This is a genomic window from Leeuwenhoekiella sp. H156 (genome assembly GCF_052218455.1).
Lineage (GTDB): Bacteria > Bacteroidota > Bacteroidia > Flavobacteriales > Flavobacteriaceae > Leeuwenhoekiella > Leeuwenhoekiella parthenopeia.
The window spans coordinates 2,463,277-2,578,619 of the sequence record NZ_CP197499.1 but is presented as its reverse complement, the minus strand read 5'-3'; the positions used below and the strand labels follow the sequence as shown (position 1 = coordinate 2,578,619).

Annotated in this window: 106 protein-coding genes (2 of these 106 only partly in view); 35 read left to right on the top strand and 71 right to left on the bottom strand. The window is 41.4% G+C overall.

The window, feature by feature from the left end:
- The 4 genes from ACSSS3_RS11270 to ACSSS3_RS11255 all read left to right on the top strand — a co-directional run.
- A protein-coding gene (locus tag ACSSS3_RS11270) for a CIA30 family protein (protein WP_442844702.1) crosses the window boundary here: on the top strand, positions 1-478 show its 3' portion. It extends 50 nt beyond the left edge of the window; the window shows 478 of its 528 coding nt (coding positions 51-528); its start codon lies off the left edge, out of view; the stop codon is at positions 476-478.
- 126 nt (positions 479-604) lie between these two features.
- A complete protein-coding gene (locus ACSSS3_RS11265) occupies positions 605-1,285 on the top strand; it encodes a type 1 glutamine amidotransferase domain-containing protein (RefSeq protein ID WP_442844701.1) in 681 nt (226 codons plus the stop codon).
- A 512-nt stretch (positions 1,286-1,797) separates the two neighbouring features.
- Positions 1,798-3,021 (top strand): DUF4998 domain-containing protein, encoded by a 1,224-nt coding sequence (locus ACSSS3_RS11260; RefSeq protein ID WP_442844700.1) that lies wholly within the window; start codon positions 1,798-1,800, stop codon positions 3,019-3,021.
- A gap of 308 nt (positions 3,022-3,329) precedes the next feature.
- Positions 3,330-3,926, top strand: a complete 597-nt coding sequence (locus ACSSS3_RS11255; protein ID WP_442844699.1) for a hypothetical protein — start codon at positions 3,330-3,332, stop codon at positions 3,924-3,926.
- A 55-nt stretch (positions 3,927-3,981) separates the two neighbouring features.
- Here ACSSS3_RS11255 and ACSSS3_RS11250 read toward each other — a convergent pair whose 3' ends face one another.
- A complete protein-coding gene (locus ACSSS3_RS11250) occupies positions 3,982-4,920 on the bottom strand; it encodes an NAD(P)H-dependent flavin oxidoreductase (protein ID WP_442844698.1) in 939 nt (312 codons plus the stop codon).
- 9 nt (positions 4,921-4,929) lie between these two features.
- Positions 4,930-6,135, bottom strand: a complete 1,206-nt coding sequence (gene mnmA / locus ACSSS3_RS11245; RefSeq protein WP_442844697.1) for a tRNA 2-thiouridine(34) synthase MnmA — start codon at positions 6,133-6,135, stop codon at positions 4,930-4,932.
- 207 nt (positions 6,136-6,342) lie between these two features.
- Here mnmA and ACSSS3_RS11240 point away from each other — a divergent pair, with 207 nt between their 5' ends.
- The gene (locus ACSSS3_RS11240; protein WP_442844696.1) at positions 6,343-7,356 is read left to right on the top strand and encodes a fasciclin domain-containing protein; all 1,014 of its coding nucleotides are present in this window, start codon (positions 6,343-6,345) and stop codon (positions 7,354-7,356) included.
- Between the two features lie 84 nt (positions 7,357-7,440).
- On the opposite strand, the gene yidC is transcribed toward ACSSS3_RS11240, so the two are convergent.
- The 5 genes from yidC to ACSSS3_RS11215 all read right to left on the bottom strand — a co-directional run bounded on the left by yidC (position 7,441) and on the right by ACSSS3_RS11215 (position 13,422).
- Positions 7,441-9,303: a membrane protein insertase YidC gene (gene yidC / locus ACSSS3_RS11235; RefSeq protein WP_442847422.1), complete on the bottom strand. Its 1,863-nt coding sequence runs from the start codon at positions 9,301-9,303 to the stop codon at positions 7,441-7,443.
- Positions 9,304-9,503: 200 nt separating this feature from the next.
- Complete coding sequence (locus ACSSS3_RS11230; protein WP_442844695.1) at positions 9,504-11,132, bottom strand: CTP synthase; 1,629 nt, start codon at positions 11,130-11,132, stop codon at positions 9,504-9,506.
- Between the two features lie 102 nt (positions 11,133-11,234).
- The gene (locus ACSSS3_RS11225) at positions 11,235-11,483 is read right to left on the bottom strand and encodes a DUF3820 family protein (RefSeq protein ID WP_189319455.1); all 249 of its coding nucleotides are present in this window, start codon (positions 11,481-11,483) and stop codon (positions 11,235-11,237) included.
- Between the two features lies 1 nt (position 11,484).
- The gene (locus tag ACSSS3_RS11220; RefSeq protein WP_442844694.1) at positions 11,485-12,051 is read right to left on the bottom strand and encodes a pentapeptide repeat-containing protein; all 567 of its coding nucleotides are present in this window, start codon (positions 12,049-12,051) and stop codon (positions 11,485-11,487) included.
- 3 nt (positions 12,052-12,054) lie between these two features.
- A complete protein-coding gene (locus ACSSS3_RS11215; protein WP_442844693.1) occupies positions 12,055-13,422 on the bottom strand; it encodes an MATE family efflux transporter in 1,368 nt (455 codons plus the stop codon).
- 124 nt (positions 13,423-13,546) lie between these two features.
- Between ACSSS3_RS11215 and ACSSS3_RS11210 the strand changes: the two genes are divergently transcribed.
- Positions 13,547-14,101, top strand: coding sequence for a hypothetical protein (locus ACSSS3_RS11210; RefSeq protein ID WP_442844692.1), 555 nt, complete (start codon positions 13,547-13,549; stop codon positions 14,099-14,101).
- A 204-nt stretch (positions 14,102-14,305) separates the two neighbouring features.
- Here ACSSS3_RS11210 and ACSSS3_RS11205 read toward each other — a convergent pair whose 3' ends face one another.
- From ACSSS3_RS11205 to ACSSS3_RS11155, 11 genes are all read right to left on the bottom strand, one after another.
- A complete protein-coding gene (locus ACSSS3_RS11205; protein ID WP_442844691.1) occupies positions 14,306-15,841 on the bottom strand; it encodes a GH3 family domain-containing protein in 1,536 nt (511 codons plus the stop codon).
- 466 nt (positions 15,842-16,307) lie between these two features.
- Positions 16,308-16,904, bottom strand: a complete 597-nt coding sequence (locus tag ACSSS3_RS11200) for a hypothetical protein (RefSeq protein ID WP_442844690.1) — start codon at positions 16,902-16,904, stop codon at positions 16,308-16,310.
- A 20-nt stretch (positions 16,905-16,924) separates the two neighbouring features.
- Positions 16,925-18,340 carry a M20/M25/M40 family metallo-hydrolase gene (locus ACSSS3_RS11195; protein WP_442844689.1) on the bottom strand — a complete coding sequence of 472 codons (1,416 nt, stop codon included), beginning with the start codon at positions 18,338-18,340 and terminating at the stop codon, positions 16,925-16,927.
- Between the two features lie 202 nt (positions 18,341-18,542).
- The gene (locus tag ACSSS3_RS11190; RefSeq protein WP_442844688.1) at positions 18,543-19,412 is read right to left on the bottom strand and encodes a PPK2 family polyphosphate kinase; all 870 of its coding nucleotides are present in this window, start codon (positions 19,410-19,412) and stop codon (positions 18,543-18,545) included.
- An 11-nt stretch (positions 19,413-19,423) separates the two neighbouring features.
- Entirely contained in the window at positions 19,424-20,587 is a 1,164-nt protein-coding gene (locus ACSSS3_RS11185) for a sigma-54-dependent transcriptional regulator (RefSeq protein ID WP_228231543.1), read from the bottom strand.
- Positions 20,588-20,589: 2 nt separating this feature from the next.
- Positions 20,590-21,477: a hypothetical protein gene (locus tag ACSSS3_RS11180; RefSeq protein ID WP_442844687.1), complete on the bottom strand. Its 888-nt coding sequence runs from the start codon at positions 21,475-21,477 to the stop codon at positions 20,590-20,592.
- On the bottom strand, positions 21,470-22,402 hold the full coding sequence (locus ACSSS3_RS11175) for a mechanosensitive ion channel family protein (RefSeq protein WP_442844686.1): 933 nt from the start codon (positions 22,400-22,402) through the stop codon (positions 21,470-21,472). Before ACSSS3_RS11175 ends, ACSSS3_RS11180 begins: the two co-directional genes overlap by 8 nt.
- Positions 22,403-22,408: 6 nt before the next feature.
- Positions 22,409-23,698 carry an ABC transporter permease gene (locus ACSSS3_RS11170; RefSeq protein WP_442844685.1) on the bottom strand — a complete coding sequence of 430 codons (1,290 nt, stop codon included), beginning with the start codon at positions 23,696-23,698 and terminating at the stop codon, positions 22,409-22,411.
- On the bottom strand, positions 23,698-24,654 hold the full coding sequence (locus ACSSS3_RS11165) for an ABC transporter ATP-binding protein (protein ID WP_228231547.1): 957 nt from the start codon (positions 24,652-24,654) through the stop codon (positions 23,698-23,700). The genes ACSSS3_RS11170 and ACSSS3_RS11165 overlap by 1 nt, the downstream gene beginning before the upstream one ends.
- Before the next feature lie 396 nt (positions 24,655-25,050).
- Positions 25,051-26,172 (bottom strand): molecular chaperone DnaJ, encoded by a 1,122-nt coding sequence (dnaJ, locus tag ACSSS3_RS11160; RefSeq protein WP_228231548.1) that lies wholly within the window; start codon positions 26,170-26,172, stop codon positions 25,051-25,053.
- Between the two features lie 48 nt (positions 26,173-26,220).
- Positions 26,221-26,787, bottom strand: a complete 567-nt coding sequence (locus ACSSS3_RS11155; RefSeq protein WP_442844684.1) for a nucleotide exchange factor GrpE — start codon at positions 26,785-26,787, stop codon at positions 26,221-26,223.
- Between the two features lie 161 nt (positions 26,788-26,948).
- On the opposite strand from ACSSS3_RS11155, the gene ACSSS3_RS11150 reads away from it, so the two are divergent.
- Complete coding sequence (locus ACSSS3_RS11150; protein WP_228231550.1) at positions 26,949-27,620, top strand: YceI family protein; 672 nt, start codon at positions 26,949-26,951, stop codon at positions 27,618-27,620.
- A gap of 60 nt (positions 27,621-27,680) precedes the next feature.
- On the opposite strand, the gene ACSSS3_RS11145 is transcribed toward ACSSS3_RS11150, so the two are convergent.
- A complete protein-coding gene (locus ACSSS3_RS11145) occupies positions 27,681-28,583 on the bottom strand; it encodes a TIGR01777 family oxidoreductase (RefSeq protein WP_442844683.1) in 903 nt (300 codons plus the stop codon).
- Between the two features lie 154 nt (positions 28,584-28,737).
- On the opposite strand from ACSSS3_RS11145, the gene lnt reads away from it, so the two are divergent.
- Positions 28,738-30,366 (top strand): apolipoprotein N-acyltransferase, encoded by a 1,629-nt coding sequence (gene lnt / locus ACSSS3_RS11140; protein ID WP_442844682.1) that lies wholly within the window; start codon positions 28,738-28,740, stop codon positions 30,364-30,366.
- Here lnt and ACSSS3_RS11135 read toward each other — a convergent pair.
- The 36 genes from ACSSS3_RS11135 to recQ form a co-directional block, all read right to left on the bottom strand.
- On the bottom strand, positions 30,344-31,732 hold the full coding sequence (locus ACSSS3_RS11135) for a sugar transferase (protein WP_442844681.1): 1,389 nt from the start codon (positions 31,730-31,732) through the stop codon (positions 30,344-30,346). The two genes, lnt and ACSSS3_RS11135, sit on opposite strands and share 23 nt — an antisense overlap.
- A gap of 34 nt (positions 31,733-31,766) precedes the next feature.
- Positions 31,767-32,783 carry a glycosyltransferase family 4 protein gene (locus ACSSS3_RS11130; protein ID WP_442844680.1) on the bottom strand — a complete coding sequence of 339 codons (1,017 nt, stop codon included), beginning with the start codon at positions 32,781-32,783 and terminating at the stop codon, positions 31,767-31,769.
- Positions 32,740-34,110, bottom strand: coding sequence for an O-antigen ligase family protein (locus tag ACSSS3_RS11125; protein WP_442844679.1), 1,371 nt, complete (start codon positions 34,108-34,110; stop codon positions 32,740-32,742). Before ACSSS3_RS11125 ends, ACSSS3_RS11130 begins: the two co-directional genes overlap by 44 nt.
- Positions 34,094-35,164: a glycosyltransferase gene (locus ACSSS3_RS11120; protein ID WP_442844678.1), complete on the bottom strand. Its 1,071-nt coding sequence runs from the start codon at positions 35,162-35,164 to the stop codon at positions 34,094-34,096. Before ACSSS3_RS11120 ends, ACSSS3_RS11125 begins: the two co-directional genes overlap by 17 nt.
- A gap of 1 nt (position 35,165) precedes the next feature.
- Complete coding sequence (locus tag ACSSS3_RS11115; RefSeq protein WP_442844677.1) at positions 35,166-36,278, bottom strand: glycosyltransferase family 4 protein; 1,113 nt, start codon at positions 36,276-36,278, stop codon at positions 35,166-35,168.
- A 121-nt stretch (positions 36,279-36,399) separates the two neighbouring features.
- Positions 36,400-37,416, bottom strand: coding sequence for a hypothetical protein (locus tag ACSSS3_RS11110; protein ID WP_442844676.1), 1,017 nt, complete (start codon positions 37,414-37,416; stop codon positions 36,400-36,402).
- A 292-nt stretch (positions 37,417-37,708) separates the two neighbouring features.
- Positions 37,709-38,719 (bottom strand): glycosyltransferase family 2 protein, encoded by a 1,011-nt coding sequence (locus ACSSS3_RS11105; protein WP_442844675.1) that lies wholly within the window; start codon positions 38,717-38,719, stop codon positions 37,709-37,711.
- On the bottom strand, positions 38,716-39,747 hold the full coding sequence (locus ACSSS3_RS11100; protein ID WP_442844674.1) for an exostosin domain-containing protein: 1,032 nt from the start codon (positions 39,745-39,747) through the stop codon (positions 38,716-38,718). The genes ACSSS3_RS11105 and ACSSS3_RS11100 overlap by 4 nt, the downstream gene beginning before the upstream one ends.
- A gap of 172 nt (positions 39,748-39,919) precedes the next feature.
- Positions 39,920-41,392: a glycosyltransferase family 2 protein gene (locus ACSSS3_RS11095; protein WP_442844673.1), complete on the bottom strand. Its 1,473-nt coding sequence runs from the start codon at positions 41,390-41,392 to the stop codon at positions 39,920-39,922.
- A complete protein-coding gene (locus ACSSS3_RS11090) occupies positions 41,389-42,537 on the bottom strand; it encodes a glycosyltransferase family 4 protein (RefSeq protein ID WP_442844672.1) in 1,149 nt (382 codons plus the stop codon). The genes ACSSS3_RS11095 and ACSSS3_RS11090 overlap by 4 nt, the downstream gene beginning before the upstream one ends.
- A complete protein-coding gene (locus tag ACSSS3_RS11085) occupies positions 42,537-43,937 on the bottom strand; it encodes a UDP-glycosyltransferase (RefSeq protein ID WP_442844671.1) in 1,401 nt (466 codons plus the stop codon). Before ACSSS3_RS11085 ends, ACSSS3_RS11090 begins: the two co-directional genes overlap by 1 nt.
- 4 nt (positions 43,938-43,941) lie before the next feature.
- Positions 43,942-44,817 (bottom strand): N-acetylneuraminate synthase family protein, encoded by an 876-nt coding sequence (locus tag ACSSS3_RS11080; RefSeq protein ID WP_442844670.1) that lies wholly within the window; start codon positions 44,815-44,817, stop codon positions 43,942-43,944.
- On the bottom strand, positions 44,810-45,973 hold the full coding sequence (locus ACSSS3_RS11075) for a cytidylyltransferase domain-containing protein (protein ID WP_442844669.1): 1,164 nt from the start codon (positions 45,971-45,973) through the stop codon (positions 44,810-44,812). The genes ACSSS3_RS11080 and ACSSS3_RS11075 overlap by 8 nt, the downstream gene beginning before the upstream one ends.
- Before the next feature lie 55 nt (positions 45,974-46,028).
- A complete protein-coding gene (locus tag ACSSS3_RS11070; RefSeq protein WP_442844668.1) occupies positions 46,029-46,898 on the bottom strand; it encodes a beta-1,6-N-acetylglucosaminyltransferase in 870 nt (289 codons plus the stop codon).
- Between the two features lie 12 nt (positions 46,899-46,910).
- Positions 46,911-48,068 carry a hypothetical protein gene (locus ACSSS3_RS11065; RefSeq protein ID WP_442844667.1) on the bottom strand — a complete coding sequence of 386 codons (1,158 nt, stop codon included), beginning with the start codon at positions 48,066-48,068 and terminating at the stop codon, positions 46,911-46,913.
- A 9-nt stretch (positions 48,069-48,077) separates the two neighbouring features.
- On the bottom strand, positions 48,078-49,181 hold the full coding sequence (locus tag ACSSS3_RS11060; protein ID WP_442844666.1) for a glycosyltransferase: 1,104 nt from the start codon (positions 49,179-49,181) through the stop codon (positions 48,078-48,080).
- A 22-nt stretch (positions 49,182-49,203) separates the two neighbouring features.
- Complete coding sequence (locus ACSSS3_RS11055; protein ID WP_442844665.1) at positions 49,204-50,679, bottom strand: hypothetical protein; 1,476 nt, start codon at positions 50,677-50,679, stop codon at positions 49,204-49,206.
- Entirely contained in the window at positions 50,679-51,770 is a 1,092-nt protein-coding gene (locus ACSSS3_RS11050; protein WP_442844664.1) for a glycosyltransferase family 2 protein, read from the bottom strand. The genes ACSSS3_RS11055 and ACSSS3_RS11050 overlap by 1 nt, the downstream gene beginning before the upstream one ends.
- A gap of 37 nt (positions 51,771-51,807) precedes the next feature.
- Entirely contained in the window at positions 51,808-52,764 is a 957-nt protein-coding gene (locus ACSSS3_RS11045) for a glycosyltransferase family 2 protein (protein ID WP_442844663.1), read from the bottom strand.
- 11 nt (positions 52,765-52,775) lie between these two features.
- Positions 52,776-53,879: an acyltransferase family protein gene (locus ACSSS3_RS11040; protein ID WP_442844662.1), complete on the bottom strand. Its 1,104-nt coding sequence runs from the start codon at positions 53,877-53,879 to the stop codon at positions 52,776-52,778.
- Positions 53,855-54,637, bottom strand: a complete 783-nt coding sequence (locus ACSSS3_RS11035) for a glycosyltransferase (protein WP_442844661.1) — start codon at positions 54,635-54,637, stop codon at positions 53,855-53,857. Before ACSSS3_RS11035 ends, ACSSS3_RS11040 begins: the two co-directional genes overlap by 25 nt.
- 5 nt (positions 54,638-54,642) lie before the next feature.
- The gene (locus tag ACSSS3_RS11030; protein WP_442844660.1) at positions 54,643-55,509 is read right to left on the bottom strand and encodes a glycosyltransferase family 2 protein; all 867 of its coding nucleotides are present in this window, start codon (positions 55,507-55,509) and stop codon (positions 54,643-54,645) included.
- Entirely contained in the window at positions 55,506-56,351 is an 846-nt protein-coding gene (locus tag ACSSS3_RS11025; protein ID WP_442844659.1) for a glycosyltransferase family 2 protein, read from the bottom strand. The genes ACSSS3_RS11030 and ACSSS3_RS11025 overlap by 4 nt, the downstream gene beginning before the upstream one ends.
- A gap of 236 nt (positions 56,352-56,587) precedes the next feature.
- A complete protein-coding gene (locus ACSSS3_RS11020; protein WP_442844658.1) occupies positions 56,588-57,406 on the bottom strand; it encodes a hypothetical protein in 819 nt (272 codons plus the stop codon).
- Positions 57,407-57,483: 77 nt separating this feature from the next.
- Complete coding sequence (locus tag ACSSS3_RS11015) at positions 57,484-58,428, bottom strand: glycosyltransferase family 2 protein (RefSeq protein ID WP_442844657.1); 945 nt, start codon at positions 58,426-58,428, stop codon at positions 57,484-57,486.
- A gap of 4 nt (positions 58,429-58,432) precedes the next feature.
- Positions 58,433-59,209 (bottom strand): glycosyltransferase family 2 protein, encoded by a 777-nt coding sequence (locus tag ACSSS3_RS11010; protein ID WP_442844656.1) that lies wholly within the window; start codon positions 59,207-59,209, stop codon positions 58,433-58,435.
- 64 nt (positions 59,210-59,273) lie between these two features.
- The gene (locus tag ACSSS3_RS11005) at positions 59,274-60,122 is read right to left on the bottom strand and encodes a glycosyltransferase family 2 protein (RefSeq protein WP_442844655.1); all 849 of its coding nucleotides are present in this window, start codon (positions 60,120-60,122) and stop codon (positions 59,274-59,276) included.
- Positions 60,119-61,405, bottom strand: a complete 1,287-nt coding sequence (locus ACSSS3_RS11000) for a glycosyltransferase (RefSeq protein ID WP_442844654.1) — start codon at positions 61,403-61,405, stop codon at positions 60,119-60,121. The genes ACSSS3_RS11005 and ACSSS3_RS11000 overlap by 4 nt, the downstream gene beginning before the upstream one ends.
- Positions 61,402-62,301, bottom strand: coding sequence for a class I SAM-dependent methyltransferase (locus ACSSS3_RS10995; RefSeq protein WP_442844653.1), 900 nt, complete (start codon positions 62,299-62,301; stop codon positions 61,402-61,404). Before ACSSS3_RS10995 ends, ACSSS3_RS11000 begins: the two co-directional genes overlap by 4 nt.
- A gap of 187 nt (positions 62,302-62,488) precedes the next feature.
- Entirely contained in the window at positions 62,489-63,781 is a 1,293-nt protein-coding gene (locus ACSSS3_RS10990) for a hypothetical protein (RefSeq protein WP_442844652.1), read from the bottom strand.
- A gap of 10 nt (positions 63,782-63,791) precedes the next feature.
- Positions 63,792-65,093 carry an ABC transporter ATP-binding protein gene (locus ACSSS3_RS10985; protein ID WP_442844651.1) on the bottom strand — a complete coding sequence of 434 codons (1,302 nt, stop codon included), beginning with the start codon at positions 65,091-65,093 and terminating at the stop codon, positions 63,792-63,794.
- A gap of 2 nt (positions 65,094-65,095) precedes the next feature.
- Positions 65,096-65,917, bottom strand: a complete 822-nt coding sequence (locus ACSSS3_RS10980; protein ID WP_442844650.1) for a polysaccharide pyruvyl transferase family protein — start codon at positions 65,915-65,917, stop codon at positions 65,096-65,098.
- Positions 65,917-66,774 (bottom strand): ABC transporter permease, encoded by an 858-nt coding sequence (locus tag ACSSS3_RS10975; protein ID WP_442844649.1) that lies wholly within the window; start codon positions 66,772-66,774, stop codon positions 65,917-65,919. The genes ACSSS3_RS10980 and ACSSS3_RS10975 overlap by 1 nt, the downstream gene beginning before the upstream one ends.
- Position 66,775: 1 nt before the next feature.
- Positions 66,776-69,262 carry a polysaccharide biosynthesis tyrosine autokinase gene (locus ACSSS3_RS10970; RefSeq protein WP_442844648.1) on the bottom strand — a complete coding sequence of 829 codons (2,487 nt, stop codon included), beginning with the start codon at positions 69,260-69,262 and terminating at the stop codon, positions 66,776-66,778.
- On the bottom strand, positions 69,263-70,153 hold the full coding sequence (locus ACSSS3_RS10965; RefSeq protein ID WP_442844647.1) for a polysaccharide biosynthesis/export family protein: 891 nt from the start codon (positions 70,151-70,153) through the stop codon (positions 69,263-69,265).
- A 130-nt stretch (positions 70,154-70,283) separates the two neighbouring features.
- Positions 70,284-72,482, bottom strand: coding sequence for a DNA helicase RecQ (gene recQ, locus ACSSS3_RS10960; protein ID WP_442844646.1), 2,199 nt, complete (start codon positions 72,480-72,482; stop codon positions 70,284-70,286).
- A gap of 84 nt (positions 72,483-72,566) precedes the next feature.
- On the opposite strand from recQ, the gene ACSSS3_RS10955 reads away from it, so the two are divergent.
- From ACSSS3_RS10955 to lptB, 4 genes are read left to right on the top strand one after another with little or no spacing between them, the layout of a single operon-like run.
- The gene (locus tag ACSSS3_RS10955; RefSeq protein ID WP_228231725.1) at positions 72,567-73,535 is read left to right on the top strand and encodes a KpsF/GutQ family sugar-phosphate isomerase; all 969 of its coding nucleotides are present in this window, start codon (positions 72,567-72,569) and stop codon (positions 73,533-73,535) included.
- Entirely contained in the window at positions 73,535-74,377 is an 843-nt protein-coding gene (gene tatC / locus ACSSS3_RS10950; protein ID WP_442844645.1) for a twin-arginine translocase subunit TatC, read from the top strand. Before ACSSS3_RS10955 ends, tatC begins: the two co-directional genes overlap by 1 nt.
- A 12-nt stretch (positions 74,378-74,389) precedes the next feature.
- The gene (locus tag ACSSS3_RS10945) at positions 74,390-74,758 is read left to right on the top strand and encodes a carboxymuconolactone decarboxylase family protein (protein ID WP_228231727.1); all 369 of its coding nucleotides are present in this window, start codon (positions 74,390-74,392) and stop codon (positions 74,756-74,758) included.
- 51 nt (positions 74,759-74,809) lie between these two features.
- Positions 74,810-75,550: an LPS export ABC transporter ATP-binding protein gene (gene lptB, locus ACSSS3_RS10940; RefSeq protein WP_228231728.1), complete on the top strand. Its 741-nt coding sequence runs from the start codon at positions 74,810-74,812 to the stop codon at positions 75,548-75,550.
- 800 nt (positions 75,551-76,350) lie between these two features.
- Here lptB and ACSSS3_RS10935 read toward each other — a convergent pair.
- The 4 genes from ACSSS3_RS10935 to ACSSS3_RS10920 all read right to left on the bottom strand — a co-directional run bounded on the left by ACSSS3_RS10935 (position 76,351) and on the right by ACSSS3_RS10920 (position 80,232).
- Entirely contained in the window at positions 76,351-77,571 is a 1,221-nt protein-coding gene (locus ACSSS3_RS10935) for an amidohydrolase family protein (protein WP_442844644.1), read from the bottom strand.
- A gap of 78 nt (positions 77,572-77,649) precedes the next feature.
- The gene (locus ACSSS3_RS10930) at positions 77,650-78,273 is read right to left on the bottom strand and encodes an NUDIX hydrolase (RefSeq protein WP_442844643.1); all 624 of its coding nucleotides are present in this window, start codon (positions 78,271-78,273) and stop codon (positions 77,650-77,652) included.
- Positions 78,274-78,282: 9 nt separating this feature from the next.
- The gene (locus ACSSS3_RS10925; protein ID WP_442844642.1) at positions 78,283-79,428 is read right to left on the bottom strand and encodes a DinB family protein; all 1,146 of its coding nucleotides are present in this window, start codon (positions 79,426-79,428) and stop codon (positions 78,283-78,285) included.
- Positions 79,429-79,491: 63 nt separating this feature from the next.
- Positions 79,492-80,232 (bottom strand): CDP-alcohol phosphatidyltransferase family protein, encoded by a 741-nt coding sequence (locus tag ACSSS3_RS10920; RefSeq protein ID WP_442844641.1) that lies wholly within the window; start codon positions 80,230-80,232, stop codon positions 79,492-79,494.
- Positions 80,233-80,483: 251 nt separating this feature from the next.
- On the opposite strand from ACSSS3_RS10920, the gene ACSSS3_RS10915 reads away from it, so the two are divergent.
- A complete protein-coding gene (locus ACSSS3_RS10915) occupies positions 80,484-81,554 on the top strand; it encodes a PorV/PorQ family protein (RefSeq protein ID WP_442844640.1) in 1,071 nt (356 codons plus the stop codon).
- 916 nt (positions 81,555-82,470) lie between these two features.
- On the opposite strand, the gene mnmD is transcribed toward ACSSS3_RS10915, so the two are convergent.
- Together mnmD and ACSSS3_RS10905 are read right to left on the bottom strand one after the other, a co-directional pair.
- Positions 82,471-83,151: a tRNA (5-methylaminomethyl-2-thiouridine)(34)-methyltransferase MnmD gene (gene mnmD, locus ACSSS3_RS10910; protein WP_442844639.1), complete on the bottom strand. Its 681-nt coding sequence runs from the start codon at positions 83,149-83,151 to the stop codon at positions 82,471-82,473.
- Between the two features lies 1 nt (position 83,152).
- Positions 83,153-83,665 (bottom strand): DUF4920 domain-containing protein, encoded by a 513-nt coding sequence (locus ACSSS3_RS10905; RefSeq protein WP_228231382.1) that lies wholly within the window; start codon positions 83,663-83,665, stop codon positions 83,153-83,155.
- 226 nt (positions 83,666-83,891) lie between these two features.
- Here ACSSS3_RS10905 and ACSSS3_RS10900 point away from each other — a divergent pair, with 226 nt between their 5' ends.
- The 3 genes from ACSSS3_RS10900 to ACSSS3_RS10890 all read left to right on the top strand — a co-directional run bounded on the left by ACSSS3_RS10900 (position 83,892) and on the right by ACSSS3_RS10890 (position 86,625).
- Positions 83,892-84,962: a branched-chain amino acid aminotransferase gene (locus ACSSS3_RS10900; RefSeq protein WP_228231381.1), complete on the top strand. Its 1,071-nt coding sequence runs from the start codon at positions 83,892-83,894 to the stop codon at positions 84,960-84,962.
- A 120-nt stretch (positions 84,963-85,082) separates the two neighbouring features.
- The gene (locus tag ACSSS3_RS10895) at positions 85,083-86,015 is read left to right on the top strand and encodes a peptidylprolyl isomerase (protein ID WP_442844638.1); all 933 of its coding nucleotides are present in this window, start codon (positions 85,083-85,085) and stop codon (positions 86,013-86,015) included.
- Between the two features lie 421 nt (positions 86,016-86,436).
- On the top strand, positions 86,437-86,625 hold the full coding sequence (locus ACSSS3_RS10890) for a 30S ribosomal protein THX (protein WP_434084791.1): 189 nt from the start codon (positions 86,437-86,439) through the stop codon (positions 86,623-86,625).
- Between the two features lie 3 nt (positions 86,626-86,628).
- On the opposite strand, the gene yaaA is transcribed toward ACSSS3_RS10890, so the two are convergent.
- The 6 genes from yaaA to ACSSS3_RS10860 all read right to left on the bottom strand — a co-directional run bounded on the left by yaaA (position 86,629) and on the right by ACSSS3_RS10860 (position 92,348).
- The gene (gene yaaA / locus ACSSS3_RS10885) at positions 86,629-87,393 is read right to left on the bottom strand and encodes a peroxide stress protein YaaA (RefSeq protein WP_442844637.1); all 765 of its coding nucleotides are present in this window, start codon (positions 87,391-87,393) and stop codon (positions 86,629-86,631) included.
- Between the two features lie 189 nt (positions 87,394-87,582).
- Entirely contained in the window at positions 87,583-87,867 is a 285-nt protein-coding gene (locus tag ACSSS3_RS10880; protein WP_442844636.1) for a hypothetical protein, read from the bottom strand.
- 158 nt (positions 87,868-88,025) lie between these two features.
- The gene (locus ACSSS3_RS10875) at positions 88,026-88,721 is read right to left on the bottom strand and encodes an ABC transporter ATP-binding protein (RefSeq protein ID WP_228231377.1); all 696 of its coding nucleotides are present in this window, start codon (positions 88,719-88,721) and stop codon (positions 88,026-88,028) included.
- 71 nt (positions 88,722-88,792) lie between these two features.
- A complete protein-coding gene (locus ACSSS3_RS10870; RefSeq protein WP_442844635.1) occupies positions 88,793-89,563 on the bottom strand; it encodes an O-methyltransferase in 771 nt (256 codons plus the stop codon).
- A 349-nt stretch (positions 89,564-89,912) separates the two neighbouring features.
- Positions 89,913-91,787, bottom strand: a complete 1,875-nt coding sequence (locus tag ACSSS3_RS10865) for an ABC-F family ATP-binding cassette domain-containing protein (protein ID WP_228231386.1) — start codon at positions 91,785-91,787, stop codon at positions 89,913-89,915.
- A gap of 174 nt (positions 91,788-91,961) precedes the next feature.
- Positions 91,962-92,348, bottom strand: coding sequence for a hypothetical protein (locus ACSSS3_RS10860; protein WP_442844634.1), 387 nt, complete (start codon positions 92,346-92,348; stop codon positions 91,962-91,964).
- Positions 92,349-92,734: 386 nt separating this feature from the next.
- On the opposite strand from ACSSS3_RS10860, the gene ACSSS3_RS10855 reads away from it, so the two are divergent.
- The 3 genes from ACSSS3_RS10855 (at position 92,735) to ACSSS3_RS10845 (ending at position 95,636) form a co-directional block, all read left to right on the top strand.
- Positions 92,735-93,790, top strand: coding sequence for an SRPBCC family protein (locus ACSSS3_RS10855; RefSeq protein WP_442844633.1), 1,056 nt, complete (start codon positions 92,735-92,737; stop codon positions 93,788-93,790).
- On the top strand, positions 93,787-94,158 hold the full coding sequence (gene crcB, locus ACSSS3_RS10850; RefSeq protein WP_442844632.1) for a fluoride efflux transporter CrcB: 372 nt from the start codon (positions 93,787-93,789) through the stop codon (positions 94,156-94,158). Before ACSSS3_RS10855 ends, crcB begins: the two co-directional genes overlap by 4 nt.
- A 251-nt stretch (positions 94,159-94,409) precedes the next feature.
- Positions 94,410-95,636 carry an MDR family MFS transporter gene (locus ACSSS3_RS10845; RefSeq protein WP_442844631.1) on the top strand — a complete coding sequence of 409 codons (1,227 nt, stop codon included), beginning with the start codon at positions 94,410-94,412 and terminating at the stop codon, positions 95,634-95,636.
- Here the strand turns inward: ACSSS3_RS10845 and ACSSS3_RS10840 are convergent.
- Together ACSSS3_RS10840 and ACSSS3_RS10835 are read right to left on the bottom strand one after the other, a co-directional pair.
- Positions 95,626-97,026, bottom strand: coding sequence for a hypothetical protein (locus ACSSS3_RS10840; protein WP_442844630.1), 1,401 nt, complete (start codon positions 97,024-97,026; stop codon positions 95,626-95,628). The two genes, ACSSS3_RS10845 and ACSSS3_RS10840, sit on opposite strands and share 11 nt — an antisense overlap.
- Before the next feature lie 110 nt (positions 97,027-97,136).
- On the bottom strand, positions 97,137-97,331 hold the full coding sequence (locus tag ACSSS3_RS10835; RefSeq protein WP_442844629.1) for a DUF1328 domain-containing protein: 195 nt from the start codon (positions 97,329-97,331) through the stop codon (positions 97,137-97,139).
- Between the two features lie 227 nt (positions 97,332-97,558).
- Here ACSSS3_RS10835 and lipA point away from each other — a divergent pair, with 227 nt between their 5' ends.
- From lipA to ACSSS3_RS10820, 3 genes are read left to right on the top strand one after another with little or no spacing between them, the layout of a single operon-like run.
- Entirely contained in the window at positions 97,559-98,437 is an 879-nt protein-coding gene (lipA, locus tag ACSSS3_RS10830; RefSeq protein ID WP_442844628.1) for a lipoyl synthase, read from the top strand.
- An 11-nt stretch (positions 98,438-98,448) separates the two neighbouring features.
- A complete protein-coding gene (gap, locus tag ACSSS3_RS10825; RefSeq protein ID WP_442844627.1) occupies positions 98,449-99,444 on the top strand; it encodes a type I glyceraldehyde-3-phosphate dehydrogenase in 996 nt (331 codons plus the stop codon).
- A 55-nt stretch (positions 99,445-99,499) separates the two neighbouring features.
- Positions 99,500-101,722, top strand: a complete 2,223-nt coding sequence (locus ACSSS3_RS10820) for a response regulator (RefSeq protein WP_442844626.1) — start codon at positions 99,500-99,502, stop codon at positions 101,720-101,722.
- On the opposite strand, the gene lpxK is transcribed toward ACSSS3_RS10820, so the two are convergent.
- On the bottom strand, positions 101,719-102,729 hold the full coding sequence (gene lpxK, locus ACSSS3_RS10815; protein WP_442844625.1) for a tetraacyldisaccharide 4'-kinase: 1,011 nt from the start codon (positions 102,727-102,729) through the stop codon (positions 101,719-101,721). The genes ACSSS3_RS10820 and lpxK overlap by 4 nt on opposite strands.
- A gap of 134 nt (positions 102,730-102,863) precedes the next feature.
- Here lpxK and ACSSS3_RS10810 point away from each other — a divergent pair, with 134 nt between their 5' ends.
- From ACSSS3_RS10810 to ACSSS3_RS10750, 13 genes are all read left to right on the top strand, one after another.
- On the top strand, positions 102,864-103,958 hold the full coding sequence (locus tag ACSSS3_RS10810) for a Nif3-like dinuclear metal center hexameric protein (RefSeq protein ID WP_442844624.1): 1,095 nt from the start codon (positions 102,864-102,866) through the stop codon (positions 103,956-103,958).
- 1 nt (position 103,959) lies between these two features.
- A complete protein-coding gene (locus ACSSS3_RS10805; protein WP_228231363.1) occupies positions 103,960-104,739 on the top strand; it encodes a zinc ribbon domain-containing protein in 780 nt (259 codons plus the stop codon).
- A 127-nt stretch (positions 104,740-104,866) separates the two neighbouring features.
- Positions 104,867-105,529, top strand: coding sequence for a peptide-methionine (S)-S-oxide reductase MsrA (msrA, locus tag ACSSS3_RS10800; RefSeq protein ID WP_442844623.1), 663 nt, complete (start codon positions 104,867-104,869; stop codon positions 105,527-105,529).
- Positions 105,529-105,963, top strand: a complete 435-nt coding sequence (locus ACSSS3_RS10795; RefSeq protein ID WP_442844622.1) for a DUF4174 domain-containing protein — start codon at positions 105,529-105,531, stop codon at positions 105,961-105,963. The genes msrA and ACSSS3_RS10795 overlap by 1 nt, the downstream gene beginning before the upstream one ends.
- 253 nt (positions 105,964-106,216) lie before the next feature.
- Complete coding sequence (locus ACSSS3_RS10790) at positions 106,217-107,329, top strand: alkene reductase (RefSeq protein WP_442844621.1); 1,113 nt, start codon at positions 106,217-106,219, stop codon at positions 107,327-107,329.
- 93 nt (positions 107,330-107,422) lie between these two features.
- Entirely contained in the window at positions 107,423-108,070 is a 648-nt protein-coding gene (locus ACSSS3_RS10785; RefSeq protein WP_228231359.1) for a flavin reductase family protein, read from the top strand.
- The gene (locus tag ACSSS3_RS10780) at positions 108,060-108,203 is read left to right on the top strand and encodes a DUF2256 domain-containing protein (protein WP_442844620.1); all 144 of its coding nucleotides are present in this window, start codon (positions 108,060-108,062) and stop codon (positions 108,201-108,203) included. The genes ACSSS3_RS10785 and ACSSS3_RS10780 overlap by 11 nt, the downstream gene beginning before the upstream one ends.
- Complete coding sequence (locus ACSSS3_RS10775) at positions 108,200-109,495, top strand: DASH family cryptochrome (RefSeq protein WP_442844619.1); 1,296 nt, start codon at positions 108,200-108,202, stop codon at positions 109,493-109,495. Before ACSSS3_RS10780 ends, ACSSS3_RS10775 begins: the two co-directional genes overlap by 4 nt.
- A 42-nt stretch (positions 109,496-109,537) precedes the next feature.
- Positions 109,538-111,076: a cryptochrome/photolyase family protein gene (locus tag ACSSS3_RS10770; protein WP_442847421.1), complete on the top strand. Its 1,539-nt coding sequence runs from the start codon at positions 109,538-109,540 to the stop codon at positions 111,074-111,076.
- A gap of 85 nt (positions 111,077-111,161) precedes the next feature.
- Positions 111,162-111,320 (top strand): lmo0937 family membrane protein, encoded by a 159-nt coding sequence (locus tag ACSSS3_RS10765; protein WP_128759385.1) that lies wholly within the window; start codon positions 111,162-111,164, stop codon positions 111,318-111,320.
- Between the two features lie 17 nt (positions 111,321-111,337).
- Positions 111,338-111,475, top strand: coding sequence for a hypothetical protein (locus ACSSS3_RS10760; RefSeq protein ID WP_228231356.1), 138 nt, complete (start codon positions 111,338-111,340; stop codon positions 111,473-111,475).
- Positions 111,476-111,626: 151 nt separating this feature from the next.
- The gene (locus ACSSS3_RS10755; protein WP_442844618.1) at positions 111,627-112,481 is read left to right on the top strand and encodes an aldo/keto reductase; all 855 of its coding nucleotides are present in this window, start codon (positions 111,627-111,629) and stop codon (positions 112,479-112,481) included.
- Positions 112,482-112,713: 232 nt separating this feature from the next.
- Positions 112,714-113,472 carry an SDR family oxidoreductase gene (locus ACSSS3_RS10750; protein ID WP_228231354.1) on the top strand — a complete coding sequence of 253 codons (759 nt, stop codon included), beginning with the start codon at positions 112,714-112,716 and terminating at the stop codon, positions 113,470-113,472.
- A 230-nt stretch (positions 113,473-113,702) separates the two neighbouring features.
- Here ACSSS3_RS10750 and ACSSS3_RS10745 read toward each other — a convergent pair whose 3' ends face one another.
- On the bottom strand, positions 113,703-115,343 hold the 3' portion of the coding sequence (locus tag ACSSS3_RS10745; RefSeq protein WP_442844617.1) for an ABC transporter ATP-binding protein. Its footprint extends 192 nt past the window's final position; the window shows 1,641 of its 1,833 coding nt (coding positions 193-1,833); its start codon lies beyond the right edge, outside the window — the gene reads right to left on this strand; its stop codon occupies positions 113,703-113,705.

Sequence of the window (115,343 nt, the reverse complement as noted above, 5' to 3'; positions counted from 1 at the left end):
TTTCAACTTTTCAAACGAAAGCGATATTTCAAACTGGCGTGTCGTAAATGATACGGTTATGGGCGGAGTGTCGAATGCTGACTTTAAACTCAACGATGCCGGAAACGGTGAATTTACGGGTCATGTTTCTCTTGAAAATAACGGCGGATTCTCTTCGGTACAATATGCCTTCAGGGCACTAAGCGTTTCACCTGAAGACGCTATTGAAATACGTATTAAAGGTGACGGCAAGACCTATCAGTTTCGGGTTAAAGACCGCACAGCAACCCGTCACTCTTATATTTCTGAATTTACCACTACGGGAGCATGGCAAACGCTGCGTATCCCTTTAAAGAATATGTATCCGCAATTTCGTGGGCAACGCCTGCGAAGACCCAATTTTGATAAAGATCAGATTGAGCAGATCACGTTTTTAATCGGCAACGGCAAGGAGCAGGATTTTAAGCTACTTATTGAAAGTATTGCTATTGCAGACTAACTTCTAAAGAAAACTTTAACGCGGTCTCTTACCATAGGTCAACTTCGTTTTCAAGAGCACAGGGTACCTTTGTTTTGAATTAATAACGCAACAGGCAAATTTTATTTGCTTTTAAAATACACTATTATGAAAAAAGTACTTTTTGTTTTAACAAGTCACGATAAATTGGGAGACACCGGTAAAAAAACCGGGTTTTGGATTGAAGAGTTTGCCGCTCCCTATTATTTTCTACACGACAAGGATGTAGAGATCACCCTGGCCTCTCCAAAAGGTGGTCAACCACCAATTGACCCATCAAGTGAAACAGAAGATGCACAAACCGAAGCTACCAAACGTTTTCATAAAGACGAGGCGCTTCAACAAAAACTGGCTTCCACGTTAAAACTAGCTAGCGTAGATCAGGAAGGTTTTGATGCTATTTTTTACCCGGGAGGTCATGGTCCGCTCTGGGATCTTGCAGAAGATAAAGATTCTATCGCCTTAATCGAATCTTTTTACAACCACAACAAGCCCGTGAGCGCAGTATGTCACGCTCCTGCTGTGTTTAAGCACGTAAAAGACAAGGACGGAAACTATCTGGTAAAAGGGAAAAAAGTTACCGGTTTTACCAATAGTGAAGAGGAAGCAGTACAATTAACTGATATTGTGCCTTTCCTGGTTGAAGATATGCTGAAAGAACGCGGCGGACTGTACGCCAAAGGTGACGATTGGTCTGTATTCACTCAGGAAGATGGTCTTTTGATAACCGGACAGAACCCGGCTTCTTCAGAAAAAGTAGCTGAGATTTTATTAGCTAAAATTTCCTAGAAACGGAAAGTTTCAAAGTATATAGAGGCTGTCTAAAAAGCAAGGACGAGTCATATTGAGCTTGTCGAAATATTTTCAACCTACTGATTATCAAGATTGGTTTCGACAGGCTCAACCTGACAACTCCAGTTAATAAGAATTTTTAGACAGCCTCTTTTTTTATTTTGAATTTAGAGCAGCATCACTTGCTTTTAGCCTGCTCAAAATCGATGATTAATTCTTCAATTACCTCAGCCATCGGTTTAATGTCGTGAATGCATGCGCTTACCTGGCCTATTTCGGGAGCTCCTTAAAACTTACGCTCTTTTACCCCTATTTTATAAAGCAGATTTGCTCCGTACCAACTTCAATCTTAAGAAGGCTCCTATTAAACATACTAGCTTTCAGTTATTTCCAATTTTAAATCTTTCTATAAAGGCAGGATAGAACAGGTTACTCCTTTTAGACCCCTTGCTTATTTTTAAATGTTTTTAACATTAGCGATATCGATTTCGCTATCAAAGGATTAATAGATGAAAAAATTTACGCTGATCTCACTCAAAATTTGCACGATACTTTTTGGTTTTCTGTTTTTAGCGGCTTGCGATTCAGACGATACTTTAACAGTGATGCCACAGGACGACAATGTGGCTCAATTGAAAACATTCTCGATTAAGCCTGGTGAAAACCGGGTCAAAATCGAGGGTACGGTTCCTGCCGGAGCAGATATCGAAGAAGTTGTGGTTTACTGGAATGACAGAGCTAATTCGCTGCGAATTCCAATTTCTCCGAGCAATGAGGAACAACAATTTTCGGAATACATTCCTAATCTTGAGGAACGGGTTTATACTTTCGAGATGCAAACATCAGATGGCTCCGGTTCTGGCTCTGCCATTGTAACAGGCGCTTCAGAAGTGTATGGTGCCTCGTATCGCAACACACTTTTAAACAGACCGGTTAGCAACTCCACCTTAGCTCAGAGTAAACTGGACATTCAGTTTGACGGAATGGATTTTAGCACCGGACCCATAGGTATTGAGCTTAGTTATGAGAATACTTCAGGAGAACTTCAAAACGTATTCTTTCCCATAAGCCAGGACCGTGTTATTCTTAACGACTATAAACGCAATACCAATTATAAATACCGAACGGTTTTTGTACCATCGCCTTTGGCAGTAGATACTTTTTACATTGATTACAATAGTATTACCCCTCAGGTCGAATTCCCCGAACTAAAAAACAATGCTGTTCCTTTTAGTGCAACTTCCGTAAGTGGACGCTGGGGTGTTCTTGCTGACTGGACCACCACTGCACCTGTTTTAATACACCCAGGAGGACATGGAGGCTGGGACCAATGGAATGGTAATATATTTAATATGGAATCCGGCTGGGGAGCTTCAGCAATCAACAATGGTAAAATTTATCAAAGCGTAGAAGCCCCGGCAGGAAATTATGCTCTTGAAATATCGGTGCGTGACAGTAACCATAGCGAGACCGATGAAGGAGGATCTTATTTTGTAGTTTCCAAAGGTTTTGAACTACCGGACGTTAGCGATGTAACAACTGATTCTGAAGTTCTCGTTTTTGAACGCATTCATACCACAGCATACGTAGCAAATATGCCTGAAATATACCGCCTGGAGTTTTCTTTAGACGAAATCACTGACATCACTATTGGTCAAATTACTACGCAATGGGGACAAACACCCGGGCGCTTTTGCAATATATTATCCTTTGAACTGATTCCCGCAGACTAGCATTTGCATTAGTTGTTTTATTGCTTCCGGACATTTCAGAATCTCGATTAGAGACGCGAAGTGTCCGGATTTTTTAGTTCAATACCTGTAAGAGCTCCATTATGGGAAATATTTAACTCGTGCTGTTAAAGAACTATTTATTCATACACAGAAAATTGATAATCAAAAAATTACAATTGAAAACCCCCGAAAACAGCCGCTGCTTGCTTAACAGAACTTAACAGCTTCCGGTTTTTTTTAGCAATTCTTAAAAATTCCTCTTGACCAAATAGCGCTACTTTAGTCTCAACTTTTAAAAATTCAAAAAGATGAGAAAACTAATTTTATATACCGGAATAAGCCTTTCACTTGCATTTTTTATTGCCTGTGACCAAAACGAATCTAAAAACGATTTGGCAGAAAATAAATCTGAAATCCCGGTTGAAAAACCCGAGCCTCCTGCAGAAGAAGTTATTCCGGAAGGTTATGAGATTTATAAAAGTCCCAAAATGAATGAGCAGTGGAATCTGAGTTTCATGTACCCGGAGCGAGCTTCAGTCGAAGCAGCGGGCAACGGACTAACCATCAAATATTCGGGTGAAGACAATTCCTTCTATGGCGGACTTACCGACGGTTTTATTATGAATATGACCTGGATGAATGCCGAAGAGGCGACCAGGCATCTGAACGCTAAGAATGCCGAAGAAATGGGAAATTATACGGTTTATAGGTATAAAGCTCCAAACAGTATTGGTTCTGCACAGGTAGATCATATTTTAGTGCCTATTGAAGAATCATCTCAGGGCGAGGCTTCTTATGTTGACTTTGCTACCTCCGTTCGCGGTAAATCTAAAGCAGAATACAACACCATGATTGTAGCTATTTTGGAATCTATGCAGTGGGAACCTGTCGCTACGGAACAATAATCCTGATAGATAAAAAGTAAAAGGGCTTCGAATGAAGCCCTTTTTTATTTTGAATTTAGAGCAGCATCACTTGCTTTTTCGCCTGCTCAAAATCGATGATTAATTCTTCAATTACCTGAGCTACCGGTTTAATGTCGTGAATGAGAGCACTCACCTGTCCTATTTCGAGTTCGCCTTCTTCCAGATCGCCTTCAAACATGCCTTTTTTTGCCCGGGCTCTGCCCAATAAATTGCTCAGTTCCTCTTTTGTAGGTGCCTTAGCATACAGGGCTTTCACATCGTTGTAAAATTTATTCTTCAGCAGACGTACCGGTGCGAGTTCTTTCAAAGTGAGTTCGGTATCCCCTTCTTTCGCCTGAACGACGAGATCTTTAAATGCCTGATGGCCGCTGCCTTCTACCGTAGCGACAAACCGGCTTCCCATTTGTATGCCGTCTGCCCCGAGAACCATAGCTGCCAGCATTCCGCGGCCGGTCGCGATACCTCCGGCTGCAATTAACGGAATAGCTAATTGCTCCTTCACGATAGGAATAAGCGTAAAGGTGGTGGTTTCTTCGCGGCCGTTATGTCCACCGGCTTCAAAGCCTTCGGCCACGACGGCATCTACCCCGGCTTCCTGAGCCTTCAAAGCAAACTTTACACTGCTTACCACGTGTACGACGGTTATTCCCTGTTCTTTGAGATACGAGGTCCAGCTTTTAGGATTTCCGGCACTGGTAAACACAATTTTGACTCCCTCTTCAACTATGATTTGCATCAATTGATCAATATCGGGATACAATAGCGGTACATTAACCCCGAAAGGCTTATCGGTCGCAGCCTGACATTTCTGAATGTGCTGGCGTAAAATTTCAGGATACATAGAGCCTGCGCCAAGGAGTCCCAGACCTCCGGCATTACTCACTGCCGAGGCAAGTTCCCAGCCGCTGTTCCAGACCATTCCGCCCTGAATAATGGGATATTTAATATTGAAAAGTGAGGTGATTGTATTCAAAACCGGTTTTTATGAAATTACTCCCGAACCCAAACATTCTGCACCCTCGTACCAGGCTACAAACTGCCCTTCACTAATGGCAGATTGTGGTTCGTCAAATGATACATACATGCCTTCCTCTACCTTGTGAAGCATCGCTTTTTGCAAAGGCTGTCTGTATCGTATTCGCGCTTCTACCTCGCGCACTTCACCGGGCTGTAGTGCCAGGTCTTCCCGTATATAATGCACTTCATCTTCCTGAATAAACAGTGCGCTACGCAAAAGACCGGGATGTTCTTTACCCTGACCGGTATAAATCACATTTTCTTCAACATCTGTATCCAATACAAAAAGTGGCTCGGGTGTTCCTCCCACGGCAAGTCCCTTACGCTGACCTTTGGTAAAATAATGAGCACCCTGGTGTTTGCCCACAATTTTACCGTCGGTAAGTTTGTATTTGGGCTTCTGAGCCAGAGTTGCAACGTCGCTCAAGGCCACAGCCGCACCGGCTTCTGATTCGGTATGTAAGGCTTCAATTTTCTCTCGTGCAGTTTGGGCAGTGATTTCGACAATTACGCCTTCTTTCGGCTTTAATTTCTGCTGAAGAAAATCGGGTAAGCGCACTTTTCCTATAAAACACAATCCCTGAGAATCTTTCTTTTCCGCAGTAACTAAATCCTGCTCTTTGGCGATTTTGCGCACTTCACTTTTCTGAAGATGGCCAATTGGGAACAAGGTCTTGGCAAGTTGCTCCTGCGAAAGCTGGCACAAAAAATAAGACTGATCTTTATTAGCATCTGCCCCGGCAAGCAATTGATAAACCGGTTTGCCATCAACTTCAACTTCCCCTTTTTGGCAATAATGGCCGGTCGCGACATAATCTGCACCCAGATCGAGCGCAATTTTCATAAACACGTCAAATTTGATTTCGCGATTACAGAGCACATCTGGGTTTGGGGTGCGTCCTTTTTCATATTCCCGAAACATATAATCTACAATGCGCTCTTTGTACTGCTCACTCAGGTCAACCGTTTGAAAGGGAATTCCAAGCTTTTCAGCAACAAGCATCGCATCGTTACTGTCATCGAGCCAGGGGCATTCATCAGAAATGGTAACTGAATCATCATGCCAGTTTTTCATAAAAAGACCAATTACCCGGTATCCTGCCTCTTTCAGCAAATAGGCCGAAACACTACTGTCTACTCCCCCGCTTAAACCTACAACCACTGTTTTCATAAGTCTGTTTTGAATGTGAACTGTTCTGTCGCTATTGAATCTGCAAATTTACAAAACAATTGGTGCACTTTAAGAAATCAGCAAATGACTGAGCTAAAAGGATTTAGTCCTGTTAATTACAATTTTGTTTAACTTTTTTAACTTATTATTAAACAAATTAGGAGTGTTCAAGGTGTAGCTTTAGCATAATTAACAAATCAAATAGCTATGAAACATTTAAAACAAACACTCAAAGCCCTCTTACTGGTTGTGCTCACCGCTGGATTTACCTCGTGCAGTGACGACGATGATAACGGCAACATCATTGAACAGGATACTACTATTGCAGGTCTGGTATCCGGTAGTACTAACTTTGAAATCTTGCTTGCAGCTGCCACGCGTGCAGATCTGGTAACCACACTCTCTACAGTCTCAGACACGCGTCTCACGGTCTTTGCTCCCAACGATGCTGCTTTTGTGGCTTACCTTGACGTAAATACTGAAGCAGATGCCATTGCAACCATAAATGCATTACCCGTTGCTACCGTACGTAATTTATTACTCAATCACGTATTACCCACTGCGGTTACTGCGTCTGAAGTAACCACCGGGTATGTAAAATCTTTGGCAGAAAATAGTACTGAAGATAATTTAGACTTGTATATATCGGTTTCTAACAATGTTGTTACCATCAACGGTGATGCAGAGGTTATTGAGCCTAACGTTGTCGCCGATAATGGAATCATTCACGTTGTGGATGCTGTAATACCTGAGGCCACCATTGCAACTTTTGCTACGGCTGATTCTAATTTCTCTACACTTCTAGCTGCAGTAGCTCAGGAAGAACTTGCAGCTACACTTGCGGGAACAGGTAGTTTTACCGTTTTTGCCCCAACTAATGCCGCCTTTGTAGCATTAATCAATGCAGATCCAAATGATGGTATTAGTAGTGCTGCAGACATTCTAGCACTTGGAAATGCCGGTACCAGCACTACCAGTGTACTGGATAATATTTTGAGACATCACGTTTTAGGAACTGCCGTTCGAGCTGAAGCTTTGAGCACTACAGGTGCTACACCAGCAACCCCATTATTTGCCGGTGGCGGTTTAAGCATCGATGCGACAGTAACTCCACCTACAATTACTGATGGATCAGGAACTACTCACGACATCATTGCAAAAAATATTACAGCTACAAATGGCGTGGTTCACGCAATTGACGGGGTATTAATGCCCGAATAAGTTTCCCCTAAAATTCCCCTAAAATGAAAAAGCCCTTCAGTTATTTACTGAAGGGCTTTTCTATTGAAGTTGGGACAAAAAAGATTATTTATTCTTTTGTTGCTTCTCGGCCTGGTCCATCATTTCAGAAAACTTCTTGCTGAAACGGTTTTGCTTTTTCGGCTTTGCCTTAGCGGTCTCAATTTTAGCGTGAATGCGCTGTTCATCCAGAATAAAATTCTTGATCACCAGCATAATCCCGATCGTAATGAGGTTTGAAACGAAGTAGTACAAACTCAATCCACTCGCGTAGTTGTTGAAGAAAAACAACATCATAATCGGCGACAGGTACATCAGGAATTTCATATTCGGCATTCCCGGCTGACTCGTTTGCTGCATCGTCTGCCCCGTGGTCATCGTCATATAAATAAAGATGGCGATAGAAGCCAAAATTGGGAACAAACTCACGTGGTCTCCGTAAAACGGAATGTTGAACGGCAAATCGGCTATTTTATCATAGCTCGAAAGGTCATCTGCCCACAGGAAGCTTTTCTGTCTTAATACAAATGCCGAAGGGAAAAAGGTAAATAAAGCATAGAAAACGGGGATCTGAAGCAATCCGGGAATACATCCGCTCAACGGACTAGCACCGGCTTTGCTGTACAGCTTCATCGTTTCCTGCTGCTTTTTCATAGGGTTGTCTGCGTACTTCTCGTTGATCTCGTTGATCTCGGGACGCAGTACTTTCATCTTGGCCTGAGACAGGTATTGCTTATACTGTACGGGCGAAAGCAATAACTTGATCGAAACCGTTAATAAAATTATGGCGATTCCGGCAGGAAAGTAGGCTACCAGAATATTAAAAAACGGAATAATCAGGTATTTGTTGATCCACCCAAAAATACCCCAGCCCAAAGGCATAGCCTCATCCAGACCGCGGTCATAGTTATTCAACACCTGATAATCGGTAGGGCCAAAATAGAAATTCATCGCATTGTTGAGCTCGCCGTTAACCGGTTTAAGCTGCATACTCGCCGCGTATTTCTTAGTAAAAACAGTATCTACTTCTTCATCTTCAACCAAATTCTGAGACTTAAAGGTAACCTCATCAAATGGCTGATCGGTCAATAAAATCGAACTGAAGAAATGCTGACGGAAATTAAACCAGTCTACATCGGTCTCTATAGCGTCATCCTCACCGCTCTGATCGAGTTTATCGTGATCACCGCCTTCATATTCATACGTAAGGCGGTTATAGCGGTTTTCATAGGTAATACTCTTCGCATGACGATAGCCTTTCAGTTCCCAATCCAGATTTAAAGGCTGTGAAGTATTAACTACATTTTGCAGGCCTACGGTTTTGATACCAAAGCCCATCATATAATCATCGGGCTTCAGCGTATAGCGATATTCCAGATACTCAGAATCTGAAACTTTCAGCTTCATCGATAACACCTGGTTTTCACCTTCGGTGGTTAACTTCGGCTCAAAATATAAGTTTTCACTATTCAGGGTTCGGTTATCGGTAGTGCTGAAGTTCAGGTTAAAACGGGTGTTTCCGTCTTTAATCAGGTAAACCGGTACCGAGTCGTAACTCTTGTAATTTTTCAGCTTTGCTTCTGTAATAAAACCACCTTTATTACTCACTTTTAGCGCTAAAACCTCGTTTTCAATTTCGGTAACTGCATCTGTTGCAGAAGGTAGGGTGGCCGAATAAGCAAAACTTCCTAAGGTCGCCTTATAACGCTCCTGCGCCAGAGAGTCGTTTTGCGGTGCTGCATCGGCAACCGCAGATTCGGTTGGTGTTAGTGCAGGATTCTTTTTAGCAGCTTCAACCTGCTCCTGTTTGGCCTTTTCTGCCTCCAGCTCTTCCGGGCTAGGCTGGTTTTGCCATAACATAAACAATAAAATAGCTCCTATAAGCAGGAAGCCTATCATCGATTGTTTGTCAAATTTCTTTTCTTCCATAAGTCCTTGAGGCATCACTGCCTTTTTATCGATTGTCTTTTAGTATTGTTCCTTGCGGAAAATTTTCGCCCGCGAATATACGGTCTCTGATGCATTCAAGAATAAGCCCAGCAATTTGTTTTATGCCACATTGGCGGTATTTCACCTCAAACCCGCCACGCTTAAGCTATTCTTTTTCAAAATGATATCTGCTCTTGAGATTATCCCTGTGCTTTTTTTGACTTGCTAAATTTTACAGCAGCCTGTACATAGGCTACAAATAAGGGATGTGGGTTGGCAACGGTACTTTTATATTCGGGATGGTATTGCACGCCTACAAACCAGGGATGGTCTGCCAATTCTACAATCTCTACCAGACCGGTTTTGGGATTGGTTCCGGTGATGTTGAGTCCGGCTTTTTCCAAAACATCGCGGTACTTATCATTAAATTCATAACGATGGCGATGGCGTTCTGCAATAATTTCTTTACCGTAAACGCCGCTCACAATGCTTCCGGGTTTTAATTTGCATTCCCAGCTTCCCAGGCGCATCGTACCACCCATATGTTTCAGGTCTTTTTGATCTGCCATAAGGTCTATCACAGGGTTTGGGGTATTGGCCTGCATTTCTACCGAATTGGCTTCGGTAATACCGGCCACATTACGGGCAAATTCAATCACCGCCATTTGCATCCCCAGGCAAATCCCTAAAAACGGAATTTTATGCTCGCGGGCATACTGTACGGCTTTTATCTTACCTTCGATACCGCGCTCGCCAAAACCGGGAGCCACTAATAAACCATCCAGTTTGGCAATTTTGTTATCAATCACATCCTGCGAAATGAACTCCGAGTGAATAGGCTCTACCTTCACTTTCACCTCATTCTCTGCACCGGCGTGGATAAAGGCTTCCAAGATCGATTTATAGGAATCCTGAAGCTCCACGTATTTACCAATCAAACCAATGGTAACCTCAGCCTGCGGATTTTTATGCCTGCGCAAAAACTCATTCCAGCGGGTGAGCACCGGTTCGGTTTCGGTAGATAAATTTAATTTTTGAAGGGTAATGGTATCCAGACCTTCTTCGAGCATCATATTAGGCACGTCGTAAATGGTAGACGCGTCAATAGACTGAATGACCGCTTCTTTACGCACGTTGCAAAACAAGGCCAGCTTTTCGCGTAGGTCATCGCTTAGTTCGTGCTCGGTACGACAAACCAGAATATCGGCTTTAATACCGCTTTCCATCAGGGTTTTTACCGAGTGCTGCGTGGGTTTGGTTTTTAATTCGCCGGCCGCCGAAAGATACGGCACCAACGTAAGGTGGATTACCAGTGCATTCTCATCGCCAAGTTCCCATTTTAGCTGACGTACCGATTCGATATAGGGTAAGGACTCAATATCCCCTACCGTACCGCCTATTTCGGTAATGATGATGTCGTAATCGCCGGTTTTACCCAGCTGCTTGATGCGTTCTTTGATTTCGTTTGTGATATGCGGCACCACCTGTACGGTTTTTCCTAAAAACTCGCCGCGACGTTCTTTTTCGATCACACTTTGATAAATACGACCGGTAGTTACGTTGTTAGCCTGAGAGGTGTTTACATTTAAAAAGCGCTCGTAATGGCCCAAATCCAGATCGGTTTCTGCACCGTCATCGGTCACATAACATTCGCCGTGCTCGTATGGATTGAGCGTCCCGGGATCTACGTTGATGTATGGATCTAATTTTTGAATGGTCACGCGATAACCCCGTGCCTGCAATAATTTGGCCAGTGAAGCTGCGATTATACCTTTACCTAATGAAGAAGAAACCCCGCCCGTGACGAAGATGTACTTAGTGTCTGCCATCTGTATCGTGAAAATAAATTAAGCTCTTTTTAACATAAAGAGCGCGTCTACGGGATGCAAAGGTAGGGATTTATTGGCGAACCCTTTTAGCCCTTTTTGGTATTATTTTTTGGGTTTTCTTTTCGGTTGGGGCGCAGGATATTGGCGCTTGATTTTATAGATCAATTCTTCCAGACCATTCACTTTAATCTCATACATCTGCTGCATCATCAGGCCGAGCTTGCCTTCGGGGAAGCCTTTCTGCTTAAACCAGGTGAAATAATATTCGGGCAGGTCTACCAGATACCGGTCTTTGTATTTGCCAAAAGGCATTTTGTAATGCGCCAGTTCGATGAGTTTTTCAGGATCCAAATCAGACGATTTTTATGTTGAAGGCCGAAAGCAGTCCAGGAAGACCTTCTTTGCCGAAAATGGCTCCGGCAATTTTATTGAGCTGCGGGTGAATTGTGTAGTTTTCTGCGGAAGAAAAATCGGTTCGCTCCAGACGGGTATGATCAAACGTAGCTCCGGAAAGATCACAACCGGAAAGGGAAATACCCGAAAGATTGGCTTCGGCAAAGTCTACATCAACCAATTTACAGGTATTGAAGCCTGAATTGGTCAAATCTACCTGATAAAAGCTGCTGAAATTAAGCGTACAGCGCGTACAGGTAATCTGAAACAAGATCGGTGCACAAGCCTCAAATGCCAGACCCAGCATTTTACAATCTATAAACTCACATTCCTGAATAGCCGTTTTTATTAGTTTAGCTCCGCTCAGATCACAGTTTTCAAACCTACAATTGGTAAAACTCAAACCCGAAAGATTGGCTTTGGCAAACACACAGTTTCTAAAGATGCATTCTTCAAAATCAGCTTCCAGTGGTTTTTCGGCGAAATTATGCCCTTCAAAAAGTTGGTCTGTGATCAGTTCGTTCATCGTTTAGGAATTTTCAGCCTGTTTCAATCGGATCAGCTTTCGGCTTAAATAATCAAACCGAATATACAACAAGACCGCCGAAGCACTAAGCCCCGCCAGCAAGCCATACCAGATGCCCTGACTGCCCGCCTGATCTTCCTGCCCAAAATACCAGGCCACCGGAAAACCAACCAGCCAGTAGGCCAGAAAACAGATTCCTGTTGGGATATTTACGTCCTGCAAACCACGTAAAGCACCTAAAATCACCACCTGCAAACCATCACTCAATTGAAACAAGGCAGCCACAATCAGCAATTGCGCGGCAAGCACAATTACCTCCACATTATCCAGATAAAAGGTAGGCAGAATATCTTTCAGCAATATAAAGCCCAGTGCAAACACGGCTTCAATGAGAAACACCTGCAGAAACAGCGAAAACGCGATGCGTCGCATATTCTTAAAATCGGCTTTGCCTTTTTGATTCCCCACGCGAATGGTCGCCGTAACGCCAAGCCCCACGGCAATCATAAAGGTCATCGCCGCCAGATTGAGGGCGATTTGATTAGCCGCCTGAGCATTAGTCCCCAAAAGCCCCGAAAGAAAAATACAGGAGGTGAAGAGTGAAACTTCAAAAAGCATTTGCATTGCGGTGGGAAAACCCAGGTCAAAAAGACGCTTAAAAATGGGCCATTGAAACGCTTTTCTGCGCGTCCACACAAAATAAGGTTTGAATTTATCTTTCCTTTTTAAAATGTAATACAGCATCCACAGCATAAAAAAGCGGGAGATGAGGGTACCCCAGGCTGCACCTACCAGTTCGAGTCTTGGGAAAATCCAAAACCCGTAAATCAGAATAAAGTTGAAAAATACATTCACCACATTTGCAACCAGTGTGGCATACATCGCGTAACGCGTGTTTGAGAGTCCGTCTGCAAATTGCTTAAACGCCTGAAATACCATCAACGGGATGAGTGAAAACGCCACAATATCCATATAGGGCAGTGCCAGCTCCACAACCTCTACCGGTTGATTAAGCATATACATTATGGGTTTGGCCAGGAGCAATAACAGAAATAATAAAACGCCATTTAGGGTACACATGACGATGCCGTGGTGAAAGTAATTGCGACCCATCGCGGTATCCCCGGCACCGTCTGCTTCGGCAACCAATGGGGTAATCGCAAACGAAAAGCCAATGCCCAGCGACAGCGCAATAAAAATAAGACTGTTGCCCAGCGATACCGCGGCCAATTGTGCGGCGCCCAGCCTCCCCACCATCAGGTTATCGGCCAAAGCAACCAGAATATGGCCCAATTGTCCCAGCATTACGGGATAGGCGATCTTAAAATTTTGACGGAATTCCTGCGTGTATTTAGTAAACAAAACTGCCATTTTTTAGGAAGTGCAAAAATACCTTTTAAGTTTAAGATAGCAGACGATGACGGATGCCAAGTTTGTTAATTTACAACTGCCTTAACAGCCGAAAAACAGCATTTCCCTTACCTTTACAGGGTCTATGAATACAAGCGAGTTTTCCAATAAAATCATACCGGAAGCAATTAAGAACGAAGCGCAAACCGCGCTTTCCTACTATCCTCAGTTGCGGGAAACTCCGATACGCTTTCAGTTTAAAAAGGACATTAAAAAGTCGACCATGCAGGCGCAGCCGGTATTCAAGTCTTTGCTAAAACCCCGTAAGCGACGGGAATACGTGATTTTCATCAGTAAAAAAGTAAAGATTGAAGATGAGTCGTTTAAAATTACGAATATCCCTTCCGATGTTTTGATTGGATGGATAGGCCACGAACTGGGGCATGTGATGGATTACCGGGATCGCAGCAGCCTCGGACTCATTTGGTTTGGGATCAAATATTTGTATTTCCCGAAGTTTATACGAGAAGCGGAACGTGCGGCCGACACCTTTGCCGTGGCACACGGAATGGGTGAATACATTTTAAAAACCAAAGACTTTATTTTGAATCACGCCCACATTTCAGAACCCTACAAAGCCCGTATTAAACGCCTGTATCTTTCTCCGGAGGAAATTATGAGGCTGATTAATGAGGAGTGATGACAAGATTAATTGTTATCGGTTAATGGTTAAAAGGTCTTGTTTCTTGTTTCTTGTTTCTTGTTTCTTAATCTAAGAAACGAACTCAAGAACTCTGATTTCCAAATTCCGACATTTCAAATCCAGTAGCCGCAAACAGAAAACGGTAAACCCTAAACCACTATTTAGAGATACCTATCACTTCTTACCTGTTATCACAAATCCCTAACTCCCCGCGTGCTCCTTCACAAAAGCTTCCCACTCGGCGAATTTCTCTTCGTTCATCACTTTTTCCATTTTTACCTGACCGCCTTTTTTCTTGTTGGCACCACTCCATTCGTAGAAAATTTCAGGTTTCACGGTGTTTACGATGACGCCTTTTAAGGCTTTGCTTCGGGCTACGCCGTAGTTTTTGTTGGCTTCCTGAAGGCTTTTATCTAAGGCATCGGCCAATTCTTCATTTGAGGCTGAAGTTTCGGTACCTAAATACCAATAGTGGTAAAACTCGTCGTCTTCCGGATTCCGCTTTGCAGCAATCGTAAACTCAGGAATTTTGATATCAAATTGCTCTTCCAGCTCCTGCACGGCAGCTTCCATTTTATTAACCGAAAGTTGTGAACCCACTGTATTAAGGAAGAATTTGGTACGCCCGGTAATCTTGATCTCGGCACGGGCTTTATCGGTAAATGCGATCGTGTCCCCTATCAAATACCTCCACGCACCCGAAACGGTAGAAATGATTAAAATGTAATCTTTGTCCTCCTCAACATCGGCCAGTCCAATCACGGGCGCATCCTGCACGATGGAACCGTCTTCGTTGATGTAATCAGGGTTCATGGGTACGAACTCAAAGTAGATGCCGTTATCGGTCACCAGTTTCATGGCATTAGTCTCCGGTCTTGCCTGAAAAGCGATAAAACCTTCCGAAGCCAGATAGGTATCAATAACCGTGATGGGTTTACCCAGTAGCGCATTAAAACTCTTTTCATAGGGCTGAAATGCTACACCTCCTGAGGTATACACCTGCAGATTTGGCCAGATCTCGTGAATATTTTTCAAATTGTGATGCTCAATTACCTTCTCGAGCATCAGCTCAATCCAGCTGGGAATTCCGCTCAGCGCGCCGATATCCCATTCTTCGGCTTTCTCAGCAATATGCTGCACGCGCTCGTCCCAATCTTCAATTTTTGCAATGTCTTCGCCGGGCTTGTAATAGCCTCTAAACCAAAACGGAATATTACTGGCGCTAATACCGCTGATCTCACCTTCTTCGTGACCGTCTCGTTTTTGAAGATCGGTAGAACTGCCCAGCATCATGATTTCTTTCTCATAAAAGTCGGCTTCCAGGTCAAAATGCGCAAGCGCGCCCACCTGCTTAATCCCGGCGGTACGAATGGCATCAATCATTTCATCGGTTACCGGAATACGCTTACTGCTTTTACCGGTCGTCCCGCTGCTCAATGCAAAATAATGCGGCATTCCCGGCCAGGTCACGTCTTCTTCCCCTTCGTGCATTTTAGACCACCACTCCTCATTGATGCTGTTGTAATCAAAAAACGGCACCTCTTCGGCAAACGCCTTGCCCGGATTCTCGGATTCTAAGATGGCTTCAAAGCCGTAATATTTACCAAATTGGGTGTTTTTGGCTTTTTTAAGCAGTTTTTCTAAAACTTCCTGCTGCTCTTCAATGGGATTTGACTCGGGTATAACCTTATCTGAAAGATCAATAATTCCTTTTATGAGTGCGCCTAAAATTGCCATAAATACTACAGTTTTGGTTGTACCCAAAAATAAACGACCCCGTGAGAACGAGGTCGTTACTTATAAGAAGTTTAACAGGGCCTTCGATACAATTTTCTGCAAAAATCACTCAGACACCTGATGAGTGATTTATCTATTTGTATTGGGGCGTGACCCTGCGGGTCGGGCTATTCGCTTCAATCTGCCTTTGTCGTCAGGTAAACCTTCCGCAAAGTCAGGATTTCCGCTACTATCCCTCACGCGGTCTACTCATCCCCAGCCCTTCTCCTCCCGATGGTTCGGGAGAGATGGGAGCTAAACTGGACTATTGAAATATCTCAAAATATTTGGCTTTGCTTGTTAATTCAGATGCTTTGTTCATTCTTAGCTGTTGACGTGAACATGGAATTGAAAGCCTAAATAAGAATTGAAATAATAATAATAATAATAATAATAATAATAATAATAATAATAATAGAAATAAACCCTACCCTCTCCTGCGCTCCAGTAAAATCATCATCATTAAGCCCAGCATAATGCGCTCGCTGTCGCCTTCGTCCATTGGACCTTCTTTGGTGACCTGGAATTTACGTCCAAAAAAAGAAGGTATTTTTTTAAGTCGGGCGATTTTAGTGCCGCTTTTGTCCATTACTTTATACGCCGGGTTAAAGAAATATCCGGTAAGAATTCCTGCAACCGGCACTTCGCCAAAAAGCGAATCGGCCACCTTGATCCAACCGTTTTCTTCTTCAATTGTGTATTCAGGCGTGCCGTTATCGTCTACAATCTGGTATTTGGCCTTCCAGATGGAGCGCCAGCCCTTACGCACAATCTTACCAAACTCCTTTCCGTTTGCGTCATAAAACGCATAAGCAGCCGAAAAATCGAGCCAGCGGTCTGCCTTGATAGTGTAATTAAGTTGATTTTGAGAGGTGTCTGCATAAATTTTTATTTCCTCTTTCAGCTTAAACATCTTCTGACGGATGTAGCCCACGGTATGCCCATAAGCATCGGTCGCGGTAAAATCATTAGAAAACGTGCTGATTCGGAACACAAAGTCAATAGGAAATTGAAGGTTTTTCATAGAAAGGTCAGGAATAGTTTTTAGTCTTTTAGTTCTGCTTCGTTAGTTATTGGCGCAGGTTTTACGCCGTAAGTATCCATCAGATACACCAGGCTGGTCATTGTCGCGGCACCCAACTCGAGTTCGCGTTTGTTAACCGCATCAAAGGTATCGTTACTGGCGTGATGATGGTCAAAATAGCGTTGCGAATCGGGACGAAGTCCGGCAAGAACAGTCCCATTGCCCTTTAACGGACCAATATCTGCACCGCTTCCGCCCAATTCAAAATAGTGAATCAAATAAGGTTTGAATAACGGAATCCAGCTTTCGATTTGCTCAAAATTGGCCGCATCGGCATCAAATGAAAATCCGCGTGGCGTAAAACCTCCCGCGTCGCTTTCCAACGCAAAAACGTGACGCTCGCCTATTTCAGCGGCAACCTCAGCGTATTTATTACCCCCGCGTAAACCGTTTTCTTCATTCATAAACAGCACCACGCGAATACTGTGTTTGGGTTTATAATTGGCAGCTTTCATCAGGCGCAAGACTTCCATACTTTGAACGACCCCGGCACCATCATCGTGGCTGCCGTCTCCCAGATCCCAGCTGTCCAGATGTCCGCCCACAACCATAATCTCGTCGGGTTTTTCGCTTCCGGTAATCTCACCAATCACGTTAAACGAAGGCACATCCTCATAGTTCTGGCAATTCATTTTTAAGTAGAACTGGGTGTCTTTATCCTTTTTCAGCATTTTACTCAATAACGCAGCACCGTTGGTACTGATTGCCGCTGCGGGAATACGCTGCTCATTGGGAAGATCGCCGTATGACATTGCGCCGGTGTGCGGCAGGTCGTCCATTCGCAAATTCATCGAACGCACGATTACGCCTACCGCACCGTATTTGGCAGCTTCACGAGCCCCTGAATACCGCTGATCGACACAACCTCCATAAGCAGAAAACGTCTGAATCAAATCGGCCTGCATAGGGCGGTTGTAAAAAACAATTTTACCTTTTATCTGATCTTCCCCATACTTGGCAAGATCATCGAGCCCCTGAACTTCAATTACCGGAGCCGTAATGCCGTCTGCAGTCGTTGCAATCGAACCTCCCAATGCACAAACCGGCACATCGATGTTTCCGTCAGGGCCGTCAATCCAGGCCTTTTCGGGAGCGCCGCGTTCCCATTTGGGCACCATAACCGGCTGTAGCCAGACTTTATCAAGACCAATAGCCTCGAGCTCGGCCTTAGCCCATTGTACGGCTTTTTCTGCACCCGCGCTGCCACTCAGGCGCGCACCAATATCGTTAGACAGGGCATCGAGCCATTGATAACTTTGGCCGCTTAACAGGGAAAGGTCATAAAAATTGCGAAGTTGGAGGGAGTCTTTTGTCGTTTGCGCCTGTACCTGCGTCAGACCACAAAACGCGACAATGAATAAAACTAGTTTTTTCAAAATTCTGTTTTTTAACTGTGGAATTCTAAAAGTACTATTCTCTGAGCGTAAACAAGTATTTGAATGAAAAAATGTTTGGGGTTTGGTAGTTCTAGTTAGCAGTTGCGGTAGGCAGTCTCAGTTCGCAATCTTTATAGAAGAGAATAGAATTGTTTGTTGCTGACTGCTACTGCCAACTCATTCAGTATTTCTACTTTCTAATTTAAGCTTCCCCTTCCAGTTCCTTTCGATACTGATCGATGTTGGCTTTGGTTTTTTCGTCGAGTTCGGGTTCTTTGATGTCGGTGTATTCCGAAAGTTTTTCGAGAAGTATTTTAGCTAAAATGAGACGGGCGGTAGGCTTGTCGTCTGCCGGAATGATGTACCAGGGCGCATGAAATTTGGAGGTTTTGTTAATCGCCTCTTCGTAGCAACGCTGGTAATCGTCCCAAAGTTTGCGCTCTTTAAGATCGCCGGGAGAGAATTTCCAGTTTTTATTGGGTTTATCGAGACGACGCAGCAGGCGGTTTTTCTGTTCTTCTTTGGAAAGATTCAGGAAAAATTTGAAGATGATGGTTCCGTTTTCGGCAATGTGTTGCTCAAAATTATTGATTTGTCTAAACCGTTCTTCCCAAAATGCCGCATCAATATCTGCGACGCTGTCGATCCCCGGAATGTTTTCACCCAAAATATACTCGGGATGCACACGGGTCACCAAAACATTCTCGTAATGGGTTCGGTTAAAAATGCCGAATTTCCCACGGGCGGGTAGCGCCACATAATGCCGCCACAGGTAATCGTGACCCAACTCAAGCGGCGTGGGCACTTTAAAACTGTGAACCACCAGGCCGCGCGGATTGAGGTTTTTAAACACTTCGCGAATGAGACTATCTTTCCCGGCCGTATCCATCCCCTGAATGCAAATGAGCACAGCATATTTACCGTGAGCGTACATTGCATTTTGAATTTCGGCAATGGCTTTGCTCACCTCATCGAGTTCGTCTTCCAGCTCGCTTTTTTTGCCGAAATCTTCGTGGGTTTTATAATACGAAAGGGTAATAGGCCCGGTAACCTGATAATCTGCTGCTTTCATAATCGCTTAATTTATTTACTCGCAAAAAGTTTTACATCTTCTTCTGAAACCTCTGTTCCACCTAAGATGATAAGGCGTTCCACCACATTGCGCAACTCGCGAATATTCCCCGTCCAGTCGTATTCCTGAAGCTTTTTGATCGCATTAGGCGTGAAATTTTTAACGGCTGTACCCTGCTCCTGAGCCACTTTGTTTGAGAAGTGATCTACCAGCAAGGGGATATCATCGCGACGCTCATTAAGAGCCGGCACCGGAATAAGAATTACCGCCAGACGGTGGTATAAATCCTCCCGAAATTTACCCTCTTCAATCTCTTTTTTCAGGTTTTTATTGGTTGCAGCCAGTACGCGCACGTCAACCTTAATGTCTTTATCGCTACCCACGCGCGAAACCTTATTTTCCTGCAGGGCACGCAACACTTTTGCCTGCGCCGAAAGACTCATATCCCCAATTTCATCCAGGAAAATGGTGCCGCCGTTTGCAGCTTCAAACTTCCCGGCGCGGTCTTTATTGGCCGAAGTAAAAGCACCTTTTACGTGACCAAACAATTCACTTTCGATCAATTCCGAAGGGATTGCAGCGCAGTTCACCTCAACCATGGGGCCGTTTGCGCGTTCGCTTTTTTCGTGCAGCCAGTGGGCTACCAGTTCCTTACCGGTCCCGTTTGAGCCGGTGATGAGCACACGTGCTTCGGTAGGAGCTACTTTTTCTATGATTTCCTTGATTTTGACAATGGCCTCGCTATCGCCAATCATCTCGTATTGCTTGCTAACTTTCTTCTTGAGACGGGTATTTTCTACCACCAGACTCTTTCGGTCCAGAGCATTACGCACGGTATTCAGCAAGCGGTTAAGATCGGGTGGCTTGGAGATGTAATCAAAAGCTCCCAGACGCATGGTGTTTACCGCGGTATCGAGATCGCCGTGACCGGAAATCATAACCACCGGAATTTCGGGTTTGATCTTACGGGTTGCCTCGAGCACTTCGACGCCGTCCATTTTAGGCATTTTGATATCGCAAAGCACCAGATCGTAATCGTTATCCTTGATTTTTTCCATGCCTTCCAGACCATCCTCGGCTTCCTCAACCTGATAGTTTTTATTTTCTTCAGATAGAATTTTATTGAGAACCCGGCGGATTGCGGCTTCGTCTTCAATGATTAAAATCTTTGACATGTCTAAAATTTAAATTTGACGCCCGACCTAAAATAAAAAGTATTGGCGCTGTTAATGGTGTAAATATCTTCACGCGTATTGTCCCGAAGCCTGAAATCATTGGTTATCGAATAGCTCCCGTAGGCGTAATATAGCAAATGCTTTGTAAAATAATGCTCATAACCCAAACCTCCCAAAACTACGGTCATCGAGATGTTTTCGGCGGTACGCCCGTTAATCACCATATTGTTTTGAATGTTGGCAAAAAAGTTATCGAGCGTAAGATAGGCCTGAAACGCATCTTTATGCGAGTCATTGATGTAGTGTCGAATATTGGTTTTTGGAACACCCAAAGTATAGGTCCAGTTGGGGTGAAACTCCCGATAGTAATTAACAATGGGAAGCGGGAAATTACGCCCAGGTGTACTGGAGTAATCCAGACCGAAAATCCAGCGATAAGGCTTGCCCACTTCGGCATCTTTCCTATCATTAATAGCATAAACCGAAGCGGAATAGATCCAGTCATCGGCAACCAGACTACCTTCGAGATTCGAATTGATACGGGTACCGGCTTTAACGCCCACCCGCCAGTTTTCATTGAGTTTCCATGTATATCCCAGATACCCCTCAATGCGATGTAAGGTTCCCACTTCCTGCAAATTGAAACCTGCAGGCACAGGATCGTTAATATCGATACTGGTGTTGCGGTATTCAAAACCGGCAACTATAATTTTATTTAAATCCTTATCAAGCGGAATGGGTACCTGCAGCAAAGCTCTAAATCGACCTACGTTGTTATCAGACTGTCTAAACGGGATATACATATACTCTACACGGGCGATATCTGTTGTCTGCGCGTGGTTTGTATAGCTTATTCCGAAAAGACATAGTAACAAGAGGAATTTATTCATCAGATTTAGGTTGAATCGGGGTTGTGGGATAAAAATGTACATCGCGTTGCGGAAACGGGATCGTAACTTTGTTAGCCCTGAATTGCTCATCGATGCGAAAACGCAATTCACTCTTGATACGCGGATCGGAAAAACTGTCGTTGATAAAAAAGTAAATCCCGAAGTTTAAGGACGAATCTCCAAAATCTTCAAAGAGTACAAAGGGCTTCGGGCTTTTGAGAATGCCATTTTGCTTGGCTGCACATTCTAAAAGCAGTTTACGTACCAGAGCGGTATCGCTTCCGTAAGCCACCCCAACTTTTACAGCTTCACGGGTGGTGCGGTGGTTCTGCGTATAGTTATAGACGATGTCGCTAATGAAATGGTGATTGGGAACGATGATTACCTTATCATCACGGGTAAGGGCACGTGTGGTACGCAGTTTAATTTCAAAAATACGGCCTACTTTGCCGTCTATCTCTACCACATCTCCCACGGCCAGCGACTTATCTACCATTATAAAAATACCGCCAATGATGTCTGTAAACAGATCCTGCAAGGCAAGACCCAAACCAACAAACAGTGCGGCCGACGCGGTAAGTAAAACAGTTATATCAACGCCTGAAGCATTAAGCGTAAATAAAATAACCGCCAGATAAACGATATACCTGATAAACTTGAAGATGCTTTTGAACTTCAGTTCATTCTCGGTATCCATCTTTCGGGTGATGAGACTGCGAATCAAACGCAGCACGACCGTAGCCACAATAAAAGCAACAATGACTAAAAGTAAATGCCCTACAGTAAGATCAATACGTTTCCCACCGCTTTCAAAGTGAAAACCCAGGTCTAAAAGATCCTTAATGGTCTGCCAGATATCTTCCGGAAGATCCTTTACGGTCTCAGCCCCTTCTTTTACGGTTTCTTTTAGTTTCTCCTGAATCATGTTTTGCTAGTACTTAATCCATTTTAGAATTTCTTTATAGGTAGGCTTTTTGCCATACATCAATATTCCCACACGGTAGATTTTTGAGCCAAACCATACCGTAAAAATAAATGAGCCTACCAAAATGCTCACAGACAATGCCAACTGCCACCAGGGCACCCCAAATGGAATACGCATCAACATCACAATAGGCGATGTAAGCGGAATCATGGAAAAAGCCGTAGCGATAGAGCCGTCAGGATTTTCGATTACCGCAAAAAAGCCAACGTAAATAGCCAGCATTAAAGGCATTATGATAGGGAGCATAAATTGCTGCGTATCGGTCTCGCTGTCAACTGCAGCACCAATAGCAGCATAAATCGAACTGTATAGAAAGTACCCGCCGATGAAGTAGATCAAAAAGAAAAAGGCCAGTTTGAGTAAGGGAAGATTTAGAATATCTAAAACTATAAGCTCAATTTTATCCATATTGGTGACCGACATATTCCCAGCAGCCGATTGATTTTCCAGCGGATTTAAATCCAGATACAAGGCCAGAAATAGCAGGAGTCCGCCACCTATGAGCAGCCAGATAACGAATTGCGTGATTCCCGCCAGGGTGGTACCCATTATTTTTCCCATCATCAGCTTAAAAGGTTTTACAGAAGAAATAATCACCTCGATGATGCGATTGGTTTTCTCTTCGATAACCGAACGCATCACCATATTTCCGTAGATAATTATAAACATCATCAACAGATAACCTGCTCCACCACCGGCACCGGCTTTGATCCAGCTTGATATTTTTGAAGTGCGTTCTCCTTTAAAATCTTCAATACTCACCGAGATGGTTGTCTGGGATTCATCGATAAGATCAAGATCTACCCCGCGATCTAAAAGTTTCTCGTTTGTAAGTTTGGTTTCAATTTGCTCTTCAATACCTTCCAAAACAGCTATTGCCGGAGCTTCATTCCCGTAAAAACGAACCCCGCTTGTATTGTTTTTTATGTTTTGAGGAATGTAAAGCAAGCCGAAGTAATTCTGATCTTCTACCTGATCTTTTGCCACCGCGATTCCGGCAGGAGAAAGGTCCAGAAAATCAATATCCTCGGTACTTTCAAATTCTTTATAAAACAGTCCGCTTTCATCAACCACTACAATGGTTTGTTTACCGGCCTGATTGAGTTGCGTGAGATAAGTAATTAACATGATCATACCCACGACGATTAACGGACTCAGAAAAGTCATCACAATAAATGAACGGTTACTCACCCGCGCCTTATATTCCCTCTTTATAATTAAGCCTAAAGCTCCCATCAGTTTGCGTTTACGGTTTGAATAAAAATATCATCTACGGTAGGTATCACTTCTACGAAATGGTTGATCAAACCTTTACCGGTAAGGTAATTGAGTAAATCATTAGGCGTCTGATTTTCCGAGATTTTCACTTTAAGTTTAAGGTCGTACTCATTAATCGTTTTAAAACGAGCGGTATTGATTTCCCAATACCCGGAAAGTTCATTCATTAAATCTGCATGCAATCTGTCACGACTTTCGGCCGTGTCATCAGCAGTTTCTATACCTATCTCATAGGTGTTGGTACGAAACTCGCGCTTTATATCTACCAGTTTACCGTCTAACACCTTATTGCTTTTGTGCATCAAAGCAATGTGATCGCACATTTGTTCTACAGACTCCATACGATGGGTAGAGAACAGAATGGTTGCGCCATCCTCGCGAAGCTGAAGGATCTCGTCTTTAATCAGGCTTGCATTAATAGGGTCAAAACCGCTGAAGGGTTCATCAAAAATGAGGAGTTTCGGGCGGTGCAGCACCGTAACTATAAATTGCACCTTTTGCGCCTGTCCTTTTGATAGTTCCTGAATTTTTCGGTTCCACCAGTCCATCATACCCAAACGCTCAAACCAGTATCTGCTTCGTTTCCCGGCTTCTTCCTTGCTTAATCCCTTCAGTCTTGCCAGATAGATCACCTGCTCGCCAACTTTCATCGATTTATACAGGCCGCGCTCTTCGGGCATATAACCTATATTGATGATGTGTTTTTGGCTTAACGGCTCCCCATCCAGATAAACCTTCCCCTGATCTGGCATGGTAATCTGATTTATGATGCGTATCAATGTGGTTTTACCGGCACCATTAGGCCCCAAAAGTCCAAAAATACTGCCTTTGGGTACGACTATAGAGAGATCATTAAGGGCGGTATAGTCACCGTATTGTTTCTTTATGTGTTCAGCAACTAAAAGGTCTGTCATCGAAACTTGAGATCAAAATAAGATAAAATGGAGTTAGGACTGCAAGTCCATAACAGGTAATTCCTGATTTTATTTTGGACTTTACGTATAAGAAATCCAGGCCAAAGATATTGAAAAGCTAACAGCCTAAGGGCTAGTTAAGAATTATTTATAAGGAAGTAATTTTACGATGGATCTAAAAGCCGGGATTGCAAAAGCATTGACTATAAGCGGGTTTAAGAAGCTGCAAGAGATCAGACAGCCCTGTTTTCGGGATTTGAAATAGCCCTAAAACAAAAACCCACCCTTAACGTAAATTAAGGATGGGAAAAAAATTGCTATGAAAAAGAAAAATATCACTAACTAGTGATTAGTGATGTTCAAATATACACATTTTTCTTAATAAGGTCTTAAATTCTAAGAAAACATGTCTTTTACTTTTTCAAAAAAGGATTTATCCTCCCGTTGCGGCTGTGGTGAGAAGCGCTCGTCATCGAGCATATTCTCAAAAAATTCGCGCTGTTCCTTGTTGAGATTTTTCGGTGTCCACACATTTACGTGAACCAAAAGATCGCCTCTTCCGTAACCATTTATCGACGGAATTCCTTTACTGCGCAAACGCAGAATTTTTCCGCTTTGCGTACCTTCTTCTATTTTGATGCGTACTTTACCTCCTACGGTATCAATCTCCTTGCTGGTACCCAAAATAGCTTCGGGCACGCTGATGTACAGATCGTAATGCAGGTTATCGCCTTCACGGCTAAGCGTCTCGTGCTCGGCTTCTTCAATCACCACCAGCAAATCTCCCGGAATGCCATTGTTGCCGGGCGCCTCATTACCTTTCCCGGTCACTTTAAGCTGCATCCCGTCTACAACACCTGCTGGGATTTTGATTGAAACGGTTTCTTCTTCCGTTTTCATTCCCTGAGCATCGGCATCAGCAGCTTTAGACTCTATGATCTGACCGCTACCGCCACAAGTGGTACAGGGTGAAGCTGTTTGCATACGGCCCAGGATGGTATTGGTCACACGTGTAACCTGCCCACTACCGTTACAGGTGGTACAGGTTTTAAATTTTGTACCGGAAGCCTGCTTTTTACGCTTAACTTTTATCTTTTTCTCGGCGCCATTTGCGATTTCGTCTAAAGTAAGTTTTACACGAATGCGCAGGTTGCTTCCTTTGGTTCTGCGCTGACCGCCGAAGCCGCCGCCAAAACCGCCAAAGCCACCTCCGCCGCCAAAGGCACTGCCAAAAATGTCGCCAAACTGACTGAAGATGTCATCCATATTCATGCCGCCGCCGCCAAAACCGCCACCTTCAAATGCCTGATGGCCATACTGGTCGTAACGCGCACGCTTGTTCTCATCACCCAGAATCTCATAGGCTTCTGCGGCCTTTTTGAACATTTCTTCAGCTTTATCATCTCCTGGATTTTTATCAGGGTGATATTCTATCGCCTTCTTGCGGTACGCTTTTTTAATTTCTGCCGCTGTGGCATTTTTGCTAATTCCCAGTATGTCGTAATAATCTTCTTTCATCCCTCTATCTGCTTCTTAAAACTTAAATTCTTTTTCTCAACCCGCTGCTTACTGTCCTACAACTACTTTAGGATAGCGTATGATTTTATCTCCCAGCTGGTAGCCTTTTTCAACCACATCAACAACCTTACCTTTCAGATCATCTTTGGGTGCAGGAATTTGAGTGATCGCCTCGTGAATCTCGGCATCAAACACATCACCTGCCTTTACTTCCATTTGCTTAAGCCCTTTTGCTTTAAGGGTTTCGCGCAGTTTATTGCTGATTAGATCAACCCCCTTTTTCAGGTTTTTGTCTTTAGCCTTTTCAATCTCAACCATAGCGCGGTCAAAATCATCAAGTACCGGAAGCATAGCCTGCATCACTTCCTGACCGGCAGTTTTAAACATTTCAATACGTTCTTTACCGGTGCGGCGTTTGTAATTTTCAAAATCTGCAAAAAGGCGTAAAAATTTATCTTTCTCTTTTTCCAGTTCTTCTTTGTAACGCTTCAATTCGTCAGCTTCACTTTCCTGATGATCTGTTTCGCCCTGAGCTTCCTGCTCTTCTGCCTGCGTCTCAACCGCCTGATTATCGTCGTGTTCGTTTATAATCTCTTCTTTATTTTCTGAACTCATGGTATCGTCTTTACTTCAAATTTCTTTAAGGGAGGCAAAAGTACTGCCATTAATACAAAAATGTCAAAATGTCACCGCAATTATTTTATAGATTATTTAAGAAGAACTCCCTGCTATTCTGTTAATTTTACGCCTTAATTAACACTTAAAAAAACATCATAATGAAAATTAAATTATTAAGTCTTTTTACTCTGGCTGTGCTGTTTACAGCTGTAGTTTCTTGTAAAAATGAGGCTAAAAATGAAACAGAAGCTGCTGAGGCCGAAGCCGCTGCAGAAGTATCTACTGAAGCTGCTAAATATATGGTAGATAAAAATGAATCTGAGATCGCATGGGAAGGTGCAAAACCAACCGGAACTCACACAGGTACTGTAAAATTAGAATCAGGTGTTGTGCGTCTTGAAGACAGTGTAATTAGCGGAAGCTTTTTGATCGATATGACTTCTATTCTGGTAACTGACCTTGAAGGAGACCAAAAAGCAAGTCTTGAAGATCACTTAAAAGGTACTGTTGAAGGTAAAGAAGGAGATTTCTTTAATGTACAAAAGTTCCCAACTGCTGCTTTTGAAATCACCGGTGTTACTGAAAAAGACGGTAAGAAAATGATGTCTGGTAACCTTACGCTTAAAGAAACCAAGAAAAACATCGAATTTCCTGTAATGTACGAAGTAGCCGGCAACACTATGACTTTAAAGTCTGAGCCTTTTACTATTGATCGTACCGAGTGGGGTGTAAACTACGGTTCCAAGTCTGTTTTTGACAACTTAGGTGACAAGTTTATCAACGATGAGATTCAATTAGAATTTAAGATTGTTGCTACTCAACAAATGTAATACTCTAATACCCAATCAAGAAAGCTGCCTCAACGGGCAGCTTTTTTTGTTTGGAGTCTTTTAGCCCAATAAATTCTTCAGAGCCTGATTGAGTTGGGTAAATTTAAAGTCATAAACCGATTCAATCTTAGCGCCGGAAACCTTTTGACTTTCTAAAACAATAGCCGCCATCTCCCCCAGCAACAACTTTAATGCAAAAGCAGGAACTTTAGGGACTATTAAGGGCTTATTTAAAATCTGAGCTGCCTCGCGGGTAAGGGTTTCATTGGTAACCGGATGTGGAGCTACTGCATTGTAGACACCTTCCAGCTTATTCTCAATTAGGGTTTTAAAGATACCCGCAAGATCTGCCACGTGAATCCAGGATTGCCATTGCTTCCCATCTCCCAGGGGCGCTCCTACATACATTTTTATAGGTTTGATCAACTGTTCAAGCGCTCCGCCCTTTTCGGCAAGAACAACACCTACCCGTACTTTTGCAACCCGAATTCCTAAACTTTTAAAATGGTCTGCCGAAGCTTCCCATTCCTCCACAACCTTTCCTAAGAAACCCGGATTGTATTCAGGATAAGACTCAGTGTAAATTTCGGTCCTGGAAGAAGGATAGGCCCCAATTGCACTTGCAGAAATAAAATGGCTGACCTGGTTTTCATGTGTTTTTAAGGTTTCCAGCAGCATCGCAGCAGTTTCGGTACGGCTGTTAAGAATAGTTTTTTTATAATCGTCTGTCCAGCGCTCTGCAATGCTTGCTCCTGCCAGATGAACTATTGTGGTCACGCCCTCCAGACAGGCAGGATCTATTTCACGGGTTCGGGTGTTCCAATAAAACCCCTTGTAATTGGGTTGATTTTCAATTTTATCCTTACTGGTAGTCAGGTAATGCACAGTATGCTTTGCCTGATGGAGCTGCTGTGTCAGATGCTGTCCTATGAGTCCGGTGGCACCGGTGATTAAAATGTTCATGAAGTAATTTTTCTCTAAGTTAGCATTAAGCGCAGGTCTTACTAACATTTTTTAAATAGCTTTAACAGCCTTTAAAAGTTATATTTATGAAGTACGGCTTTGCTAAAAAAGAGATTGACTTAACTTGCAACGCAATAACAGATTCACGTATCGTATGAAAAATCTGCTGCTGGCTATTCTTTCCGGATTAGTACTTGCCCTGGGCTGGCCCACCTACGGCTTTCCCGGACTTTTGTTTTTTGGGTTTGTCCCCTTACTCTGGGCTACCGAAAGGCTGCTGCAATCAGAATCATCCCGCCCGGTATTAAAAATATTTGGGCTGGCCTATTTGTCTTTTTTTATCTTCAATATCATCACAACCTGGTGGCTCTACAATTCAACGCCTTTTGGAATGTGGTTTGCCGTGCTGGCAAACGCCCTGCTGATGACTGCTGTATGGCTGTTGTATGTACGTGTTCGCAAGCGATTTGCACGCCATCTAAGTCTTGTCTTTCTCGCTGCAACCTGGATGCTTTTTGAGTTTATGCATCTTAACTGGGAATTTGCGTGGCCCTGGTTAAATCTGGGAAATGGTTTTGCCGACTATACCCGTTGGATTCAATGGTACGAATACACGGGAACTTTTGGGGGAACGCTTTGGGTCTGGGTTGTAAATGCCTTTTTATTTAGTGCAGGTTTTCATTTTGCTGAAACGCATAACCGAAAAAAATTCTTCAACAAACTCGTACTTGCCACCTTATTAATTTTGATCCCCATCGGGATAGGGCAGGCTATGTTTTATACCTATACCGAAGCAGATAATCCTGTAGAGATCGTCCTGCTTCAGCCCAACATTGATCCCTATACCGAAAAGTATAACACCACAAACGAGCGCATTGCTGATCTGCTGTTTAGCATCGCAGACACAACACTTACTCAAAATACCGATTTTTTAATTGCTCCCGAGACGGTGCTGGCCGAAGGCGCAGGAGTAAACCTTCGGGATTTTGAATACAGCCCGGAGCGATCCCGGGCTTCTGAATACCTGTCTCAATATCCAAACCTCAACTATCTGGCGGGTATTCAATTTTTCAGACTGTATGAAAACGAAAAAGACATTTTGCCCACAACCAACTTTATGGGCTATAACCGAATCGGAAATCCCATCTATGCAGATTTTTTCAATTCGGCTTTTATGCTGAATCGCTTAGATTCCACACAAATTTATCATAAGAGTAAGCTGGTAGTAGGCGTTGAGAACTTTCCGTACCAAAGCATTTTAAAGCCCCTTCTTGGCGATGTAATGATCGATCTGGGCGGAACGGTATCTATGAAAACCACTCAGGAAAACCGGGGTGTTTTCAAGGGTGCAGAGGGGCTTCAGGTGGGACCGGTGATTTGTTACGAGTCGGTTTTTGGCGAATTTGTAACAGGCTATGTAGCGGAAGGTGCTCAGTTTTTAGCCATTATCACAAACGATGCCTGGTGGGGTAATACTCAGGGTCACAAACAGCATTTGAATTATGCCCGTCTGCGGGCCATCGAAACCCGGCGTAGTATCGCGCGAAGCGCAAACACCGGGATTTCTGCCTTTATTGACCAGAAAGGAACAATTACCAAAACACAGGGTTACGAGTTGCAGGGAAGCTTAAAAGGAACGCTTAATGCTAATAACGGCCTGACCTTTTACGTGCGTTATGGCGATTATCTGGCTCGCGGGGCGGGGCTTATTGCAGTGGTTCTGTTGATCTGGTCGTTTTTTAAAAAACCCCAAAAACCACTTACTGACCGCGGTAATAAATAACCGTACTAATGGTTTTGAGCAGAATATTCAGGTCCAGAAAGAACGACCGGTGCTTGATGTAGTAAAGGTCGTACTGTAATTTTTCGAGCGTATCATCTACAGACTCTGCATAACGCCCGCGCACCTGGGCCCAACCGGTTAATCCCGGCTTAACCACATGGCGTATTTCGTAGAATGGAATTTCCGCAGAAAGCTTTTTCACAAAAATGGGACGTTCGGGTCTGGGGCCAATAAGACTCATTTCGCCTTTAAGAATATTGATGCACTGAGGGATTTCGTCCAGACGGGTATTCCGTAAAAATTTCCCGAAAGGTGTAATGCGCTTATCTTCTTTTGAGGCCCACTGCGCCCCGGCATCTTCGGCATTGACAACCATGGTTCGAAATTTAATAATTTCGAAAACCTTTCCATTCATCCCCACGCGCTTCTGACGGTATAATAAAGGACCGCGATTGCCCAAAACATTTCCAATTAAAATAAGCGGAAGTAAAAGAATGGTCAATGAAAGCACCAGTATTGCGAAGATCGCGTTGAAAAAACTACTGATAAAAAGATAAAAACGATTTTTATTACTTCGGCTAAACGGGAAGTATTTGTAGAAATCCCGTTCTACGTGCTGTACCGGTACACGATGCGTGATCTCTTCGTAAACCTGTGTGTACTCGCGTATGGGAAAACCCTCCTCAAGCAGTTTGATCAATTGGTTATATAGCTCTACGCTCACGCCTTTAGAAGTACTGGAAACCACAATCTCAGAAACGGAATACCGTTTTATTGCCTTAACTAAATCCTTAACCTCGATTGGTTTTAACCTTCGGTCAAAATTTAAAGCCTTAATCTCATCGGTGTTTACAAAGCCAATTACCCTGTAATTGGGGTCTGCCTTGTGCAGGTTTTCTGCAATAAGGTTGATATCAAAGCTATTGCCCACTAAAACGATACGTTTATTAAAACGAGGTGCCGAAATCAGACTGATATACGCGTATCTCCAGATCAGCAAACCACCGATGATTGCCAGGAAGAAAATAACAATCTGCAGGCGGTTTTCAGGGAGAACCGGAGTAAAAAACGGGGTGAGAATAAAGAACAGAACGGTTGAACTTACTGCAAGAACACCATTCTTAAGGGTACTTTGAAATGAGGCTGCTTTTTGCAAATCATACAGTTCAAAAATTGCAGCAAAAACAAAATAGTAAAGAATAAGAAGTAAGGCCCAGGTCCACCGCGTGGCAGACAGGTTGAAGTAATCAAAGTTGAAAAATTTTGAAACCAGACCTAACGTAAGAAAGATGAAGAGTACATCAAACAAACGCAATAAGATCTTACGCTCTGAAATTTCAAAATGGATTTTAGGGATCCAATTCATTTAGGGGTGAGCTTTGCCGCAAATATAACTTATTTCAGGTCAAAAGCTTATGCCACATTGATTTTACATGTTGCCAGCTGTATTCTTCAACCCGTTCCCGTGCATTAGAAATCATCTTTTCGACTAAAGAAGGCCTGGTCATAATTTGGATTACGGCCTCGTGTAGCTGCTCGAGCGAATCGTCATTGTATAAGAGTCCTGTTATCTCATCCTGAATCAAATAGGGAATACCCCCCACTTTTGTGGAAACAACCGGCAGGCCTAAAGCCATTGCCTCGATAACACTCACCGGGGTATTATCGTAATGGGTTGTATTTAAAAACAGGTTGTGGTCAGCTGAAAGGGATATCCATTGGGCTTTAGACAATTTTCCGGTAAATACAACCGGAAGCTTTTGCGCTAACACATAGCTTCGGCATCGCTCTAAACTCCCGTCTTTATCGGGCCCTACCATAGTTAGACCGGTCATCGGGTAATCTTTAAGCAATCTTTCGACCAGCTTTAGTGCCAACATCGGGTTATAAATTTCTGCAAACGAGCGTACCCAAAATAGATTGGGCGCAGTGTAGGGGCGTTTTCCCCTAAACGGATAATCTGCAAGATCAATGCTGTTTGGAATCACTTCGACATTGAAAAAACCCGCCTTCTCAAAAGCTTCCTTCAAATACCGGGAAGGGGCTATATTTTTATGACTCTGCCCAAATAGGAAACGGGCAGATTTAGGGCTTTTGGAAAGGCGTTTGGGTAAATCGCCCCCGTGCAAAATGGGAATGTATTTCAGATCAACCAGATTACATAATCGTGCTGCAGTGTACGCAAACCAGAAATACTGCGTGCTGTAGGTGTCTAAAAGCACATAATCTACCTGCTTACGATAGGTTAAGATCATTTGTACCATCTGGGCAAAGCGCAGGAGCTTAGACTTTTTTGTCCCGGCATAAAACAAGTCGTATCCCTCCTGCTCCAGCAGCGGTCCCAGCGTGTCAATGTTTGTAGGGGTAAAACCCTTATGCGCTAATTTGTTTCCCAGGTAGAGTATTCTTCTTTTCATGTACAACATTTAGCAGGGAAAGTGCGTAGATAAAGGCTGGTGCAGCCACACGCATGGAAGAGTGATTTATGGTCAAAAACCAAAAACCTAAAAACGAATAAAACAGGTAATTCTTTCGGTTACCAATACGGTAAAAAAGCGGTGTTACGATCAAAATAATTAACGCGATAAGTCCAAACACGCCGTGCTCAGACAACAACCTGCTGATTTCATTATGGGAAGCTGCAAGTATATCTAATTTTTCTTCGCGGTATTCTTTGGTTTTACCGACACCGATCCCCATTATAGGATTGTTAACAAAAAAGGTCAATTCGGAAGTTATAAGTTCCTGCCTGCCCGTAGAGAGATCCTCTTTAATACGACCCGCAGCATCTTTATTGGCATAGCGTAAATCAATGAGCCCCATTGTACGTGCAGAAGAGATCAGCCAGGTCATTGCGATTGCCCCGCCTATCACCATCAGGTAAAAAGAAATTGCGCCTTTTTTTCGTGCCGGGACCCCCTGGAAATAGATCACTATAAAAGCGATGCTTATTAATGCTGCAGTGAGCACCCCTCCCCGAGAAAAGGTTATAATTGCCCTGTAGGTTAAAAACATCAGCAAGCCCAAATTGAGAAAGAACAGGAGCTTATTCTTACTATTAACAAAAATTTGAACCACTAAGACAAACATGCCCAAACCCAAAGCAGTAGCTACCTGATTGGGCCCATAACCTCCGGACAATGCGAAATTTGACTGTGTGCCATTTAAAACTTCACGCGTGTCCGGAGTGTAAAAGAATAAATAAATTCCCAGGGAAAGTACCGGCATTAAGAGGCACCAGACCAGGTAATGCAATTGCATTTTTGAAATACGCCGATCGTAACAATACAAAGCTGCAATCCCAAGACAGAAAGGTCCGCTGAGATTATAAATTATCGCCTTGCGCACGTTGGTATCAAAATTAAGCGTTGAAGCTGCGTAAATGACTCCCGGAATCAGTAGCAACAAATACAACCAATACGGTGCGGATTTACGGGAGGTTCCGCTGAAAAACAGGCCTAACAGAATAAAACAAATAACCGAATACTTCCCGGCTTCCCAGGGGATGATGCTCCCCCCGGTCATTCTGAAAAACACCTCCCCAGCGGTCATATAGGCAGCAGCGAGAAGCGCCTGATTTTGTTTGTTCCCCGATTGAAAAACCCAGAGCACAAAAAAAACAATGGAGCCTAAAAAATAGAAAAGGCCTAAAAACCGAAACAAATAAATAGCAAAACCGATCCCGATGTGCAATGCCACGAGCTGCAGGTATAATTTGTTATGGTTTTTAAATAATTTCAACATATTTTGAAACGACCTCCTGAATCACTGCTTGTTCCCCGTATTCCAAAAGAATGCGATCTCTTAATTTTTTTGCGCTTTCCTGAATATGGGTTTTCTCCAAACGGGATTCTAGAATAGCCTGAACAAATGCCGCAGAATTGTTGGCAGGAACCAACTTCCCGAAATCCCCTAGTACTGCTCTGCACTGCCCGACATCTGTGGTGATTACCGGTATTCCTGCCTGGCCGTATTCGAGTAGGGCCAAAGGTAAGCCTTCCGAAACTGAAGATAGAACGCCTATATCAAAATGCGGTAAAATAGCAGACATTTTTAAGTAGGTCCCGTGATAAAAAACGCTTTTTGAGAAGGGCTCTGCTTCTATACGCTCAATAAGAGATTTTGCATATAGACTATCGGGTACAGATCCAAAAAGGTGTAAGGTGTAAGCCGTATCCTGTTCCAAAACCAGTTTAAAAGCATCTAAAAGCAGATGATGATTTTTTTGAGGCCTTAAATTAGCCACACAAACCATGCGTTTTCCCTTAGCTCCGGAAATCTTAAAGTCTGCATCAAAGGGTAAAGCTTCCGCTATAAAATTTTTAATGTAGAAGGTTTTTTTAACCTTCAGCCTTTCTATCGACCAGTTTTTGAGTTTTTCATTAACTGCAAAAATCCCGTCAATATACGACCACATCAGTTTTAACCCGGTTGCTTTTCGCGCTGCTAAAAACTCACTTTTGCCGTAGTGATCGTGCCAGATCAACTTAAGACCGGGAGTCATTATCTTAACTAAAACACCAATAAAAATACTGCTTCCATGCGCCTGAACTATTTCAATTCTATGCTTTTGAATAAAACGCTTCAGCCGTAATACAGCTAAAATATCCAATGTACGCATTCGCTCCAGATACAAATACTGTACTTCAGGATCGATCAGTGCCTTTAAATCACCTTCTTTCCGCGTGACACAAAGGGCGGAAACCGCTATACGTCTCTGCAGGGCATTCGCATAATTTACCGCCATACGTTCGGCGCCGCCAATTTCCAAACTATCTATAAGTTGCAGGATACGCACGCTAAAGCAGTTTTTTAATTTCAGCGTCAAAACGCTCTAAAGTATAGTTTCGAGACCAGGTTGCCGCTTCGGCAGCCATAGTTTTAAGCTTAGGTTTATCAAGTAAATGCTCCTGAACCTTTTGGGCATCGCTATCTAAATCAACCTGTAAAAGCACGCCACGCTTTCCGGAATCCAGCATCCAGGTCACACAGGAAACCGGAGTAGCGATAGGAATCACGCCCCACCACATCGCCTCGGCCACCACCTTGGGCCAGCCCTCACTTTTTGAAGGTAAAATCAAAAAGTGACTCTTGGTGTAGGCTTCTTTAAGGGCTTCTGAAGGCTGATTTCCGTGTAAAAACAATTGGCGCTCGACGTTAAGTTCCTTAGCGACTTTATTCAACTTTTCGCGTTCCGGCCCTTCCCCATATACATGCAATTCTGAAGGAAATCCACGTTCGATTAGTTCGGCTACCAATGCTAAAGCGTACACGGGTTGCTTGCCGGGCGAAAGGCTTCCTACAAAAAGGAAACGTAGGGGTAAATCGTACTTGCGTTTGGGAATTTCGGCTTTGTCTTTTTCACTGTAAGAGGCTGTAAAAAAGGCTTTGACATTGGGTGTCTGATTCGGCCATTCCCCATAAACCAGCACCTGCATATTTTTGGTCAAATAGGTATTACTCAATATCCATTTCTGAAAGCGGTAACTCCTTGGCTGCCTTGCACCGGGTTTCCAGTTGCCGGCGTATTTTGCTGTTTTGGGTTTATGCGGAAAGAAAATCTGAACCAATGCCCCCAGCAAACCCATATTACCCGGACAACGCAAATGGATGTGATCTGCCTCCTGCATGGTTTTATAAATAACTTTTAGAATTGACGGAAGCAGGATTAAAGTCTTCAACATGGATTGTAATCCGAGCACATCAAAATCAGGAACCCGCCTAAGATCGAGCTGCTTCGCAAGATATGGCAAATCAATAGCCCCCGGCTTTTCTGAACTGAATGTACCCACAACCAGAACCTCATCTACGTGCTGAAACCACAGATTCATCTCCCGTACGTAAGGAGCGTAGGAATAGTAATCCCCGTTTTCCCTGAAATGCTTAATATGGGTAATTACAGCAAATTTCACCGATGTTGGGGCTTGTTAAACAGTAAACTCCACCAACCCACGACCCTGCCGGTTGCTTCGTTAAACGCTCCCTTTTTGTCGGAAGCTGGAAGGAAATAAGTACATGAAACTGACAAAAGTTTTATAATAAGTTCAAATTACTATCTTCTATAATTTTTAAAATTCTGGAGAAATAATTATGGGGACTTATGTACTCCTGTGCCCACTTTAAATTATTTTTCCCTTGCCACTGATAGTTATTATCAATCAATAATTCTTCTATCATCTCTGGTATCTCCTGTGCTGCCGACCTATTACTTAGCTCTTTATAATTTCTATTTTTCTCAAAATCATTAACGCATATGTCCAGAGGTGTTGTTACCACTGCCATTCCATTTAATAAATATTCACCTATCTTCCAACCTGGAGAATCTTTCAGCCCTGCATCTGCAACCCCTATATCAAAGCTTTTTAGGCTTTTCAGATATGTTTTTTTCTTAGATAAATACTCATCCAATAGTAAATCTGGAGCTTCTCTTTTAGAAAAATCGTCAGAAAATAAACCTACCCTTGCGCGCTTGAAGTTTGATTTGATGATCCGACAGGCCTCGATTCTAAATTGGTTTTGAATCTCTCTTCGATTTTTTTCTTCGTAATCTGCGTTATTGTCGGGATTCCAAAGCCTAGTACAAAAAATAATGCTTCCATTATTATCCGAAACTTGATTTGGAAATTTTCGGATATCAAATATATGATGACTTGAGTTTGTCAACCAGCTAAAGCGATCAAGTGCGCGGACACATTCATTCCTATTAGATTTAGCCATCAAAAATTCCAACTTTAGTTTTGATAACAACAAGAATGGTTTGTAGGAAATAGGTACATTAAAATTTAGAGGAAAAATTTTTGAACCTTGATCAGATTTCCTCAAAGACCGTTTAAAGTAAATGTCATACGCACTTCGGTCAGCAATAAAAACGGGACTGTCTGAATAATCAAAAAATATAGAAAGGCTATCAATCTCAAGCAATGCGCCGTTGTGTGCTAGTGCAGGTTCATACTCAATATTGGTTTTAAGCCTATTTTTTTCGCAATGGCATAAATAGGAATATAGCAAATGATTAAGATGATGTGTCCAGGTTGCTAATTTAAGCTTCATTCATTTATTATTTTTATCCTAAAAAGGTTCAAAACTAGTGTTGTTCAAAAGAAAATATGAGGTTTTCATTATTCTTACTCATTTCGATGTTCATATCATTTTAATGAAGTAAGCAATGATTTTGATGATCCGGAATTGATACTATTGTGGAGTTCAATCACGAGAACTTTAACTAGTGGAAGCCAACTTTGAAAATTTTCTGCAAATACTTGCTTTTCGGAACCCACAAATAATTTTCAATCTATCTAGGTTGCAACGAGTATCTCTAACTATTTTACTTTGTATTTAAAAGTCAGTAATTAAATTGCTTTGGCAAGGGCTTATTAACAATTAAAGATAAAAGTCCGGAAAGCCGCCCCATTACTTCTTGAAAGGCACTCATCTTCTCCCTAGTTGTAAAAATATTAACAAATCTAATTGCCGTTAATAAGACTGTAATCTGATACCATTTTAACTTATCCCTTATTGTTGGCTCAGAATTCTTGACTCGCCAGACATACCAGCCATTGCGTACTACCATCTTTCCATACTTAACCATATTTGGTCTGCCTGATGCGTCGTGGTGGTGTTCCAACTGCGCAGCGGTGTTTATATAAAGGTTTCCTAATTTGGAAAGCCGTAGACTAAAATCTGCATCTTCATATAAACCATAGCCTTCAAAGTACTCAGAAAATTTATGTTCTTTTAGCACGCGGAGTGGGAAACTGGAAACACCACCCATTAGCGTTTCCGTTTGATATATTTTTCCTGATGGTGGTAAAAAAGCAATTGACCTCCCATGTCCAAAATCCGGATAATAGCCAGGAGGTTCTTTCTGAACCAGGCCTAATTTACGCCTTAGTTTAAATCTGGAACTTTCTTTACGGCAATACCCATCGTAGTAAAAGTTGCCAGGATTGTCAGGCTTATCTCTGTTTGCTCTTCTCCACTTTACTTCGTTTGTGATATATCCACCCACACCCATAGCATCAGGATGTATGCTATAAGTCTTTATCAGCTCTTCAAAATAGTTCTCTAAAAGTACGGTATCATCATCCAAAAATGCGACAATGTCAACAGTATCATTCACACGTTCAATACCGTAATTACGTTGTCGCGTCAAACCCCGGTCTGCCGATTCTACTTTGTAGTATTCCAGATTTTTAAACTCGCTTTTACTAAATTGTAATTTTGTTTTATCATCGATGCTTCCGTCAATGATTAGAATTTGATCAGGATATTTAATCTGCTTTTTCACCGAATTCAAAAGAGTACTTAAAGCATCAAGCCTCTGGTAGGTACAGATGATCAAACAGATTTTCATTTGTTCATTTTTAATTCGTTATAGATGGCTTCAAAAAACGAATGCCTCACTAAATAACTGGTAAACAAATCTCGATTGTTTTTTTGCAGATCGATAAAGGATTTTGAATTTAACGAATGATGAAAACTCAATATTTGCTCAACGATATTCTTTTTGGGATCGACACGGCAAATGGTGTTGTCCCAATCTATTATATTCTCGAGTGGTAAAACTACGTCAGTATCAATTAAAATGGGTATACGACCACAAGCCAAAGACTCATAAAATCGCACTGAAAAGTTACCTGATCCCCGCATGCAAAAAGTATAAGCAGACCCAACTAAGTTTGAAAAAAACTCTTGCGTACTCTTTTGACGTTGTGAAATTGTTACTGCGCCATCCCGATACTTCCCCCTGTATATAAAGTCAGTCTCGATACTTGTAGAATACTCCAAACACTTGAGTGCCCTATACCTTTTCGCAGGTGCGACGAAATAGGACTGAAGATCACTATCATCCTTTTGTAAAGCTCTTTTTAGATTTGCTTTAAAGGTTGCTGCAATAAAACGCGCATTGATAAAAAAATCACTACTTGCAAAACCTGTAAACGCTATGTTGGGCTTTTCTTTGAAGTTCAGATACTTTAATTGTGCCTGTTGGTGTTGTATTGGATCATTAATAAAGCTTGGGATAATTATGGTGTTCTCTGCATTTTTAGATCGGGTACCAGCTAATCGCCAGGTAATTATATTTGAGTCCCGTATCGTTTTACCATAATCACCCCCTGTATAAACCCACATTTTCTTTTGATTTTCAATTGCCAGGCTGTGCATTATTTTTAAATGCTCCTTATATCTGGGAGCCGGCTTTGAAAGTATATCAAGTGGAAAAACCAAAAAATCTGCTGCCTCTACGCGATCAACTAATTGGTAGCTATTCAACGTTCTTTGATCAACATGCTCAAAATAATGCAGATCAAAAATTATTGGATGAACATACGTTCTGTTTTCTGGAATTAATAATTCCTTAAACGTATAGAGCGAAATCATAGTTTAACTTTTTAGTTTTTTGATAGATTATCGATCCATACTTTTTAACCCATTCGAAAGAATTACATATTGTTCCAATAAATTCCGCTGCTATTTTTCGACAAGCTCCCCACTTTCTAGTTCTTGATTCAGCTCTATTAAAAATGAGTTTTTGAAAAAACGATCCTAATCCCTAATGATCAGCCAACTGTTTAGCGTAGTATTTACTAGACTCCCATTGCTTCTTGAATTTCCTATAAAAGCTCCAGGGATTTATGAATTTAGAACGTCGAAACATTTTGATAGCAAGTACTATCTTATAACCCAATAGTTGTTGGTATGAGTAACATTTAAGCCTGAAATACATAACCTGAGGTGAAGGTTTAGGCTGTACGGGGTCATCGTGCCAGGGAAATCTAAACTTACTCCTAAAACCGCCAGTTGGGGCCTTTAAATGTCTTACCTGAATCTCAGGAGCATAGATTATGTCATAACCTTCATTTCTGATCTGCATACCATAATCAGCATCCTCCCCATAGCCATGCTCTAATGCAAGATCAAATTTGCACTGATTCAAAATATCCCTATGAACAATTGAACTACCAGAGCCAAAATATGCCCATTGAAAATAACCTTTTTGATTTTCTATATCCTCTTTCTGAAGATAAGCAAGATTCAATGCTTTACTGCATGTAACTCGTAATGCGTTGGCAACCTGATACATTAGATCTTCGGGAAACCTATTATCATCATCAAAAAGCAATATCCAATCTGCTTTAGTAAGGCTCAAAGCAATATTGCGAGCATTGCAGGCTCCTGTTTGATATATAAACTCATGGATTATCTCAAATGGCCAAAACTCATCTTTTAAATAGTGTAATTGAGAAGTAGCTGATGATTCTGCATTTTGTTCTACTATAATAACGCTTGATGGCAAAATAGTTTGCTTACAAAAATCTTTAAGTACGTCATATAGATAATGAGGCCTGCCGAGGGTGGGGATAATCACATCATAATCTAATTTTTCTTCTTTCTGTATAATGGGATCAGTGAGTATAGCCTGTTCGATATGCACGCTCCTTTTTGTAAAGAATTGCGCTTTTACAAAAGCGAAAAAAGGAAACTTTTTTTCATAAATCAAATGACAAAAAAGTAAAAAGAAGGTCCACCGCCTTTTATAGTGTTGCTTTACAAATCGGTAAAGATCAAAGTCTGATAATTGTTCATCCTGGTGTAATACTGGCAATTGGTAACAAAAGACCCCCTTAGGTTGTGCCAATTTACCAATAGAATTCACCCAATAGAGCAGATTTCGACTTGCTGAAATTTGAGCGGAAACCTCTTTAACAACTGAGGAATGAATATAAAATGCATTAGTCCCTTTTATCCACGTTGGATACTTAACCGTATTTGAACTATTTATAAAAGGACTGTCTTCTATGTAACCTATACCAGAATTAAACGAATTGAAATTAGAAATGAATGCTCTTTTAGAAGGATTCTTTCCTACACTCTCAATAAATACATCAGCATCAACATCAGACTTAATAACCAAAATAGGTTCTTCAGGATTTTGTAATGCCCAATCATACAGAGCTTCAACAACATACATCCCTTTAAAAGGACCTTCAGTAACCAATTCGTTTTTATGCTTTAGAATGGTCATGAATTAAGAAGTTTTGAATAAAAATCAATGTTCCGCTGCACAAGATTTTCAATATTAAAATTGCTCTCGACCTTTAATCTTGCTTTTTCTCCTAAATCCTTCAACAAGCCTTGATTTAAGAATATTCCCTCAATAGAATTACATTGTCCTTCTATATCATCCGGATGATGTAAAAACCCATCTTCTCCATCTGTTATCAAATCCTGAGCCCAGCCCATATTTGTGTTTACAACGGCTTTTCTAAGAGCCATGGCTTCCAGGGTTACCATACCCAGAGTCTCAGCCAGGGAAGGAAATACACAAACGTGTGCCTTCTTAATTTCCACTTGGACTTTATCATATGAAACTTTGCCTAAATAAATAACGTTTTGCAATGCAGTTTCTGTAAACGCCTTTTGCATAAGTAACCAGGTAGATGGACAATTGGTATAAACATCTGGAGCATCATTACCTATAAGTGTCAGGGTCGCCTTCGGAAATTTCTCGTGAATGCAGTTGAAAATTTTTGCGAGCTGAAAAACCCCTTTTTTTCTAATAAGTGTCCCAATGTTAACTATATTAAATGATAGGTAATCAAGTGGATCTTCATTTATAAAATTTTCTAATTGTAAACCGTATGGTATTATCGCTATCTTATTGGATTTAAGACCGAATAATTCTGCACTCGTATATCCGGCAAACGTAGTAGGAGCGATATAGACATTTGACTTTTTAACTGCCTGTTTTTCAAAAAACCGGTTTTTCCATTTTTGTCGTCTTCGTTCTATATGACAGAAGTAGGTGTCACTACCGTGAAAGCGCATCACCACGGGTATTTTAAATTTCATAAAAGCCGAAATACCTGTCCAGTCTGGGACTTCCAAAACATCAATCTGTTCTTTTTCAATGAAACTATTCAATTGAACATTGAGGTGTTTACGATAAAAGTAAAATCCCCCAAAAGGGTATTTTACTTTCTTAAGCAGATAAAAATTGATTCCCCCTTCTTCAAAAAAATCGTCTTTGGCCTGTCCATAAACAAACACACTTACTTTTACATCTTGCGTTACCAATTCAGAAACCAGATTTTTAATACTGGTTCCCATTCCTCCACTATTCCCCGTGCGTTCGTGAGGATATTCCGGAGTAAAATATGCGATGTGCATTAATTCAATATTTTATTAATTTCCTGCCAAATACGTTCGCTCGCTTTTTCTGGTGATTCTGGTTTATTGACAAAACCATACCATTGCCGGGTTATTGGCACAGGATTTAGCTCTCCATCCAGCAACCCCTTAATCCCCTTATAAATGTCAGATTTATCATAGGCCCAGATTACACTTTTCTCACGGTCTGGCATGGATCTAAAGTGTACGTATTCATAGTTCTGCCCTATGTCTCGTATTCCCCTTCTAAGCTGCGGCTGCTCATAATTAGGGTATATTGTTGGTTTGTCGTGTATCACAAAATCAAAGACCATACTCGAGCAGATATTCACCACCAGCTCACTATGATAACAGGTATTGACCAGTCTGGCAAAATCAGCTTTTGTGGGCATCACCTCATTCCATCCCTTGCCCATAGATTGCCAAAGGGGTGCAATAGGCGTGATCACATCCTTATAATACTTCAGGACCTCATCATAACGCCCCGTAAAATCTACAGGTACCTGACGGTAAATAATACCGATATCAAGACCTTCTTCTTTAAGTTTTCTTACGGCAACAGCAGTGTCCTCCAGATAGTATTGATCAAGCGGTGAAGTGGTCTGGTCATCGCCGGAAAAACAGATATATTTGGTAGCTACATTAAGGCCGTGTTCTTCACAGAATTGCTTTCGCGAAAGCAAGATATCGGTATCATAGTGCGGTTCAAATTGCGGCGTCCCGGTTACAAAGATTTGGTCTGGTTTCGTTTTTGGGTAGTATTCCAAAAGCTGCCGTTTCATCAACTCTGACCAGACGAAGTAATAATCAGTCTCAATGGTTGACATTCCTTTCGGCAGATTGTCCCAACTATAGATCCAGCAGGCAGTTTTAATTCCCAGATCCTGCGCCGCCAAAATGGGCGCAATGGCCTGTGTAGCGCGTTGCGTGGTGCAAAAAACCAAATTGGGTTGATGCTCTATCAACTGCTTCCTGACTTCCTGATATCGAGAAGTCGAACGCTCTGCCGCATACATTTGATCCATTAGCTGTTGCCAGCCCTTTTGAGTGGCACTGAATCTTTCGTGATAGGTAACAAAAGTGCTTTTTAAGAAGTGCTTAATTGAATTCCATTTTAAAGGAAATCGATAGGTATTATAAACCAGGTCGTTGGTTCGCTTTCGCGAAAGTGCCAGCTCAACCCTTTTACGCGCGTGGCTTAAGACCGGTGTTTGGGGATGGATTCTGGTACTTTGAATTTTCAGTTCCTGAAAGCCCAACGTTTCTTTTATGGGAAAAACCGTGTTGTTCCAGTATGTGATATCAAAATCCAATTTATCACCAATTTCTTTAAAACCTGTAAATGCAAAATTGCGCAAGCCAACGCCATCAGGGAATAGAATAAAGACCTTTTTACCCATCAAACTATACTTTGCGATACTTCAATTTGTCGCGCTGCACTTGTTCAACAGGCAATATATCGGTGTTTTTGTGTGTCAACGCCTGATATACCGCACGCAGGTCACGGGCTAATTTTCGCATACCTGCAGGTTCCAAAGAGGCACTGTGATCAGTACCCTTCCACGTACGGTCTAAGGTGTAGTGCCGCTCAACAATATGTGCGCCAAGTGCATAGGCTGCCACGTCAACCGCAATTCCTAAATGATGACCAGAAAAGCCTACGGACTTGATTCTGCTGCCATATTCATTAATCAAAGTTGAAATATCCAGCAAACAAACATCCTGAAAAGGCACCGGATATCCCGAAGTGCAATTGTAAAGCACCAGATCTTTTGCCCTATTATGAGCTTCAAAGAACTCAACTAATTTTTTGATTTCCCCTCGTGTAGTCATACCTGTCGAGGCATGGATCTCACCTTTGTAGTTTTTACACAACCATTCGAGCATCTCAAAATGGTTATTACAGGCACTGGGTATCTTTATAAACTCAGGATCAAGACTGGCAATTTCCTGTGCACTGGTCAAATCCCAAACACTGGTTGAATACGTGACACCCATTTCCTCACAATAGGCCTTTAATTCGGCGTGTTGATCCAAATTAAATTCTAAAAACTCACGGTGTGCCCCATAAGTGTCTCCATAAGAATTTATAGGGTTGGGATGGGGTGCCTCATACTGCTCTTTAGTCAACAACTCTATATTATTTCTCTTTTGAAACTTAACGGCATCGACCTTACAAAAGATGGAGGCTACTTTAATCATTTCCTTAGCGATTTCCAGATCGCCTTTGTGATTGCCTCCTATTTCGGCAATAGTGTAAGGTGGTTGGTATTTACTCATATCTATTATTATATCTTAAAATAAATTCAGAGGCTTCTCTAATGGCTCCTGCGGCACTGTCACTGGCCAAAATTACATCTGCATTACGTTTAATTTCCTGAGTGGCATTAGCCGGCGCAAAGGACCATCCTGCAGCGCAAATATTTGCCAGGTCGTTGACATCATCCCCCACATAAGCGATCTGTGAAAATTCTAAATCGCGCTCAACTCCAATTCTGCAAAGCAGACTGTATTTATCCTTGACACCCAAAAACACATCCTTGATTTTGAGCTTTTTCATACGACTGGCTACGATCTGAGAATTTTCGGAAGTCATAACCATAACCTCTACCTTATTCTGGCGCAAAATTTCCAGGCCCATGCCGTCCCGCATATCAAACTTTTTGATCAGCTCTCCATCACTGCCATAATACACACAGCCATCAGTAAAAACTCCATCCACATCAAGTACCAAATGTGTAATACGACTGGATTTCTTTCCCCTTTTAAGTCTGGCTGCGAGTAATTCTTCGGCTACTAACCAATCTGTCATAGAATCAATCTCGGTTAGACTATCCTCCGGCATTGTAATGGTTGCAATTTTACCGCTGATACGGTTCCTGCTTTCCAACCAGGCTTTTCGGGTCGTGACATAACAGGCGCCATTTTCTATCAATTGCCCCTTAAAGTCCTGACGTCTAGGTCGGTTCATGTAATCGTAGTTATTTGAAGTTCCATTGGGATTCCAGGTAAATCGGTGCGTGTTTACAACTGCTAAGGCCGAATCGTATTCCGAATTATCTTTTATAGCATCGAGGCATCTATTGATGTCATTTGCAGTTGTAAATGGAGTCGTTGCCTGTAACAGGCAAAATACGGAAAAGTCAGGCTTTTCATTCTCTATAAACTCCTGAATGGCAAACTCGGTACTCGCAGTATCACTGGCGCTCGCTTCACTGCGTAATACTGCTTTTACCTTTTTCGTCCAATGATATTCCTTCTCAATAAAGGATATGATTTCTGTATCGTCTGTAAAAACTACAACCTGGTCTAATTGTGAAGCAATTGCCTCTCCTAAAACCCAACAAAAAAGCGGTCTACCTAAGAGCTTCTTTTTGTTCTTGCCGGGTATACCTTTGGAACCTTTGCGTAGTGGTATAAAACCTATTGATTTCATAAATGTAAGGTTATAAGTGAATTTAGAAAACTTAAAGGTGTCATAGTTATAATCTTCAAATATTGTTGCGCCGATGCTTACTAAGCATATCGAAAAGCCCATTAGCATTCATATCCAGTTTGCGAACAAATAACTTATCACTTTGTATAATATCCTCGAAATCTATCTCTTCCAAAACAGCAGGAAATCCTCCTCTACCGGATTGCCAATCCATATATCTAAGATCACTGTTAATTACCCTTTCACGGTATTTGGAATTCATGATCAGGGTCTGAAAATATATTTCTTCTGCACAAAATGTATGTTTAAATCGTCTTAGAAACCTGGGATTGCTTTTCGTGAATTGATTTACAAAACTTAAAGTCGTTCTAGAAAGCGACCAATAGGTATTTCCACCATATAACTGCCCCATGAAATCTGGAATCGCTCTTTTGACTCGGAGCTTTTTCTGCAATTTTAAGAATCGTTTGATCCACAAATTGGATTTTTTGTAATCAAACAGATCGTAAAAATTATAGTACTGTATCCGATCCATACCACCATTTTTCCAACCTATAGCAGGCATTGTAAATGAAGAAATATAATCCTTTTCTAGAGTGAAAAATTTATCAAAATAAGAATTGCTTTTAATAGGGAAATCCTGCCCTGTGATCAAATGAAAATACATATTGTCTTTATCATTTAAGGCCACCTGACTTAAATCCAGATATGCTTTTAAATGATTGAGACCGCCCCAATTCACAAGATGATGCTGGCTTAGATACTTGATTCTAACGTTATTCCTTAAAAGCTTTTTTTCGTAGTCCGTAATTGGACTCTTTTTGTCAATATGTATATATATGTTAAAACGACAGTCAAACTCATCGACTAATTTATCTAGTTGCTCAAAATCTTTATATGCTGTAATTAGTATGGCTTGTTTCAACAATAAATAGAATTAAGCTACAAGCATTCTTTTGATCTTCTTTTTAAGCTTAGCCCATTTGAGATGCATTAACAAATAATAAACCTTAAACTCAATGCCATCTAATTCTTTAACCAGATCAAACAATTCTGCATTTAATACATCTTCTCTTTTAGTTAGTATTAAATAAGCAATAAATTTATCTCGTTCTGATTCAAAAACTTTGGAATCAAAAACGTGATCAAATTCTTCATACTCATTGAGCAACTGTAAGGTCAACTGAGTTCGCATACATTTATGGCATTTAGAACAATTGATTAACCCGTTTTGCATCGCTGTCTCTGTATCTACACATACATCTAGGTGCATATGTGCCGTTTTCATTACTGATACCATCTTTGTTCGTTCTATCCTTCCCCATTTTGTTAGACTGGCGATTACCTTCAATCGATATGAACTTAAATGATGCACCATGAAGTTATTCAGATAAATAAAATCCAGAGGATGCTTACTTAGGTAATCATCATTTTGTCCCGAACTGTAATAATAGGTATTGATAAGTCCTGATAGTAAGTGCGCGCAGGAAATTTGTAAAAAAGCATGATTATCCTGAAATTTTGCCGAAGTAAAGTCACTTAAATTAGTATTTACAGTTAAAAGAGGTAATTGTAATTCATCTGCCGCTTTTTTCACATTGTTGTACCTGTGATTTCTTATTAACGCAGCTTGACTGTAAGAGCCTTTACCGTGTGACCCTGCATCGAAAAATGTTAAGTGAGTAAGCTCTGAGCGCATTTGATTAATTGTGGCAAAACTATCTACACCACACGACAATCCGGTCGCCACACCTGCACTGGAAACAGAGTTAACAGATTCATTTTTCAAAAATGAAATCTGCGGCAGTTGTGATATTTTATATACTTGCTGCATTACAGGGAATAATTCGTTTACGATTTCTTTGCGAAGCTTCTCATCAATTGATCCCTCAATGTATATGTCGCATTGCTTTTCAAAAGACAACGGCAATAAACCTATTAATAGAGTATTACTAATATCGATTTCTGACGTCATTTTCAAGGAAAAATTAGTCTCAAAATAAAGCGTTTTGAGCTTCCCATTGACATCTACAGTTGCACTAATACTCCCAGTACTATCTTGGTTATGTACACATATGTCACTGACCTTAATCATTGATAAGCATCAAAATTTTATACTATCATACGCTGCTCTCACTTGAGAACAAACAACATTATAATCTAGATTTAGTATGGCGAGATTTTGATTAACTTGGTAAGCGCTTTTCCGCATGACTTCATCACTCAATGCTCTTTTTATAAGTGCATTGATTTCGTGTGCATTCAACGGATCGTTAATTAACAGGCCATTTGATCCGTTATCGATGATTTCTTCTGTAACACCACCAGGATTGGATTGAATTGGAAAAGCCCCCATTACTATTGCTTCTAAAAGGGTATTTGGCATACCATCTGAAATGCTGTTCCCGATATAAATCATTGATTTTCCCATCAATTCTAATAATTCTTTTTGATTAATCATAGGTAAAAACCTCACCATAGGAAGTTTTTGCTTGAATTTTGAAATGAGAAGACTTTCGCTACCAAAAACAACTACATCAATTGAATCTGAAAATCTAACGTCATCCAGAGCTTCTAAAACAACTGAAGCCTTACCTAACTGATTATCATTCCCCTTAATTAATATTACCGAGCGTTTTTTTAAGGGTAGAATAAACTTTTTCATTTTTTGCAAATGATATCCACCCCCGCCTGGAAATATCCCCAATACTTTACCATAAAAAGAATGTTTTTTAGCGATATGCACATCTCGCTTACAATCACTAAAAAGATAATTTACTCTTTTTAAGACGCTATTTAAATCAGACTTGTAATTAGGCTTATTTTTTTTATTAAATAAGTCACTACCCCAACTAGAATAAATCCATTGGACGTGGTGGTACTTCATCATTACATCATAAATAGGAACACAAGAAAGATAAAGTGCAAAACTGTGCACCACATCGGGTTGAATTTGCAGCAATGCTTTTTCAAAAGCCTTTGCCACAGGAATGTCATACTTGCTTTCTAGCCGTTTATATAATTTAGGTAATTTTCTTTTGAGAAACGTTCTACCACGTCGTTTTAGAAACCCCTTTTTCCAACCCGTAATCTGCGACATCCAAGACAGTGATGGTGCGTATCCCTGATCCAAAATATCAAACCAAAACACTTCATGACCGCTATCCCTCAACTGGTCTGACCAGCGTTGGAAGTGTAGATTATTCATAGAGACCATTAGGATTCTCATTTTATAAACCTGTGAAAGGATTGTATATCTCTAGTTTTATTTTTTTCTTACCTGTCTTCCTTGAGGTATAAATTTCAATCACCCTGTCCGAAAAATTATCTTTATGCTTATCTAAAAAATAAACTAACTCATTATCAATATAGTTCTTAAAAAAAAGATATCCTGTCTGGTCAATGATTATGGTTTGTTTTTTTAAAATACTTGCCTCAATTAAACATCCCGAATAATTTGTAATATGCATTCCGCAAGATTTTAAAGATGTCGCTAGTGGTATTGTTGAAGGATTTTCAATTGAATAATGTTCCTGGGGCACATTATTTTTTTGCAAAAATTCCTGAATCAAATTTATTCCAGTACCGTTTCTTGGATGGATTCTCAATATCCAGGAAAAACAATCCTGCCTCATAAGTTTTAATATCTGCTCCGGGAAAAAGTACTTAAAATTGGATTCATTGATTAATTGTAACGTATATAGAAAATCGCAATTCTTATAAAACTGATTTTCGCTCTGAGTCATTGCGAGCCAAGGATGGCCTATTATTTTACTTCCGTCCATTAACTTCCACCAAGAGCTTAAATGCTCTTTCGATTTTTGATCCCAATTCCAATAGACTTTCGGCATAGTATTAAATCCATTTTTCGGTATTCGGGTCCAGCTACTATAAGCCATGTGAACATTGGTTTGAGGCCCATGTTGGAAATCAACCGTTTCTACACCCAGGGAATTTGCTGCAAACAAGGCCGCAGCCATGTCATCAAATCCATAATAACTGATTGTAACAAAACGTTGTGTACGACGCTTTTCAAAGAGCTTTTTATATACAATGGAAGTTGCTTTTACTTTGTTAGCCCATTTAACAATACTATCTTTTTCTAAGTCCAAATTTGTTCCAATACAGGAGTCCTCTAATATGCGCTCAAAAAATGAATCATATAATGGTAAATTACATTCAATACTCGAAGTTTTATATTGAGGCAACCACCTGGTGAGCCTATTAAGAATCTTATGACCATTTCTTAAGCTTATCCCATCAATTAGGCCCGTTTGATTGTAAGAGTTAGCTCTAATTCCCTGAATTTCTATGATAGTAGTTTTACCCTCTAAATGATGCGCCTTAATCATAGCGTCAAAAAATTTGTGAAAAAACAATCCATCATAACCCACACGATATAAGGAAAGTGTCGCAAACATAACCTGCTGACAAGTTTGTCGCTGTATTGAATTTAAATAATAAAACAGCTCAAAAAATTTAGTCTTCAACCTTTTAAAAAAGCCCGCATTTTTTTTTTGATGTTTCTTATAAGGCTTGAGGTTAGAAGTGCCTTCCACCAAATGAATAAGAGTATAATAAATTTTAATTCTTATATATGGCCATACGTGAATTCCATTAACAGACCAAGTATCTACAGGGAAGTCAGACTCAATGGCAACTATATAATCATGAATATCCTGATGACTCTTCATTTCCCGGGGCATCAGGCACTTTTGGATTGAAAAAACAGTGAAATTCTTATAGACTTATTACTTCTATGATAAGTATAGGGTTGATTGCGGTGATTTAAGATAATGGTCTCTAATAGTAACCTATTAGAATCCTCCAGAGAAATGTATTGAGGTTGTTTTAAGCGAAGTACTGTTTTCAAACGTGTCTTTAAAGACTTGGCGTGTTTATGTTCCTGAACCCTTATCAACAAAGTGCCATCAAAGCTACTTTCTTTAAGTTGAAAGCATAAAGCGCTGACTTCTTCCTGAGTCGAGTTTAACTCTAATGTGAATGATGGTTCCAATAGTTTTTTATATTGATCCTGATCAAACCCCAAACCCCAAGGCAAAGATTGATTTGCCTTGATCCTTTTCAGCGTTCCAGAAAACTGAAAGTACCCGTGATTTATTCGCTCTAAAGTTGAATGGTAGGGCAATTTACTTCCCGTATTTCTATACTCTTTTTTATGCCACTGATGCAACAACAACAATTCATCGGTATAGTGTGTGGTTGTAATACCCTTATGCTTTAGCCGTTCAAACATATCAGCATCTTCTGCTCCCCAGTTGTGATAGATCTCATCAAAGCCATTAAGCTCTAGCAAATCGACCGTTTTGAAAATTGCAGTACCGGTCAAGCCACCCACAAAGTCGTAATTATAGTTATCAAAGGATTTGTTGAGCTGACTTTCATGTTCAGATAAAAAACCATACGGGAAGTTGACAGGATGGCCCGACGCGACAAGCTCGAGAGCCTTATCTATAAATTCTGGGTGGCAAATACAATCCATATCCAGAACCATAAAATAGGTTGAGGTCGTTTTTCTCAATACTATATTAATAGCCCTCGTTTTATGAAAAAGCTGTCCTTGCGTGGGACACAAGATTAAATCGACCTTTATGAATTCTTTCACCAGTTTTGCAAGCTCTTGCTGATAATCTAAAGCACTACCATAATCGACTATCGTCAGTTGAATCCTGTTAGATAATTGGCTTAGAACAGATACCAGTAATTTTCTGACGATTTTCAGACTCCTGTTGCGATTAGGCACAACAATACTAAGCAAGGGTACTTCCTGATTCATATATATAATACAGTAGCATTAATGGGCTACTGTGTTTTTAAATCTTAAATAGGAACTTAAATCTTGTATCCCCTTTCTTAACAATTTTGAGAAGTTGATAAAAGAATAGGATTCTATATTTTTTTACTCTCAATGAAGGTGAATTCCACAAATTGGACTTTTTAGTAAAATCCAAACACTTGCCGGCTGCCGCAAAATCACGTTCGGCAAGCGCTTGTCTAAAAAAGCCAAGAATCCTTTTTAAAAGGATCAATCTGGTCTCAGGATCATCTACGTATGAAAGTACTGATTCCATCGCTTTTAGATAAGAATCGATGCCAAAATCAATCCTACTAAAAAAGCTGTTAGTAGATGACTCAAGGTCACGCCTATAGTAGATTAATGTTTTATTAATTACTTTAAAATTCGGTTCCGTATATAAAATACGTGTATGCAGTTCCCGGTCTTCAAGAATGTGTAAATCTTCTCTCATAGGCAAAAAAAGTTCCAGGGTTTTCTTTTTCCAAAAGGGAACAACCATACACATTAAAAAATCCCCTTTCACAAAAGATTTAAATGCATTTAGTGGCTTGACAAGGTCTTTGACTCGATCCTCATTAAATAAATCGACATCAAAATCACCGACGAATCCTTCAATCTTACATGTCACAAAATCATTATCCGCTATTGCATCGATCTTAAACTTTAAATGGTCTGGATGCATAATATCATCACTATCAAAAAACTGAATATACTCGCCTAATGATCGACTTACCCCGTAATTACGACATGCGCTTGGTCCCTTGGGTAGTTCTACAGGCCGGCATAGCAATTTAAACCTAGGGTCTATGACCACGTAGCCCTCAATGGCTTTTCTTGTGCTATCGCTACTACCATCGTCAACAATTATACACTCCCAGTTTTTATAGGTCTGTGCAATGATCGAGTCTAAGGTTTCCCCAATAATATGGGCTCTATTGTAGGCAGGAATGATAATAGAAATCAATTGATTCATTAAAATTTGACTTATTGAGGGTTAAGCCATTTTCTACGATATTCATAAAACGGCCTACTCTTAAACCTTAAAGCTCTTTTTTCTACAAGATGCCACGACAGATATCCAAACAACATTGATAAAGGCACAGAGCAGAGCATCAGGATCATTGCGTTAGGTGCAAAACAATACACCAACACTTGCTGGATGGGAAAACTATAGATATAAATACCATATGAACTGTCTCCCCATTTACCGAATTCCTTTACTCCGGACAAGGTTAAAAAACCCGTCATCAGCACGAGAGGTGTGAACACGATATGTTTGGCAACGTCATATAAATCCAGATAAACAGAAATACCTAATAGTACCAGCAATACCAGTGCAAAACCCCAGTGCACCCAGCGCTCCAATTCAAAAGTAGCCAGCAGGCTACCCAGCACAAAAAAGGTCCCCAAATTGAGCACATTATAGCCCAGCAGTCCGAACATGGAAAGCGGCCCCAATTCTTCCCTGAAAAAGATGTAGCTGCATAACATCACTGTGCTTGCCAGCAGTAAACAAAACTGTATCCACAATTTATTCCTCCGGAACAAAAAAAATACGGCGACAGATAGGTACAAGGTAAACTCATAACGTATCGTCCACAAGGATCCATTTATGGCATGGTAAAAGTTCCTGTCAAACACACCAGAAACCACACCCTGAAAACCATACAGCGACAAATTGTTAGGCAGGTAGGTGTACCACTCTATATTTCTGAACAGGGGGGTGCTCCCCTCATAAACAAGAGGAACCATAAGTATAGATAGGAGCAATACTATAAACAAACCGGGAAAGATTCGGAGTGCCCGCTTTTTCAAAAATATCCAGATAGATGCACTACGCGCAAAACTTCTATAAATAAAAAAACCGCTAATAACGAAAAAACCATTCAAGCCTAAACTCGCATAATTAACCTGACCATCAGTTAACATGTAGATCCATTGAGCATTTTCTGAATTCCCTGATAGCGGATACGAATGGGAAATCACCACCAACAGCGCAAAAACAAACCTTAGGAAATCAAAGTTATTGCTGCGATGCTGCTTTATTATTTGATCGTTTGCTTCTAAAACTTGTGGGGTTTGTTCCAATTAAACCTGATTATAGCCAGTAAGCGGAGTAATGCATACCAAATAGCAGAAAAAAATTGAATGCCCGACCTCACAAAAACCGCTACAAAACCCTTGAACCCTGAACAGATACTAACCTCCTGATGCCATAACTGGTAGTTTCCTTTCAGGTCATTTTTAAACCTAAAAAACTCCTGCTTTTTGGAACGTTTAATCTCATAATTAAAAATGGCTGGGATTAATTCAATATCGTAACCTGCCTCCACTACCCTTTTGGTCCATTCCTTGTCTTCAAAGGTTGCCACGTCTTCTCTAAATGGATGCTGTTGCCATACCGCTTTCGAAAAGGCGGAACCGGCAAAAATTAACCCTGATTTATTGGGATCGTCACTTGCCTTAATACCATTTATATATTGGCGGTAATCGCTTGAATTATGCAGGCAACGCAAGCCTGCAAGCTTAGGGTTAGCAGCAAAACGCTGCCTGATTAATCTAAAAAAATCGTGGCTTACCGGGTAAGCATGTGCACTAAAAATAACTATTATCGGATGTTTAGCCTGTAATGCGGCAAAATTGGCACTGCCACCATAACTAAATGCTTCAATCGTTTCAAATCGTGCGCCATAGCTTAGCGAAATTTCCTTGCTGTCATCGCTACTCAAGTTATCAATTACTACAATCTCGTCGACATCATCCGCGTAGCGCCGGGTTAGATTCTTGAGCAGAAATTCCAACGCAGGTGCCTGATTTTTGGTTCTAATGACTACACTTAATTTCATTAGTACTACTTCGTAAATTTATTTCTCCTATCTGGAGAAAACAGGAATTTGAAGGGTTTGAGCAGCAGGCGCCCGAGTTTATATTCCGCGGAATTCTTTAAGGCATTCTCTTTCGCTCTGGCGGTTTGAAGGTAATGGAACTGAACGGAGATAAAGTTCTGAAAATCTGATTTGTAGATTTCCGGATGTTTTTGAATGATATATTTTTTTACAGATTCCAGATGGTTAGTAACCGTATCTACCAGCATAGACTTTTTCGATTTCCTGTAGAAGAACAAAACTTCCGGAAAAATATGATAAGCTAATCCTTCCGTCTTGAGTACCCGTAACCAAAATTCCCAATCCTCAAAACCGGTTTTCATCTGCTCATCATAACCGCCTACTTTTTCCCAGGATGATTTTCTATACAGGGATGTTGACACCAATTGGTTCTGATACAATAAGTTGATCAGCTCAGAACCCTTTGGCTTTAATTGAAAATACGTTTTATCTACAGATTGGATAAAGAAGGCGGTGTAGCAGGAGACAATACTCAGATTATTCTTTTCAATTAATACAGGTACTAGTCGAGAAAGATAGTCTGGATGTAAGACATCATCTGCATCCAGCGGAAGGATCAGCGATCCCTCACTTATAAAGATTCCAGCATTTCGGGCATTGGAAAGGCCGCCATTCTCCTGCTCCAAATACCTGAAACGTGCATCCTTTTTAACCCATTGATGAGCAATGGTTTTTGTATGATCGGGGCTTCCGTCATTTACGATGATGCACTCCCAATAGTTATAAGTTTGTTCTAAGACTGATTGAAGGCATTGATCCAGATAGTGTGCCTGTTTGTAGCAAGGGACAATTATGGAAACCAAACAATTCATAATGATTCTCTCAGGCAAATCCGTTTTATCCATCTTAACGGAGCAAGCATTGCTTTCCCCAACCTATAGTCTAAGCTGTTCTCCCTTTTCAAAATCGTATTTTTTAAGTAAGCATTTGTTTGGATCATTTGATCCATTACACTATCAATGTTTTCGATATAAACTTTTTTATGTTTCTTATACAATTTCCTTCTCAAGGAGACATCATGATTTCTTACAGCATTATGATCTCTGGAGTTAGGCTTGATTCTGTAATTAAAAAGCACTTCGGGTATAATGTGCATATTATAACCTTTTGCAAGTACGGATATCCAAAAATCCCAATCCTCATACCCTTTATCAAATTGCGTGTCATAACCATTGACATCTACCCAGCATTTTTTTTTGAAAAGAGCACTGGCTATACCGTTATTTCTGACCAAAAAATTTTTTATCGTACCACCAGTAGGCCTAATAATATTTGTACTTGCTGAATCTCCAAATTTTTTATAAAATGATGAAACAATAGATGTATTTGGAGTTGTTCGTAGTACATCAAAGGCCTTCTCTAAAAAGGTAGACTCAAAATAGTCGTCTGCATCAAGTGTTAAGATCCATTCAGTCGTTGTCAGTCCTATACCTTTATTTCTAGCAGTACTAACACCTTCATTCTGGCAGTATATGACCTCTACCAAAGGGTGGTCTATCGATTGTAATACTTCTCTTGTAGACCTCGAAGATCCATCATCAATTATGAAAATTTTTTTTGGAAGTAAGGTTTGATTCAACGCGGAATCTACAGCATTAGTGATATACAAGCCATCATTATAACAAGGTATTATAACTGAAACATCACTTGTCACTGAATAAAAGCTTTGAACGTTAGCAGAATAAATAATAAATGCGCTTTAGTCTGGTTCACCATCACCTCTTTGTTAAATAAAGAATAACTATTCTAAACTCAATGATCATATGAAGATTTCTATCTCGTCAATAATTTAAACAACTTTACAATCATCTCTAAGAATCTTTTTAATTACTCAGATCTAGTAAAAGGATGAAAACTTATAAATCGTAAAACAGTTCCTTATAAAAAGTCTTACTTTTCTACTAAAGTTACCAAAGGAATACCACCTATAGAAGCGGCTGTTTCTGAAAAGGAACTCCAATAGGAACCATAAATACACTTAGTTTTTGATAAAGCATAAAGTTCAATTACGGCTCGCTCCATATCCTGTAAAGATGCTCTTCTAATATCTCTTAAATCCGTAATAATCCTTTTTCCAAACATTTCAACCAACTTGTTTTTTATAGCCAAATCATCAGAAGCAACATAAAAAACTGCCTGAATATTAGTTCTGATAATCATCTCAATCTCTTTGATAAAAAGTTCATCAGGACTATATGTTATGGCTTGTGAATGATCTGTGCGACGTATATGAAAGCCATATGTAAACTCGTTAAATTTAGATGTGATTTTTTCAATCTGCTCCGTAAGATGTGACACGGGTCTAAAAATTCCAAAATCATTACCGGTTTTGTAACACACATTTTTATAGCTCTTGAAATTAAATATCTGATGCTTTTGAGCCAGCTGTTCTATACTATCGTATTTATCAATATACCAGTGGATTTGAAATTCCGAAAAGACTTTTTGAAAACCAAACCACTTTAAAAATTTATTAATAAAGCGATTCTTAAATCCCCATAAGTGAAAGATTAATGGAAGCTTTTCATTTACACCTTTAACGTTTGGTAAAGTGATTTTTTCAAACAGTTGATCAAACCGAGCTGGTAGGTCACGGTCGGCAACCCAGAAAATATCGACATCTCTTGATGTAAGCCTCCCTAACTCGATTGCACCTACAATACCTCTTAAACGATTGCACAATCCATAAATGGCTTGAAATCTAATCATCTGAATTAATTTATAAGATCTGAAATTCGAATATCTAAGCCCAAAAATGTTTAACCATTTATTGAAAATGATTAATACTATTTAAGGAACGGAAAAACCTGTTTTCTTCTTCTTACCAAAGGAAAATATTTGATTAAGAGATATGAAAATATAATCCTAAGGTTACCGCTAAATTGTGTGGCCCATAAGCGTGTTTCATTCCACAAACCATCCTCTTTTTTATGTTTTAATATCCACACCCACTTTAATAATAAATCTATTTTATTCAATGCAACTTTATTCTTGCTAGACCAGGAGATCAGGGATTCATACATTTTATATATGTTTTCAGCATACAATTCATCATTATAAAAACTATTAAAATTATGTACTCCACGCAGGGCCACCGCCTTATCAATCTCACCTGTATAAATTTTACCAGCTATCGCCATTTTCCAAAATATATCAGTATCCTCAGCCACTTCAAGGTCTTCATTAAACAATCCAGTTCTGTCAAAAAGAGCTTTTTTAACCGTTAATCCATCTATTTGAAAATGTCCTACTTTTCCTGTCACAAGATTTTCAAATAAAGAGTCTGGCGCAACAACCTGATTCACGGTATACAGTTGCTGAACCTGAGGTAAATGGGACTTCGATGTGTCGTAAATCTTAAAGCCTACTGCATTATAAACGCCATCTGCATCTGATCTTTGTTTAAATATTTCCAAATCTTTTAAAAACCGATTATCTAGATAAAAATCATCCGCGTCCAAAAAAGCTATAAAGTTTCCTATAGCGTGGTTGATGCCTAAATTACGCGTGGCAGATCTTCCCTTATTACAATGGTTAGGGTGCGTTAGTACGGTTAGTTTCTTATATATTTTTTCCAGTTTAATCAACAGGCTATGAGAGCCATCTGTACTACCATCGTCTACCGCAACCACCTGAATAACCAACTCTTGCTCTATAGCGCTTGTTATAGCCTTTTCTAAATACCTTGCAGCATTATAGACTGGAATGATTACAGATATCTCAAAATTCATCAGGTTAGAATTTATTCAACAATCCCAATCGCTGTAACAACAAAATTCTACGTGATTTTCTAAGGCTTCGCAACGTACGTTCGAGATAAAACCGATGTTTAATATCTTCCAAAAGAATAGGAAATTCACGTTCTAAGATATGCTTACGTTCATGTTCTAGGCGTTTAGCATTTATTTCCAGCGAACTTATACCTCCCATATAAAAATTGGAAAAACTACTATTGATATATTTATAGCTCGCATTATTCTTGAGAACGGCCACTGCAAAGAATTTCCAATCAGCCACAATCTTAAGGCTAGCATCATAACCTCCCAGTTTTTCAAAAAGTATCCTTCTAGTGAAGGTTGCCTGATGTGCTGGCAGATCATCGTATAAATACCTGAAACTCAATTTTTCCGGAGCTTTCTTGATTCTCTTGGTTGCACCATCTATGATATTGATGTTAGCGTAAATTAAATCGGTGCCATCCAAATGCGATTCTATTTCCAGCAATGCATCTGGTCCTTGGAGCTCGTCACCACTATTTAAGAAATAGAGATACTCTGCTTTTGCTATCGAGGCACCCTTATTCATCGCATCATAAATACCTGCATCGGGTTCACTTATAAAATGCGTAAAAAAATGCCTATTCTGTTCAAGATATTGTTTGCTATTATCTGTGGAATCGCCATCAACAATAATCCATTCAAAATCTCTTAATGTCTGTTTTTCAATACTATTTAAAGTTCTTTCGAGACCTACTTGATTATTTAAGTTAACCGTTATTATGGAAATTTTCATTTATTCTGTCTCTATTTTAGATTGGGCAAACTTGATAATTATCCCTATATAGCTAAAGTTTTAACTATTTAATTTTCAATCCAACAAACACATCGTATGCAAAATCAAATGCATTAAAAAAGGCCTTAAAGATTTTCGTTGCCTTTGGTCTATTTAAAGTCTTGTAGAAGGAGCTACCTAATAGCCTATCAATTTTATTTATTGTATTCCTATTGTCAATATATTCTTGATAATCTTGAACGAAACCAGGAAAAAGCTGTTTTAAAATGACCTTTCTATCATTTCTTATTTGAGTTCTATTTTGAGATTGACTTGATACGCCAGACATATCATAATTTGAAAAAACGATATCAAGTTTCTTGTAAGAAGACTGATGGATAAAGATTGCCTTAAGAATAAATTCCCAATCAGAAATTATTGTATAATCAGTATTATAAAGTCCGACCTCCGAAAATAACTTTTTACTTATGATCATGGCCTGATGACAAATAGTACCGTTAAAAAAATAACTAAACCTCAAATCTCTGGGATAATTGTATAACATTTCACGATCTAGAAATTGCAACATTACGTCACCATAATAAATATCCCTGCCACACAAAATATTTTGAGAAATAGCTTTTAATATTTCCGAAGAGTATAACCAGTCTCCACTATTCAGAAAAAAAAGATAATCTCCTGTGGAGGCTAGAATTCCTTTATTTAAGGCGTCATAGATTCCTGCATCAGGCTCGCTTACCCAATAACTGAAATAAGCTTGATTTTCAACAAGATATTCAGCGCTACCATCAATTGAGTCACCATCAATGATAATAAATTCAAAATCCTCGAAATCCTGACATAATACACTATCAACAGTTTTTTTTAAACCATTAAGGTTATTATAATTAATAGTTATTATTGAAAATTTCAAATGCTTTTATTAATTGAGGAAAATAACTCTATATACTTGGCTGCCTGTAAATTTGAAGAATATTTATTTACAGCATTTGACCTTATCTTTTTACGATTAAATCTGTACGGGTCTTGTAAAAAATCGATAATTGTATCTCTTAATGCTTCACTTGTTATTTCATTAGCGAGTAAACCATTCTTCTCAGGTTCTATCATATCAATTATTCCACCAACTTTGAACCCAATTACAGGTACCCCACAAAAAAGAGACTCTATCACCGTATTGGGTAGATTATCCATAAGTGAAGGTATAACGAACGCGTCTGCCGCGCTGTAGCATAGGTTTAATAATCTTTGATCACCTATATAGCCCAAATAATGAAGATTTCCTGCATCTTCTAGCTTATCATTACCAACTCCTACAGCACATATATTTAATTCAGTATCCTCTATATTTTTTATGGCACTAAATAGAAAGTCTAGACCTTTACGCTTGTCTAATGTTGATTCTGCAAGGAAAAGTAGGATTTTTTTATTTTTAGGTAAACCCAAGAGCTTTCTCGCAAACTTTTGACTAATTATTTTAAAATTATTTAAGTCAAGACCATTTGCAATATGGTGGTGCTGAAAATAATGGAATAATTGACTGTTAGCTGACTCCTCATATAACCATTTTGAAGGTGCAACAATTTGAATATTATAATCGGAAGGTAATGAACTGCTTTTAAGTTCAATTATTTTTCGATGCACTTCCTGCTCTTGCGGAGTTACCTTCCTAAGTATCGGCTTATCTTCTTTAGTTAAACCAAGTATACCGTCTTGATAATGCTCTCCACCCGTAAAAGGATTCATATCGTGCAACGTCCAAACAACAGGTTTTTGATTTTTTTCAAAAAAGCTTTGAAAATCAACAAATCTGGCGACCCAATGAAGATTAATAATATCAGCTTCTTGATATAATTTACTTTCCGTAATATCGAATTCAGTTTCTGGAAAAGAGAATAGTGAAAGTCTTTTATCTCGAAATAATAAAAATTGATCTTCAGAACTTAATTTTGAGAATGACTTAAAAGTCCTAGGCCAAGAACGGTCAATCAAACGAGTAAGACGGCTTTGTAATCTGCTTAACTTAGACTTTGTCCTAGTTGTTTTTTTAAACTCATAGCTCTGAGGGATATCCTTAAACTTTCTTTTTAAAAGTAATTTACTGTCAACACCCATATCTAATAGAGCTAGATGAAGTCGAATACAGGCATTTGCTGCCCCACCACGGTCGAAGGTATTTACCAGTAGTATTTTCAATGCTTTTTTTTATAAATAAACATTATAGAATGTCCAATAATGCGACTCCGATATTTTTCTACGTAAGCCCTTATAAATTTATCAATTGATAAAAATTTATTGATCCGATTAATAAAAAAATTCTTTTTCAAACGTCTAGAAAGTGACGAAATATACCATTGAGAATGGTATGCCTGAAGAGGTTCATAGACTACATCCACTATTTCCAAGTTAAAATAGGAAGCGACTGAGTTTAGAGATTTCCTGTTCCACCGACCTGCATGGTGAGGAGGAAAATTTAGAATACCTCCTTCGTCATATTTTATAAATGAATCATTATTTGGCACACAGATCACAAGTCTACCGCCAGGCTTTAAAGATTTGATCTTTGAGGAAATGAAAGAGTGTACATCAGTAATATGCTCAAGTACCTGAAAAGAACAAACAACGTCAAACGACTCATTATTTTTCAGCGAAAATGCCTGTATAGATTTTTTCTTTACATCCAATCCTAATTCTCTAGCTTTTTCAATACTCTGCTCATTTAATTCAAGGCCTACACAGTCAAAATTCAAAGCCGAAAGTTTTTGAATAAAACCTAAACCACCCGCTCCAACTTCGAGTACCTTATCTTTTTTGTTTAATTTATTCAGTAGATATTCGTGTTCCCATTTCCAAGGCATATAATACCAATCAAATTTCTGAAGGTGTTCATAAAAAGCACTGTCACCATATATATCTAATGGATAGTAGTACTGATAACCACTAGAAAGCTCCTCATATAATTTGATTTCATCTATTCCTTTATAATATTGAGTAATATCAAAATTGAGCTGTTTTTGATATTTAGAAATAAGATCTTTGGTTTTATAAGTTTTAACAAGTGTTGAATTATTACTGGGATTCACTTCAAACATCGCTTATCAGTATTAATAGATTTCGTTGGCTAAAAATTTCATATTTACTTTGAAGCATCAATCAATACTAGAAATTTGAAATTTTAAACTACTGAACAGTATCTAATATTCATTGAATTCAGGGGATAAAAAAAGTTATTGATTTTAAAACTTAGAATGAATCTACATCTTTGAAATTATATTATGCTCAATCCTTATAAAAATATAGGTATTGCCTCTTAAGTCCATCCCTTAATTCAAGCTCGCTTTCCTTACGATTAGTGAATTTTTGAGAAAAAAATTCACTAATCGTCTCTATATTATAATCTGGAGGTTTAGTTTCGTTCCACGTCCTGACGTGCTTATCTTCCATAAAAATGAATTCTAGCAGTATCCCCTTTGTGGCAAACTTTAAACACGTTTCGCAAAATAAATAAACTGGAGTCTTTTGCCTGACACATATGTGATGTATTAAACCAAGTGCTAGGACTAACTCACCCTTTAATCTTGAAAAAACATCACCCCAAAACAAACCTGGGCCAAGGGCAGGTGTAGGTAAATTAAAGTCAATATGTGCAGGTGTTACTTTATTCTTTTTCAATAGTGTATTTACTATCTCCTCTTCATAATCAAAGGATAACACTTCTGCTCCGAAATGTTCAGCCATTTCTGAAAAATAGCCTTTATTAGACGCTAGATCTATTACTTTAGTATACCTTGCATTTTGGAATATTTCTAAACAAAAACTTTCTTTTTTATTTCTTGGTGATAAAAAATCAAACTTCTCTTCCTTATAATAATTTGACCAATATTGTTTAGATACAGGCAGCGGTCTATGATCCATCAACCATCTTAAAATTTCCTGAAATAAGATATTAGGTCTTTCCTTAAATTTTGCTAATCCCAAAAACTTTCTAAACAACAGTGCTTTACTATAAGAAGAGGTCATTAAAGACATACCGAAACCGTACTGATGTTCTTTCCTCAATTCTTTCGAAAGTCTGAAAGTTTTTTTGGAAAAAGAACTCAACCAAATAGGAATAGCAAACTTTTCCCAAAATTCCTGAAACCATTCATCAGATACAGATTGGGCTTCTATTAGAGATCCGAAGTCAATAAAAATAGGTTTATTACGATAGAAGGTGATATTGTAGGGATGTGCGTCATATGTAACAAAACCTAATTTGAAACATTCTTGATTAAGTTCAATAAATTGTACTGCAGCTTGCCAATACATTTCATTTGTATACTCGACAGGGTGCAAGATAAAAGGGAGATACTTATGTTCTAAGGTGAGCTTATTGGAGCTAGATTTTTCCTCAATGATAGTAGTTTCTATGAGACCTTTTTCGTGCAGCCTTATAATATTTTCTGATGATAAAAGTCTTCGATAGGATTGTATCTTTTCCTTTTTTTCAATTATTCGGAATACCTTATTGTCTGTAACTAAAACTCGGCCAGATTGATCATATAAATAAGGTATAATTTTAAGTTGACTCATTGAAATATATTTAACGCACCACCCATTGGCTTCTACAAACAATTTTTGCCAGATCTATATCACTTGGTAGCTTACTGCTCCCTAAGTAGTTTTCATTGATAATAGAAAACAATATCTTGCCTGAAAGATAATCTGCCAAAATTTGGTTTTTGAAGATAGCAACATTTACACTATAATTTCCTGGAATGATGGTTAGAGGATCCTGAATATTACACTCAAAAATAATTTTATTAGAATCATCATTTAAAGTGGGATTAGTCAAAGCCTCCATGTTATGCTCAAGGCGAATAATACCATCCCCTTTTTCATTATAAATTCCAAGAATAATTTTAATGCTTTCGATTGGTACAGGCGATGATGTCTTTGACACAGTGAGGATGAATTTTAATTTTTCCCCTAAACTAAATACCGTTTTAGACACTGATTGATCAACTTCAAATAAATCAATTTTCTTCATGAGCAATTCAGCATTCCCTTTCCTATCAGAAATCGCTTCAAGGTCTGTGTGGTGTGTCAATTGAGTATTTAAATATTCACTTATGATTTCTTTTGTAGTACCACTATTTGCTATACTACCATTTGTTAGATGAATTGCTCTGGTACATAAAGACGCGACACTGTCCATATTATGACTCACAAACAATACGGTCCTACCCCCAGTGCTTGAAATATCCTGCATTTTCCCAATGGCCTTTTTCTGAAACTCTGCATCACCAACTGCTAATACCTCGTCCACTACCAAAATATCCGGTTCCAAAAAGGCGGCTACGGCAAAACCTAACCGAACACCCATTCCGCTGGAATAGCGCTTGACCGGGGTATCAATATACATTTGACAACCGGAAAAATCAATAATCTCATCGATCTTACAGGCAATCTCAGCTTTAGTCATCCCCAGAATAGCACCATTGAGGTAGATATTTTCACGGCCAGTAAGCTCGGGGTGCATTCCCGTCCCTACTTCAAGCAGGCTGGCCATACGCCCCCCTACTTTAATGCTACCGGTGGTTGGACTAGTCACTCTGGAAAGAATTTTTAGTAAAGTAGATTTACCTGCGCCGTTTTTACCGATGATCCCAATAATTTCACCGCGCTTTACTTCAAAATTGATATCCTTCAAAGCCCACACATAGTCTGAACTGGCAGTTGAACTGCGGTCATTTACCGCACCAATTTTCAAATACGGATCTTCTTTGCCTCGTAGCTTCGCCCAGGCTCTATTGATATCATGACCTAAGGTCCCGGTTCCTACTTTACCCAAACGGTATTGTTTGGAAAGGTTTTCTATCTTTAGAATGATATCCTCTTTCATAGTCATTCTTTTAAAAAGGGGCAGGCTTTCATCAGTTCGGTTTGCAAGTCTTTTATGGTCTGCTGTTTTGGTAAATTATGCTTATGCGCATCTACCTGACCAATCCAATACATGCTGTTTATTTCATTGGTAACCATAATGGGATGGTAAGCCTCCAGTCCTACGGAGAGAAAATAGTCAAGGTACTTTACCCCGTCACCAAAGATAGCATTTGAGAATTTCACCTGCACCGCCGGAATGTTGTACGCGTGCGCAACTATGATGCCGTGGAGGGACGAGGAAATAATACGTTTACAGGACTGGATTTGACGGGTTGTTGATTCAATATCATTGGTCAGAAAGTCGATGATGCAGATGGTCAGGTCTTCCTTCATCATATTTTTAACCTTCCTATAATCATTAATATGAGGAATAATACCCAACTCGTATTTTTTGGATTGAACATCTTCAAAGTATAGCGGTAACAGCAATGCCGGATCACCATATACTTCCGGACAATCGTACCCGAGCTCTAGAATACGTTTTCGTGATAATGGTCCCCTTACCGCTGTAAAAGTTGCCTTTGCGATCTGTGCATCCCGATGACTGATTCCGCTACCCCAAACAATGCAATGACTACCTATATGTTCTAAAATACTTCCTATGGTTACGTATACCGGCATCCACAGGTTCTTTAGATAAAATCGGTTTGCTCTTAGCCAGGTAACTTTCCTGCCGGAGATCTTTTCTGTCAAATATTTACCCAAGAGATCGCCATAATTCTCCCGATCTTTTTTTTGAATATAAATCTCGCTCCACCAGTACAGACTTAATTGCTTTGCCACTAAACCGTATCAATAAAAGTCTTCTCCGTCTTATTGAACACAATCAATCCTAAGAAAAACACCAGGATTCCCAGAAAAAATCCTGCATATATACCCGTCCAATGAATCGCCAGACTATTGAACCATAAACTGCGGTAGCTCTCAATGATCTGAGCAATAGGGTTCCATTCTACCGCCCAGTAGTAGTCCTTTAATTTGTCACGAGCTGCGTCCAGCGAATACATCACTGCGCTTAGGTATAATAATAAATTTAATCCAAAACCGATCAATACGTTCAAATCCCTATATTTTGTAGTCAATGCAGAAAGAATTAGGCCAAATCCCATTCCTATCAAAATGATATTCAGCAAGATTACAACGATCAAAGGCAAACTCGCACTGGGAAGAATATCCATACCCTTGTAGTAATAGTAGGCATAGAAGACAATCAATATGATTACCTGAATACCAAACTTAAACAATCCAGAAATCACCCGTGAAGCCGGCGCAATAAATCGCGGAAAATACACCTTTCCAAATAAACCTGCATTCGAGGTGAAAGCCGAACTTGAAACGCTTAAGACCTCTTTAAAATAACTCCATAAGGTCAATCCGGTAAGATTAAAAAGGAAATTGGGAATCGCACCATTATCGATTCCTGCTACCTCGTTAAAAACTAATGTAAAAACCACACTGGTAAAAAGAGGTGCGATAAGAAACCAAAGTGGACCTAAAATGGTTTGCTTATATGCCGTTGTGATATCTCGCTTCACAAATAACATCAATAAATCCCGATACCTCCAAATTTCCCTGAGGTTCAGATCGATCAATTTACCTTTGGGCTTAATCTCATACAACCAATCTTCGTTTTCTGCCATCCTACTTTTCCAATTGTTGGTCTAACCAGCGTCCTGCTTTTTTATATATGCGTTTACCTTTATAAAGCAAGCCTTTTTTAGCATCGCTTTGACGATAGGCTTCCCCATACTTCCCATAACCGTAGCCATACTCATAGCCGTAGCCATAACCATAGCCCAGCTTGCTTCTCGCGCTAAAATAGTTGAGCACAAAACTGATGTTTTGAACTTCTTTCTTCTGATATTTATCATTTATCAGACGAAGCATTCCTTTTTTAGTATAGTGCTGTCTGACGATATATAGAGTCGCGTCTATATATTCGTCCAATTCTAAAGCATCAGAAACCAGACCTACCGGCGGAGTATCTAAAATGATATAATCGTAACGTTTTTTAAGCTCCTGCATAAACACATCCATCTGATCACTCATCAGCAATTCTGAAGGATTGGGAGGCACCGCCCCGGCAAGAATCACATCCAGATGCGGGACTTTTGTCTTTTGAATCACCTCATCCAGCTTGTTTTCCCCAATAAGGTAATTCACCACCCCATTTTCATTGGGCAAATTAAAATCCCCGAAGATTTTTGGTTTGCGAAGATCGAGCCCAACCAAAACCGTTTTGCGCTCACTTAAGGCGAATACACTGGCCAGATTGATACTGCAAAAGGTCTTTCCTTCACCGCTTACCGAAGAAGTAATACGCACCGTCTTAGCTCCCTGTATATTCTGCTTTCGATAGATGAACTGAAGACTGGATCTTAAGCCCCTAAAGGCTTCAGCAATTGCAGAACGCGGATCCTCGATAACCACCAAATTGCTATCGGAATTGCTTTTACCTATTGCTCCTAAAACCGGTATTCCCGATAAACGTTTAATTTCGTTGGGATTACTGATTTTGGTATCAAAGAAAAACAACAGAAAAACAAAGGTCAGGGGTACCACGGCACCTCCTACCACAGCCATCACATAACTCACCCCGTCATTGGCGCTAATTGCACCGCCGCCCGTATCCTTAGCCTCATCGATAATGATAATATCTGATACATTGGCTGCCTTTACAATCCCAGCCTGACTGCGCTTGTCGAGAAAAACCCCATACGCGCCCTCGGTCAGATTATACCGCCGCTGTATCCCAAACAACTGTTGCTGCTCAGCAGGCAGCTTGCGCATTTGTCCTTCGGTTCGGGCAATTTCATTACGCACATCACGCAGTTGGTTATTTATAATCTGCTGACTCGAAGCCATATTTTCAAACAACACCGCCTTTATGGCATTGATACGACGATCCAGATCCCTGAAAGCCGGGTTATTCGGTTTTGCCGTATAAGCTAAACGCCTGCGCTCTTCAGCCAGTTCAATAATACTTGAGACACTTTGTGTTACACTTCCTTCCCCAATCCCTGTTATGGAAGGTGCCGGAATATCGGTACCGTAATCTTCACGGGAACGCAAATAATTTTCCAGGTCCCGATAGTATTGTAAACGTTGCTCCAGATTCTGCTTTTGGGCGTCAAGCTCCGTTATTTTGGCAATGAGACTTTCTTCACTACTCCCAATGCCTACGCTGCTGTTTTCATCGCGAAATTGATTAAGCTCTTCCTGAACGCTTTTCATCTCAACCGATTTAATGGCAAGGCTGCTATCTATAAACTGAATGGTTTTGGTCGCAAAAAGATTCTTGCGCTCCAGTTGATTTTCGGCCAGAATACGTACCGATGAATTGAGGAAATCTACGAGTCGGGCTTTATTGCTACCGGTAAGGCTCAATGTCAAAATACTGGATCCGGAAGGTGTCTGGTCGATCCCGATGCCCCGATAGCGTCCTACCACACCGTCAAAACCATTAAAACGAATAAGATACTCCTTGCCTAATTGCGCAGGTATTCCGGAAGGTTTTAGCTTAAAATTAAAATAAGGCAAATCAACCGGGTCTCCCAGGGCAAAGCGTTCACTTACCGAAGCTGCCGGCAGCGGTAAATTAAAGCTTTCTTTAGTGTCATAATTTTGAGCCTGACCTGAGCCTCCGTTAAAATCGATATTCAGCGTATAGGTAGAATCGGTATCAAAAACCACTTTTACCATTTTGCTCAGCAGTTGGGGCCGTGCGGTATTGACATCTACTTCAAAGGGCGTTGAACCGTAAATATCTTCCAAATGGTATTTGCCCTGCTGCAGATAATCTACATAAAACTGAAGCTTTTCAACTACATCTTCATTATGACTGCGGGAACGCAACAGTATAATTGCGGTCTGCACCTTATCAGTCGTACCACCCCAATTGAAGGTGAGACTGGTATTTGATGTAAAAAACGGGTTTTGATCATCTTTCACCGTGATCATATTACTCATTCGATACACGGTTTGTCTGCGCACATTCTTGTAGTAGGCAATGTAATAGGCGATGCCTATGCACACCACAAATAGCGGCCACCAGCTAAGAACCTTGAGCAAAAAACCTCTAAAATCAAAGAAGTTTTGCAGGTCTTTTATTTCAAATTCATCTTCCATCTAGAGTCGGGTAACCAGAAGCACTGTGGTTACTGCCAGTGTAAATAAAGAAACAATTACATTTAAGTTTTGTAAGCCGGTCGTACCGATTCCCAGGGATTTCTGCGGAAGCGGATTAACCAGAATCAAATCGTTAGGCTGAATATAGTAATAAGGCGAATTGAGAGCGTCGATATTCGTTAGGTCTACGTGATGTATTTTCTTTCCGCCCGGATATTGTCTAATCACCAAAACATCGGTACGGTCACCATATTGGCTAATATCTCCACTATTTACAATAGCCTGAAGCAGTGTAAGTTCCTCAACCAGTTCCACTTTCGTACCGGGACCCCTTACTTCTCCGGCAATCGTATATTTAATTCCCGCCAACTTAACGGTTACGAATATGTTAGCCTCTTCCGTAAAATAATCTTCCAGCAATTTCTCTTCAATGATTTTTTGTATTTCTTCGGTTGTGTAACCCAAAACCGATACTTCACCAAGTGTTGGCAAACGTATTTTTCCGTGGCGATCCACTACAAAGCCGTCATAATAATAGCCCTCATCAAGTGAAGCACCTTCTCCTCCCGCAGAAGCAGGATTGAATAATGCAACAAGTTCCTGATCGAGCGCCTTTACCCGAATGCTCAGCACATCGTTTATCTGAACGTGATAGGGCCTCTGCTGCAGATTAACCTGAATAAGGCTATCCTGAGCAATTTGATTTTCCTGTAAATACTTGAGTTTTTTTGTAGGAATACATGATGTCAGGGACATCAGTATAAAAAGAATAAGCAATTTAGCCGCGATCGCAGCAGATTTTGAGCTTATAAATCGAGAGAGAATACCAAAGCTTCGCTGCCTTAAGTCCCATTTTTTGGATAAAGGGGGCGCATTTGTAAGAAATTTCATAGACGTTGGGATAGCAACTGAAACAAATATATAGCCTTAACATTAAATTAGGAAACCTGAGCGCAAAGAAGTATGTTAAAGTTACTTTTGTAGTAAATAAGAGGTCACTAGACGATTGAAAGGCCTTTTATCAATTGGCCACTTCACTAATGAATTTGATGCGGTAGAGACGCAGCTCATCCTCATCATAATCCCCGTCAAATTCAGCCAGAGCTTCTTCAATATTGTCAGTCTCTGCTTCCAGAAAGTATTCGTGCAATTCTTCCTGCTGATCCTCGTCGAGCAAATCTTCAATCCAATAGTCGATGTTAAGCTTGGTACCGCTGTAGACAATCACCTCCATTTCCTTGATAAAATCATTCATCTCCAAACCTTTTGCAGAGGCAATATCATCAAGAGGTAGTTTTCGGTCTACATTCTGAATGATGTATAATTTAAGCGCAGAGTTTGAGCCGGTTGACTTGACGACCAAATCATCGGGTTTAAGGATGTAGTTTTCATCAACATAGTTTTTGATGAGCTCAACAAATTCCTTTCCGTATTTTTTGGCTTTACCTTCTCCTACCCCAAAAATAGTTGACAGTTCGTCGATTGTAGTGGGGTATTTAATCGCCATATCATCCAGCGAGGGATCCTGAAAAACCACGTATGGCGGAACTCCCTTGCGCTTACCTACTTTTTTCCGCAAATCTTTCAGCATAGCCACCAGTTTGTCATCGGTGCCGCTTCCGGGACGAAGATTTGCATTTGGAGCCTCATCGGAATCGGTGTCGTACGAATGATCTTCAGTCATCATAAACGACATGGGCTTTTTGATAAATTTACGCCCGGCATCGGTGAGTTTAATCACACCGTAGGTTTCGATATCCTTTTTCAGATAGCCGGCAACCAAAACCTGACGAATTAATGCCTTCCAATAGGATGATTCCTTTTCTTTGCCGCTCCCAAAATAAGGCTCTTCATCGGTTTTATGTGAAGCAATAATAGCGTTTGACTTACCCACAAGCGTAAATACCAATTCCTTGGCCTTGTAAATAGCTCCAGTTTGCTCTACTACTTTTAGCAACTGCACCACCTCATCCTGAGCCTCGTGCTTTTTCTTGGGATTGCGCACATTATCATCCAGATCGCCACCTTCACCGGTTTCATTATCAAATTCTTCCCCAAAATAATGCAGAATAAATTTGCGCCGGGACATGGATGTTTCGGCATAAGCCACTACTTCCTGTAACAGCGCGTGACCTATTTCCTGTTCAGCAACAGGTTTACCGCTCATAAACTTTTCGAGCTTTTCAATGTCTTTATAGGAATAATACGCCAGGCAGTGCCCTTCACCACCATCCCTTCCGGCACGGCCGGTTTCCTGATAGTAACTCTCTATACTTTTGGGGATATCATGATGAATTACAAAACGCACATCGGGTTTATCGATACCCATACCAAATGCGATGGTTGCCACAACAACATCCACATCTTCCATCAAAAACATATCCTGATGTTTCACCCGGGTTTTTGCATCAAGCCCGGCGTGATAGGGCACAGCCGAAATTCCATTAACCTGTAAAACCTGTGCAAGCTCTTCAACCCGCTTACGGCTCAGACAGTAAATGATTCCGCTTTTACCCTGATTTTGCTTCACAAACCGAATGATGTCTGCATCGACGTTCTTGGTTTTAGGGCGTATTTCGTAATATAAATTGGGTCTGTTAAATGAGGCTTTAAAGGTGTTTGCATCAGAAATGCCCAGATTTTTGAGAATATCCTCCTGCACTTTAGGAGTGGCTGTCGCAGTAACCGCAATAATAGGAATGTTTTCGCCTATGCGTTTGATAATATGTCGCAGATTACGATACTCGGGCCTGAAATCATGCCCCCATTCACTGATACAATGCGCTTCATCAATAGCAACAAAACTGATTTTTTCCTGACGCAGAAAATCCACGTGCTCCTCTTTGGTTAAGGATTCGGGAGCTACATAGAGCAGCTTGGTGATGCCATTAGAAATATCTTCTTTCACCTGCTTGGTTTCACCCTTGGTCAAAGATGAATTTAAAACGTGCGCGATGCCATTCTCTTTTGAAATACCCCGTAACGCATCTACCTGATTTTTCATAAGGGCAATCAACGGGCTCACTACAATCGCGGTGCCTTCCTGTATAAGTGCAGGGAGTTGATAACAGAGTGATTTCCCACCTCCGGTGGGCATAATCACGAATGTATGCTTGCCGTTTACTATGCTTGTAATAACATCTTCCTGTAGTCCCTTAAATTTGCTGAAACCAAAATATTTCTTGAGGGCCGCGTGTAAGTCTATTTCGCCTGAATCCATTAATGCTTCTTCAATTTTGCATACATTTGTAACCTAAATATAGTAATTTCTACTCCACTAACAAACGGCTTAATCCCATTACTTTTGAATACCTACGAGCAGATTTTAAAAAATGCCAGAAGCACGGTTCATATTGAGCATCAAGCTGTAGCCTTACTTCTGGATCTCCTGGATGAGGATTTTGCCAAAGCCGTACTGGAAATATTTAACGCAAAAGGTCGTGTAATTATTACCGGAGTAGGCAAAAGTGCGATCATTGCGCAGAAAATTGTTGCCACTTTAAACTCCACCGGAACACCTGCAGTCTTTATGCATGCAGCCGACGCCATTCACGGCGATCTGGGAACAATACTCGACGAAGATCTGGTGCTTTGCCTTTCAAACAGCGGCAGCACACCCGAAATCAAGGTTTTAATTCCGCTTATCAGGAGTCGTAAAAACAAGGTCATCGCCATGACCTCTAATAAAGAATCCTTTCTCGCTAAAAATGCCGATGCGCTTATTTGGGCTTACGCCGAAAAGGAAGCCTGCCCGCATAACCTGGCACCTACTACCAGCACCACGGTGCAGCTCGTGCTGGGAGACGCACTGGCCTTAGCCCTTTTAGATTTACGCGGATTCTCCAAGGAAGATTTTGCCAAATACCATCCCGGTGGCGCTCTGGGCAAACGTATGTTTTTACGCGTAAGCGACCTTATAAGTCTACATGAAAAACCCGAAGTTTCTGAAGACACTCCCATTAAAGAGGTGATTGTTGAAATATCCCGAAAACGACTTGGGGTTACGGCGGTCACTCAAAACAGTAAAATCACCGGCATCATTACCGATGGAGACATCAGACGTATGCTGGAGAACAACGAGGTACTTACCGGTCTTACCGCAAAAAGTATTATGAGCAGCAATCCTAAAACCATACAAAGTGATGCGATGGCTACACGGGCGCTCGAGATACTTGAAACATTCAGCATCACGCAACTCCTGGCCGTAGATGAGCAAAATAATTATGCAGGAGTAGTACATTTGCACGATTTAATCAAAGAAGGTATCCTATAATGGCTAAACGAAAGCAGGCAAACCCCGATGAAATGTCTTTTTTAGACCATCTTGAAGAATTGAGATGGCATTTAATACGAGCCACTCTGGCAATTGTCATTGTAGGTACCGTCGCCTTTATTTTTAAGGATTTTATTTTTGACCAAATCATTTTTGCTCCCGCAAGACCCGATTTTATATCCTACGATTTGCTTTGTCAGATAGCTAATATTTTTGGTTCCGATAAAGGCTGTATAAACGAAATGGATTTTATCATTCAAAACCGAACCATGGGCGGGCAGTTTAATGCGGCTATATGGACTTCGATCATCGTGGGGCTCGTGGTTGCATTCCCCTACGTTATTTATGAATTTTGGCGTTTTATTTCGCCCGGCCTGTACGAGAAAGAACGCAAGAACTCCAGAGGTTTTATTATAATCTCGTCGTTATTGTTCTTTATGGGGGTGCTTTTTGGATATTATGTTATCGCGCCGCTTTCCATCAATTTCCTCGCGAATTTTACCGTAGGTGATATGGTAAAAAACGAGTTTGACATCAGCTCTTACATCGGGTTGGTGCGCTCGAGTGCGATTGCTGCAGGGTTGATTTTTGAATTACCCATCATTATTTATTTCTTCACGAAGATTGGTCTGGTTACGCCTCAATTTTTAAAAAAATACAGGAAATACGCATTGGTCATTGTACTTATTGTTGCTGCAATTATTACCCCTCCCGACATCTCTACCCAGGTAATCGTATCGATCCCGATATTGATTTTGTATGAAGTGAGTATACTTATTTCGGCTTTTGTGATGCGCAAAGAGTTGAAAGAACAAAATAAATTGAAAAAGAAACAAGCTTAATTTACCCCTAATATGTCTGAAACTAAAACCAATCCGGTAGCCGAATTCAACGCGTATCGTGCTAAAATGAACGATAAAATTCTGGCAGATAAAAACAAGGTTATCAACCGCATTTTTAATCTGGATACTAACGCTTACGCCCCGGGAGCCCTTGATGTTAAGACCAAAGAACTGCTGGGTCTAGTAGCTTCTGCAGTGTTGCGTTGCGACGATTGTGTACGTTATCATTTAGAAACCTGCTACAAAGAAGGAGTTACTAAAGAAGAAATGATGGAAACCCTAAGCATTGGCACCCTTATTGGGGGAACCATAGTGATCCCTCACTTGCGCCGGGCTTATGAATTTTGGGAGGCTTTGGAAGCAAATGCCGCGCAGGAATAATACGCAAAGCGAAAAGCTTACGTTTTAAATGAACCTATCAACTCTAAGAAGATGAAACTACGCGCAGAAAATTTAATGAAATCCTACAAAGGCCGGAAAGTCGTAAAAGACATCACGGTTGAAGTAGAGCAAGGCGAAATCGTAGGTTTGCTGGGCCCTAACGGAGCCGGTAAAACCACCTCTTTTTATATGATTGTAGGTTTGATAAAGCCAAACGGTGGTACTATTTATCTCGACAATAAAGACATTACCAAATACCCTATGTACAAGCGCGCCCAAAATGGCATTGGGTATCTCGCTCAGGAAGCATCGGTTTTTAGAAAACTGAGTATTGAAGAAAACATACTTAGCGTACTGCAGATGACCAAACTGAGCAAAAAGGAACAGCATGACAAGATGGAAGAACTCATCGATGAGTTTAGCCTGGGACACATACGTAAAAACCGCGGGGATTTACTTTCGGGTGGGGAGCGACGCCGTACCGAAATTGCCCGTGCACTGGCTACCAATCCTAATTTTATTCTGCTTGATGAACCTTTTGCCGGAGTTGACCCCGTAGCGGTTGAAGACATTCAGCGGATTGTGGCACAGCTTAAGCAGAAAAACATCGGTATTCTCATCACCGACCATAACGTACAGGAAACGCTTGCGATTACAGACCACACCTATCTGATGTTTGAAGGAAATATCCTAAAACACGGAGTGCCCGAAGAATTGGCAGCGGATGAAATGGTACGTAAAGTATATCTGGGTCAAAATTTTGAGCTGCGTAAAAAGAAATTGTTTCAGTAGACACTTACAAAACGTTCCAACACGCTTTTCATCTACCCGGATCTGTTTAGGAGTCTTCGGCAGTACTGGCATAACCGCCACACTATTCAAAAAGCTGTTGCTTTTTCATTGGATAAGTTAGGCTTACTCCACAATTGGTATTTAACCGTTATGTAATCGAATTTACAGGATGACAGAGCTGTTTGAGCATCCGACTTCTACAAAGCAAGATAAGACGGCTTATTGGGAAGCCTTGCTTATAAACCATTCTAAACCCTTAGTTTAGGTTTCAATTAGCCACCTTGACAATTGACCCGCTTTATTGTTAATGAAATCTTAATTTTCTGCATTTTAAAACACGTTTTCATACACTCTTCATACTCTATCCTAGGGGTTGAGTAGGCTTTGACTGGGAGTTGCCCTGCTTGAGGCTTGATTTGACCCGTCCTAAATTAGCTATACAGATTAGTAAATAAATCCTGTTATAGCTAAACAAGGCTGATTTTTAATCCTAAGTAAACTATACAGGCAGAACTTGAGGATTCAAATTTCTTTTCAAGATCCTCTATACTCCTTTAAACTCTATACGCTTATAGCGCTCAGGATAAGCCCAGTTGAACCCATACTGAGCCCACATTGAATCCACACTGAACCCACACTTTTCCACAGTTCCTGTGGTTGACTTCGGGATGATCGTGCTTTTGCAATGCTTTAGAATACGGGATAGAACAAATGGAACTCCGTATCTCGCTACTATCAATCCCTTCGCGTAAGGTTTCTAAGCTTTAGTCAGGAAACATGTTTAAAGGCTAATAGCGATTCTAGGATCTATATATTCGGGCTCTGGGATTTTCAAAGGTGAGTACTCCATTCTTCCAGCCCTTTAATGGTTTTACGACTTCGCGAATCGCATCTGCCCGGTTTTCAGCATCTACCAAAACAAAAGTAGCCGGACTGCCTTCAGCTATCTCATAAGGTACTTTTAAAATGGCTGCTGCATTTTTGGTAATCATGTCAAAAACAGCCTCCAAATGTTCCTGCTTTGAAAGCTGAACGACATTAGCATACAGATTTCCCATTCGGCATAAATCGGCATCGCCATAAGGCGTAAACGGATTTAAAATATTGTTGCTGGACAAGGAGGTTAAAATTCCGTGATCGCCAAGCTGATTGGCATTCGCAACTCCTCTCGGAATGAGTTTACCGGAATCCCTTCCGTTTAAAAACAAATCGGTAGCCGGGAGTACGGTTAATGCAATTTGGGCTTCAGCGAGTTTCTTAGCCATTTTTACAAAGTCTTTTTCTTCCATCGCAGCCAGTTTGGTGACGTGTCCTATGGATACTTTTCCCTGATACTTCCGCCTGAGGGTTTGTTTACACAAGTAGGGAATTGACGAACCTTCGGGATCCAGATCAAAATCCAGATGAAAATCTACCGGTACCCTGTACTTTTCGCCCAAATCAAAAATGAGATCGATATGCTTCTGAGGAGCTTCATCTTTATACGGACAGCCACCCACCCAGTCTGCACCCTGATCTAAAGCCGCCTCCAGAAATCCGTAGGTTTCCATTTCCTGAGTTAAACCTTCCTGTGCAAAAGCACAAATTTGCAGGTCGAGCGCGAATGCATAATCTTTCTTTAATCGCACCAAAGCTTCAAAAGAGCGCATTCCCGCACGCGGATCGACCTCCACAAAGCTGCGCATCACCTGAGTTCCGTTTTTAATGGCTTTCTCAATCACCCTGCTACCGCGGGCGTAAACATCTTCTTCAGTAAATTCCGTTTTCGCCTTACTCACTTCGTTTACGGCTTCTTCAAGGGTACCTTTTTCGATCGTACACCGATCTAAAATGCAGGCTTTATCCAGATGGATGTGCGATTCCACATAACCGGGAATCAGCAATCTGCCTTCGCAATCAATCTCCTTGTCTACCACCGAAAAATTACTCCTGATTTCAGACACCTTTCCGTCTTCAATTTTTAAAACGACCAGACCTTCGTGACCGCGTAATTGTACGTTCTTTAGCGAAAAATTATTCATAGTTGTTGACTTTCAACTAAAGTTAAAAGTTAACCGGCGGGGAGTCTGAAGCTTTTGGAAAAGTTTAGGAGAACAGGACTAATCTACTTTAGTTGCTGCCTCTTTCTGAGCCAGATCATAAAGCGTTTGAAGCTGCTCTTTTAAAATACGATCCGGAGACAATTCCGGCAGGTTACTCATAGCAAACCAACCTACCTCGCCGATATCAAAATTAGGATCGAAAGAACCTTCAATAATTTCGCATAGAAAACACAGCTTATACACGTAGTGGGTTTGGGGCGGATGCGGATACTCGCGTTTGTCAAGTACCGCCAGCAAGCGTTTCACTTCAGCCTTAAAACCGGTTTCCTCTTCGATTTCTTTAAGCACATTTTCCTTCGGCGTTAGGCCGATATCTGCCCAGCCACCGGGTAAGGTCCACTTACCGTCTACCGTTTCCTTTACCAGCAACACTTCGCTCTTTTCGTTTATGATCAAACCACGTACGTCGACTTTGGGTGTGGGATAATCCGCTTCCGGAAGGAAGAAATCGCTGAGTTGTTCAACCTTTACATCAGCCAAAATACTCATCATCTCAAGGGAAATCGCACGCAATTCCTCATAACGCTCGGCATCGTAGTTCTCTTTATTGAAAACCAAACCGGCTTCAGCAAGGGATTTTATTTTCTTGATCTGATTGAGAAGATTAGCCGAAATATCCATGAATGTAATTTAATCTTTAATGGTTTGCGAAGGTTTGATTTCTTCGGGAACATCTTCAGGCTTGATTCGTTTTTGAAGCAGTAAGATTTGACCCAAATGGCTTGACTGATGTTCCATCACGTGAAACCAGCCGTAAAAGTTAGTCATTCCCGCACCCGGGATTTCTTCCTCAAGCCATTTGTCATCCCGCTTAGCCAATTCTTCTTTGGTTTTAGCGCGCACCTCATCATACAAATTCAAATAATAGTCAACGTCATGACCTTTAAAGGATTCTCTTCCGTCATCACCCAGATTAAGCGCCGCACCCCAAATTTTTTCTTCTTCTTTATTAAAAAAACGTCCTTCAAAAGTCATTACCTGATATAATTTTTCGGCGGCAGCCAAATGCATAATCAGGGAGCCAATGCTGTTTGCCTTTTCGTCCATCAAATAATCGAGTTCATAAACCGAATGATTTCTAACCGAACCCTCTACCCGCTCTTTCATCGCGTCGAGCATACTCACTAAAATCCCCATTTGCGGGGTGTAACCTGCTTCTGCAACAATCTCCATAGGGCGGGGCGGCGTTGCTCCCCGACCTTTGATCAGAATCGCAAGTGAACCATCTGCAGTATCCTGAGTAAGCTGCGGATCGTATTCCTTAATTTTTAATTGCTGCCCTTCAGCAATACCACTACTCCAACCCAGCAACGGATTTTCAGCGGTACTTTGTTCAAAAGAAGCATTTTGAATAGGGGCTTCTTTAAAATCTCCATTCTCATCAGCAATCAGGAGCTTGAGATCATCAAAATAGAAATCGCCATTCTGCATACACAGACCGCCAATATTCAAAGTCCTGGCCTCCTGATCGAAGATTCCTTCGATAGTGTAGGTTTCCCAGGTATCTGAAGTAACCGGTCGATCCATCATATTGTCAAAAAAGCCGGTTTCTTTATTCTTGTTATCTACCCGCGCCCAGAGTCCCGCTACCCCTTTGGGATCATCTGAAACCACTTTAATTTTTCCGACAAGCTTAAACCTGACTTCGGTTGCGGTTTGTACTTCGATAGACTGCGTAAAAGACGTCCAGCTTCTGGAAATGGTTTTTTGAGCATTTAGGCCGATCGAACAGCAGGTAAGAATTAAAACGAGTAATGAGGTAGTTTTGAATTGCATCTTTTGATTGATTTGATTTCTTAAAAGACCTGAATTCATAGCAAACGTTACAAAACTAATTTTTTAAGCCCGGGCTCTTGTAACCAATGAAAGTAAAACGTAGAGCAAAATGATAAGCGGTATTGCCAAAAAGGTGAGCCAAAACAACAGAATGATCGCGATGGCCAGAAACCCGTAGCGTACTTTATTTTCGGCCATCCCCCAGCTTTTGAACTTGAGGGCGAAAAGCGGAATTTCAGCATTCAGCATATAGCAACTCAGGGCGGTAAGCGCAAGTAAAAACCAGGTATTGGTGATCAGGGTTTCGGCAAGTGCGTAATCCTGAAACTGAACAATGAGCGGCAAACTGGTGATGAGCAGGGCATTTGCAGGCGTAGGCAAACCGATGAACGAAGTTGTTTGGCGGGTATCAATATTGAATTTCGCAAGGCGAAAAGCCGAAGCCAGGGTAATCGCAAAACCCAAAAACGGAATTATCGAAATACTGTCCCAGGTCATTCCGGCTTCTACCCAGCGCTCGCCGGTGTTCCAATGTTCCAGCTTGTGCAGCATTTGAAACATCACCATACCCGGCACCACACCGCTGGTCACCACATCGGCAAGCGAATCGAGCTGCAAACCCAGTTCGCCTTCCACCTTAAACATACGGGCAAAAAACCCATCGAAGAAATCAAAAAATATTCCCGCGACGACGGCATAAGCCGCATAATCCAGCTTACCGGTAGCAGCGAAAAAAACACCAAGCATCCCGCAAAACAGGTTGGCCATGGTAAACGCATTGGGAATGTATTTTTTGATTGTCATCACACGAGTTTTGGTTAGTTGTACTATAGTAAGACGGGTTTCCACTAAAACAAAGGTTTTGGTTTGAAGAAATCCCGCTTACCGGGTAAAAATAGCTAAATTCTTTTTGGAGCCTTTACCAATTAAGAAGACCCTAACGAAATGGCTACTGAAACAACAGCCATTTTGCAACTGCCTCATACTTAATCGCAAAAAATAAAGTTTAAATTGTCACGGGGTTTACCCAAATTTGCCCAAAATCTGTTCTGAGGTTGAAAAAAGTAGTATTTATCGTATGGAGTCTGTTTGTAGTCACAGCACTGGAGGCTCAGGCGGTACGCAAATACTCCAACGAATTTCTAATTATCGGTGTTGATGCCGCGTCTCTGGCAATGGGTAACGCCGTGGTGGCAAGCTCTAAAGATGTAAACAGCGGCTACTGGAATCCCGCCGGACTTGTGCATCTTGAAGATAACCAACTCGCCCTAATGCACGCCAGTTATTTTGCCAATATTGCGTTGTATGATTATGCCGCTTTCGCGAAAAAACTCGATGACCGCAGCGCGCTGGGCATTTCGCTGATACGCTTCGGGGTAGATGACATTCTAAACACCACCCAACTTATTGACGCCAACGGAAACATAGACTACAACCGCATCAGCCTGTTTTCTACCGCTGATTATGCACTTACCGCATCTTACGCGCGGGAGTTACCCGTGCAGGGGTTGAATCTGGGGGCGAATGCTAAGGTCGTGCGCCGCATTATTGGGGATTTTGCATCCAGCTGGGGTTTTGGTCTCGACTTTGGATTGCAGTATTCGAGCGGGGATTGGGATTTTGGGCTTATGGCCCGTGATATTACCACCACCGTCAATACCTGGGCCATTGATGAAGAACGATTTGCGACCATTCGCGATGCGGTTGAGGGTCAAAATCAGGAATTACCTGAAACCCTGGAAGTCACCATCCCAAAACTCCAGATGGGAATCGCGCGCAGTTGGCTCATTCGTTATGATTATTCGATCAAGGCGGAAGTAGATCTGCTGATGCGCTTTACGCAAACCAATGACATCATCTCCAGTCCAGGACTTAGCGCCTCTCCGGCAGCAGGTTTTGAAGTGGGGTACACCGGAATTGTTTTCCTACGCGCAGGGATCGGCAATTTTCAGGATATCACCCAGCTTGACGGAAGCACACGCCTTGGTTTTCAACCCAATATTGGTGTAGGATTTCAGTATAAAGGTATTCACATTGATTACGCCCTTACCGATATCGGCGATCAAAGCGCAGCCGTGTATTCCAATATTTTCTCCTTAAAGCTCGATTGGGAATTGTTTCGGTAGCTTCGATACGATTTTGATGGATTTTCAATCCATCAAAATCACTCAGCTACCTTTAATTTAAAATTCAAGGTTTGAAATTCAAAGCAAACGTATTTTTAACCCGAAAAGAGCGTAAATCGCATTGTAGACAACGAAAACTAAAGCCTCCCTTTGAAGGGAGGTTGGTGAGATATTTTTAGAGCTATTATTATTTAAAATTCAAGGTTTGAAATTCAAAGCAAACGTATTTCTAACCCGAAAAGAGCGTAAATCGCATTGTAGACAACGAAAACTAAAGCCTCCTTTTGAAGAGAGGTTGGTGAGATATTTTCAGAGTTATTTTGATTTAAAATTCAAGGTTTGAAATTCAAAGCAAACGTATTTCTAACCCGAAAAGAGCGTAAATCGTATTGTAGACAACGAAAACTAAAGCCTCCTTTAGAAGAGAGGTTGGTGAGATATTTTCAGAGTTATTTTGATTTAAAATTCAAGGTTTGAAATTCAAAGCAAACGTATTTTTAACCCGAAAAGAGCGCAAATCGCATTGTAGACAACGAAAACTAAAGCCTGCCTTTGAAGGGAGGTTGGTGAGATATTTTCAGAGTTATTTTGATTTAAAATTCAAGGTTTGAAATTCAAAGCAAACGTATTTTTAACCCGAAAAGAGCGTAAATCGTATTGTAGACAACGAAAACGAAAGCCTGCCTTTGAAGAGAGGTTGGAGGGATGTTTTCAGAGTTATTTTGATTCAAAATTCAAGGTTTGAAATTCAAAGCAAACGTATTTCTAACCCGAAAAGAGCGTAAATCGTATTGTAGACAACGAAAACTAAAGCCTCCTTTTGAAGAGAGGTTGGTGAGATATTTTCAGAGTTATTTTGATTTAAAATTCAAGGTTTGAGATTGAAAAAAAGAAATCTTGAATCTTGAATCTTAAATTATGAATTTTTAACTGCTCTGAGCATTTCCCGTTTTCCGGGAGGGCCGGGAAGGCGTTCTACGGTAAAGCCCACGCTTTGCATTGCGCGGCGTACACTGCCTTTTGCGGCATAGGTTACCAGAACTCCGCCGGGATTCAGGGCATCAAACATCTTTTGAAAAATGGGTTCTTCCCAAAGTTCGGGTTGTACCCGCGCGCCAAAGGCATCAAAATAAATAAGATCGTGCTTACTGATATCGGTTATGGTTTCAAAGGTCTGCTCACGCTTTTTTAAGTGAAATTGTGAAGTAATTGCGTGCTCCTCTTCCCAGAGAGTCTGGTGCATCGCGTCAAATGTCTCGCGATAGCTTTCGGCTTCAATCGTTTCTAAATAATTAAGTTGCTTTAATTCTTCAGTAGAAACCGGAAAGGCTTCTACTCCTTCATACTTCAGTTTTACCGGGAGTTTTTCAGCGTGGATCAAAGTTAAAAGTGCATTCAACCCCGTACCGAAACCTATTTCTAAAATACGAAGTTCATCAGGCTGGCCCGCTTTCGCGAATGCGTGATCAAAACCCATTTTAAGAAAGACGTGCCGCGCTTCCTGCACCGCCCCGTGCATAGAATGGTATTGCTCATTCCAGTCGGTTATCTGTATGGTAGTAGAGCCGTCTGCTGTTTTAACGATTTTGCGCTCCAACTTACTCGGCGATTTTCACTCCGCTAGCGGTAAAGCCCAGACTTTTCTTAGGAAGGGTAATCGCTGCGATTTCGGCTTCGCTTTTCCCGGCATCTTTGGCATAATGCTGCTGTTCTTCAACCGGCACCTCGCTGATAAAGGCCATTCCGTGAACAACCACGCGCTTTCCTCCTAAATCTTTAGGTACAAAAAAACCGTAATCCTTAAACTTAACCATTACAGGATCTTCAGCACCTACATCTACCTGCATCCAGCAGCCTTTTGCCTGGCAAACCTCTTTGACAGGGCCTTCAAAGGTCACCTTAACCGTGTCTCCGGTTTTTAGATTTGAATAAATTTCGCCCAACTCATAGGCCGAAAGAATGGTTTCGTTTTTAAAATCGGCACCAAAAACCGGTAAATCTCCGGTGACTTCCTCCTGATTGATCACAGCTGCAGAGGCTCCTGCAGATTCATTATCCTTACACGAATAGACAATCAGAGCGATTGTGAGGATACTAAACAACTTTTTCATAGTTATCGTTTTTTTATTTGATTTCTTGCTTAAGCAAAAGCAAAACCCTTAAAAAAAGAGCTTTTTAAATGCTAAAACAGCTGTTTTGATGCATAATTAGTTTCAGAGAACCGGGTCCGGAGCTGTATTACAATGCAATAAGTCTGGCGAACAGGTAAAATTAATCATTTCTTGAGCTTACTTACTTTGAGAAAATGATAAATTTGTGCTTATAAATCGGATGATTATGACAGATACTTTAACGATTACCAAAGCGGAAAAGTCAAAAATAAGTCAGGTTGACTTTAGTAACCTTGCTTTTGGTAGCATTTTTACAGACCATATGTTTGTTTGTGAATATAAAGACGGAAGCTGGCAAACCCCTGAGATCAAACCTTACGGGCCTATCGAGATGGATCCTGCAGCAAAAGTCTTTCACTACGGGCAAGCGGTTTTTGAAGGAATGAAAGCTTACAAAGACGACAACGGCGACATTTTTATGTTCCGTCCTGAAGAAAACTTTAACCGTATCAATAAATCCAGCGAGCGTCTGGCGATGCCGGCATTTGATAAAGACTACTTTTTTGACGGTCTCAATACCCTGCTAAACCTCGATAAAGACTGGATCAAACCCGGAGAAGGCAACTCGCTTTACATTCGCCCGTTTGTCATTGCGACCGAAAACGGCGTATTGGCTTCCCCTTCTACCGAATATAAATTTGTCATCATTTGCGCACCCGCTCAGTCGTATTACAGCGGCAAGGTGCGCGTACTTTTTGCAGACCACTACAGCCGTTCTGCTGATGGAGGTGTAGGCTTTGCTAAAGCAGCAGGTAACTACGCCGCGCAGTTTTATCCAACTGAGCTAGCCAAGGAAAAAGGCTACAATCAGGTGGTATGGACGGACGCCAGCACGCACGAATATCTGGAAGAAGCCGGTACGATGAACGTATTTTTCCGTGTGAACGATACCTTGCTTACCGCGCCTACCAGCGACCGTATTCTGGACGGAATTACCCGTAAAAGTTTGATCGAGCTTGCGCGCAGTCAGGGAATCAAGGTTGAAGTGCGGCCGGTTAAGGTTTCTGAAATTGTAGAAGCTGCCGAAAACGGATCACTCAAAGAAATGTTTGGTGCCGGTACCGCTGCTGTGATCTCTGTGATTTCGGGCTTTACCCACAAAGACAAGCAGTTTGACCTGCCTGATCTGGATGATGCCTATGCGCCAAAACTCAAAAAACAATTGACCGAATTACAGGCCAACCGTGCTGAAGATCCTTTTGGATGGAGGTATGAAGTACCTGCGATCGAAGTCTAGTTTATTATCTATTTCGCTTTCGCGAAAGCATTACAAAACCCAAAGCATATAGGATTTGCTTTGGGTTTTGTGTTTGTAGACTTTAGACGTATTTTTGCACCTCATTTTTAAACCGAAGACATGCAAGACGGAATATATGCCAAATTTCATACGCCAAAAGGTGAAATTCTGGTAAAACTCGAACACGAAAAAACTCCCGGAACCGTAGGTAACTTTGTAGCACTTGCTGAAGGAAACCTCGAAAACTCCGCTAAAAAACAAGGAACACCTTATTACGACGGACTTAAATTTCACCGGGTGATTCCTGATTTTATGATTCAGGGAGGTTGCCCACAAGGCACCGGTACCGGCAATCCCGGTTACCAGTTTGATGATGAATTTGATTCAAACCTGAAACACGATACTCCAGGAGTACTCTCTATGGCAAACGCCGGCCCGGGCACTAACGGAAGTCAGTTTTTTATCACGCACACCGCAACACCATGGTTAGACGGAAAGCATACTGTTTTTGGTAAAGTGGTAGAAGGTCAGGATGTGGTTGATGCAGTCGCTCAGGGTGATAAAATGGAGCAGGTTGAGATCATTCGCGTAGGTGAAGAAGCCGAAAAATTTAATGCTGTTGAAGCTTTCCGTACGTTTGAAGGAGCCCGTGAAAAACGCATTGCCGAAGAACGCGCTAAAAAAGCTGAAGCTTTAGACAAATTGAGTCAGGGTTTTAAAGAAACCAAGAGCGGTTTACGCTATCAAATCATTCAGGAAGGAAACGGCAAAAAAGCCGAAACCGGAAAAATGGTATCAGTGCATTACAAAGGTCAATTGGCCGATGGCACTGTGTTTGACTCTTCGTACAAACGCAATCAGCCCCTGGATTTTCAGGTTGGTGTAGGTCAGGTGATCGCAGGCTGGGATGAAGGTATTGGTTTACTTAAAGTGGGTGACAAAGCCCGTTTTGTAATCCCTTCAGACCTGGGTTACGGAAGTCGCGGTGCAGGCGGGGTGATTCCACCGGATGCGATTTTGGTTTTTGACGTTGAATTGATGGACGTTAAATAAATTCCGAATACTTATAGAAAAACAAAGGCTGTCTGAAAAGATGGCCTTTTTTGTTGGTTGTTTTCGGTTTGCTGTTTACCGTTTATTTTGGTTTAAGGATAAAACTGTGAAATTTTGCATTCTACATTCGTAACTGATTATTGGGTTATTGGGTTATTGGGTTATTGGGTTATTGGGTTATTGGGTTATTTAAAGATTAAAAAAAACACTCCTAATTCTGAATTCTGAATTCAACAACATTTGCGCTTTCGGGCCTATTTTCTTATTTTAAAGCTGATTAGATGTACGTAGTAACCTCAAAATGTCAGGTCGAGCGCAGTTGAGACCTTTATACTATTGAGAACATAGCCTCCCGACTGCGCTCGAGGAGACAGTCGTTACTACAAACGCCATTTTTTAATAATTAAAACAGTTGAAACCAATGGGAAAAGGAGATCAAAAAACCAAACGCGGAAAAATACACCGGGGCACTTACGGCAAGCTCAGACCAAAAAAAGGAAAGAAGAATCCGGCAACTACTGCTGATGTTCCTACGAAACAAACGGCTACCAAAACAAAAGAGGCCGGCAAAGCGACCTCAGATACAAGTTTAGCAGATAAAAAGCCCTAAATCTTAACGAACAAAAACGAGTTCGTTTTTAGCTAAATCAGAGTACTGCTCACTAAAGCCGTACCCGTCGTAATCAAAGCCCTTCAGGTCTTCTATGGTTTGCACATCGGTATCTATAATGTAGCGAACCATAGAACCACGGGCTTTTTTAGCGTAAAAGGAAATGATTTTGAGCTTTCCGTTTTTATAGTCCTTAAAAACCGGAGTGATCACCGGCACTTTAAGTTTTTCAGGCTTAACCGATTTAAAGTACTCCTGACTCGCAAGATTCAAAAACAACTCGTCGTCTTTTAATTCTTTGTTTAAAGCATCCGTGATTTTTTCGCCCCAAAATTCATAAAGATCCTCGGTGTGACCACTCTTTAGCTTGGTTCCCATTTCCAGGCGATAGGGTTGCATCAAATCCAGGGGTTTCAACACGCCGTAAAGTCCGCTTAGAATGCGCAGGGTATCCTGAAGTTTATCAAGCTTTTCGGTTGGGATGGTGTAAGCATCAAGCCCGGTATAGACATCCCCGTCAAAGGCATAGATCGCAGGACGCGCGTTGTCTTTGGTAAACGGGGTATTGAATTCTTTATAGCGCTGGTAGTTAAGATCAGCCAGCTTGTCGCTGATGCTCATCAGCTCTGAAATCTCAGCTTTAGTTTTGCGCTCTAATTTTTTATTCAGGGTTTCGGCCTCTTCCAGAAACTGAGGCTGCGTCGCCCGTGTGGTGGGTAATTTATCTTCGTAATTCAGTGATTTTGCCGGGGAAACAACTGCTTTCATATCCTATTCTTTTGATCAAAAATAAGCATTCACAAAAAGCTATTGAACGGCTTTTGATAAGTTTTGGCAATTGGGGAATAGATGTGTGACGTTAGATTTGAGATATGAGACTTGAGATGTAAGACTAAAGAATATAGAGAAGAGAAAAAAGAAGTTACTCATTTAGCCTGCATCTTTCAGAAATCGAATTTAAGACAGGAAGAGGTAACAAAATAGTACTACTAAAACTATAGAAAGGAGAACAAGATAAAATTCCTTTAGGAGCTGCTTTTGAGCTTGCTTCTTGATTTCAACTTTCAGCTCTGCCAACTTTTTTGGGTCTATAGGTTCTTTTGTGGATGGATTTGCCTTACCGGTCTTCTTTAAGGTATTTTGCAACAGCTTTTCTTCCCGACGTTCCAGTTTTTTGCGACGTAATTCTTTAAACCTTTGGTTATGCGCACTAAACCTTCCATATGTTCCATCTACAGGCATATTATATATTCTTTTAACACCTAGTCGGGAGAATTGAGATGTGAGACTTGAGATCTAAGACTAAAGAACAGCGAGAAGAGAACAAAGTCCTTAAAAACTAAAATTTAACTCCGACCCTAGTTCCAATAGTAATAATAACAATAATAGCAATAAACCCTCTAACCCACCAAACTCTTTCGCACATCACTCTCAATCAAACCATCCCGCAGGCGGATTACCCGGTGCGCATGTTCGGCGATGTCTTCTTCGTGTGTAACTAAAATAACGGTATTTCCTGCCGCGTGAATGGCGTCAAACAAATTCATAATCTCTACCGAGGTTTTAGAATCCAGGTTTCCGGTAGGCTCATCTGCAAGGATAATCGACGGTTTGTTAACCAAAGCCCGGCCTACGGCAACGCGTTGGCGCTGACCTCCGGAGAGTTGGTTAGGCTTGTGATCCATACGATCTGCCAGGCCTACATCGGCTAAAACCTCTTTTGCCCGCTCGTGACGCTCGGGTTTTGAATAACCCGCATACACCATAGGCAGCGCGACATTATCAAGCGCAGTGGTACGGGGCAACAGGTTAAAGGTCTGAAACACAAAACCGATCTCCTTATTACGCACCTCAGCGAGTTCATCATCGGTCATCGAACTAACGTCCCGACTATTGAGCACATAGGTACCCGAAGTAGGCGTATCTAAACAACCCAGAAGATTCATCAATGTAGATTTCCCGGATCCTGAGGGACCCATAATGGCAACGTACTCCCCTTTTTCGATCTGTAGATCAATTCCCTTTAAAACGTGTACAATTTCGTTTCCCAAAGGGAAGTCGCGGGTAATATTCTTGATGTCGATAAGGCTGCTCATAAAATCCGGTTTACTGAAAAATAATCGATTTTGTTCTATTTGTAGCCAAATGGGCTGTTGAGTTACAAAATTTACAGGCGAATCTTAAAATGTTCTTCAGCCTGCTCTGCTCTAAAAAACACAAACCCCAGCCAGAAACAATCTACCGTCACCCGAACTTTGGGATGTTGTTTAATGCGTTCCCAGGCTTCGGTCATTCCTTCAGACCAGTAGATATCATCAAAAACCCAGATGCTATCGTTGTGCACTGTAACCAGTAATTCCTCGAAATAGGCCAGCGTCGCTTCTTTACTGTGATTGCCGTCGAAATAAATCAGATCGAAGTTCCTGTTTTTTTGCTGCTTTAGTGTTTCAGAAAAATCACCAATTAAGATTTCAACAGTATTGATTCCGGCAGTGTTTAAAGCTTGCCGGGCCACATCTGCAGTTTGCGGGCAGCCTTCAAGGGAAGTTACCTTTCCGGTTTTGGGCAATGCCAAAGCTGAAGTCGCCAGACCCAGTGAAGTACCCAACTCCAAAATAGTTTTGGGTTTAAAATATGAAACCATCCGATACAAAAGCTTCATACGCTTTAAAGTAGCTCCGGCGTGTTTGGCAATATCTTTTACTGCCCGGGTATTGCTTTTAAAAACCCGGGAGCCGGCACCAAAATCGGTTACCTCAATTACTTCTGAAGTGTTCAGCAAGTCCTGGCGGTACTGCTTCAGTTTTTGATAGTCATCTTTCGACTTACGATCGTACAAACATCGGGTCACAAAAGCATAAACAAAAGGCGAATGCACCCCGTGCTGGTTAGTCGCCTTCCGCAGAAATTTTAAATATGCTTTTGCGGTGTACCACATTCTTTGTTCTCTGTTCTCTGTTCTCTGTTCTCTGTTCTCTGTTCTCTGTTCTCTAAAAGAAATATTTCGTTTTCGGTTGGCTTCGATACAAATTTTGTTTCGCTAAGGCTTCACAAAATTCACTCAGCCACCGTGTTCTGTGTTTCGGTTTTCGGTTTTCGGTTTTCGGTTTTCGGTTTTCGGTTTTCTAAGCTCTAAAAAAAGGTTGAATCGTTGAAGCGTTGAATCGCTGAATCGTTGAATCGTTGAATCGTTGAATCGTTGAATCTTAAAAAATACTTTCTACTTTCTACTTTCTACTTTCTACTTTCTACTTTCTACTTTCTACTTTTCACTTTCTACTTTCCTTTCACCCTTCCATCTTAGCGCCCAGTTCAAACCAGCGCTCGGTGAACTCGTCAATCTTATCCTGAATTCCCTGCAATTCCATGGATCGCTTGTTGATTTCGTCGCCAGACAAATCCGGATTCAGAAATTCGGCTTCCTTGGCCACTTTTTCCTTTTCCAGTTTGGCGATATCACGTTCCAGACGGTTGTATTCTTTTTGTTCGTTATAGGAGAGCGTAATGTTTTGGGTTTTCCAGTTCTCCTTGTTGGTTTCCTTAGCTGCTTCCGGTTTTTTCTCCTCTTCCTGAATTACAGCCGGACCCGCATCATAGGCTCTAAAATCAGAATAGTTACCTGGAAAATCTTCTACTTCACCCTGGCCTCTAAAAACAAAAAGGTGATCTACGATTTTATCCATAAAGTAGCGGTCGTGAGACACCACTAAAAGACAACCGGGAAAGTCCAGCAGAAAGCTCTCCAACACATTCAGGGTCACGATATCCAAATCGTTCGTTGGCTCATCGAGAATCAAAAAGTTAGGGTTCTGGATCAAAACCGTACAGAGGTACAAACGCTTGCGCTCTCCCCCGCTCAGTTTTTCTACGAAGTCATACTGCTTTTTACGGTCAAATAAAAAGCGTTCCAGCAACTGCCCGGCAGAAATCTGTCTGCCTTTTTTAAGCGGAATGTACTCTCCAAATTCTTTGATGACCTCGATGACTTTCTGCCCGGGTTTTATGTCGATACCTCTCTGGGTGTAATAGCCAAACTGAATGGTTTCGCCAATCACAAGCTTTCCTCCATCGGGTTCCATTTGCCCGGTAAGGATATTTAAGAAGGTAGATTTTCCGGTTCCGTTTTTACCGATGATCCCAATGCGTTCGCCACGCTGAAAGTTGTAGTCAAACTTGTCGAGGATTACCCGGTCTTTAAAGGATTTTGAAACTTTGTGCAGCTCTACAATCTTGCTTCCCAAACGCTCCATATTGAGTTCGAGTTGAACCTCGTGATCGTTACGGCGTTTAGAAGCCCGGTCTTTGATTTCTGCAAAATCGTCTATTCGCGATTTTGATTTGGTCGTACGCGCCTTGGGCTGGCGGCGCATCCACTCGAGTTCCTTTTTAAAAAGCTGCTTGGCTTTTCCCGTTTCGGTTTCTTCATTGGCGATACGCGCATCGCGTTTCTCGAGGTAGTAGGCGTAATTGCCTTTATAACTATACAGCTGCCCTTCATCAAGCTCGATGATTTCATTACACACGCGCTCCAGAAAATAGCGGTCGTGCGTCACCATAAAGAGCGTGAAGTTCTCTTTGGCGAAAAACGCTTCAAGCCATTCAATCATTTCCAGATCGAGGTGGTTGGTAGGCTCATCCAAAATCAGCAAATCGGGTTTACTAAGCAGCATATTGGCCAGAGCCAGACGCTTCTTTTGACCACCGCTTAGTTTTTCAACTTTCCGGCTTAAATCGTCCAGCTTCAGCTGAAATAAAATCTGCGTGTATTGGGTCTCAAAATCCCAGGCCTGATGGGCTTCCATCTGATCAAAAGCTTTTTGATAGGCTTCCGAATCTTCCATATTTTGAAGCGCGTGCTCGTAGGCTGAAATCACTTTGAGAATTTCATTATCGCTATCCAGGATGGTTTCTTCCACCGTAAGATTGGGATCCAGGTTGGGTTCCTGAGGTAAAAAAGCGACTTTGATTCCCTTACGGAAAATCACCTGACCACTATCGGGATTTTCGGCTCCTGCCAAAATATCAAGCATAGAGGTTTTACCGGTACCGTTTTTGGCGACCAGCCCTATTTTTTGACCTTCATTAATACCAAAGGATAAATCTTTAAACAGAACCCTTTCGCCGAAGGCTTTAGAAATCGATTCTACCGAAACATAATTGATTGCGCTCATAGGCTGCGAATTTAGCTTTTAAAAACGGGAAAACAAGAACCCCAAGGCCAGCTGCCGAAGTATAAACGGAAAGAACTGTCTTACCTACTTATGTATACTGAAATGGAAATCGTTACGAATGGCATCAGGGATGTTTTCTTGTTTGAATTGGAAAATCAAAGCGCCTTATTTGGCTAAAATAGCTGCGATATCGGGTTTAAAATAGGAAGGACCTTTGAGCACTTTACCGTCTTCGCGGTAAATGGGTTTACCATCGGCACCCAGCTTGCTCATATTGCTGCGCTGAATTTCATCAAAAACCTCCTCGATTTTATGCTGCATGCCGTGCTCGAGAATGGTGCCGCAAAGAATGTAAAGCATATCGCCCAGTGCATCTGCGACTTCAGCAAGGTCATTGTTGTTTGCAGCCTCCAGATATTCTTCGTTTTCCTCGCGCATCAGCTCAAACCGCAGTTGGTTTTTGGCTTTGCCCAGGTCTGCCGTGGGTTTTTCATTAATTCCCAATCCAAATGCGGTATGAAACTCGTGAACGGCTGACAGTCTTTTTTTCATCTCTGTGATTAATTTTAAGGGGTTTCAGGTTTATCAAAACAATCAAAAACACTTGATTGTTGCTCTTTATCGTATCGTTTTCTGTTATTTATAGCTTAATTTTGACCAAAAATACTGTTTAATGTTTAGCACCGGTCAGATAATATTTGCGCTCCTCTTTTTTGTTTCGTTTGTCATTTTTGTGAGCTTTAGTTACAAAAAAGACCGAAAGCTGCACCGCAAGGAATATAAAGGCAGTTTTTGGGTCTTGATAGGTTTTATCGCATTTGTTTTGATTCTCTTCGTTATAAAGCTCTACCTGAAAGAATAATTCTTACTTTGATCTGCATAACTGTATATTTTTATAGACCAAAGTGTTAAATTAGCAGTATAAGCTCCCCTTAATTATGAAAATTCTAAAATACCTCTTCTTCCTGCTGCTCATCATTTTTATTGCAGGAGCCATATACTTCGCCACCCAGGACGGCACTTACGACATTAAAGAATCTAAACGCATCGAAGCGCCTGTAAGTCTGGTTTTCGATAAAGTAAACGACTATAAAACCTGGGAGAACTGGGGACCCTGGAAGCAGGATGATCCCACAATGGTTTTCAATTATCCCGAAAAAACCAGCGGTGAAGGCGCCAGTTATTCGTGGAATGGTAAAGAGGCCGACGGCTCCATGCGCACCACTCAGGTCATACCAAATCAGCGTATAGAACAGGACATTACCTTTATCACTCCCGGGGGAGAGCGCGAGGCAAAAGTGTACTGGCAGTTTGAAAATACCGAAAAGGCCACCGAGCTCACCTGGGGAATACGCGGAGAACACACCCTGACCGATAAAGCCTATTTTACCCTCACAGGTTATGATTTTGAGGCCGATATGAGAAAAATGTACCGCTTGGGCCTTGACAATCTCAGCCAGATGATACTGGACGATATGAAGGCCTACACTGTAAAGGTAGACGGTATCACCCAATACAGCGGGGGTTTCTACATGTACACCACAACCTCAACCACTCTAGAAAATGTTAACGATAAAGTAGCCGAATTGCTTCCGCAGGTCTATCGCTTTATGGAAGGGAATAACATTACCATTTCAGGCAAACCGCTAAGTCTGTATAATGCGAAAGATGCCGCCACAAACAGCGCCATTATTTCGGCAGGAATACCCACCACCTCGCGTATTGTTGTACCCGAGGATTCTGCTATTTTGTGCGGTTTTATGCCTGCATACACGGTAGTAAAAACCACATTAACCGGCGATTTGAGTAATCTTGAAGAGGCCTGGAGCAAAACGGAAGCCTACCTGAGTCAAAATAACTATACCAAAGCCGAAGGCGCATCTGTTTTTCAGGTCTATGTTAAGGGTGCCGAAGAGGATCTCAACCCTGCGACCTGGATCACCGAATTGTACATCCCCATTGAAGTTGCAGAACCCGAGACCGAGCAGCTATGAAACAACTCATCCTTGTTTTTGTAGGTGGTGGAGCCGGAAGCGTATTGCGCTTTTTGCTGGGCCGCTGGCTTAACACCACACCAAACGGGATTCCGTACGGGACTTTTGCGGCTAATATTCTGGGAAGTCTTTTAATAGGCTTAATTCTGGGGTGGGCACTTAAAAACAATAGTCTGAGCCCTAACAGTACCTTACTCCTGGCTACAGGATTCTGTGGTGGGTTTACCACCTTTTCAACCTTTGCTTACGAAAACCATTTGATGCTTAAAAGCGGCGACTTTTTAACTTTTGCAATCTACACGCTTGGCAGTCTGGTACTGGGTTTTGCGGCGGTTTTCGCAGGAATGTGGATTACAAAAGCTCTCTAAAAAAGTTGAATTTTAACTTTTTACAGGAAAAAGATTTGAAAACTGAAACTTTTAAGTAGCTTTGAAGTTCAAAACACCATTTTCGCAGCAATTTCTAAATAAAATGATCCTTTCCTACACATCATATCGCCAACTGAAGGTCTCTACGACCCGGCCAGATTTGTTGTGTTGATACATGAACGTTCATATATAAATCACTTCTAAAGTCTGGCTCACCGCCAGACTTTTTTTATGCCAACCAACAAGAAACCATGAAAACTATTTTTACCGCCTACCTCAATACATTTAAAGGCCTCTCTAAAGAGGTTTGGTGGCTGGCACTTATAACCTTTGTGAACAGGGCCGGTGCCATGGTAATCCCTTTTTTATCGCTTTACCTCAGAGACGATTTGCAATTCAGCCTAAGCGATGTAGGCTGGGTGATGACCTGCTTTGGTTTCGGCTCCTTATTTGGCTCGTGGATTGGCGGTAAACTTTCAGATAAACTGGGGTATTATAAAACCATTTTATTTAGTTTAATCGGTACCGGAATCGGATTCTTTTTTCTGCAATTCATTACAGGCTTTTGGCCGATATGCCTTGGCTTTTTTCTGCTTATTGCCATCGCCGATATGTCAAGACCGGCCTTTTTTGTTGCGCTCAGCGCATACAGTAAACCGGAAAACAAAACACGATCCCTAACGCTCATCAGACTGGCGATTAACCTGGGTTTTTCAGCGGGACCCGCTCTTGGCGGACTCATCATTGCGGGCATTGGTTATTTTGGTTTGTTTTGGGTAGACGGGATTACCTGTATTTTGGCAGGTCTTTTATTGATTAAAACCCTCAACCCCAGAAAAGCCAAAGAGACCGATCAGGAAGCCCCGGTATTGACCCCACTCCCCCCGCATAAAGATCGGCTGTATGTAATTTTTCTTATTGCACTGGCTCTTTTTGGGATTGTATTTGTACAATACTTTTCTACGGTACCCCTGTATTACAAAGAGGTACGCAGCTTGAGCGAATCACAAATCGGACTTCTACTGGGCTTAAACGGCTTTTTAATTTTCGCTTTTGAAATGCCGCTTATCGCCTTTATGGAACGAAAAAAATGGTCGCAACTGGCAAATGTGATCGCGGGTCTTCTCTTTACAGGATTGAGTTTTGGCGCGTTTTTTCTGGGCAGCTGGAATCTGTTTCTGGTCGTAGGTATGGCCGTTGCGACTTTGGGTGAGATGATCGCTTTTCCTTTTGGCAATGCATTTGCGCTAAGGCGTGCAAAATTGGGCAGGCAGGGAGCCTATATGGGGCTGTACAGCATGTCGTTTTCCCTATCACACATCTTTGGTCACAATTCGGGAATGCAGCTGGTGAATGCCCTGGGATACGACATAACCTGGTTAGTGATGGTCGCCATTACAGTGGTAGCCACGGTATTGCTTGTGTATGTTAAAAGAAGAATCACTACCGAAGAGCAGGAGAACCTCGTTAATATTTAGCCCTGCCCAGATAGCTTTTTATAAGCTCATTGTAGGTCGGTTTGATTTTAAGCAATTCGGTTTCGGGAATGCTGTAGAGGGATTCATAATCAGCGTATCCCCGTTTAAGCAATTCTTCGAGATAGAAATACGCCGTGTTGTAATCCTGATCTTTTGCTGAAAGACTGATGATATTTAGATACGATTCAGTCGCATCGGGGTGTAGAATGGTATTGAGAACGTTCACAAATATGCGTTGCGGAATCAGGTTTGTAGTATTTAGAAACAGAAAGTCCTGAATCTGGTAATCGATAAAACCAAGAATGCGCCTGGCGACTTGTTGCTCTCTGGGTTTGGCATCATTTGCTGCAGCTGCCTCAAACCGCCTGATGCGCTCATCCCAATACCCGAGGTTCTCAAAATTGGCCATAACAAAATCCTCTTCCAGAAAATAATCAAGATCCTCCAGCAAAAGTTGTTCTTCAATGCTCCCGTTACGCTCAGCACGTCGCGCTTCTTTGTATGCCTCAGAACGCCTTACACTGCGCTGCAGATCGCGTACGCCATCCAGATCAACATAGCCTCTGTAGTCACTTTTCACATCTTTAATTAAATCATAGCCGGTAAGATATTCCTTTTCGGAAATTAAAATTTTTAAAGCATCCAGATCCCTTTGATAATCGCCGGCATAAATGGAATCTGCGATGTTTTTGTCTAAACGTTCGGCATTTAGGTGCTTCAGCCGATTAATCATTACCCGTAGCAGGGCCGCACCGGGCCACTCCCCGGTATGCTCGTAAGCATACAACTCATTATCCCGGCTAAAAGAACCCACGAGATAAAAATAATCACTCATCTGGTAATAGTTGGGTGAAGAGCGCCCCACCAGACCCATGACCAGATTGCGCCCGGCACGTCTGGCAAAACGGTTTGCAAAATACACGTCATCAACCACGAGCAGGCGCGTTGCCTGAGTGACCACATAAGAAACGGCACTGGCGACACGGGCTCCGCTTCGCAAACCCGATAAATAAACCTCCGTTTGTTCTATTGGAATTTTTAAAAGCACGTCGCGCATAACCAAAATAGCCCTGTTTGCATTAGCGTCAAGACTGTCTATCGACTCGTGTAACGGGAAATTGTTGGAAACCACCACAAAGTCATCGGGTTCTGTAGCTGCCGAAAACAAGCGCGCTGCCCTCACCCCTTCACCCTCGGGATCAAAAACAAAAATTACTTTAGAGGGTTTCTCCGAATTATAACCTGACGGAAGGTAAATCGAATACGGTAAATCAAGAGTATCATTACTCACACGGGTTTCGGTTACCGCTCCTTTTAATAAGGTTTGATTTTGCGCATGACCTGCCAGAATAGATAAAAAGGAAAGAATGAGGATAAAATAGAGACGCATAGAAGGAGTTTCAAAAATCTACAACAACAATTGTGCTACAATTTAGGCAATAAAAAAACTGCTTCTGTTGAAAGCAGTTTAAATTTAGAGGTGAAAGCTATTATTGAATTTTAAGATTCTACACGCTGGGGTACCTGTGCTCTTTTTCGAAATAAAAATTTTGCGAATAAAGAAACCACAAATAAGTCTGCAGAGATTAGGAACAATACCCTTGAGGCTTCAGTTCCCCAAAGATTAAAACCTCCAAAACCATATACTCCGGTTAAAATAGCAACGATCAAAAATGGTAGTGTTAGGCGTTTCATGATTCTTCTTTTTAAGTTTATTACTGATGTAAAAGTACTGTGATCTGCCAAGTACATATCCCAACGATTTCCTAATTACTATATCTTTAACGATTACACCGTATTGATGTTAAGAGAGTTAACACACCCGCCTGATTTAATTTTATCCCCTGCTAAGCCCCTTCCCGGTGTTACGACTAAAGGCGTGTAATTGACCTGCAGTTTGTATCTTTGCAGAGCAAAAAAAATTGAGAATGAATAGCGAGACGACAGTTGCACCGGTACGCCAGCCCAAACCTAAATGGTTGCGGGTTAAATTACCCACAGGAAAAAAATATACCGAACTCAGAAGTCTGGTTGACAGGTATGACCTGCATACCATTTGTACATCCGGTAGCTGCCCAAACATGGGAGAGTGCTGGAGCGAGGGTACGGCTACCTTTATGATCCTGGGTAATGTATGTACGCGTTCATGTGGCTTTTGTGGTGTAAAAACCGGAAGGCCCGACACTTTAGACTGGGAAGAACCCGAGAAAGTAGCACGCTCCATTAAACTGATGGGTATTAAGCACGCCGTAATAACTTCAGTAGACCGCGATGATCTAAAAGATATGGGATCTATTATGTGGGCCGAAACAGTTAAAGCCATCAGAAGGATGAATCCGGAAACCACACTCGAGACTTTGATTCCCGACTTTCAGGGTAACGAACGCAACATAGACCGAATCGTTGAAGTAGCCCCTGAGGTAGTTTCCCATAATATGGAAACCGTAAAAAGACTTACGCGTGAGGTGCGCATTCAGGCACAATACGATCGCAGTCTTGGGGTTCTCAAATACTTAAAACAACAGGGGATAAACCGAACAAAATCTGGCATTATGCTGGGTCTTGGGGAGACCGAAGAGGAAGTCCTGCAAACGATGCGCGACCTTCGTGATGCAGAGGTAGATGTGGTCACTATAGGACAATATCTTCAGCCTTCTAAAAAACACCTGCCTGTAAAACAATTTATAACTCCAGATCAGTTTAAAATATACGAGACTTTCGGCCTTGAAATGGGCTTTAGGCATGTTGAAAGCAGCGCTTTGGTGCGTTCTTCCTATAAAGCTCAGAAACACATCAACTAGATTTTTCAGCTATGAGCAAAGTCAAAATCGGCATAAACGGTTTTGGGCGTATTGGCAGAAGGCTTTTTAGACTTTTGCATAATCATCCTGAAATTGAAGTTGTAGCCGTAAACGATCTGGCCGATGATTTAACGCTGGCTCATCTTTTAAAATACGACAGCATTCACGGTATATTTCATGCGGACGTCAGTTTTGCCGAAAATTCCCTGTTGGTAGACGGACGATCCGTTCGGCTTTTTCAAAACAGCATACCACAAGCCAATCGCTGGGCAGAAGAAGAGGTTGATGTAGTGGTTGAGGCCACAGGCAAATTTAAAACCTATAAAGATTTAAAAGGGCATCTGGATGCCGGTGCGGGCAAGGTGATTTTGAGCGTTCCGCCATCTGATGACAGCATTAAAACCATTGTACTGGGTGTCAACGATCACCTGATTGAGCAGGACGACCGCATCCTCTCAAACGCCAGCTGTACAACCAACAATGCCGCGCCTATGATAAAGGTGGTAAAAGACCTGTGCGGTATCAAGCAGGCCTATATCTCTACGGTACACAGCTATACCACAGACCAGAGTCTTCACGACCAGCCTCATCATGACTTGAGACGCGCCCGTGCGGCGAGTCAGTCTATAGTTCCCACAACAACCGGGGCGGCTAAAGCACTTACTAAAATTTTCCCCGACCTTAAAGATGTCATCGGCGGTTGCGGCATACGGGTGCCTGTACCTAATGGTTCTCTAACTGACGTCACCCTTAACGTTTCCAGAGAAACCACCAGTGAAGAAATCAATGAGGCTTTTAAAAAAGCTGCTGAAGGTAATCTTCGTGGCATCCTTGATTACACATTGGTGCCTTTGGTCTCTATTGATATTGTAGGAAACACGCATTCCTGCATTGTCGACGGGCAAATGACTTCTGTAATCGGAAATCTGGTAAAGTTAATAGGCTGGTATGATAACGAAACAGGCTACTCTTCCCGTATTATTGACCTCATTTTAAAGATCTCTTAAAAATATTAAGTAAAATTCTTAATGTTTTCGACAAAGTGTCTATATTAGTGACTTAATGAACACAATAATGCTCTTCGACAGAAATTTTGTTGTTGCACTTTTTGTTTTATTCTGCCTCAATGGTTTTGGTCAAAAACCTAAAAATCTGGAGACCGCTCAAGAGATTCAGGTAGAATCCCTGCTGCTCAAAGGCATCGAGGCCTTTAACACGGCCGAGTTTGATAAGTCTATTGCAAATTTTCAGGAGGCAAAACAACTGGCACGCAAAATAAACAACCTAAGTCGCGTTGGTATAAGCCAGCAGTTGCTCGCAAACGTATATCTGAAACAGGGGGAATTTGACAAAGCCTTCCCGGAGATTCATGAAGCCATTAAGATTCACCAGCAATTACAGGAGTCTACGAGACTGGGTGAAGATTATCTGACCTATGCCCAGCTACTCAGTAAAACCAATAACAATACCGAAGCCCTAAAATATTTAAACGAATCTGTAAGTATCTTCGGAGGTTCAGGGGACAAAAATGACAAACAAAGCCTGGCCTCTGCTCATCTCTATAAGGGAGCCATTTTTCAGGATCAGAAGAAAGATTTGTTAGCCCTTGAGGAGTTTGATGAAGCGCTTCAGATCCTTTCAAAACTCAATGATTCCCGAAATAATTACAGCATTGCAAGGCTCAAGTTACTTACTGCCCGCAGTCGCAGTACATTGAATGAACTGGAAAGCAGTTTAGAAGATGCCAATACCGCTTACACCATGAGCGTTAATGGCAGTTTCCCGCTAATTGAAACCGATGCTTTACGACTTATGAGCAGCGTTTCCAAAAAAATGGGTAAGACCGAAGACGCTCTAAATTATCTCGAACTTTACACCAAAAGGGCTCAATTGTATTTTCAGGATGATATTGCCAGCACGCGCAATCTTGCAGCCCGAAATGCTTTAATGGCAGATATCAATCCCGATAACTACGACGCTTCCAAACGGGTACAGGCGAATAAAATTACAACGGTTCTTATCATTGCGCTGTTTACCATACTCTGTCTCTTAGCCCTGTCTCTTTACAAAAACAACAACCTTAGGGCCAAGGCAAACGAATTATTGCAGGCCAAAAATGCCGAACTCGTCATTGCCAAGGAAAATGCGGAAAAAGCTTCTGTGGTTAAAGCCCAGTTTTTATCTACCATCACCCACGAGTTGCGTACGCCTATGTATGCCGTGACCGGACTTACCCATTTACTTCTGAGCGAAAACCCTACCGAAGAACAGAAAAAACACCTGGATTCCCTTAAATTTTCAGGGGAATACCTGCTTTCCCTTATCAACAACATTCTTGACCTCAACAAGCTGGAAGCTGACAAGGTAGAAGTTGAACAGGCGACATTCAACCTACGTAAACGTGTAGATGATGTGTTGTTTGCACTTGAACGATCTGCTCAGGAAAAAGGCAATAAACTGCATCTGGAATACGACTCTGAAATTCCCGATCAGATTATTGGCGACCCCTTAATGATCTCGCAAATACTCATCAACCTCATAGGTAACGGCAACAAATTTACCCGTGATGGGGATATTTTTGTACGCATCAAACAGTTGAGCCGCAATAACACACAGACCTATCTGCATTTTGAGGTTGAAGATACCGGGGAAGGTATAAGCAAGAAAAAACAGAAAGACATCTTTCAAAACTTCACCCAGGGTTCCGTACAAATCAACCGTAAGTTTGGGGGCACCGGGCTTGGGCTTTCTATTGTTAAACGCCTGCTTACCCTTCAGAAAAGTAAAATTGAACTGGAAAGCACTTTAGGTAAAGGATCCAAGTTTTTCTTCGACATTAAATACGGACTGACTCAAAACAAAAAAGAGCCGGAGGAGCGTGTTTACGAAATTGACTACGATGCCCTTAAAGGCCGAAACATTCTCGTTGTAGAAGACAATAAGATCAACCAGATGATTACCCGTAAGATTCTTGAGAAAAACGAGATGAAATGCGATGTAGCCGATAATGGAGAGATTGCTATCGAAAAGGTGCGCTTTGAAAATTACGACCTGGTTCTGATGGATATTCATATGCCCGGTATAAGCGGTATTGAAGCCACTCAGAAAATCAGGGAATTTAATAAGGACCTGCCCATACTGGCCTTAACTGCAGTTACCATTGACGAGAATATAGATGATTTCTATCTGGCCGGTTTTAACGACATCATTCCCAAGCCCTATAAAGTGGAGGAATTCTTCTTTAAAATTCACAATGCCCTGAAGCGCAAGAACGTCATTCTCTAAAGGCATTTTGCCACAAATGCTTCTATTGAAGCATTAAAACGTTCTTCTTCAGCTAGAAATTTAACCTGCATAGGCAGGTAATAGAGTTTTGCTTTTTTTAATTTACCCTTAAGACGCATAAAATCTTTCTCTGTAGTAAGAATGACTTTTTTACGGTCCAGAGCCTTTATTTCTTCGGTATTGAATGTATGATGATCTGCAAACTCGAGATGTTTGTAGGTCAACCCCATCAGATCTAAATGATCTAAAAAAGGCTGCGGTTTAGCAATGCCGGTAACAATGTTTAAACTTTCGGTCTGTAGCTTAGTCCACGACACCGGGCCATTTACTCCTACCGGTAAATCGTAAGTAATACCTGAGAAAAATACAGGGGCTTTGGTAAATTGAGCAATCCTGCTCTTTATAAGAGCGCGTTGTTCTTTTGCCAAATCGAACGGACACTTGGTCACTACGACAAGATCTGCACGTTGCGCACCCGATCTTGACTCGCGAAGGTTTCCGGCAGGCAAAACAAAATCTTCATAAAACAAATCGCCGTAAGCAGTAAGCATAAGTAACAAACCCGGCTGCACATGACGATGTTGATAGACATCATCGAGCAAAATGACTTCGGGTGCCGGAGTCTTTTCGCGTAAGCGCTGTATTCCCAAACGGCGCTTTTCACAAACTGCGACCTGCACATCCTGGTATTTTTTGGCAAATTGCAGGGGTTCGTCTCCCGTATCTGCAGCACTTAAATGCGGGGCTACATCCAGATATCCTGTTGTTTTCCTCCCATAACCCCTACTTAGCACGGCTAATTTTTGGGAGGACCCCAGTAACTCAATCAGATACTCAATCATAGGCGTCTTGCCGGTACCTCCTACCGAGAGATTACCCACGCCAATAACCGGAAAATCATAGCTTTCGGACTCGAAAACCTGATTATCAAAGAGTGTGTTACGCACCCGGGTGATCAGGTCGTAGGGAACGGCAAATGGCCAGAGAAGTTTACGCAGGTCTTTCACAATGCCGAAGGTATTATTTTTATCCTAAATGGGTAAGTCTTTAGCAAGGAAGCCGCAAAACGCAGATTTTTCAGTCCCGCTTGCTCCTAAAAACGCAATGAGTAACTTTACGGCCAAAGCCCAATTGTATAGTTATGAATCTTAAAACCATAATAAACAACCTCGAATCTTTTGCACCACTGGCCAATGGCGAGGATTTTGACAATGTAGGCCTGTTGGTAGGAAATCCTGATTCAGAAGTTTTCGGAATTTTGGTAACCCTCGATACACTTGAAAAAACCGTTGACGAGGCCATTGCAAAAAACTGCAACCTCATCGTGAGTTTTCATCCCATTATTTTCAGCGGACTCAAAAAAATCACCGGTAAAAACTATGTGGAGCGCGTGGTGCTCAAAGCCATTCGGCATGACATTGCCATTTACGCAATTCATACGGCCCTTGACAACCTGCCACAGGGCGTAAGCAAAGGCATGTGTGACGCACTGGGGCTTGAAAATCGAAAAACACTGATTCCAAAAAAAGGAGCAATTAAAAAGCTAACCACCTATATTCCGCAGGATGCGTTTGAAATGGTGCGCAACGCCTTGTTTAAAGCCGGAGCAGGAAATATAGGCAACTATGAGGAGTGTAGTTTCAGTCTTGAGGGTGAGGGTACTTTTAAAGGCAATGAGGCCAGCAATCCGGTCGTAGGCAGTAAAGGAGAGCTTCATACCGAACCCGAAAAGCAACTACACATCACTTTTGAAGCACGGCTGGAGTCTAAAGTGCTTTCGGCATTATTCAGCACCCATCCCTATGAAGAAGTTGCTTACGAGATCACGACGCTTGACAATGCCAATCAGAATATAGGTATGGGTATGCTGGGCGATTTACCTGAAGCTTTAGAAGCCATGGCATTTTTGAACCGGGTTAAGCAGGTATTTAAGGCTGAAGGCATCCGCCATTCGGCTTTACCTGAAAAACCTGTAAAAAGGGTTGCGGTTTTAGGCGGAAGCGGAAGCTTTGCCATTGAAGCTGCAAAAGCCGCAGGAGCAGACGCCTACATTACGGCAGATCTAAAGTACCATCAGTTTTATCAGGCTGAAGATCAGCTACTACTGGTAGATATAGGACATTACGAGAGTGAACAATACACAAAAAATATAATGGCAGACTTTCTTACGAAAAAATTTACTAATTTTGCAGTCGTTTTATCAGAAGAAAACACCAATCCTATTAAGTATTTATAATATGGCAAAAAAGAACGAAGCGACCGTAGAAGAGAAACTCAGAGCTTTATATGATTTGCAACTGATACACTCTCGGGTCGACACCATACGTAACGTGCGTGGCGAGCTTCCTCTGGAAGTTGAAGATCTTGAAGATGAAGTTGCAGGACTAAATACCCGACTTGAAAAACTAGGAGGTGAACTAAGCCTTATTGATGATCAAATCAAGGCTAAAAAGATATTAATTGAAGACGCTAAAGCGGCTATCAAAAAGTATACAGAGCAGCAAAAGAATGTACGCAACAACCGCGAGTACAACTCTTTGAGCAAGGAAATCGAATTTCAGGAACTTGAGATTCAACTTGCCGAGAAAAACATTCGCGAATTTCGCGCTCAGATCGAGCAGAAAAACGAGGTGATCGACAGCACTAAAGAACGTGTTGAAGAGCGTAAGAAACACCTTAAGCACAAAAAAGACGAACTCGAAGAAATCCTTGCAGAAACACAAAAAGAAGAGGAAGCTCTTCTTGCTAAAAGCGAAACCTACGAAGAGCTTATCGAAGAGCGTTTGGTAAAAGCTTACAAGCGCATTCGTTCTAACGTTCGCAACGGTCTGGCTGTTGTGGCTATTGAACGTGGTGCATCAGGAGGATCCTTTTTTACCATCCCACCACAGGTGCAGGTAGAAATTGCAAGTCGCAAAAAGATCATCACAGACGAGCACAGTGGCCGTATTCTGGTAGATGAAGAACTTGCAAAAGAAGAACAGGAAAAAATGGATGAGATTTTCGCTAAAATCTAATTCAGACAAAGTATAATTCTAAAAGCTCCGCCAAGCGGGGCTTTTTTTATGCATATCACACGAGTTTAACAGGCTGTTAGCAGCCTGGCTATAGGAATTCTTTTAACTTTAATCAAATTCCCAACTCATGAGATTATATAGCTCAATACTTATAGCGCTTTTGCTCCTTTCCTGTAAGAACGGCAGCACCGGTAATGAGGCAGATCAACGCATGGCTCAGCTTGAACCGGTACAGACACAACCCGTAAACGGCTATCAACGCGCCTATTTTGCAAGCGGTTGTTTCTGGTGTGTTGAAGCGATTTTTGAAAGTCTGAAGGGCGTGCACGAGGTTATAAGCGGTTACAGCGGTGGAACGGAAGAAAACCCTACTTACCGTCAGGTAAGTTATGGCGAGACCAATCACGCCGAGGCAGTTGAAGTCTTTTACGATCCTGCAGTTATTAATTATCAAACGCTGGTGAAGGTGTTTTTTGGTTCACACGACCCAACCACCCTAAACAGACAGGGGCCAGACCGTGGCAGACAATACCGCTCCATCGCCTTTTATCAAAATGAGCAGGAAAAAGAAGTGATAGAGAACACGATCAAACAGTTGAATAAGCAGGTCTACGATGGCGAAATTGTAACTCAGGTTTTACCTTTTCGAAAATTTTGGCAGGCAGAAGACTATCATCAGGATTACGAAGAAAAAAACCCGGGAGACCCTTATATCCAGGGGGTTTCCATACCACGCTCTAACCGATTCAAAAAACAATTCCCAGAACTTTTAAAAGACAACGCTCACTAATGAAAACCGTTACCAACCTTGCCTTAGTTTTGTTCTCTATGACAGCAGGAGCTCAGGAAGATTTTTCCAAGCTCAAATGGCGCAACCGTATTTTGATATTTTCAACCCAAAGCCTTAAAGACGAAGTTTTTGTAAGTCAGTGGGAAAATTTCAGAAGTTCAACCAAAAAAATTGAAGACCGCAATATTCTGCTTTTTGTACTTTCTAAAGGTCGTCTTCTGGATAAAGACTTAAAAGTACTCCCCAATTACCACATCGCACCTTTACGTAAAAAATACAACATCCCTCAAAGCTACGAGGGCATTACACTCATAGGTAAAGACGGAGGGGTAAAACTTCAAAAGCCTCTTACAACAGAGCCCAGAATATTTTTTGAAGCGATAGACCAAATGCCTATGCGCCAGCAGGAAATGCGTCACAACATAGACGATTAGTTGCGTTGAAACTACAAAACCTTTGTACTAAGGATAGGAGACTTCTGAGTAATCTATCCTTTTTTTTTGTTTTAGGACAGCGCTGCTTTTTCCCGCTCTGTTTATCTGATTAAAACCCGCAAAACACACCTCTTCGTTTTATTTTATCAAACGTTTAACAGCATAACCTGTCAGGCTGAAGTAATTTATAGACTGATATTATAACTCTGTTGAATAAGGCTTTTTTAGCCTGTTTAAAACAAAAAATAAAACTATGAAAACCAATCAACCGCTTTTAGAATCATTTGATTTAGGCGCAATTACCTTAAAAAACCGAGTCGTTATGGCTCCTATGACCCGTAGCCGTGCAGACAATCCTGAAGCCGCACCTACAGACTTACACGTCAAGTATTATACACAACGCGCCGGTGCCGGCCTCATCATCACCGAGGGATCTCAGGTTTCCAAACGCGCAGTTGGCTATATTCACACAGCCGGAATTCACAGCAAGGCACAAACCGAAGGCTGGAAAAAAGTTGTGGATGCTGTTCACGAAAAAGACGGAAAAATCTTTATTCAGTTGTGGCACGTAGGCCGTATGTCGCATCCTGACTTTCACAACGGTGATAAACCTCTTGCTCCAAGTGCCGTAAACCCAAATGCAAAATCCTACACTCCGGAAGGTTTCAAAGATACCGTTGAGCCCAAAGCTATGTCTCTTGAAGAGATCGAAGAAACGCAGCAGGAATTTGTAAATGCTGCCAAAAACGCCAAAGAAGCCGGATTTGACGGCATAGAAATACACAGTTCTAACGGCTATTTATTTCACCAGTTTTTTAATAAAAAAGCAAATCTTCGGGATGATCAATACGGCGGAAGTATGGAAAACCGGGTGCGCTTTTTCTTTGAAACCCTGGATAAGGTAAAAGAAGTTTGGCCTGAAAACCGAATCGGAGTGCGTCTTAACCCATCTTTAAACGGTACGTTTGGCATCGAAGCAACGGCAGATACCATTCCTACGTTTGATCACATCATCGAGCGACTCAATAATTACGATTTGGCCTATTTACACCTCTCAGAACCTTTTACAGATGTAAGTGATATTGAATTTCTGGAAACCGAAATCGCCAAACGCTATCGTCCCCGTTATAAAGGAAACTTAATGATCAACGCAGGTTTTACTCAGGAAACAGGTAATGCCGTGATTGAAGAAGGCAATGCAGACCTGGTAGCTTTTGGTAAATTGTTTATTTCAAATCCCGATTTACCTCAGCGTTTTGCGCTTAATGCACCTATGGCCGAATGGGATCAGGATACGTTTTACACCCAGGGACCTAAAGGCTATACAGACTATCCCGCCTACGCGCCAGAAAAACAAGAAGCCTAATATGCAAATGTTATGTTATTTCGTTAATTGTTAACAGCTTGTAGCATACACATACATTAATTTAAGGGTCAGTTCCTAATTGACCCTTTTTTTATGAAACATTATGATGCACAAGCCCTTGAAAATTTGCCTTCAAGGTATCGCGCCCATTTTATAAACAGCTGTACCGGCTTTAAATCTGCAAATCTTCTGGGTACCATTTCTGAAGATGGTATTACCAACGTGGCTATTTTCAGCTCGGTGACTCACCTAGGCAGCAATCCTCCCCTGCTCAGCTTTATTTTAAGACCCAATACCGTAAAGCGAAATACCTATGACAACATTTTAAAAACCGGTGTTTTTACGGTAAATCATGTCAATCAGAATTTCATCAGAGAGGCACACCGAACTTCTGCTAAATACGACGGTGGTGTTTCAGAATTTGAAAAAACCCTGCTTACCGAAGAATATTTAGATGATTTTAAGGCACCTTATGTAAAACAAAGCCGGGTAAAACTGGGCTGCGAGTTTGTCAATGAATATTTCATCAAAGAAAACAATTGCCACTTTATCATCGGCGCCATCAAGCATGTCTATGTAGATAAAGAAATACAGGCTGAAGACGGATGGCTCAACCTGGAAACGGCTCAAACCGTTTGTATAGACGGATTAGACGGTTATGCCCTTCCGCAGATTTTAAATCGCTTTTCCTACGCAAAGCCCGATGAAAACGTAAGATCCCTTTCTGACCTTGGCTCATAAAAAACCACATCTTCCTCAAAAAATTTGTGCAAACTGCGGCAAACCTTTTACGTGGCGAAAAAAATGGGAGAAAAACTGGGATGACGTTAAATACTGCAGTGAACGCTGCCGCAGATCAAAATCAAAAACATGAATATCGTCTGGTTTAAAAACGACTTACGCACACAAGATAATCACAGCCTTTTTAAAGCGGTTCAGGAAAACCAGCCCGTAGTTGCGGTGTACTTTTTTGACCCTAAGCAATTTAAAACAGATCGCTTTGGTTTTAAAAAGACCGAAAAATACAGGGCACAGTTTCTAATTGAAACCGTTCAGGAACTTCGCAGCGAACTGAAGAAATTAAACATTTCATTACTCATTTATACCGAAGAGCCCGAAACCAAACTTCCCGAACTCATTGAAAAATACGAGGCTCAAAAGGTTTACCTTCAAAACGAATGGACTTTTGAAGAACGCCTGGTTATTGATGGGGTTAAAGCAAATTGCGAGGATTCTGTAGCGTTTATTGAAACCTACGATCAATTTTTGATACATCCCGATGATCTGCCCTATTCTTCCTTCAGCAAAATCCCTGAGGTATTTACCCAATGGCGGAAGAAGTGTGAGAAGCAGGCTGATATCAGGCAAGCCGTAGCGGTTGACCCGCTTCAACCTGAAAATCTGGTTGCTGAGGAAACGCAAATTCCCTCTCTTGATGATTTAGGTTTAGAATCCTTTGAAGTTGATGAGCGCACTGCTTTTCCGTTTAAGGGTGGAGCGCTTCAGGCGTTGAAACGGATTGAAAATTACTTTTGGGAGACCAAAAATTTAGCCCGTTATAAAAAAACCCGAAACGGGCTGGTGGGTAAAGATTACAGTTCAAAACTTTCGGCATGGCTCGCCAACGGAAGCATTTCGCCCCGAACCATCTATTACCAGGTACAAAAATTTGAAAAGGAAGAAACCAAAAACGACAGCACCTACTGGTTGATTTTTGAACTCTACTGGCGCGATTTTTTCAAATACGTTTCGCTTAAACACGGCGATAAAATTTTTCACCTGAGTGGCATTTTAGAAAAAGACTACGACTGGAGCACTAATAAAGCCGCCCGCGAAGAATGGATTGAGGGGCGAACCAAATATGATTTTGTAAATGCCAATATGAAAGAAATCGCCCTGACCGGCTTTATGAGTAACCGCGGCAGACAAAATGTAGCCAGTTTCTGGGCGAAAGAACTGCAGCAGGACTGGCGTATAGGTGCTGCCTATTTTGAAAGTATGCTCATAGACTATGATGTACACAGCAATTATGGCAACTGGCTTTACAACAGCGGGGTGGGCAATGACCCGCGGGATCGCAAATTCAATATAGAAAGTCAGGCAGATCGTTACGATGGTGATCGCAAATACCGCGATCTTTGGTTAGCCAAAACTTTATTTGATTAATTTTTTGGCAAAGCCAAAACGACACGTCTTAAAACACTTTAGATTTTGAAAACCTTACGCCTCATTCTTGGAGATCAACTCAACCACAAACATTCCTGGTACGACGATGACAGCACAGACATGGTCTATTTTATGGCCGAAATGCGCCAGGAAACCGATTATGTGAGGCATCACATTCAAAAGGTAGTGGCCTTCTTTGAGTCGATGCGCAATTTTTCGCAATGGCTGGAAGAACACGGCAAAAGCGTAATCTATTTTAAAATTGATCATCCGGATAACGAACAGGATTTGGTCAAGAATCTGAATAAACTCATCAAGGCTCACGATATCGAAAAGTTTGAATACCAACTCCCCGATGAATACCGGCTTGATGAGCAGCTGAAAAACTTCTGCAACGACCTCGATCTGAAGACCGAAGCCTTTGATAGCGAACACTTTTTAACTTCACGTACCGATCTCGAGCAGTTTTACAAAGGCAAAAAGACCTATACGATGGAATATTTTTACCGCGATATGCGCAGGAAATATGATATCATGATGGTGAATGACAAAGATCCTGAAGGCGGTAAATGGAACTTTGATCAAAGCAACCGCAAAAAATGGAAGGGCAAACCTGAAATCCCCCACGAGCGGGGTTTCCGTAAAGATGTATCTAAAACTCTGGAGCAAATTGAGGAGGCAGGAATCAAAACCATTGGCAATATTGACGCTTCCTCATTTAACTGGCCTACCTCCCGCCCCGATTGCCTGAGTGTTCTCAATTATTTCTCCGAAAACTTATTGATACACTTTGGCGACTATCAGGATGCGATGGACCCCGATCAGATTTACCTGTTTCACAGCAGACTGAGTTTTGCGATGAACAGTAAAATGCTGCACCCCAAAGAAGTGATTGAAAAAGTAATTGGCTACTGGCGCGAAAATCAGAACCAGATCGACATCAGCCAGGTTGAAGGTTTTGTGAGGCAAATTCTGGGCTGGCGGGAGTATATGCGCGGGATGTACTGGATGAAAATGCCGGGTTACAGACGCAGCAATAAACTCGACAACCAAAACAAATTACCTGATTTTTACTGGACAGCAGATACGAAAATGAACTGTATGCACCACGCTATTAAGCAGAGCCTGGATCACGCCTACGCACACCACATACAGCGACTTATGATTACGGGTAATTATGCACTGCTAACGCAAACCCACCCCGATGAAGTAGACGAATGGTACCTGGGCATCTACATCGATGCTATAGAATGGGTAGAAATCACCAATACCCGGGGAATGAGCCAGTTTGCAGATGGTGGCCTGGTTGCCACAAAACCCTATGTTTCCAGCGGAAGCTACATCAACAAAATGAGCAATTATTGTGGTGATTGTGCGTACAGCGTCTCCAAGAAAACCGGTGAGAACGCCTGTCCCTTCAACAGTTTATACTGGAATTTTCTCTACGAAAAACAGGAATTCTTTAAAGACAACCAGCGCATGAATATGATGATGAGCATGTTAGAGAAAAAAGACCAGAAAGATCTTGAGGCTTTGGTAAGCCGCGCTCAGGAAATCATAAAAAATCCTCAAAACTTCTGATTTACAAGTTAATTCGCTGTTAAGCAAATTGGTCAGCTCAGATTCATGATCTACTTTTATAATACTAACCAATATATTTATAATTATGAGAGATATAATCTGGCTCATCGTGGTGATACTATTAATAGGTTGGCTTGTAGGCTATTTTGGCTTCGCTGAATCTGTAGGAAGTTTAATCCACATTCTATTAGTACTTGCAGTAATTGCAATTTTGTACAAACTCGCAACGGGCAGACGTCTTTAACTAAACAACCAAAAAGTATGAAACGTTTTATTTTAATTTTTGCCGTAATGGGCACACTGGCAACAACCTTATACAGTTGTCGCGAAACAACCGAAGATAAAGTAGAAGACGCCGCAGATGATGTAGGCGATGCTATGGAAGATGCTGTAGATTAAACAGTGTATTTCAATCCTATTTAACCGCTCTATCGAGCGGTTTTTTTGTGCGCATATTTGTCAAAATCCTTAACAAAGCCCCGTTAACAAGGGTTAAAAACCTTGAGTTTGCCTGCTTTGCTGCTTAACTTTAGAAGAAATAACAACAACTATGAAAACAGAAACTGCACAAAAACCAATAACAAATCTACAAGGAACCTGGGAACTTAATAATGGCTACAAAATGCCTTATTTAGGCCTGGGCGTTTGGAAAGCCGAAGACGGTGAAGAAGTAATTAATGCCGTAAAATGGGCAATCGACGCGGGTTACCGTCATATAGATACCGCCAAGGCTTACGATAATGAAGAAGGAGTAGGAAAAGGAATTAAAGCCAGCGGAGTCGACCGAAAAGAGCTGTTTATCACCAGTAAACTGTGGAATACCGATCAGGGTTATGAAAGCACCTTAAACGCATTCCATAAAACTCTGGATCGGCTCGACACCGATTATCTTGACCTGTACCTTATACACTGGCCTGTAGAAGGCAAATACAAGGATACGTGGAGAGCTATGGAAAAATTATATAAGGAAGGGAAAATTAAAGCTATTGGTGTAAGTAACTTTCTGGAGCATCAGCTTAAAGATCTTATGGAAGATGCAGAAATCCATCCTATGGTAGATCAGCTTGAATTTCACCCCTGGCTGGTACAAAAGGATTTGCAAAAATTCTGCGCCGAAAACAACATTCAATACGAGGCATGGTCTCCGCTGATGCAGGGTAAAGCCTTCAAGAATGAAACTTTAAAAGAAATTGGAGAAAAATACGGTAAAACTCCGGCTCAGGTAGTATTGCGCTGGGATCTGCAAAACGGAGTCATCACGATTCCTAAATCAACTTCGAAGGATCATATTAAAAGCAATGCCGACCTGTTTGATTTTGAACTGAGCGAGGATGATATGCAAACCATAAACGCTTTAGACAGAAACGAACGCATTGGGCCCGATCCCGATAACTTTGATTTTTAATTATAAGAAATATATTTTGGCAAACTACCTGGGATTAAGGCCTAAAGGCGTTAGTTAAAAATAAATTTTACTTTTTAGGCAAGCCTGTGGTATTAATCCCCTTGGCGGCGCCAATGAAAACCTGCCTGTCCGGCAGGTTTTTTTAATGCCCTAATCTGAAAGATTTTTCAGCATTTTGCCCGGCAAAGCCTAAGAGACTTTGTAGTTTTGCCGAAAAGCATTTTTTTGATTTATGTGGAATTTAGAAGGAAAAACGGCTCTGATTACAGGAGGAACTAAAGGTATTGGCCGGGCAACGGTTATGGAATTTGCAAGACTGGGAGCCAAAGTCATTTTTACCGCCCGCAATGGTGCTGAAGTTGCAGCTTTAGAACAGGAACTTAGCGAAGCAGGCTATATAGCATCGGGGATGGCCGGTGACGTTACTATCGAAGACGATCAGGACAAACTCACCGATTTTGTGTTTCAGCGCAGCGGTACCCTTGATGTTTTGGTTAACAACGCAGGCATCAATATCCGCAAGGAAGCGCACATTTACGAGCCTGAAGAATACCGCAAGATTCTGGAAGTAAACCTCATCGCTCCTTTTGAACTCACCCGTAAATTTTTCGCTTTGCTAAAACGCAGCGGAAAAGCTTCGGTTATTAATGTAGCTTCTGTAGCCGGATCTCAGGATGTAAAAAGCGGCGCTCCTTACGGCATGTCAAAAGCCGGACTCATTCAGGAAACCCGAAGCCTCGCCTCCGAGTGGGCTGCCCACAACATTCGTGTTAATGCGGTTTCTCCGTGGTACACCGCTACGCCTTTGGTCAAAGAAGTAATGGATCAAAAAGAACGCTACGATAAAATCGTAGAGCGCACTCCTATGAAACGCTTTGCAGAACCCGAAGAAATGGCAAATACGATCGCATTTTTGGCAATGGATAAAGCTTCGTTTATCACCGGTCAAAACCTGCAGGTAGATGGCGGTCTCAGTGCGAATGCGCTTTGATAATGCTGAATTAAGAATGCAGAATTATAAAGTTTAGCTTGGAAATCAGAATACCTCGTAGTACTGTTTTGAATGCAGCATTCAGAGTGCTGAGTGCTGAATGATGAGTTATAACGTTTACCTCAGCACTTAGAACTTCTATTTATTATAACCTTTTAAACAGACTTGAGAGTATAGGCGTAATCCTTAAACTAAAAAACTCTTAACTTTTAACTCATAACTCTTAACTCCTATTTATACCCCTGTGCCTGGAGGTCAAAAAGTTCGGCGTAGAGTTTCGGTTCCTGCATCAATTCTTCGTGCGTACCCAGCTCGAGAATGCGTCCGTTTTGCAAAACCAAAATACGATCTGCCATACGCACGGTGCTAAAGCGGTGCGAAATGATGATGCTGGTTTTTCCTTTAGTCAGGTCAATAAAGCGTTCAAAGACCTCATATTCTGCCTTGGCATCAAGAGCCGAGGTAGGCTCATCCAGAACCATAACCCGTGCATCTTTCATATAAGCCCGTGCCAGGGCGACTTTCTGCCATTGTCCGCCTGAGAGTTCCTGCCCGCGGCTAAAACGCTTGCCCAGTTGGGTCTCATAACCGCTGTGCAAGGTTTCGATTACTTCGTTTGCCAGACTCAGCCGGGCGGCATTGGCAATACGCGCGTCATCATTGACCGCAATAATATCTCCCACCGCGATATTTTCGCGAAGCGTAAACTCATACCGAAAGAAATCCTGAAAAATAACCCCGAAAAATTGCTGATAAGCCGCCTTCTCATAGGTATTGATATTGATGCCGTCCAGTAAAATTTCGCCTTGCGTAGGCTCATAAAACCGAAGCATCAGCTTGATTAATGTGGTTTTTCCGGCACCGTTTTGACCTACAAAAGCCATTTTCTCGCCTGCTTTGAGCTTAAAACTTACGCCTTTTAAAACTTCGTGATCACTTCCCGGATAAGCAAAATGCAAGTCTTTGATTTCAAAACCGGTATGGATTTCTTTTGGCAAAGCCGAAAATTCCCGGTCTTCATCGGTTATTTTCCAATCGATAAAATCAAAGTAATCCTTGAGATACAGCGCACTTTCGGTTATTCGGGTAAAATTGGTAAAGAAGGTTTGCAAACTGGTACGCAGGCGGTTAAAAGACGCCGAAAGAAACGTGAGTTCACCAATCGTGATTGTCCCTACCAGAACACTGCGTATAATCACCAGGTAAGCCCCGTAATAGCAAACCACGCCCAAAACATTAAAACCGGCACTGTAAGCGCTTCTTCTTATCGTAAGCTTTTTATTGATCTCAAAGTATTGCTCGCTCAGGTTTCTAAAGCGTTTGGCAATAAAATCGGTCAGCCCAAAAAGCTTGATCTCTTTGGCTGTTTTATCATTTGCCCCGATGTAGCGCAGGTAATCGAGCTCACGCCTTTCGGCTGTCCAGCTTCTGGAAATTGAATATTGCTGACCGCTGAAGCGAATTTCATTAATAAACAACGGGATGATGCTGAGTGCCAGCAAAACGATTAAGATCGGTTGAAAATAAATCAGTCCCGCGATAAGTGTACCTATAGAAATAATGCTTTGTGCCTGAGCCAGAGCGGTACTCATAAGCCCTACCCTGCCCTGAGTCTGCTGGCGCGCGCGCTCCAGTTTGTCATAAAATTCAGAATCCTCCAGCTGGCCAATATCAATTTTACTGGTTTTGCGTATCATTTTCTCAGAAGAATCGATGTTATAGCGGTCGCCCAGCAATCCATCGGTAATGCCGGTAAGCCGGTTTAAAATATCAGACAGAATAACGATACCAAACTCCAGCAGCACGTAATTCCACAACTGGGTATAATCGGCATTTGTGGCATCAACCTGAGCTATAATTTCGTCGATGAT

Coding starts and splice junctions, on each gene's coding strand:
- ACSSS3_RS11265 (WP_442844701.1), top strand. CDS start 605: ATGAAAAAAGTACTTTTTGTTTTAACAAGTCACGATAAATTGGGAGAC.
- ACSSS3_RS11260 (WP_442844700.1), top strand. CDS start 1,798: ATGAAAAAATTTACGCTGATCTCACTCAAAATTTGCACGATACTTTTT.
- ACSSS3_RS11255 (WP_442844699.1), top strand. CDS start 3,330: ATGAGAAAACTAATTTTATATACCGGAATAAGCCTTTCACTTGCATTT.
- mnmA (WP_442844697.1), bottom strand. CDS start 6,135: ATGAAAACAGTGGTTGTAGGTTTAAGCGGGGGAGTAGACAGTAGTGTT.
- ACSSS3_RS11240 (WP_442844696.1), top strand. CDS start 6,343: ATGAAACATTTAAAACAAACACTCAAAGCCCTCTTACTGGTTGTGCTC.
- yidC (WP_442847422.1), bottom strand. CDS start 9,303: ATGGAAGAAAAGAAATTTGACAAACAATCGATGATAGGCTTCCTGCTT.
- ACSSS3_RS11230 (WP_442844695.1), bottom strand. CDS start 11,132: ATGGCAGACACTAAGTACATCTTCGTCACGGGCGGGGTTTCTTCTTCA.
- ACSSS3_RS11220 (WP_442844694.1), bottom strand. CDS start 12,051: ATGAACGAACTGATCACAGACCAACTTTTTGAAGGGCATAATTTCGCC.
- ACSSS3_RS11215 (WP_442844693.1), bottom strand. CDS start 13,422: ATGGCAGTTTTGTTTACTAAATACACGCAGGAATTCCGTCAAAATTTT.
- ACSSS3_RS11210 (WP_442844692.1), top strand. CDS start 13,547: ATGAATACAAGCGAGTTTTCCAATAAAATCATACCGGAAGCAATTAAG.
- ACSSS3_RS11205 (WP_442844691.1), bottom strand. CDS start 15,841: ATGGCAATTTTAGGCGCACTCATAAAAGGAATTATTGATCTTTCAGAT.
- ACSSS3_RS11200 (WP_442844690.1), bottom strand. CDS start 16,904: ATGAAAAACCTTCAATTTCCTATTGACTTTGTGTTCCGAATCAGCACG.
- ACSSS3_RS11190 (WP_442844688.1), bottom strand. CDS start 19,412: ATGAAAGCAGCAGATTATCAGGTTACCGGGCCTATTACCCTTTCGTAT.
- ACSSS3_RS11185 (WP_228231543.1), bottom strand. CDS start 20,587: ATGTCAAAGATTTTAATCATTGAAGACGAAGCCGCAATCCGCCGGGTT.
- ACSSS3_RS11180 (WP_442844687.1), bottom strand. CDS start 21,477: ATGAATAAATTCCTCTTGTTACTATGTCTTTTCGGAATAAGCTATACA.
- ACSSS3_RS11175 (WP_442844686.1), bottom strand. CDS start 22,402: ATGATTCAGGAGAAACTAAAAGAAACCGTAAAAGAAGGGGCTGAGACC.
- ACSSS3_RS11170 (WP_442844685.1), bottom strand. CDS start 23,698: ATGGGAGCTTTAGGCTTAATTATAAAGAGGGAATATAAGGCGCGGGTG.
- ACSSS3_RS11165 (WP_228231547.1), bottom strand. CDS start 24,654: ATGACAGACCTTTTAGTTGCTGAACACATAAAGAAACAATACGGTGAC.
- dnaJ (WP_228231548.1), bottom strand. CDS start 26,172: ATGAAAGAAGATTATTACGACATACTGGGAATTAGCAAAAATGCCACA.
- ACSSS3_RS11155 (WP_442844684.1), bottom strand. CDS start 26,787: ATGAGTTCAGAAAATAAAGAAGAGATTATAAACGAACACGACGATAAT.
- ACSSS3_RS11150 (WP_228231550.1), top strand. CDS start 26,949: ATGAAAATTAAATTATTAAGTCTTTTTACTCTGGCTGTGCTGTTTACA.
- ACSSS3_RS11145 (WP_442844683.1), bottom strand. CDS start 28,583: ATGAACATTTTAATCACCGGTGCCACCGGACTCATAGGACAGCATCTG.
- lnt (WP_442844682.1), top strand. CDS start 28,738: ATGAAAAATCTGCTGCTGGCTATTCTTTCCGGATTAGTACTTGCCCTG.
- ACSSS3_RS11135 (WP_442844681.1), bottom strand. CDS start 31,732: ATGAATTGGATCCCTAAAATCCATTTTGAAATTTCAGAGCGTAAGATC.
- ACSSS3_RS11130 (WP_442844680.1), bottom strand. CDS start 32,783: ATGAAAAGAAGAATACTCTACCTGGGAAACAAATTAGCGCATAAGGGT.
- ACSSS3_RS11125 (WP_442844679.1), bottom strand. CDS start 34,110: ATGTTGAAATTATTTAAAAACCATAACAAATTATACCTGCAGCTCGTG.
- ACSSS3_RS11110 (WP_442844676.1), bottom strand. CDS start 37,416: ATGAAGCTTAAATTAGCAACCTGGACACATCATCTTAATCATTTGCTA.
- ACSSS3_RS11105 (WP_442844675.1), bottom strand. CDS start 38,719: ATGAAAATCTGTTTGATCATCTGTACCTACCAGAGGCTTGATGCTTTA.
- ACSSS3_RS11100 (WP_442844674.1), bottom strand. CDS start 39,747: ATGATTTCGCTCTATACGTTTAAGGAATTATTAATTCCAGAAAACAGA.
- ACSSS3_RS11095 (WP_442844673.1), bottom strand. CDS start 41,392: ATGACCATTCTAAAGCATAAAAACGAATTGGTTACTGAAGGTCCTTTT.
- ACSSS3_RS11090 (WP_442844672.1), bottom strand. CDS start 42,537: ATGCACATCGCATATTTTACTCCGGAATATCCTCACGAACGCACGGGG.
- ACSSS3_RS11085 (WP_442844671.1), bottom strand. CDS start 43,937: ATGGGTAAAAAGGTCTTTATTCTATTCCCTGATGGCGTTGGCTTGCGC.
- ACSSS3_RS11080 (WP_442844670.1), bottom strand. CDS start 44,817: ATGAGTAAATACCAACCACCTTACACTATTGCCGAAATAGGAGGCAAT.
- ACSSS3_RS11075 (WP_442844669.1), bottom strand. CDS start 45,973: ATGAAATCAATAGGTTTTATACCACTACGCAAAGGTTCCAAAGGTATA.
- ACSSS3_RS11065 (WP_442844667.1), bottom strand. CDS start 48,068: ATGATTAAGGTCAGTGACATATGTGTACATAACCAAGATAGTACTGGG.
- ACSSS3_RS11060 (WP_442844666.1), bottom strand. CDS start 49,181: ATGAATAATCTACACTTCCAACGCTGGTCAGACCAGTTGAGGGATAGC.
- ACSSS3_RS11055 (WP_442844665.1), bottom strand. CDS start 50,679: ATGCCCCGGGAAATGAAGAGTCATCAGGATATTCATGATTATATAGTT.
- ACSSS3_RS11050 (WP_442844664.1), bottom strand. CDS start 51,770: ATGAATCAGGAAGTACCCTTGCTTAGTATTGTTGTGCCTAATCGCAAC.
- ACSSS3_RS11045 (WP_442844663.1), bottom strand. CDS start 52,764: ATGAATCAATTGATTTCTATTATCATTCCTGCCTACAATAGAGCCCAT.
- ACSSS3_RS11035 (WP_442844661.1), bottom strand. CDS start 54,637: ATGAAATTAAGTGTAGTCATTAGAACCAAAAATCAGGCACCTGCGTTG.
- ACSSS3_RS11030 (WP_442844660.1), bottom strand. CDS start 55,509: ATGAATTGTTTGGTTTCCATAATTGTCCCTTGCTACAAACAGGCACAC.
- ACSSS3_RS11020 (WP_442844658.1), bottom strand. CDS start 57,406: ATGATTAGATTTCAAGCCATTTATGGATTGTGCAATCGTTTAAGAGGT.
- ACSSS3_RS11015 (WP_442844657.1), bottom strand. CDS start 58,428: ATGAATTTTGAGATATCTGTAATCATTCCAGTCTATAATGCTGCAAGG.
- ACSSS3_RS11010 (WP_442844656.1), bottom strand. CDS start 59,209: ATGAAAATTTCCATAATAACGGTTAACTTAAATAATCAAGTAGGTCTC.
- ACSSS3_RS10995 (WP_442844653.1), bottom strand. CDS start 62,301: ATGTTTGAAGTGAATCCCAGTAATAATTCAACACTTGTTAAAACTTAT.
- ACSSS3_RS10990 (WP_442844652.1), bottom strand. CDS start 63,781: ATGAGTCAACTTAAAATTATACCTTATTTATATGATCAATCTGGCCGA.
- ACSSS3_RS10985 (WP_442844651.1), bottom strand. CDS start 65,093: ATGAAAGAGGATATCATTCTAAAGATAGAAAACCTTTCCAAACAATAC.
- ACSSS3_RS10975 (WP_442844649.1), bottom strand. CDS start 66,774: ATGGCAGAAAACGAAGATTGGTTGTATGAGATTAAGCCCAAAGGTAAA.
- ACSSS3_RS10970 (WP_442844648.1), bottom strand. CDS start 69,262: ATGGAAGATGAATTTGAAATAAAAGACCTGCAAAACTTCTTTGATTTT.
- ACSSS3_RS10965 (WP_442844647.1), bottom strand. CDS start 70,153: ATGAAATTTCTTACAAATGCGCCCCCTTTATCCAAAAAATGGGACTTA.
- recQ (WP_442844646.1), bottom strand. CDS start 72,482: ATGGATTCAGGCGAAATAGACTTACACGCGGCCCTCAAGAAATATTTT.
- tatC (WP_442844645.1), top strand. CDS start 73,535: ATGGCTAAACGAAAGCAGGCAAACCCCGATGAAATGTCTTTTTTAGAC.
- ACSSS3_RS10945 (WP_228231727.1), top strand. CDS start 74,390: ATGTCTGAAACTAAAACCAATCCGGTAGCCGAATTCAACGCGTATCGT.
- lptB (WP_228231728.1), top strand. CDS start 74,810: ATGAAACTACGCGCAGAAAATTTAATGAAATCCTACAAAGGCCGGAAA.
- ACSSS3_RS10935 (WP_442844644.1), bottom strand. CDS start 77,571: ATGAATAATTTTTCGCTAAAGAACGTACAATTACGCGGTCACGAAGGT.
- ACSSS3_RS10930 (WP_442844643.1), bottom strand. CDS start 78,273: ATGGATATTTCGGCTAATCTTCTCAATCAGATCAAGAAAATAAAATCC.
- ACSSS3_RS10925 (WP_442844642.1), bottom strand. CDS start 79,428: ATGCAATTCAAAACTACCTCATTACTCGTTTTAATTCTTACCTGCTGT.
- ACSSS3_RS10920 (WP_442844641.1), bottom strand. CDS start 80,232: ATGACAATCAAAAAATACATTCCCAATGCGTTTACCATGGCCAACCTG.
- ACSSS3_RS10905 (WP_228231382.1), bottom strand. CDS start 83,665: ATGAAAAAGTTGTTTAGTATCCTCACAATCGCTCTGATTGTCTATTCG.
- ACSSS3_RS10900 (WP_228231381.1), top strand. CDS start 83,892: ATGACAGATACTTTAACGATTACCAAAGCGGAAAAGTCAAAAATAAGT.
- ACSSS3_RS10895 (WP_442844638.1), top strand. CDS start 85,083: ATGCAAGACGGAATATATGCCAAATTTCATACGCCAAAAGGTGAAATT.
- ACSSS3_RS10890 (WP_434084791.1), top strand. CDS start 86,437: ATGGGAAAAGGAGATCAAAAAACCAAACGCGGAAAAATACACCGGGGC.
- yaaA (WP_442844637.1), bottom strand. CDS start 87,393: ATGAAAGCAGTTGTTTCCCCGGCAAAATCACTGAATTACGAAGATAAA.
- ACSSS3_RS10880 (WP_442844636.1), bottom strand. CDS start 87,867: ATGCCTGTAGATGGAACATATGGAAGGTTTAGTGCGCATAACCAAAGG.
- ACSSS3_RS10875 (WP_228231377.1), bottom strand. CDS start 88,721: ATGAGCAGCCTTATCGACATCAAGAATATTACCCGCGACTTCCCTTTG.
- ACSSS3_RS10870 (WP_442844635.1), bottom strand. CDS start 89,563: ATGTGGTACACCGCAAAAGCATATTTAAAATTTCTGCGGAAGGCGACT.
- ACSSS3_RS10860 (WP_442844634.1), bottom strand. CDS start 92,348: ATGAAAAAAAGACTGTCAGCCGTTCACGAGTTTCATACCGCATTTGGA.
- ACSSS3_RS10855 (WP_442844633.1), top strand. CDS start 92,735: ATGAAAATTCTAAAATACCTCTTCTTCCTGCTGCTCATCATTTTTATT.
- crcB (WP_442844632.1), top strand. CDS start 93,787: ATGAAACAACTCATCCTTGTTTTTGTAGGTGGTGGAGCCGGAAGCGTA.
- ACSSS3_RS10845 (WP_442844631.1), top strand. CDS start 94,410: ATGAAAACTATTTTTACCGCCTACCTCAATACATTTAAAGGCCTCTCT.
- ACSSS3_RS10840 (WP_442844630.1), bottom strand. CDS start 97,026: ATGCGTCTCTATTTTATCCTCATTCTTTCCTTTTTATCTATTCTGGCA.
- ACSSS3_RS10835 (WP_442844629.1), bottom strand. CDS start 97,331: ATGAAACGCCTAACACTACCATTTTTGATCGTTGCTATTTTAACCGGA.
- gap (WP_442844627.1), top strand. CDS start 98,449: ATGAGCAAAGTCAAAATCGGCATAAACGGTTTTGGGCGTATTGGCAGA.
- ACSSS3_RS10820 (WP_442844626.1), top strand. CDS start 99,500: ATGAACACAATAATGCTCTTCGACAGAAATTTTGTTGTTGCACTTTTT.
- ACSSS3_RS10810 (WP_442844624.1), top strand. CDS start 102,864: ATGAATCTTAAAACCATAATAAACAACCTCGAATCTTTTGCACCACTG.
- ACSSS3_RS10805 (WP_228231363.1), top strand. CDS start 103,960: ATGGCAAAAAAGAACGAAGCGACCGTAGAAGAGAAACTCAGAGCTTTA.
- msrA (WP_442844623.1), top strand. CDS start 104,867: ATGAGATTATATAGCTCAATACTTATAGCGCTTTTGCTCCTTTCCTGT.
- ACSSS3_RS10795 (WP_442844622.1), top strand. CDS start 105,529: ATGAAAACCGTTACCAACCTTGCCTTAGTTTTGTTCTCTATGACAGCA.
- ACSSS3_RS10790 (WP_442844621.1), top strand. CDS start 106,217: ATGAAAACCAATCAACCGCTTTTAGAATCATTTGATTTAGGCGCAATT.
- ACSSS3_RS10785 (WP_228231359.1), top strand. CDS start 107,423: ATGAAACATTATGATGCACAAGCCCTTGAAAATTTGCCTTCAAGGTAT.
- ACSSS3_RS10775 (WP_442844619.1), top strand. CDS start 108,200: ATGAATATCGTCTGGTTTAAAAACGACTTACGCACACAAGATAATCAC.
- ACSSS3_RS10765 (WP_128759385.1), top strand. CDS start 111,162: ATGAGAGATATAATCTGGCTCATCGTGGTGATACTATTAATAGGTTGG.
- ACSSS3_RS10760 (WP_228231356.1), top strand. CDS start 111,338: ATGAAACGTTTTATTTTAATTTTTGCCGTAATGGGCACACTGGCAACA.
- ACSSS3_RS10755 (WP_442844618.1), top strand. CDS start 111,627: ATGAAAACAGAAACTGCACAAAAACCAATAACAAATCTACAAGGAACC.
- ACSSS3_RS10750 (WP_228231354.1), top strand. CDS start 112,714: ATGTGGAATTTAGAAGGAAAAACGGCTCTGATTACAGGAGGAACTAAA.